We start from the raw sequence: 104401 nt of genomic DNA, 5'->3' as shown, positions 1-104401 counted from the left end.
GGCGTTGATAATGCCAGGTGCCTGATAAAGTTCCATTTAAAAAGGGCTCCATCATGAACATGGAACCCTTTTTACACTAGCCACCGGATCGGTCAATCGATCCTTAACTGATCGGCATTAACCTTATGGTTGCCGTTTCGCTTTTATAATGACTGGTGACGCGTCTCGTGTGTCAGCAACAACGCAATTAGCGTCAGTGCTGCCATCGCTGCCAGATACACACCCACATAGAACAGACCGTAGTTTGCCTGAAGCCAGGTGGCGATATACGGTGCGACGGATGCGCCCAGAATTGAGGACACGTTATAAGAGAAAGATGCCCCGGTGTAGCGCACTTCAGTCGGGAACAACTCCGGCAGCAGTGCGCCCATTGGGCCAAATGTCAGCCCCATCAGGCTCAGACCAATTAACAGGTAGGCCATGACCAGCGCAGGGCTACCTGAACCCAACAGCGGTGGGAAGACGAACAAAGCGAAGAGGATAATCAGGGAGGTGATCACAATCATGCTTGCACGACGACCAAATTTATCTGCCAGCAGACCTGCAATCGGAACCATCACACCAAAACCGACCACCGCCATCATTAACATCCACAGCACTTCGTTACGTGGCAGCCCCAGACCGACGGGCGCAGCCGCAGTGCTGAACGTCATCGAGTACACGGTCATGATATAAAACAGCGTATAGGTTGCCAGCATGATGAATGTGCCCAAAACCGTTACGCGAACGTGTTTGGTCAGCAGTGTGCCCAGCGGCACTTTTACCTGCTTTTTCGCCGCCGCAACTTTGGCGAATACCGGTGTTTCATGCAGGGAAACACGCACGTACAGGCCAATCAGAACCAGCACAGCAGAGAAGATAAACGGTATACGCCAACCCCAGTTCATAAACTGCTCATCAGTCAGCAGCCAGGAGAGCAACAGGAAAGTGCCGTTCGCGAAGAAGAAGCCGATCGGCGCGCCCAGTTGCGGGAATGAGCCATACAGTGCACGCTTGCGCGGCGGCGCATTCTCGGTTGCCAGCAGCGCCGCGCCGCCCCATTCCCCCCCCAAGCCGAGACCCTGACCAAAGCGCGCCAGTGCCAGCAGAACAGGGGCCAAAATACCGATGGTGTCGTAGGTCGGTAACAGGCCGATTGCGACAGTGGAGATCCCCATTGTCAGCAGCGATGCGACCAGAGTGACTTTACGGCCCACGCGATCGCCAAAGTGCCCAAATACGGCAGAGCCGATAGGGCGTGCGATAAACGCGATCGCAAAGGTTGCCAGAGACTGTAGCGTGGCAGCCGTAGGGTCGCCCTGCGGGAAGAAAATGTGCGGAAAGACAATGACCGCGGCAGTGGCGTAAATATAAAAGTCGAAGAACTCAATGGCAGTGCCAATCAGCGATGCGACGACAACTTTGTTGCGTGAATTGACCGGAACGTTTTCTGGTTCGGTATCGAGTGTTGTGGCTGTGGCTTGCATAATATTTTCTTATTTTTTGACGAACGAACGGCCATATTACGCATAGCAAAAGCGACATTTCAATCTGTAACAAAGTTGCGAGCTGGTGATAAAATCAGCAAAAAGCGGATAATATTCAAGCCAGCAAAATACCTTCTATGAAATGCTTCACAGAATTTAAATATTAGATGATAAAACTAGTTTTTGGTTAAATAAAAGTTACGTACTGGATTTATATGCTGAAATGATGAGTCGGACTGAAGTATTACATGCTTATATCAGTCCGATGGGCCTGTTAACTGTGCGTTTTACCCGGCATTCTCGGGTCGTCTTTGTATTGCGCGGTGGCGATCCACGCTGCGCAGAACAATGTCAGCCGCGCAAAGAAGTAGAAAAAGGCCATTAGCCCAAGTACTGAGCCGAAAGCTGCTCCAGACGGAGATTTCACCAGTGTTGGCAGGGTATAGGTCATCACGATTTTGATCACTTCAAAGCCTATGGCTGCGATCAGCGTGCCGCGAATCAGTGCCTTTTTACGTGGTCGGTGGCGTGGCAAACGCCAGAAGATCCAGAAGAACAACAGGTAGTTCGCGAAAATGGATATTGCCAGACCGATAACGCGCCATGCCGGTTTAAGCCACTCAATGCTGTCGAGATAGAGTGCCGAGATGATCAACTGCTGTGCCGAACCGGCCACAGAAGTGATAGAAAGCGTCACAATTAGCGCAATCAGCAGCCCGATCAGCGACACGAAGTCGCGGAAATATTTCACCCATATCTTCTCCTGATCCTGCGGTGTGCGCTCCCAGACATCGCGCGACTGGGCGCGAATGGCTTCACGCAGGTTTCCCATCCAGTTAATCCCGGAATAAAGTGCAATCAGCAATCCGACGATACCCACCGTGGTACGTTGCTGTACGGCGGTGTTAATGGTGCTTTTGAGCGTACTCGCAAGAGTGGGATCGCTGACATTCAACAGGATTTTCTCGAAAATATCCTCCAGCAACGTCGGATGGGAGGCAAGAATAAAACCGGCGGCAGCAAATGACACCATCAGGATGGGGATCATCGATAAAAATGAAAAATAGGTGATGGCTGCACCAAACTGATTCCCCATACGATCATTGAAGCGTTCAGTGGCACGTAACAGGTGCGCAATGACGGGACAACGCTGAATTTTTTGCGCTGTGCCGGTTACTGTTTGTAGCGCCTGCCTGGCTTTTCCGGGGGAGGTTTCCTGGGGTGAAGGTTGCGGGTTGTTTTCCTGCGTCACGCGCGTTTTCCTTATTCGTCTGACGGGATGTCACTGAAATTATAGCCTGTCTCTAATCAACATAACCCTTCATTAACACTGTGAGCCACTCCATGAAGAGATGTACCCGGCGGGAGAGGTTACGCCGGTGGGGATAAATGAGGGATACCGGCATGGGTTCTGCACGGTATTGCGGCAAGATCTCCAGAAGTTTTTTCGCGCGCAGAGACTCACGCACACCGACGCGGGGAACCTGGATGATGCCTAACCCGGCGATACAGGCAGAGTGGTAGGTTTCGGTGCTGTTCACCGTCAAAATACCGCCCGTTTTAATCCATTGAGTGGTACTGCCGTTGTAAAACTCAAAGCCCTGAGGACGCGTTGCCAGATTGGCGGAATAGTGGATAACGGCGTGAGAGCCCAGATCGTCCAGGCTATCCGGGTAGCCAAAACGGTCCAGATAATCAGGGCTTGCACAATTGATCACCGACAGCTTGCCAAGTGGGCGAGCAATCAATCCTGAGTCCTTTAGTGTGCCGACGCGCACCACACAATCAAACCCTTCGCGTATGACATCCACCAGACGGTCGCTGCTGCTCAGCTCCAGTTCAATGCCGGGGTACTGCTGCAAAAAGGCAGGCAGTTTTGGGATGACTAAATTTCGTGCAATGCCAACAGGCATATCGACGCGCAATCGTCCGCTGATGCTGGAAGGGTCATGCTGAAATAATCCATCCAGTTCATCGAGATTCGCCAGGAGATCTTTTGCACGTTCATAGTAAACCATACCGTCCTGCGTCAGGCTGACGCGGCGCGTGGTTCGGTGCAGAAGCTGCGTTCCCAGCAGGTTTTCCAGAGACTGGATCTGACGTGATACGCTGCCTTTTGGCAGGCCTAACGTTTCTGCTGCACGGGAAAAACTCTCCAGTTCCGCGACGCGGATGAAGAGTTGCATTGCGTGAATTTTATCCATAGCAAAGACTCATTGTTGTTTTTATTGGAACAGTGAAGCGTTTATTTCCATATTTATTGATTTTCTATCACCTAATAAGCTCTATCTCAATCTCCATAACAGTAGAAATGAGGTTTCTTATGACTGAACGTATTGCATTAGTGACTGGCGGAAGCCGAGGCTGGGTAAAAATGCGGTATTAAAGCTGGCAGCGGCGGGTACGGGAATCATCCTGACCTATAACAGCAGCGAGCAAGAAGCTCAGGACGTGGTACGTGAAATAGAGGCGAAAGGTGTTAAAGGAGCAGCGTTGCAGTTGAATGTTGGTGACATCACGAGTTTTGACAACTTTACCCGCGATGTGCAAAAAACGCTCAGGACGGTCTGGCAACGCGATGCCTTCGATTATTTATTGAACAATGCCGGTACGGGTTTGTACGCACCTTACGCAGAGACAACGGTAGCCCAGTTTGATGAGGCGATGAACATCCATTTCAAAGGACCATTTTTCCTGACGCAATCTCTGCTACCAGTGATGAACGACGGTGGCCGCATCCTGAACGTCTCCAGTGGTCTGGCGCGTTTCACACAACCTGGCTCCAGTGCCTACGCGGCGATGAAAGGGGCGATGGAAGTACTGACGCGTTATCAGGCGAAAGAACTGGGTGCGCGTGGGATCTCCGTCAATATCATTGCGCCTGGGGCGATCGAAACGGACTTTGGTGGCGGCCGGGTACGTGATAATGCACAGCTCAACCAGCTTCTGGCTTCTCAGACTGCGCTGGGACGGGTGGGATTACCTGACGATATTGGGGACGCGATTGCCGCGCTACTCAGCGATAATCTCGGCTGGATGAATGCACAACGTATTGAAGTATCAGGCGGTATGTTCCTCTGATTTGATGCCGGAGGGGAGGGAACCCCATCACGGCTATATTTTGAGGAATTCCTCAAAATAAATGTGTCAAAAACACGGGAAATTTAACGATGCCAGGCAATATGTAACCTTTACCCTCATTGAGTTTTTTCTCAAAAAACACTTCGCTAGAATCCTCCTCGCTATTTATTACGTTTAACAATCATCCATGACGACAGCCATTTTCGCCAGAGGGAGAAAAAGAATGCGAGTGATCATGTTTGACAGGCAGTCAATATTTATTCATGGAGCAATGAACAGTTTGCAGAAATTAATTCCGGAAATAAGTATGACGGGCACAAGTCAGACGGATGAGTTGTGGGCGCTTCTTTCTGCATCTCCTTCCTGTATTGCCCTGATTGACGGGCATTTCATTCAGGATGATGGTATGGCCTTTCTGGCAGAGGTGGCATTTCGTTTTCCGGCCCTGCGTATTGTCATGGTTCTGGCGAAGAAAGAGGCAAGGTGGGTTGAGCAACTCATGCAGTGCAACGTGGTCGCTATTATTCCTCGTCGCGCCTCGCCTGCAATGTTTTCTGCTGTTCTGGAGTCTGTATCAAAGGGAATGGTTTGCCTTCCGGGCGATTGGCTAAAAGCAGCGTCGCCACCGAAACAGGAGTTGTCATCCCTGAGTGAGCGCCAGCATGAAGTGTTGATGTTGTTGGCCGCCGGCGAATCAAACAAAGAGATTGGCCGTTTGCTCAACATCAGTGTGGGAACGGTAAAAGCGCACCTGGAAACGCTCTTTCGCCGCCTTGATGTCAAAAACAGAACTCAGGCGGCCATGCTCTATACCCGGCAGACCGTCTGAAGAATATTCATTTGCAGGCCTGATGTATCACTTAAGCTAAATATCAACGACACCAGCGCATCATGCTGATCCTGTGTTAAGGGTTGGGTGATATTTTTCCGCAGTAAATCCTCGCATTTCTGGAGATCTTTTTGCAGTAAATATGCGGCTTCAGCAGGGGTGATAAGTTTGTTAAACGAATCACCCTGGCTGATGACGTGGCCATATCCAATGACCCATATCCCGTTTTCATCGCGATATTTCTCCAGAGAAAGCCCCTGTGTTTTTTTAATTAACTCAATTCCGGTAGAAGATATTTTTAGCGAATGGCATGTCATAGGCGTTTCCTCTCTCGGACATGACTGTAGAGGAAACGAAGCGTATGCCATATCAGCCAAATGGCTATTGTTTACGGGTTATCGATAAGATACTCATGTTTCAGCAAACCGAAGATCCAGTCATTTTGCCATTGCCCTGCAAGGAAATAGCTTTCCCGCAGTTCGCCTTCCTGGCGGAACCCTGTTTTTTCCAGCAGGTATCTTGATGCGAGATTACCCGCAGTGACGGTTGCGGTCAGTCGACGAATACCGCCCTGGTTAAACGCGAAATCACACAATGCCTGTAGCGATTCGAAACCATAGCCTTTGCCTTGTGCGTGCGGTGCAAAAAGGAATCCCACCTCGGCGCAATCCTTTTCCCGGTGAATATAGCCGGTGACACCCAGTGGTGTCTGGCTGGCCGTATCACGCACGACGAGACAGAGCCAGTGCGAACTTCCCGGTGTCCAGAGGGGCAGACGAGAATCGAAAGTCTCACGGATATCACTGATGTTGCGGGTATCAGCAACATAACGCATCACTTCAGGATGTTGCTGCAAAGACAAAAAAAAGGGCCAGTCTTCCTCTCGCAACAGTGTGCACGTCAGGCGCGAGGTCGTGAGGGTAGGCATACGGATTCTCCATGACATTTGCAAATGATTGTAGGGCTGTCACTGTATTTGAACAGAAACTCGGTTATGGTTTAACTTCGTATAAATAAAAAGAAAAACGGTCCATATGTGGCCAATACCGATGTCTTCGCTGGCTTTGAAGGAAAACAATGGCTCTCAGCACATCACACCACATCCGCGCTCAGTTTGAACACTGCCTGGCGGTTATTCGTCAGGCGTCTGTGGAGATTTTGCTTCTCCTCAATGTGCATGTTTCTGAAGGAAAAGATCCTCGCTGGTTTCTGGAGCAACTGGATAATGCTCGCTTAGGTTTGGGCGGATGGGCCGCTGTGGCGAAGCAGCTCAACCTGAATGACGCTGAAATGTCCGATTTCACTTTGCAACTGCGTTTGTTGCAGCAGCGTGTACCGCAGTACGAAAGCGGTCAGGATGTGAGTGAAAACCAGCTTATTGCTGCCATGCGTTTCGTGACATCACTCGAACACCTGCGTCTGCGACAGCCGCTTTTAATGTACAGCACCGAAGTTGCACCGGGTAACGATATTCAGCAGCAGCAGGCCCATAAGCAGGTTCGCGCAATTGAACTGATGATTAAAGGACTGGTTTTGCAGGCATGGCCCGACCCGGTACGACTGAATAACCATCTGAAAACGTTGTTCAATGCAGACCGCGTGCGCCGCTGGTTGAAACTGGGTGAAATCAACGACGTGCTCAGCGGAATGTTGTTTAGCGAGCTGGCACTGATGGTGGTGGATAAAAAAGAGTTCAGTCGGTATTACTCGTCATTGTTTAGCGACCCGATGATGCTGACGCTGCTGGTTGAACCGCGAAAAACGTTACAAACCTTCCTGGATGACATCCGGCAAATCCGCAACTGTATTACCGTGCAACAGCCCCTAAGTTCAGCGCAGATACTGCTACTGGATAATTACTATGCGCAAATTACCCAGCCTGTTCAGCGTGCGTTTGAAGAAGGGCGGACGCGTATCAATCCGGCAGGATTAATGGCCGTCGATGCGAGTGAACTGCATGCCTTTTGGGAAAACGCGCAGAAAATGGATCGCATAACCGGTGGCGATCTCTTTGAAGTTCGTGACACGATTGAAAAGCCGACCCAGCGTGCGCCTCGAACGCCTGAACAGCGCGAACAGCTCATCTCAGGTGCGCTCTGGGGCGCGGTTGGCCTGATGGTTATTGCTATTGTGGTCGGAGGATTCTGGCTGGTAACCAGCAGCAAACCTGCGCAAGTGAATGCCACCGTAGAGGTCAGGCCGGAGCCTAAGGAAATGCGAGAAGCACCGTCTTCACGCGAAACTCTCACGCGCATGGGCGTCACCTGGGATGAGAATAATTTTCGCTCGGCTATCAACCGTAACGATACCCGCGTAGCCCTGCTGTTTTTGCAAGGTGGTATGGACTGGAAGATGTCATGGACCGAAGAGGCGATGTCGGCAGGCGATGATGACGTGCTGGAAATTCTGTTGCGTTATCGGCTTCAGATGGTGGAAGAGAAGCCGTGCCGCCGTTTTATCAACACCCTTAGTCACGCGATGTCCAATGGCGAATCATTAACGTCAATGCGTAAGCAGTATTTACAGGCTTTTTGTACTGTACCTGCGGTGGTCAAACGACAGCAGCATGACGCGGACATGGCGAAACGCCGCGCGCAATCGCAGCCAGATGAAAACACGAAAAAGTGGCAGTCTATCCAGACCGCTATTTATGATGTGATTCGCTAAGCGCTCCCTCTCTTCTGATACGGGAGAGGGACGCACTTTAAGGTTCCCCATACAATCCAATCAACCGCCTCACCACGCCGTTCGTCCAGCCGAAACCATCCTGCAGTGGATACTCACCGCCGCCGCCTTCGCGCGGTGTGCTGCTGGCAATATGGTACTTTTCGATTAACTTGTGGTGCTTCTTATAGAAATGGTTGACGGTTTGCAGCCAGCTATGGGCTATTTCGTCACCCAGCGAATCATTGCCATAGCGCTTGAATCCCTGAACCGCCATCCATTGCAATGGGGCCCAGCCGTTAGGTTTATCCCACTGTTCTCCGGTTTCATGTTCGGTTGCTAAGATGCCGCCCGGCGTCAGCAGGCGTGCTTTTACGGTGTCAGCCAGTCTGTCTGCCTGTTCATGGGTTGCCATATCGACGTACAGGGGCACAATGCTGGCCGCTGAGAACAACCCCATCTCTTCGCGTCGCCAGTCGTAATCGCGATAGCAGCCGCTCTCGTCATCCCACAGATATCGGTTCACTGCTGCACGGCGGTCGTGCGCTTTTTGCCGGAAACGGGCTTCTGCCTCTTTATCCCCTTTCAGGCCGGAGAGATTGGCGATGGTGCTTTCGAGCTTATACAGGAACGCATTCAAATCGATCGGGATAAACTGCGTGGTACGAATACTGGCAAGACGTCCGGCATCGCGCAGCCAGCGGGAAGAGTAGTCCCAGCCTGATGCCGCACCGGCGCGGAGATCACGGTATACCTCATTTGCCGGACGCCCGGAGTGTTTAGCGGTTTCAACATCTTCAATCCACGACTCGTCGCGCGGAGTATCGCGGTCGTCCCAGTAGCGGTTAAGGAGTGACCCATCAGGCAGTCGCACGACATGGCGGTAGGCCTGATTTAGCACCAGTGATTCTGCGCCATCCATCCAGAAGGCATATTCCATCAGTAGATGATCAAGATAACGCCGAGCACCGCGCACACCGTCCTCTTCAAACAGTTCAACCATCAGCGCGAAAACGGGCGGCTGGGAGCGGCTCAGATAGTAGGTGCGATTCCCGTTAGGGATGTGCCCATACCGTTCGATCATCCAGGCGAAGTTGTCCGCCATGCATTTCAGCAGGTCGTTACGGCCACTCTCTGCCAGCCCCAGCATAGTGAAGTAAGAATCCCAGTAGTAGGTTTCACTGAAACGCCCGCCGGGCACAATGTAGGCCTGCGGCAGCGCCAGCAGTGACGACCAGGGAATATGATCCTGCGGTTCGCGCGTCAACACGGGCCACAGGCTGTCAATGTGCTCTTTGAGCGACAGACCAGGGTCGGAGACATACTCTGTACTGTAAGTTTCCGGCAACCAGAAATGGTTCTCCACGAATTGTCGCAGGTTAAAATCCGGATGGCGTTTAACTTTACGGTAGCGGATCAGAATATCCAGCGGGTCCATTTTGGGCGCACAGTCGGGGAAGGTTTTGCTATCGGCGAACAATCGAGATGACTGAACATGTTCAAACAGTTCAAGATAGCGATCGGCAGGTGTGAGCGCGTCAGAAGCAGGTAGCCCCTCAATCATTTCGGGCTCCGGCTCCGCCTCGATCATTTCATCCAGTTTCAACTCGCAGGGATCGGTCTCGTAGCGAAGCTCTTCCGCGATCTCGAATTCGACGGTGTCTGCAGCGTGTAGTTTCTGGCTGAACATGGCGATAAAGACCTCCGGTTGTATGTTCACAAAGACAGGTTTTTCCGGGTGTCTGTTAAGCGTAGTCATTCGCTTCGGTGTGTGGGGATGGAAATGTGCGCCTGATCACATTTACGGATGAGGCGTCATCGTCGCTGCTGAATACAGGTTTCTGTTTTTACTGCGATAAATATCATTTTCAGCAGCGATCTGGCGTGGTCAAATTCGGATCATTCGCTTTGCAACAGAGTGTGAATTGGAGTCTGAAAATCAGGCTTCAGCGTCCTCTTCTTCGATATGCCAGTCCAGTGCGCGTCTGAAAATTGCTTCGGATGAGGGCAGCGCGTGAAAACCTTTACCTTCCGGTTGAATGACAAATTGCAACGATTCGTGCAGCGGTACGTTTTCATCATCCGTATTTTGACCAATCACAGCATTCGCGGCGAAAGGCGATATGGCCGATGCAAAGGCGAGCTGCATCTTCTCGCGGTTTTTATAGTGAGCTTTCTTGATATTGAGTGCTTTGTGGATGATTGCACAATCGATCATCGTGCCTGTCAGCCACTCGCATGAGGAGGAATAGCCCGCGCACCAGCACAGATTACTGTCCTGAGTAAATCCCTGCATCAGATGTGTTTTGGTGCCTGCAAAACACGACCCCAGCATCAGACCTTTGATATTGAACTCGCGGGATTTCTGATTAACGGCGAACAGAATATCGATAAGGGAGACATCGCCGATATGTGTTTCGCTGCCATGTGCTGCGACATAAACGATGGTGTTTTCAAATCTCTGGCGGCACAGACACTCAAGGGCAATGTCAAAACTCTTTTTATTGTAGAAATTCAGGAAATAGACTTCGGTATCGCCCTGCATTTTTGCGATCCCCTGAATAAACGGTACAACGGATGAACGGTTGGCATCGTAATCATCCAGTCCCCACGGTGATTCGATAACCAGAACACAGTTTTTACTTTTGCTTTTTGGCATGGAATATCAACCTAAGTAAAATTATTTTATTTTCTATTTAAGTATTTTGTCTCTTTACGCTTTTATTTTGCAGCACAACTCTGCAAATAAATGGACAAAATCTCGGTTGTTTTGGCGTTATGCTTTGAGGCATTAAAGGGGCTCACTCAGGTCATCTGCTCTGATGACAACACAACTCTGGAAACCCTTATGAACCTTAACGCGACGCGTCAGGGCGCTATGCCTTTGTCTTTACACCCTGTGCCTGAACAGAAAAATACTATATCAGACTTCAATGGATTAATAGAATATCGGCAATTAGCCGGACTTACCGTTCAGGATAAAGAGATAAAAGCCATTATTTTTCGCAGTAATATCCGCGAAAGCCTGTTTCGTCATATTCAATTTTCAAACTTCACGCTCAATCGCTGTTACCTTGAGAATATCGTTTTCGAGAATTGTGATATGCGTAATGTGTGTTTCTCACATTCAGTGATTACAAAACCGATTATTTTACGGCGTTGCCAGGTGGCAGGAATGCGTTTGATGAGTATGCACAGGAGGATGTTTGTTTTTGATGAGTGTACTGGCGTCGGGCAAATGCTGATTGCCTGACGCCAGTTCTCATGCGTAATTAACGCATGGTCACAAACTCTTCTGCCGCAGTTGGGTGGATCGCCACGGTATTATCAAAGTCTTTCTTGGTTGCGCCCATCTTCAGTGCCACAGCAAAGCCTTGCAGGATCTCATCCATACCAAAACCAATACCGTGAATACCGACAATCTTCTCATCCGGGCCAACGCAAACCAGCTTCATACGGCACGGCTGACGATGAGAAGTGACCGCGGTGTACATTGCGGTAAAGGCCGATTTGTACACTTTGACCTGGTCGTCGCCATACTGTTCGCGTGCCTGAGGCTCGGTTAAACCCACAGTGCCAATCGGTGGATGGCTGAACACGACGGTCGGGATGTTGCTGTAATCCAGATGCTCATCCGGCTTATTGTTGAACAGACGTTCTGACAGGCGACGGCCCGCAGCAACCGCTACGGGTGTCAGTTCAACGGCTCCGGTGTTATCGCCAACCGCATAAATACCCGGCACGCTGGTGTTCTGGAATTTATCGACAACGATATAGCCTTTGTCATTGGTCTTCACGCCTGTCACGGCCAGGTTGAAGTTATCATTTGCCGGTTCACGACCAATCGCCCAGATCAGGCAATCTACGGTCTGGCTACGGCCATCTTCCAGCTCAAGCGTCAGGCTGTCATCGGCATTTTTCACAATGGCTTTTGGTACGGCGTGGGTATGCAGGGTTGGGCCTTCAGCGTTCATCACCTCAACCAGCGTATCGACAATCAGCGGGTCAAAGCTGCGCAGCGGGGCATGTTTGCGGACAAACAGATGCGCTTCAGCGCCCAGGCCATTAATCACGCCAGCCAGCTCAACGGCGATGTAGCCTGCGCCAACAATCGCAACACGTTTTGGCAACGCGGGCAGTTCGAAGAAACCGTCCGAGTCGATACCGTATTCTGCGCCTGGAATGGCCGGGTGGACTGGACGGCCACCGGTCGCGATCAGGATATGATCGGCGGTGATCGTCTCACCATTAACTTCGATCGTTCTGGCATCGACAAAGCGGGCAAAGCCACGGACCACATCCACATTATTTTTACCCAGCACGTTGTCGTACGAGGTATGAATGCGGTCGATGTAGGCGGTACGGCTGGCGATCAACTTGTCCCAGTCGAAATGATTGATCGTGGTGTCAAAGCCGTAGTCCGGGCCATACAGATGGATAGCCTCACGGATTTGCGCGGCATGCCACATCACTTTTTTCGGCACACAGCCCACGTTCACACATGTGCCACCAAGTTCTTTGGCTTCAATCAGTGCACATTTCTGGCCGTACATGGCTGCACGGTTGATCGAGGCGATACCGCCGCTGCCGCCACCGATAGCGATGTAGTCATAATGCTTAGTCATAGCCTTTATCCTTAATCGTTAATTGCCGCGATTGTATACCTGAAATCAATAGGTTCCACCGATGACTGTGATTACTCTGGCACGATCCAGCTTACTGTCGCATGGCCAATTCCGTTCGGAACCAGCGTTTTGTGCAGCCATGGCAGCACGTTGTTCATTTGCGCTTCGAGCTTCCACGGTGGGTTGATCACAATCATACCGGAGGCGGTCATGCCACGCTGGTCGCTGTCCGGGCGCACGGCCAGTTCAATTTGCAGGATCTTACGAATGCCAGTGGCTTCCAGGTCTTTGATCATGCGTTTGATTTGCGCACGCAGGACCACCGGATACCACAAAGCATATGTCCCCGTAGCAAAGCGTTTGTAGCCTTCATGGATGCCGGTCACTACCGCCTGGTAGTCGGTTTTGATTTCGTATGGCGGGTCGATCAAAACCAAACCACGGCGGGAAACCGGTGGCAGTTTGGATTTCAGCTGCTGATAGCCGTCTGCTTTTTCCACTCGGGCGCGGCTATCTTTCTGGAATTCAGAACGCAGCAGCGGGAAATCGCTCGGGTGCAGCTCGGTGAGCTGAAGGCTGTCCTGCTCGCGCAAAAGCTGGCGCGCAATCAGTGGAGAACCTGGGTAGTAGCGTAGCTGACCGCTGCGGTTGAAGTGATTGACCACATTGATGTATGGCTCCAGCTCGGCAGGTAAGTCATCCTGCTGCCAGATACGTGCGATGCCTTCGAGGTACTCTCCCGTGCGTTCAGCGTGCTCGCCGCTCAGTTGATAACGGCCCGCGCCGGCGTGCGTGTCCAGGTAGAGAAACGGTTTATCTTTCTCTTTGAGCGCTTCAATAATCAGGCTCTGAACGGTGTGTTTGAGGACGTCGGCGTGGTTGCCTGCGTGAAAGCTGTGGCGATAACTGAGCATGGATGCAGAGATTCCGGGAAGTAAACAAGTTAAGCGGTAGTTTACCGTAGATCCGCCCAGATTACCGCTAAAGCGCCGTGCTGTTTCAATTGCCGCAAAAGCGTTGCAAAACATAACCGTGTCATAAAAGTGTCAACCAGCGGGGCTAGCGTCGCAGTCAGGCAAGGTAATTGTTTGAATAAAAGGAAAAATAATGAAGCTGAAAATAACACTCCTGACATCTGCACTGATGCTGGCGTTGCCGGTTCTGGCGAAAGAGGTTCCGGTTAATCAGGCGGCGGCGATCGCTAACAGCGTAACGCCAGCGGCGGAAAGCATGGCGTTTGATACGCTAGAGAGCCAGGCGCTGGCGCAACTTCGTGACGCACTGAAGGGCAACGCGTCAACGCTGACGCGTGAGGCGCTTGAACATGCTAAACAGACCAAAACGCAGGCCGATAAAGCCTGGCTGAAGGCCAGTGGCTATGATTTCCAGACGAAAGAGAACCAGCAGGCTGGCATCGCGCTACTTTCAGCCTTTAGTTCGCTACCCAAAACGGTGATTCAGGACAATCTGGAAACGGTAACGGTGATTAACCGTGACGCTGTTCAGACAAGCCGTCATCAGGCCCTGGCAGATGCGGAAGGGATTAACTATCTCTATTTCCTCAGTGATGCGTTGGGGCCACGTTTGGGTAAAGCCTTCCTGACGGCTTACGATAAAGGTGAACTGGGGAAAGCGGCTGCACTGATTAAAGCCTCGGAAGTGAGTACCAGCGAGGCGAAGAAACATTTCAATAATCCTCGCCCATTCCTGATTCAGGGCAACACGATCCACCTTGTGCCGGATGATGTGGTGGTGAAAGATAATCATCCGTACACCGCTGACGGTGGTTCATTCCCGAGCGGACATACCAATACCGGCTATACCGATGCACTGCTGATGGCCGAGATGATCCCGGAGCGGTTTGATGCGCTGGTGACGCGAGGCGCACGCTATGGTTATTCACGGATTGTGCTCGGCGTGCATTATCCGCTGGATGTCATGGGCTCGCGGATGGTGGCACAACGCAATGTTGCCCACTACCTGAACGACGCGAAATACCGCACGCTGTTTAATGAGGCCCGCGATCAGTTACGTACTGCGCTGGAAAAAGAGTGCGGCATGTCCCTTGCTGATTGCGCGAAGACAAATGGAAAAGACGATCCCTATCGTGACCCGGCCATGCAGGCTTTCTACCGTTTCACGATGACCTACGATTTGCCGCAGCAGAAAGGTGAAAAACAGAATCTTACGGTTCCTGAAGGTGCTGATGTTCTGCTGAAGGCCGCGCTGCCAAACCTGTCTGTTGCCCAGCGTCAGGCGTTGATGGTGAAAACCGCATTGCCTGCCGGTTATCCGTTGTCGGGCGATACGGCTGAACAGCAGTTCTGGCAACGTCTTAACCTGCCTGCAGCCTATGCACTCGGACATCACGCCCGTTAACGCCTTTGCGCCCGGTATGTGCAATGCTGCCGGGCGTAATTCACCGCGCTCACCATTGAAATTATCTACACTTAACCCCATTCTAGAACCAATATGCACAGCGCCGGATGCGCGCTTCATTCACCTTTTTCAACAGGACAGCGCTTATGACCAATCCATTACTGACGCCTTTTTCCTTGCCGCCTTTTTCTAAAATCCTCCCTGAGCATGTTGTCCCCGCTGTAACCCAGGCGCTGGATAACTGCCGTGCGGCGGTAGAAAGTGTGGTGGCCCAGGGGGCGCCGTATACCTGGGAAAACCTGTGTCAGCCGCTTGCTGAAGTGGACGATGTGCTGGGGCGAATTTTCTCTCCAGTCAGCCACCTGAACTCGGTGCAAAACAGCCCGGAACTGCGAGAAGCCTACGAACAAACGCTGCCGCTGCTGTCTGAATACAGCACCTGGGTCGGCCAACATGAAGGGCTGTACCAGGCGTACCGTGATCTGCGCGATGGCGATCACTATGCAGCGATGAATACGGCACAGAAAAAATCGGTTGATAACGCACTGCGTGATTTTGAGCTGTCCGGTATTGGCCTGCCAAAAGAGAAACAGGTCCGCTACGGTGAAATTGCGGCGCGTCTGTCTGAACTGGGCAACCAGTACAGTAATAACGTGCTTGATGCCACCATGGGCTGGTCAAAACTGATTAGTGATGAAGCTGAGCTGGCGGGGATGCCAGAAAGCGCACTGGCGGCGGCAAAAGCGCAGGCTGAAGCGAAAGAGCAGGAAGGTTTCCTGTTAACTCTGGATATCCCAAGCTACCTGCCTGTGATGACCTACTGCGATAATCAGGCTCTGCGTGAAGAGCTCTATCGCGCTTACAGCACTCGTGCCTCGGATCAGGGGCCGAATGCAGGCAAATGGGACAACAGCCCGGTCATGGCCGAAATCCTCGCGCTACGTCATGAACTGGCGCAACTACTGGGCTTTGAAAGTTATGCCTATAAGTCTCTTGCCACCAAAATGGCGGAAAACCCGCAGCAGGTGCTCGATTTCTTAACCGATCTGGCAAAACGTGCGCGTCCTCAGGGCGAAAAAGAGCTGGCACAACTGCGCGCCTTTGCGAAAGCAGAATTCGGTGTTGATGAGCTTCAGCCGTGGGATATCGCGTACTACAGTGAAAAACAGAAACAGCACCTGTACAGCATCAGCGATGAACAACTGCGTCCATATTTCCCGGAAAACAAAGCCGTTAATGGTCTGTTTGAAGTGGTAAAACGTATCTACGGCATTACGGCTAAAGAGCGTAAAGATATCGACGTCTGGCATCCTGACGTGCGTTTCTTCGAGCTGTATGACGACAAGAATGAACTGCGCGGTAGCTTCTATCTCGACCTCTATGCGCGCGAAAATAAACGCGGTGGGGCGTGGATGGACGACTGCGTGGGCCAGATGCGTAAAGCCGATGGTTCACTGCAAAAACCGGTTGCGTACCTGACCTGTAACTTCAACCGTCCGGTAAACGGCAAACCTGCGCTGTTCACTCACGACGAAGTGATCACCCTGTTCCACGAATTTGGTCACGGTCTGCACCACATGCTGACCCGTATTGAAACCGCTGGCGTTGCCGGTATCAGCGGTGTGCCGTGGGATGCGGTCGAACTGCCGAGCCAGTTTATGGAAAACTGGTGCTGGGAGCCGGACGCGCTGGCGTTTATCTCCGGTCATTACGAAACGGGTGAGCCGCTGCCGAAAGAGCTGCTGGATAAAATGCTGGCGGCGAAAAACTACCAGGCGGCGATGTTTATTCTGCGTCAACTGGAGTTCGGACTGTTCGACTTCCGCCTGCATGCGGAATTTAGCCCGGAGCAGGGGGCGAAAATCCTCGAAACGCTGGCCGAGATTAAAAAGCAGGTAGCGCTTATTCCTGGTCCTGCCTGGGGACGTTTCCCGCACGCTTTCAGCCATATCTTTGCGGGGGGCTATGCAGCAGGTTACTACAGCTACCTGTGGGCTGATGTGCTGGCGGCAGATGCCTTCTCGCGCTTCGAAGAAGAAGGGATCTTCAACCGTGAAACCGGTCAGTCGTTCCTGGACAGCATCCTGACGCGCGGAGGGTCTGAAGAGCCAATGGTTCTGTTCAAACGTTTCCGGGGCCGCGAGCCACAGCTGGATGCGATGTTGGAGCATTACGGGATTAAAGGCTGATTGCTACGTGAAGATCTGCTTAGTCGATGAAACAGGCGCCGGAGACGGCGCCTTATCTGTTCTGGCCGCCCGATGGGGGCTGGAACATGACCCAGAGAACCTGATGGCGCTGGTGATGACGCCGGAGCATCTCGAACTGCGTAAGCGTGATGAGCCTAAGCTTGGCGGCATTTTTGTTGATTTTGTTGGCGGGACGATGGCGCACCGACGCAAGTTCGGCGGTGGCCGCGGTGAAGCCGTTGCCAAAGCTGTGGGGATCAAAGGGAGCTATTTACCGGATGTGGTCGACGCCACGGCGGGACTGGGGCGCGATGCGTTCGTGCTGGCGTCCGTGGGTTGCCGCGTGCGGATGCTGGAGCGAAATCCGGTTGTGGCCGCTTTGCTCGATGACGGGCTAGCGCGCGGTTACGCGGACCCGGAAATTGGTCCGTGGTTGCAAGAGCGTTTGCAGCTGATTCATGCCTCCAGTCTGACGGCGCTGACGGACATTACGCCGCGCCCGCAGGTGGTCTATCTTGACCCGATGTTCCCGCATAAGCAGAAAAGTGCGCTGGTCAAAAAAGAGATGCGTGTGTTTCAGTCGCTGGTGGGACCGGATTTAGACGCTGATGGGCTGCTGGAGCCTGCTCGCTTGCTGGCAACAAAGCGTGTTGTGGTGAAGCGCCCGGATTATGCGCCACCGTTGGCGGAAGTCGCGACGACCAACGCAGTGGTCACGAAAGGGCACAGATTTGATATTTATTCGGGCACAGCGGAATAGTGCAGTCTGATGTTTTCACCTCCTCTCCCGGCGGGAGAGGAGGTGGGGAAATACTTACTCGTCTTCTTCGTCACGCAGCGGAACAATCAGCATATCAACGTGTACGGTGTTGATAAGCTGACGCGCTGAGGACATCAGCTTGCTCCAGAAGTCCTGGTGATGGCCGCAAACCACCAGATCCATATCGTATTTCTTAATCGCATCGACCAGTACCTGACCCAGATCGCCACTACCACTCAGAGTCTCAGTGATAGGGTAGCCTGCGTTGGTGGACAGTTCGCTTAGCGCATGGTGGGTTTCTTCGGAAATACGTTTCTGCATATCGCCAAGATTCACATCGATCAGGCCGGTATAGAGATCGGAGTAATTCACGTCAACGTGAATCAGCGAAACTTTCGCATTGTACGGGCGCGCCATGGATACCGCTTTATCAACCAGCACTTTGCTCTCTGGGGAGAGGTCTACCGCGATGAGAATGTGTTTGTAAGCCATAGTGTTACTCCTTCCTTAAGTTATCGATGACCATTCAGTTAAGCCGTCGTCTATCTGCTTTTATTACGGCCCAGTTGAACAAATTTTTCAAGCTTTGGTGTTGATAACGATTAACCTTGTGGCAAAAAAATTAACGGATCTCCTACACTATTTAATGAGTCGCTCGGATATTAAAATGAGATGCCGATCGACTTTTGAGTCATTCTTCACTGAACTGTCTGTCAGGGCATTGGGGTGCGGTAGTCCCGAAGCATTGCTTCGTGGGCGGACGCCGGGGAGGAAGTATGGTTAGCACCGTCGCATTGTTTTGGGCGTTATGTGTGGTTTGCATAGTGAATATGGCGCGCTACTTCTCATCGTTACGTGCGCTGTTAGTAGTACTTCGTGGTTGCGATCCGTTGCTTTATCAGTATGTGGATGGTGGAGGCTTCTTCACCTCGCATGGACAGCCCAGCAAACAGATGCGTCTGGTGTGGTATATCTACGCCCAGCGTTATCGTGATCATCATGATGAAGAGTTTATTCGTCGCTGTGAGCGCCTGCGTCGTCAGTTCATTTTGACCAGTGCCCTGTGTGGCCTGGTTGTGGTGAGTATGGTTGCATTGATGATTTGGCACTGAGCACATAAAAAAAGCGGGTCAGTTTCCTGACCCGCTTTTCACATTTCGCGTGCACTGCCTATCGGATGATATGCAGTGAAATCCAGTAGAGACCACCAGAAAGCAAAATGGATGCCGGGAGCGTAAACACCCAGGCCATCAGGATGTTGGTCACGGTTTTGCGTTGGAGACCACCACCGTCAACAATCATCGTACCGGCGACGGACGAGGAAAGAACGTGAGTGGTGGATACTGGCATACCGGTGTAGCTTGCCAGACCGATAGAAACGGCGGCTGTCATCTGCGCGGACATACCCTGCGCATACGTCATGCCTTTCTTACCAATCTTCTCACCGATGGTGGTGGCGACGCGACGCCAGCCAATCATCGTACCGATACCCAGAGCCAATGCGACAGCCATGATGATCCAGATTGGCGCGTACTCAATGGTATTGAGCATATCGCTTTTCAGTTTCTTCAGCAGACGCTGGTCATCAGCATTCACTTCAGGCTGCTTCGCGACTTTGTCCGTCACGTCAGAGATGCAGAGCATGATACGACGCAACTGACCGCGCTGTTCAACGGTGAGCTTGTCGTAGCTTTCGATGTCGCCCAGCATCCCTTTAGCGCGTTCCAGCGCATTAATGGCATTTGCCGGATGGCAGTGGAACTCGCCTGGCGCAGTTGTCGTGGTGGTGGCCGGGGACGGCAGCAACTGGTCAACGCCCGTCACTTTCTTCAGCAGCTCAGGATGTTGCTGGAAGTAGACCTCGACGTTGTTCACGGCATCACGGGTACGGGTGATTTCGTAACCGGAGGCATTCATGTTAACCACGAAGCCAGCGGGCGCAACACCGATCAACACCAGCATGACCAGACCAATGCCTTTCTGACCGTCGTTTGCACCATGAGAGAATGCCACGCCGATAGCGGAAAGGATCAGTGCGATACGTGTCCAGAATGGCGGTTTTTTCTTACCGTCTTTCTTCTCACGCTCAGCCGGAGTCAGGTGAATACGGGCGCGTTTTTTCGTTCCGCTCCAGTAACGGCGCAGGAGGAAGATTAACCCACCGGCAACGACCAGGCCCACGATAGGGGAGACGATCAGTGAAGCAAAGATCCCCAGCACTTTCGGGATGTTAAGCGCATCAACGACAGATGTACCGGTCATCAGGGCGTTTGTTAACCCAATACCGATAATTGCACCGATGAGCGTGTGAGAACTGGATGCAGGCAGGCCGAAATACCAGGTACCGAGGTTCCAGATAATTGCAGCAAGCAGCATTGAGAACACCATAGCGAGGCCATGGCCAGAACTAACATTAAGCAGCAGATCCGTTGGCAGCATATGCACGATGGCATAAGCAACGCTCAGTCCGCCCAGGAGAACACCAAAAAAGTTAAATACCGCCGCCATAACGACCGCAACCTGCGATCGCATTGCGCGAGTGTAGATAACCGTTGCTACTGCGTTTGCAGTGTCGTGGAAGCCATTGATAGCTTCGTAAAACAGTACAAACACCAGAGCAAGCAATAGTAAAAGCCCGGTATGTAAATCCAGGCCGGCAAACAAATGTAGCATAGGACGTTACGCCATTTTGAGGACATGAACGCGGCGCATTATCCAGGACAAATGCGCAACGGGCAAAGTGAAATATAGACTTTTTTTGATATACCACCTGATTTGGGAATTGTGCCTGAGAGGTTATTCTTTAAATTTCAATGAAATGGCTTTGTAATATTTATTTACGCTGGTGTGACCACAGCGGAAACTTTACAATCCGCGGCAGTTAACGAAGAGGATTTTGACGTGGAAAGGTTTGATGCCGTTGTAATTGGTGCCGGTGCGGCGGGTATGTTCTGTGCGGCAATGGCCGGACAGGCGGGTCGTCGAGTGCTGTTGCTGGATAATGGTAAAAAACCAGGCCGCAAGATCCTGATGTCTGGCGGAGGGCGCTGCAACTTCACAAACCTGTATGTGGAACCCGCCGCCTACCTGAGCCAGAACCGCCATTTCTGCAAATCTGCTCTGGCGCGTTACACCCAATGGGACTTTATTGACCTGGTGGGCAAACACGGTATTGCATGGCATGAAAAAACGCTGGGCCAGCTTTTTTGCGATGACTCGGCACAGCAGATTGTCGATATGCTGGTGGCTGAGTGTGAGAAAGGTGGTGTGGTGATGCGTTTGCGCACGGAAGTGCTCGACGTGACAAAAGACGGTCAAGGCTACACGTTGCAGCTCAACGGTGACACCCTCAGTACGGATAATCTGGTCATTGCCAGCGGTGGCTTGTCGATGCCGGGTCTGGGCGCGTCGCCTTTTGGCTACAAGATTGCTGAACAGTTTGGCCTAAAAGTATTGCCAACGCGTGCGGGTCTTGTCCCCTTTACCCTGCACAAGCCGCTACTTGAACAGTTACAGACCCTGTCTGGCGTCTCTGTTCCTTCCGTTATTACGGCGGAGGATGGAACCGTATTCCGTGAAAATCTTCTTTTTACGCATCGTGGTCTCTCCGGGCCTGCGGTACTGCAAATCTCCAGTTACTGGCAGCCGGGCGAGTTTGTGACGGTGAATTTAGTCCCTGAGTGTGACCTGGAGAGCTTCCTTGACGAACAACGCACCGCGCACCCGAATCAGAGTCTGAAAAACACCCTGGCAATGCAGTTGCCGAAACGACTGGTGGAGTGCTTGCAGCTTCTGGGACAGATCCCTGATGTCTCGCTTAAACAGCTCAATAATCGCGACCAGCATGCGCTGGTTGATACCCTGACCAACTGGCGTGTACAGCCTAATGGGACAGAAGGCTATCGCACGGCGGAAGTCACCCTTGGCGGCGTGGATACGCATGAACTTTCGTCACGTACTATGGAAGCACGTAACGTGCCGGGGCTCTACTTTATTGGTGAGGTGATGGATGTCACCGGCTGGCTGGGGGGATATAACTTCCAGTGGGCATGGGCGAGTGCCTGGGCATGCGCGCAGGCGCTGGCTGAAAAGAATGTTTGATTTTTTTGAGTGGTAAGACGCAAAACGGTCCACTCTTTTCATTACTGGTTTATGCCAGTCAGCATGGTTAGTGTCTTTGTTTTCAAAAAGGGTTGTGTATGTCTGCTGCTCATCTCGGTTTCCCAACGGAAACCGTTGTTGTCTTTGTGGTAATGGCCGTTGGGGCGATGTTTATCGACCTCTTCATGCACCGTCACGATAAGCCCATTTCGCTGAAAAGTGCGGCGATGTGGTCCATTTTCTGGGTCATGATGGCGATGGCTTTCGCCGGATTCCTCTATGTGCACCACGGCGCGGAAATGGCGAGCCTGTTCCTTACGGGTTATGCGCTGGAAGAGGTGCTTTCCGTCGATAACCTGTTTGTGATGATGGCGATCTTCGCCTGGTTCGGCGTGCCGGATAAGTACCGCCACCGCGTGCTGTACTGGGGGGTGCTGGGGGCGATTGTCTTCCGCGGTATCTTTGTTGCCATTGGGACCAGCTTATTGAGTCTGGGGCCGTATGTTGAAGTGATCTTTGCCCTGGTTGTTGGCTGGACGGCGGTGATGATGCTGAAACGCAACGAAGAGAGTGATGAAGTCGAAGATTACTCCGGCCACCTGGCCTATCGGCTGGTGAAACGTTTTTACCCTGTCTGGCCGAAAATTAGCAGCCATGCGTTCATTCTTAGCCAGAAAGAGGTTGATGCCGAACTCGAAAAGCCGGAAAACCAGGATGTGATGGTGGGGCGAGTGAAGAAGGCGAAACGCTACGCGACGCCATTATTACTCTGTGTGGCCGTGGTTGAACTTTCCGATGTGATGTTCGCGTTTGACTCTGTTCCGGCCATTATTGCCGTTAGCCGTGAACCGTTGATTATCTATAGTGCCATGATGTTTGCGATCCTCGGCCTGCGTACGCTCTACTTTGTACTGGAGGCGCTGAAACAGTATCTGGTGCATCTGGAAAAAGCGGTGGTTCTGCTGCTGTTCTTTGTGGCGTTTAAGCTTGGGCTGAATGCGACAGACCACTTCTGGCATCACGGTTACAGCATCTCCGCCACGGCGAGTTTGTTTGTGGTTTTGGGTGTACTGGCTCTTGGGATTATTACGAGCGTGTTCTTCCCTGGGAAACGAGAAGCCTGATGTCATGCTTTCGCCCTCTCCCACAGGGAGAGGGCCATAGATCACACTTCACGCTTAATCGGTGAGTTCCGGCGCTTACGCGGATGATGGAAGTGTCGCCAGTGTGGATCTTGCGCCGCCGCCAGCAGTTCGTGGTCGCCACGGGTATCGCCCCAGGCACGAAGGTGGTAATCGTTCAGATCGCCATACACTTTTTCCAGCCTTGCCACTTTCTGAGCACAACGGCAGTTATGGCCGGTAATATGCCCGGTCAGCTTGCCGTTTTTCACTTCCAGTTGCGTACCAATCAACTTAATCCCGAGCTTATCGGCCCACGGCTGTAACACCAGTGCCGGAGACGCAGAACAAATCGTCACTTCCGCGCCGGAGTTAACCTCTGCCGCCACCGCCAGAACACCTGCCGGGCGCATCAGTTTTGTCCAGTTTTTCTCGCAAAACGCTTCCGCCTGCTGACGCAGCCAATGTTCATCTACGCCAGTGAGGAAGGTTTTGATCAGCACTTCTTTCAGCTCATCACGCGTCAGCTTCCGGCGTACGCAACGGATGGTCGGTAACGCCATACGGACCAGACGACCCGCGAAGTAGCGTTTACCAAAGGCAAAACGCAGGAAAGGGATAAAGCTGTCGTGGTGCGTCAGGGTTCCATCAAAGTCAAAGACAGAGAGCACTCTGGATTTTGCCACTGCCTCATCGGCAATCATATTGGTCATAGATACGTCTTAGCTGAAATACACATTCTGCGCATTAGTTTACCTGCTTTACCTCTACAGTCCTTATATCGCGCGCGTTTTTTTATCGAACTTGTGGGCAAGCCCGGTCAGATGATGTCATCCACGACACCGCCGTCGACACGCAAGGCCGCACCGGAGGTGGCAGAAGCCTGAGTTGAACAGACATACACCACCATATTAGCGACCTCTTCAACCGTGGCGGCGCGCTGGATAACCGAGCCTGGACGGTTCGCCATGACAAACTCCTTCGCCAGTTGCTCAAGTGATTTACCGGTTTTTTCGACCTCGTCCTTCATCATCTGTGCGAATCCATCGGACATTGTCGGGCCGGGTAGCACGCTGTTAACCGTTACGCCGCTTCCGGCCACGAATTTTGCCAGTCCGCGTGCCAGAGAGAGCTGTGCCGTTTTGGTCACACCATAGTGGATCATGTCTGCCGGAATATTGCGGGCTGACTCCGATGAAATAAATACCACGCGGCCCCAGCCTTTTTGCACCATGCCGGGTAGCAGGGCGCGGGAGAGGCGCACACCTGACATGACGTTGGTTTGCCAGTAGCGCTCCCAGGTTTCATCGTCTGTGGCGTAGAAATCCTGCGGTCCGTAGATCCCGGCGTTGTTGACCAGAATGTCGACATTCGCCGCCACCTTCAGGAGGGAATCAACCCCTTCTGGCGAGCTGAGATCGGCCACCGCCGCGCGGACCTGAACGCCAGGCACAGCCTGCTGCAACTGCTGTATCCCCTTGTTCACGGATTCTGTGCTGCGTCCGTTGATAATCACCTCAGCACCACTTTCAGCCAACCCTCTGGCGATAGCAAAGCCAATGCCGCCAGTGGAGGCGGTGACCAGTGCCACTTTTCCCGTAAAATCGATTTTCATGATCGGCTCCTTGTCGTTTTCAAAGTTCAGACCTTAAAGCGTAGCAGTTGACGGATCCTGAGGTTGGCTAAAAAGGCGGAGTAGTGTTTCAACCTGCTCATCCAGTGGGGTGAGCGATCGCTTAACAATCAGGTGCAGCGGAGTAGCTCGTCGGATACCGTGGCTCAAAGGCAATGTTTTAAGAATGCCCTGCTCCAGTTGCGTTTGAATACGTTCTTCGGGTAGCCAGCCATACCCCACCTGGAACATCACCGCTTCGATAGCGGCATCGATCGTCGAAAATGTCCATGATTCACCGGCCTGACGCGCGGCAGGAGCACTACCTGCAATTTGAATCAATGGCCACGGGCGCAGCAGTTCGTCGTTAAGCGGCGTATCAAGGGTGAACAGGGGATGATCGCGATGGGCGACGGCGACAAAGTCGATATTCATAAGCCATTCACCCAAGCCGGTGATGTCCTGACGGCGGGTCAGCACCATTACATCGGCCTCGTTATTAATCGGCTCTGAACTGGCGTTTTCCAGCACTTCAGTCAGCCGCACCTGCGTTTGCGGATACCGTTGCTGAAACTGACGCAAAATAGCGAACAGGCGGCGACGCGGGAAAATGCTGTCGACAACCAGATCCAGTTGCGTGCGCATGCCACTGCGCAGTGTGGCGGCGCGGGTTTCGACATAAGAAAAGGCGTTGAGCAGCGGTTTGACCTGGTTGAGCAGTAATTTCCCGGCAGGGGTCAATACCGCCCGGCGTCCCTCCGGGACCAGCAGCGCCACGCCCAGACGCTCCTGCAACAGCGACAGGTTGTAACTCACGGAAGACTGGCTTCGGTTACTCTCTTCGGCAGCTTTTGCGAAGCTGCCAAGGGTGACGACCTTTTCCAGCAGTGACCATTGTTCCAGCGTTGTCTTATGCATAACACATCTAAAATTTGAATGAATTTGATTCAAACATAGCGTTATTCATTCATTTTTTGAAGGGGTACGATCGTTTCATCAAAACAGAGGAGACCCGTTATGAACACCTTCGACAAACATGATTTAAGCGGCTTTGTGGGCAAACACCTGGTGTATACCTACGATAATGGCTGGAACTATGAGATTTACGTAAAAAATGACACCACGCTGGATTACCGCATCCACAGCGGCATCGTGGCAAACCGTTGGGTGAAGGACCAGCAGGCTTATATTGTGCGGGTTGGGGAGAGTATCTATAAGATTTCCTGGACTGAGCCGACGGGTACTGATGTCAGTCTGATCGTGAACCTGGGTGATAAATTGTTTCATGGGACAATTTTCTTCCCACGCTGGGTCATCAATAATCCTGAAAAAACCGTCTGTTTCCAGAACGAGCATATTCCTCTGATGAATGCTTATCGTGATGCGGGTCCAGCGTATCCGACTGAAGTCATTGATGAATTTGCGACCATTACATTTGTCCGTGATTGCGGGGCTAACAACGATAATGTGATTGCCTGTGCTGCCAGCGAATTGCCCGATGATTTCCCTGCTAATCTTCGCTAAGCGCGACAATTCACATTATTAAAAAGTTCCCAGGGGATTACGGCTTTCAGCTGAAATCCCCTGTATTTTTATATCGGTTGATTATTCATTTACTTTTCTTATTATTTTCACGGTAATAAAATGAAATATATCCTTAATATGCCGTGAGCATAGTCACAAAAAATTCAAAAAAATAGCACCTTCACCTATCTTTATGTTGTTCAACGATTTTTTAGTCTCCTCGGTTTGCCTGTTTCATCGCGCTTTATTTATGTCTTAATTTTTTCCTAAGAAAAGAACGCTACTTTGCTTTAGTTGATGGTTTGTTGACATAAATGAAGCAACGACTAGATTTTATTTGGTCTTTATTTAAAAACCATCTTGCAAGATCCCATTGAGCTGCCCATTACGACAGCGCAGTAAAAAGATGACGCCTTTAATACAGCAAGGAAATTAATAATGAGTGATTTTCTGCCTTTTTCGCGACCGTCGATGGGCGTTGAGGAAATTACGGCGCTTCAGGACGTTCTGATGTCAGGTTGGATCACGACAGGGCCAAAGAATCAGGCGCTTGAAGAAGCATTCTGTGCACTGACGGGGAACCGTCATGCCATTGCCGTCAGTTCTGCTACCGCGGGTATGCATGTCACGCTGATGGCGCTGGGGATTGGTCCTGGCGATGAAGTCATTACGCCCTCTATGACATGGGTATCGACGCTCAACATGATCGTCTTGTTGGGGGCGACGCCCGTGATGATCGATGTCGATCGCGATACGTTGATGGTCACGCCAGAAATGGTAGAAGCGGCTATTACGCCACGCACTAAAGCGATTGTGCCTGTGCATTATGCTGGCGCACCTTGCGATATTGACGCGATCCGCACGATTGGCGAGCGTCACGGCATTCCTGTTGTTGAGGATGCGGCACACGCTGCGGGAACCTACTACAACGCTCATCATGTGGGCTGGCAAGGTACGGCTATTTTTTCTTTCCATGCCATCAAAAACATGACCTGTGCCGAAGGCGGGTTAGTGGTGACGGATGATGAGCAACTGGCACAACGGATACGTAGCCTGAAATTCCACGGACTGGGTGTGGATGCCTACGATCGTCAGACCCATGGACGTGCTCCTCAGGCAGAAGTGATTTCGCCAGGCTTTAAGTACAACCTTGCTGATATCAATGCCGCGCTGGCACTGGTTCAACTGGGCAAACTGAGCGAAGCCAACAAGCGCCGTCGCGAAATTGCCGACCGCTATCTGCTGGAGCTTTCCGATACCCCGTTCCAGCCGTTGCGCATTCCTGCGTGGCCGCATGTGCATGCCTGGCATCTTTTCATTATTCGTGTCGATGAAGCACAGTGTGGACTCACGCGTGATGCGCTGATGGCTGCACTGAAAGAGAAAGGTATTGGTACGGGTCTGCATTTCCGTGCCGCACACACTCAAAAATACTACCGCGAGCGTTTTCCGGATGTATCGCTCCCGAACTCCGAATGGAATAGCGCGCGTATCTGTTCTCTCCCCCTTTTCCCGGACATGACCCATGACGACACAACCCGCGTCATTACCGCGCTCCATCAACTTGCAGGACATTGATATGTTTAGCGCCCCGCCCGTACAAAAAGTCTCCGTGGTTATTCCGGTGTACAACGAGCAAGAGAGCTTGCCCGAACTGATTCGCCGTACGACAGCGGCCTGTGAAACCATGGGTAAAGCCTATGAAATTTTGCTGGTTGATGATGGCAGTAGCGATAACTCAGCCCTGATGCTCACTGAAGCAGCACAGGTCGAAGGTAGCCATATCGTTGCCGTGTTGCTTAACCGTAACTACGGCCAGCATTCCGCCATCATGGCGGGTTTCAGCCACGTTACGGGTGATTTGATCATCACCCTGGACGCCGATCTGCAAAACCCGCCAGAAGAGATCCCGCGTCTGGTGGCTAAAGCCGATGAAGGTTATGACGTCGTCGGTACAGTGCGCCAAAACCGCCAGGACAGTTTGTTCCGCAAGCTGGCGTCGCGCACCATTAACCGTCTCATCCAGCGCACCACGGGTAAAGCGATGGGCGACTATGGCTGCATGCTGCGCGCCTACCGTCGCCATATTGTTGATGCGATGCTGCACTGCCACGAACGCAGCACCTTCATTCCTATTCTGGCGAACACCTTTGCCCGTAAAGCTACGGAGATCCCGGTTCTGCACGCCGAGCGTGAACACGGGGAGTCGAAGTACAGCTTTATGCGTCTGATCAACCTGATGTATGACCTGATCACCTGCCTGACCACCACCCCCCTGCGCTTGCTGAGCGTCTTCGGCAGCATCATTGCGCTGGCCGGATTTACGCTTTCCGTTCTGCTGGTGGTGTTGCGACTGGTCTTCGGTCCACAGTGGGCGGCGGAAGGGGTCTTCATGCTGTTTGCCGTTCTGTTCATGTTCATCGGGGCCCAGTTTGTCGGTATGGGGCTGCTCGGTGAGTACATTGGCCGTATCTATAACGATGTTCGCGCACGTCCGCGCTATTTTATTCAACGTGTTGTCCGTCAGGAACACAAAGCGTCTCAAGAGGAAATTCACCCATGAAAGCTGTTGTATTTGCCTATCACGATATGGGGTGCACGGGCACACTGGCCCTGCTGGACGCGGGCTATGATATTGCTGCGATCTTCACTCATCCGGACACTGCCGGTGAAAACCATTTCTTCAGTTCTGTGGCCCGTATTGCCGCAGAGCGTGGTATCCCGGTTTATGCCCCGGATGATGTAAACCACCCGCTGTGGGTAGAGCGTATTCGGGATCTCGCCCCCGATGTGATTTTCTCCTTCTACTACCGCAATCTGTTGAACGACGAGATCTTAAGCCTGGCCACCAAAGGCGCGTTCAATCTGCACGGCTCTATGCTGCCAGCCTATCGTGGTCGTGCACCGCTGAACTGGGTGCTGGTTAATGGTGAAACGGAAACGGGCGTCACATTGCACCGTATGGTACGCCGCGCTGATGCAGGCGGTATTGTGGCGCAGCAGAGCGTGGCGATTGATGCCGATGAAACCGCATTACAGCTGCATCACAAATTGTGTGGTGCGGCGCAAAACGTGCTGCGCGATGTTCTGCCTGCGATTCGTCAGGGCGCTTTCTCAGAAACGGCTCAGGATGAAAGTAAGGCGAGCTGCTTTGGCCGCCGTGCACCTGAAGACGGTCGTCTGGACTGGAACAAGCCTGCACGTCAGTTGCACAATCTGGTGCGTGCCGTCACCGATCCGTGGCCAGGCGCATACAGCTTTGCTGGTGTGAGCAAATTTATCGTCTGGAAATCCCGCGTGCGTGATGACATTCCGGTGGCAAAACCTGGCACTGTCGTCTCCGTTTCACCGCTGATTGTCAGCTGTGGTGAACAGGCGCTGGAAATCATTACCGGCCAGACAGACAACGGTGTTTACGTTCAGGGTACGCAACTGGCGCAGTCGCTGGGTCTGGTTGCGGGCGCACTGATAACGAGTGCTCCGGTTGTGGCGATCAAACGTCGCACGCGCGTTCTGATTCTGGGCGTTAACGGCTTTATCGGTAACCACCTGACCGAGCGTCTGCTCAAGGACGACAACTACGAAATCTATGGCCTGGATATCGGTTCTGATGCGATCAGCCGTTTCCTGGACAACCCGCGTTTCCATTTCGTTGAAGGAGATATCAGCATCCACTCCGAATGGATCGAATACCACATTAAAAAATGCGACGTGGTTCTGCCGCTGGTGGCGATTGCGACGCCGATCGAGTACACCCGTAACCCGCTGCGCGTGTTTGAGCTGGACTTCGAAGAGAACCTGAAGATCATCCGTGACTGCGTGAAATACGATAAGCGCATTATCTTCCCGTCAACCTCTGAAGTTTACGGTATGTGTACCGATAAGAATTTCGATGAAGATACGTCTAACCTGGTGGTAGGGCCGATCAACAAACAGCGCTGGATCTACTCGGTTTCCAAACAGCTTCTGGACCGCGTGATTTGGGCTTATGGCGAAAAAGAAGGTCTTCGCTTTACGCTGTTCCGTCCGTTTAACTGGATGGGACCGCGTCTGGATAACCTGAACGCTGCGCGTATCGGTAGTTCACGTGCAATCACACAGCTGATCCTGAACCTGGTTGAAGGTTCCCCGATCAAGCTGATTGAAGGCGGGAAGCAAAAACGCTGCTTCACCGACATCAGTGACGGTATTGAAGCGCTGTTCCGCATCATTGAGAACAAAGATGGCCGCTGCAATGGGGAAATCATTAACATTGGTAACCCGGAAAACGAAGCCAGTATCCGTGAGTTGGCAGAAATGCTGCTGGCAAGCTTTGAACGTCATCCTCTGCGCGATCAGTTCCCTCCGTTCGCGGGCTTCCGTGAAGTGGAGAGTAGCAGCTACTACGGCAAAGGTTATCAGGACGTTGAGCACCGTAAGCCAAGCATCCGCAATGCGAAGCGCTGCCTGAACTGGACGCCAGAAGTGAAGATGGAACAGACCATCGACGAAACGCTCGATTTCTTCCTGCGCACTGTGGAGCTGTCGGAACAGGTATCATGAAAAAAGTCGGTTTACGCATTGATGTTGACACCTTTCGGGGCACGCGCGATGGCGTGCCTGGATTACTGGCGTCGCTGAGTCAGCATGACGTGCGGGCCAGTATTTTCTTTAGCGTTGGGCCTGACAACATGGGACGCCATTTATGGCGTCTGGTTAAACCGGCATTTCTGTTCAAAATGCTGCGCTCACGCGCAGCTTCCCTCTATGGCTGGGATATCTTGCTGGCGGGCACAGCCTGGCCTGGCAGGCGCATCGGCGCAGGTAACGAAGAGGTTATCCGCGAAGCGGCGCGCGTCCACGAAGTGGGTCTACACGCCTGGGATCACCATGCCTGGCAAGCCTGGGCGGGTGTCTGGGAGATCCCTCGTTTAACGCGCGAAGTGGAGCGGGGAATGCTGGAGCTGGAAGCGATTATTCGTCAACCGGTGCGGTGTTCGGCTGTGGCTGGCTGGCGTGCGGATCAACGCGTGGTGCGGGCCAAAGAGCCTTTTGCGTTTCACTACAATAGCGACTGCCGCGGTACGGGGCCGTTTTTACCGCAGTTGGGTGAAAACCGGGTTGGTACGGTGCAGATCCCGGTCACGCTTCCCACCTGGGATGAGGTGGTCGGGCGCGAGGTGAGCGCTGAAGGGTTTAACCGTTACATTCTGGACTGTATCCATCGTGACGCCGGTACGCCGGTCTACACCATTCATGCCGAAGTGGAAGGTATCGCCTACCGGAAGGATTTCGACGCACTGCTGACGATGGCCGCTCAGGAAGGTATTCAGTTTTGCCCCTTAAGCGAGCTACTGCCTGACGATCTCAGTACGTTACCCATTGGAAAAATTGTTCGTAATGAAATGGCTGGCCGGGAAGGCTGGCTTGGCTATCAACAAACCATGAGCCCGGTATCATGAAAGCAGCCCGTTATGGCTTTGCGCTTTTCGCACTGTTTGTCATTTATTACCTTTTGGCGGTGGATTTCCGTCTGTTGTGGCAGCCTGATGAGACGCGTTATGCGGAAATCAGCCGTGAAATGCTGGCATCCGGAGACTGGGTCGTCCCGCATTTTCTGGGGTTACGCTATTTTGAAAAACCGATTGCCGGATACTGGATCAACAGCATCGGCCAGTTACTGTTTGGTCACACCAATTTTGCGGTACGCGCTGGAGCGATATTCTCCACGGGGCTGACTGCGCTGATGGTGATGTGGCTGGCCTGGCGGATCTGGCGTGATAAGCGGGTGGCGCTGTTCTCCGGCGTCATCTTTTTAACCCTGTTCCTGGTGTATGGCATCGGTACGTATGCTGTGCTGGACCCGATCATTACTCTCTGGCTGGTGGCCGCCATGTGCAGCTTCTGGTTTGCCGCACAGGCTAAAACCACGGGGGGGAAGGTCGCTGGATATCTGCTGTTAGGGTTAGCTTGCGGTATGGGGGTGATGACCAAAGGCTTCCTCGCGTTAGCCGTTCCGGTCATTGGTGTACTGCCGTGGGTCTTTGTACAGAAACGCTGGAAAGAGGTGCTGCTGTTCGGCTGGCTGGCGATACTCAGCTGTATTCTTATCGTCCTGCCCTGGGCGCTGGCGATTGCTCATCGTGAACCGGATTTCTGGCGCTATTTCTTCTGGGTGGAACATATTCAGCGTTTTGCCCAGAGCGATGCTCAACATAAAGCGCCGTTCTGGTATTACCTGCCATTCCTGATTGCAGGAAGCCTGCCATGGCTGGCGTTATTGCCTGGCGCATTACGTCTGGGGTGGCGAGACCGGCAAGACACGGCAAGCGGGCTGTATTTATTAGGCTGGATTGTCATGCCTCTGCTGTTCTTTAGCATTGCGAAAGGCAAGTTGCCAACCTATATCCTGCCGTGTTTTGCGCCACTGGCGATCCTGATGGCACGTTATGCCTGCACAGTGATGGAGAAAAGTGCCAGGGTTTTGCGCGTCAACGGCTGGATAAACCTGGCCTTTGGCGTAGTGGGTGTGGTTGCTGCGCTGGTTGTCTCCCCGTGGGGACTCACCAAACATCCCGTCTGGACGTCCGTCGAGCTGTATAAGGTTTTCTGTGCCGTCGTTGCCTTCCTCATCTGGGCGGCCGTGGGATGGTTTACGCTCTACAAAAGCCAGCAGCGTTGGTGGCTGGCAGCTCTTTGTCCGCTTGGTCTGGTGCTGTTGATCGGTTTTGCCATACCGAACCTGGTGGTGGATTCTAAGCAGCCGCAGTCGCTGGTGGATACGGTACGTGAGCCGTTGCAGGACAGCCGATATGTACTGGCAAACAATGTTGGTGTTGCGTCGGGTCTGGCGTGGGAGTTGAAACGCAATGACATTACGCTCTTTGGTCAAAGCGGTGAGCTGAGATACGGGCTGGATTACCCGGATGTGACAGGCCGCTTTGTGGGTAAAGAGGATTTCGCGCAATGGCTGGCTGAACATCGTCAGGAGGGGCGTATCTCTCTTGTGATCTTACTGTCGAAGAATAGCGATCTTGAACGCGCTAATCTGCCAAAGCCGGATAACCTGTACATTCAGGGACGTCTGGCCTACCTGCAGTACCTGCCACAATGATGATCTGGTTCTGGCTGGTACTGGCCAGTTTGCTGAGTTGTGCAGGGCAGTTATGCCAGAAGCAAGCGACCCGTCCGGCGAAAGCCGGGCGGTGCGGAACGCATATCGTGTTATGGCTGGGCCTGGCGTTACTGGCTCTGGGCAGCGGTATGCTGGTCTGGCTGGTGGTATTGCAACATCTGCCAGTCGGGATTGCCTACCCGATGCTGAGTCTGAACTTTGTCTGGGTGACGCTGGCGGCTAAGGCGTTCTGGCGCGAGAAGATTGCCCCACATCACTGGCTGGGTGTGGGGTTCATTATGGTCGGGATTATTTTGCTGGGAGGAAGCCTGTGAAAGGCGTGTTCTGGGCATTGTGCAGCGTGGTGCTGGTCAGCGTTGCGCAGCTGTTGCTGCGTTATGCCATGATGACATTGCCGCCGGTGGGGGAGATTACCCGTTTTATCCCGGCACTTTGGCATCTCGCACCGGGTGCAGGTTCACTGATACTGGGGCTGATGGGGTATGTCGCCTCGATGGGCTGCTGGTATCTGGCACTTCACCGCATGGTACTCAGTAAAGCGTATGCCTTACTGAGCCTCAGCTACATCCTGGTGTGGGGCGCGGCTATTTTGCTGCCTGGCTGGGAAGACCGTTTTTCCTGGCACGGACTTGCGGGCGTCGCCTTTATTGTCCTGGGCGTACTGGTGATTTTCAGGCCTGTGATCCCTCGTGGAGAGAAACCGACTCCGCCGTGAGTTGAAAGGGCGTCGGGGTGCAAACGGCAAGGCTCAGAGTACCGAACCGCAATTGACTGACTGAATGTGTCTGCGCTGTACTGTCGATGCTGACAATCTGCCAGGCACTGCCGCCACGCTGTTTCACGATGGCCTCTTTGCGCGTCCAGATACGCCAGAATGCCGAGAGTTTTGCCTCTGGCTCTTCACGTTCCAGTTCATGATGTTCTGCCACGCTGAACACGGCATTGGCCAGCGCTTGCCAGTTTTCTCGCGGGCGAATCACTTCGATATCACAGCCCACTTCGCCTTCATCGCTGAGCAGCAGGGCAATATCATCTCCACTGTGGCTCAGGTTAAACCACAGCGGATGGTCATCTGCAAAAGTGGGTTTCCCCTGATCGCCAAAGACGATTTCCGGTAACGGAGAGGGGGATAACGCATGGGCGAGCAGCGCCCGGCCTGCAAGCCAGGACGCGTTCCGGACGCCCTGAGGGGCCGTATGTTTAAGCGCAGACGCCAGAGGGTCCGCGCTCAGGGTGGAGATTTTTCCCAGTATAAACTGGTACATAGTTACGCCCAGCGTTTGATGATTATGGAGGTATTGATGCCACCGAAGGCGAAGTTATTGCTTTGCAGATACTCGCAATCAATCTGGCGTGCTTCTCCCATAATATAATCTAATGCGCCGCATTGCTCATCAGGTTGTCGTAAATTGAGCGTTGGGGCGAACCATCCTTCCCGCATCATCTGCAAGCTCATCCAGGCTTCCAGTGCGCCACACGCCCCCAGCGTATGCCCAAAATAGCTTTTCAATGAGGAGATAGGCACGCTATCACCATAGATGGCGGCGGTGGCCTGACTCTCGGCGATATCGCCGCGATCGGTGGCTGTACCGTGTGCGGAGATGTAACCCATGTCTCTGGCACTTAAGCTTGCCATTGCCAGAGATTGCTCCATACAAATCTGCATGGTTTCTCGCTGCGGTTGCGTGATATGCGCGGCATCGCAGTTGGTGGCAAAGCCCACAATTTCACCGTAGATCGTTGCGCCGCGGGCTTTCGCATGTTCCAACTCTTCCAGAATCAGCGTACCAGCACCCTCTCCGATAACCAGACCATCACGCTCAGTATCAAACGGTGACGGGGTCGTTTTCGGCGCATCATTGCGCTGGCTGGTGGCGAACAGGGTGTCAAATACGGCGGCTTCTGACGGGCAAAGCTCTTCCGCGCCGCCGGCCACCATCACGGTCTGATAACCGTGACGAATGGCTTCCCACGCATAACCAATGGCCTGGCTACCGGAAGTACAGGCGCTGGAGGTGGGGATCACCCGCCCACGCAGGCCGAAGAACAGACCGGTATTCACCGCGGTGGTGTGTGGCATCATCTGCACGTAGGTTGTGCCTGTGATGTTATTGGTGTGCTTTTCGGTCAACATGGTGGCGAATTCGCTAACCGGGCCGGTACTTCCTGTTGACGAACCGTAAGCAATCCCGGTTTGCCCGTTGGTCAGCACCGGGTCGCCAATCAATCCGGCTTGTTCCAGTGCGCGCTCGGTGGCTCGGGTCGACATCAGTGAGACGCGGCCCATGGCGCGGATGCGTTTGCGGGTGTAGTGCTCCGGCAGGGTAAAATCATCGATCGGCGCGCCGAGCAGCGTATGAAGACCATCGTACACCTGCCATTCCGGCATTTTACGTACGGCGTTTTCGTAGGCGAGCAGCCGCGCGGAAACGGATTGCCAGTCTTCTCCAAAGGCGGTGACGCCGCCCATTCCGGTAATGACCACACGACGCGTCATAACATTCCTCCATTAATGGAAATGACCTGGCGGGTAACATAGCCCGCGATATCAGACATCAGATAGCTGGCAAGACCAGCCACTTCGTCGGCCTGGCCCATACGTTTCATTGGGATGATGGACATCGCCTCTTTCAGTGCGGCTTCTTCCATCTCGATCATGCCGGTATCAATCAGCCCAGGCGCAATGCAGTTGACGGTGATTTTGCGCTTCGCCAGCTCAATCGCCAGCGCCTTTGTCGCACCGATAATCCCTGCTTTTGCTGCGCTATAGTTCACCTGACCACGGTTGCCCATCACGCCAGAAACCGACGATAAGGTAATAATACGTCCCCCCTTGCGCATGCCGATCATGGGCATAATGCAGGGGTGGATGACGTTGTAAAAACTGTCGAGGTTGGTATGGATAACGCTGTCCCAGTCATCTTCACTGAGCGCCGGAAATGCACCGTCGCGGGTGATCCCGGCATTGCTGACGACACCATACCACGCGCCGTGAGTGTCCATATCCTGTTCCAGTATCTCACGGCACTGTTCGCGGTTACCCACGTCAAAGGTGAGCAAACGACCACTGCCTCCCGCCTGCTGTATGGCATCCAGTGTGTTCTGTGCGCCTGTGGCATCGCGGTGATAGTGCACGCCGACAATGAACCCATCAGCCGCAAGCTGTTGGGCGATGGCACGTCCAATGCCTTTACTGGCTCCGGTGACCAGAACGGAACGACTCATGCGATAGATCCCTGATTAAATAACGTAGCGAGTTCTTCCTGGGTGGGCTGGAAAGTATTTACGCGGCCCGTTGCCAGCGTCTCCTCACCCGATGTAATGGCACATTCGAAGCTGCCAAACCGTGCATCCTGCATCAGCAGTTTGACGGTGATCGTCAGCGTCGAATCTGCGGGAAACCGACCTGTAGCACAGATCAGTTCGCGCGCGCCGAGCACCATACCCAGCGCGCTTTGGCTTTGTCCCTGTTGCTGACGATGCCAGCCGGACCATACCCCCACGGTCTGCGCCATAAGCTCAAGCGCATACCAGCCAGGCAGGTCGCCATTGGCCGTGAGGAAGGGCGCGAGGACGCCAGTGTTGTTAACGCTGACGCAGCAGACCGCGCTTTCGTCTGTGACTTTCTCGACGGATCCCAGCAGCAGCATGGGGGCGTCGTGGGGCAGATAGTCGACGGGGGGCAGATAACTCATGACACTCTCCCCAGCAGGATGCTGGCATTATTGCCGCCAAATGCGAACGAATTAGACAAAATCACGGCCTTTTGCAGTGCCGTTGGTTGATGAAGCACGCCGCACGGCGGCAGTGCCGGGTCTGGATCATAGCGGCTGAAATCCTGTGGCGGCAACGGCAGTTCACGCGTCAGGATCAACCAGCTCAGGGCCGCTTCCGTTATGCCTGCTGCACCAAGCGTATGGCCGGTCAGGTGTTTGGTTGAGCTGCACGGCACATCCGCTCCGAAGAGGGTATGCACCACCTGCGACTCAATGTGATCGTTGAGTGGTGTCGCGGTTCCATGCAGGTTGATATAGCCAACGTCATGGGCTTGCAGGCCGGCCTCACGCAGTGCCTGAGTGATGGCGCGAATAGCACCTTCCCCCTGGGGATGTGGCGCTGAAATATGGTAAGCGTCACTCGATTCGCCCGTCCCCAGCAGGGCAACAGGCTGCGGCTCACGGGTCAGAATCATCAGAGCCGCCCCTTCGCCAATGGTAATGCCGCGTCGGTCACGACCGAACGGCTCACACAAGGTAACGGAGAGGGATTCGAGGCTGTTAAACCCATTAACCGGCATTCGGCTCAGAGTATCGGCTCCGCCCACGATAGCGATATCCACAAGCCCTGCTTCAATCAGTCGACGACCGCTGATCATGGCCCGTGCGCTTGATGAACAGGCGGTTGAAAGGGTATAGGCCGGGCCTTCCAGGGTAAGCCAGTTCGCCAGAAAACGTGAAGGATCGCCCAGTTCCTGCTGCGGATAATGCCAGTGAGGGCTCTCCTGCCCGTTCGAGACCAGGCTCACGTGCCGGTCGCCTTCGTCCAGCCCTGAGGTGCTTGTACCCAACACAACCGCGATGCGATCGCGGCCTACGCGGGCAATCGCCTCATCCACGGCGGGCTGGATTTGCGCCAGTGCAGCCAGTAACAGCTGATTGTTGCGGGTGCGATGAGCGGCCATGCTATCCGGAATAGCCGGGAGTTCACCCTCAACGCCACCGAATATGGCATCAGAATGTCCCTGCAACCAGCCTGCTCGGCTGCGCATTCCAGGTGAAACGCCTTGCGTCAGATTCGTGGCAATCTCATCCGCCGAATTCCCCAGCGCGTTGACCATGCCAACAGCAGAAATGTAGATCATCTCAGTCACCCAGATATTGAATGGTGATGTGGTATTTAAAGACGTGCTGCTCGATGCTGATCGGCTCGCGCTTGCCTTTACGTTGCAGGTAGACGATCTCCGTCACCAGTTTGCCGCTGGCATTGCGCAATTCGCGTTTGTCACCGATGTCCCGGAGTGTCCAGCCCTTCGGCAATTGCGGCTGCCAGGCGCTCAGCGGCCAGTGGCTAAGCATTACGTCTGCCAGGACCTGACTGGCTGGCGGCAGTTGCGGCACGATGATGGACTGCTCGGTGTGAATGCCGGTCTCATCATAGGTGGCGAGGAACAGGCGAATACCCACCGAAGAGAGTCCGGCGAGCGTCACTTTGTGTGCATCGGCATTGAGCATCACCAGCAGTGACTGGGTTTGCCCGTTGAAGCTGCCGGTCAGCAACTGCTGTGAACTCACCGCAGGAGTAATGCCCGGTGCGGGCAGCGTCACTTTCGTGCCAGGCTGTAACCAGGCCTGAGGACGATTACCCTCGGTTGTGTTTGTTGAGTGGCTACATCCCGCCAGCAGCAGAGTCGCAACCAGCGCCGCAGCGCGGAAAAAAGGGGTCGTCATCGTTTTCTCTCTCTTTTGGCGGGCATGGCGAGTGGGGACAGCAGGAAAGCGGTAAAGATGCCGCTGACCAACACAATGCCAAAGCTGCCGATCGCCTGCGTCGCGCTAAACACCAGCATCCCGAGGGTCAAAAGCGTGGTCATCATAGCCAACGTGATGGCGAGCATCGATGTTAACGGCGTGCCGCGCGGGTTGCTGAAAAACAGCGTGTAATTGATACCGATACCCAGCACCAGGACCAGTGCCAGCAATGAGAACAGGTTAACCGGATGGCCCGTGGCCGCCAGCGCCGCCAGGCCGCAGCCCAATGACAAGACGGAAGGAACCAGGCTTATCAAGCCTTTACGCCAGCCAAGGCGCAACATCGCACCGCAGGCAATGACCGCCAGGGCAACCAGCAGTAATCCGGTCAGCACCGCACGGTAGAGTGCAAACAGGCTGTCGAAGCTGCTTTTACGATCGACCCATACCACACCGGGATGTGCGGCTGCCAGGGCGTTGAGGGGCGCACTGTGTTTTGCACCATCGACCGGAACCAGCACGCCGCTTTGCCCGTCAGGCAGCGTCAGCCACAGCAGACGCCAGCCTTCGCTTGTCGGGCTGGCAAGCCAGTCATCCACGTTGACGGGCATCGGTCGCAGGTCAGGTGAGACGCTGCTCAATCCGGCGTTTTGCAGGACGTGGGCAACGGCAGGGGCGGCCTGACGCAGTAAACCCAGATCGCTTTCTTGCCGTGTCAGCGAGTTCAGTGGGACCGTGCGGTATGCCGTTAGCTCCCCGGTTTTTTTCGCCTGCTCCAATGCCGGGGTAAACGCTTCAAGCCGCTCGAGCGCCTGCTGAGCGGATGCACCGTAAACCACGAACCATTTCTGATCGACGCTTTGTCCGGTCAGGGCGGTAATGATTTTTTCCTGCGCCAGGATGTCCTGCGGTAGCGCCTGAAGCTGGGCGATATCGTCATCCACGCGCAGAGACGCTATGCCGACGACGGAAACCAACGCCAGTGCGACCGGCAGGCCGACCGACAGTTTCTTATTGCGTCGCCACGCGGCCAGCCAACGAAGCATCAGAACCATAGCCGGAACCGGACGAACCGGCAGGCCACGGCACAGCCACGGATGCCAGAAAATGACCGTCAGGCACGAGGCGCTCAGCCCCACGGCAGCAAAGACTGCCATCTGGCGGATGCCAGGGAAGGGCGCAAGCATCATGATCAGATACGCGGCAACCGTGGTGAGTAGTGCCAGCAGCAGGGCATTGCGAACCTTGGCCAGGCTTTGCCACGGCGAATCATGACTGCCGTGTACCATGCGCTCAGTCAGGTAGTAGAGTGTGTAATCTGCCGAGATGCCGATGATGCTCATACTCATCACCAGGGTCATCAGATGCAGTTCACCAAACAGCAGCAGGGTGACGACTGTACCGGCCAGCGCACCAATGGCGATAGATATCAGGCACAAGGCTAAAGGGCGCAGAGAGCGGAATACCGCCACAATCAGCAGGATCACCCCGATGATGGTCGCGACACCGAGCGTGGAAATATCGCGTTTTGCCTGCTGGCTGGCGTAATCGCTGTAAAAGACCGTTCCGCGTGATAACAGCTGTGCCTGCGGGTAACGGGATTTGAGCGTGCTTTCCAGGTCATGCAGCGTTGTCACCAGCTGGTGCGTTTGCTGCATATCAAACGACGACCCTGCCAGCTCGCCGTGCAGCAGATACCAGTAATTTCCGGCGTCATCTTTAGTGACCAGCCAGCCGTCCATCAGCCTCAGTTTCTGGCTGTTTTGCGCCAGTGAAAGCTGTGAGCCGCGCATCAGCATCAACGGATCGTTTTGCAGCTCTTTGCCGCTCACGCCGGAGAACGCGGAGTAGAGCTGGGACAAAATCCACTGTGCCTGCGCGTCGCCACCATTCTGTAAGCGTGCGCGCGTTGCGCTGTCGATCAGTCCATTGCGGTGTTGCCAGAAAAATTCGCCCCAGGCTTTTTGCCCGGCGGCGTCCATCGGGCCTTTTACCGTACTCAGGGATGGTGTGCCTTGCAGCAACGTCAGCCACTGCTGTGCGACCTGTGGGTTGGGCTCTTTCCCTGGGCTAACCAGCCAGACCAGCTGTTTATCGAGACGCTGCATAAAGCCATCGTTGAGCGCCGGAGGGATCGCCCCCAGCGTCTGTTTCGGCAGCATGGCCAACACGCTACTGTTGAGCCGGGCGCCAGGCAGCAGGGACAGCAGCACGCCCAGCAGAACCAGACATACCGCGGCCCACAGCAGTGCCGGGCGCAGCGTGTTACGGTGCGGCAAAGCGTTGGCGTTCGTCATGGGTCAGGCTGGCGGGCGTCAGTTGGTGGCGTGAAAGGGCAATATCGGTGCGATCGCCCTGTTTATCGTTCAGGCGGATGGATTCCAGGTAGGTTGCCCCCCCCAGCTCCATGTTGGCAAAAATCTTGTCCAGTGGCGTCGTGGTTGGTGTTAATACCAGTGACCAGCGGCCCGCACCGAGATCTTTAAAATCAATGCGGAAATTCTCTTCCAGCACGCGGCGATCCGCCTGGAACAGGGCACGCAGCAGATGGTTGAACTGGAACATCTGCGGGTTGTTGTCGGCGGTGATGGTCTGGGGGGGTTGACCGTTGATCGCTTGCACCATCCGTTTGTCGTCCAGCAACAATGTCATCGGGAAAGGGTCTTTTTGATCCCACAGAAGCCCATTGTCGCGGGCAATCAGCATCTCCCCCTGGGAGCGCAACGGCTGCGGCATGTCTTTGATAGTGCGCACCTGCTCGAAATGCGCCCGCACGACAGGCTGCCCGGTAAAGCGTTGCTGAAGCTCATCAAGCGTGACCGCGCTGACAAACGGGCTGACCAGCAGGGCCAGTAACGGTAGCCACTTCATGGCGTCACTCCCATACGTTCAAAGAGGATCGCCGGGCTGACGAAACACATCTCACGGCTTGTCTCCTCAACAGCAACCTGAATGGTGTAACCCGTGGTGGTGCGTTTTCCGGTTTTTGCATCGAAAATCTGGTACGCGATGCGCAGACGGTTTTCGAACTCTTCAATATGGGCTCGCACACGGATACGTTGCTCGAAGGTGACGGCATCGCGGTATTTCACTCGCGTATCCACCACAGGCCAGACATAGCCAGAGGCTTTCATCTGGCGATAGCCATAATCAAACTGATTAAGCAGTGCCTCGCGGGCAATCTCAAAATAGCGGAAATAGTTACCATGCCAGACCACGCCCATCATATCGACGTCGTGAAACGGTACGGTCAGCTCTACTTCCGTCGTAAAACGGGGATCGGTCAGCACCCTTTACTCCTTGTTTTTGGCATCCGGCAGACGCCAGAAATCGAAAAAATTAAACCAGTCGAGCGGCGACATCAGGGCGTAATGTTCAAGCCGTTGCGCGTAGCGCTCGACGGTGTGCTGTAGTGCTTGCTGACGCTCGCCGCGCGGCAGTATCAGCGGGTCGGCAAAACGTTCGCAGTGAATGTGCAACTTGTCCTGCTGACGCAGGGCGTAAATCAACAGTACCGGGCAGCGCAGAATAGCGGCCAGAATAAACGGCCCCTGCGGGAAAGGGGCGGGCTGGCCCATAAACGTACTCCACACTACGCGCCAGTCGCCACCGCGTTGTGGGTTGACGGCGATACGATCACCGACGATGGCGATCCACTCTCCCCGTTCGAGTTTTTCTTTAATGGCGATGGCCGTTTCTGGCCCGATATCGGTGACAGGCATCAGATGAAGCCCGGCCTGTGGGGCCATCTCTTCCATGATTTGTTTAAAACGCTGGGCGTTTTCGCTGAATACCAAGGCATTAATGGTTTTACTGCCATCAAGCTGCGCCAGCGCCCGGCAGGCCTCGACATCACCGAGATGAGATGCCAGCAGCAGTTTTCCCTGTGGCGCGTCGATGTCGAGCGCCTCCTGTGCGCCGGGGGCGAATACCACATCCCGGTTCATTTTCAGCTCGCCGCGCCAGCTAGCGACTTTATCCAGCATGGCATTGCCGAAACGCATGAAGTGGAAAAAGCTGTTCAGGCGCGGTGGCACAGGCATGTGCTGTTGTGCCAGCCTCTGTTTTACGCGGCGGATCCACTGCTGAGATGCTTGTCGCGCCGGACGAGCGGTGAGCCAGTACACCGCAATCACCGGCCATAACAGCAGGGTAAAGGCGTTACGTCCAAGGTGTTGCCAGACGCGCAGCATCAGGCGCATGCCCCACAAACCGTTCACTTCCTGCTGTTTTGCCCAGTGTTGGCTGCGACGGCGCAAAAGCAGCGACGGAATGCGCGGCAACATGCCGAAGAACAGGCGGGTATGCATCAATGAGATACGCACGTTGTCCTTCAGGGCATCAAAATGCGACAAGCCGTCGAGTGGATAGGTGACGCGGGTTGGCAGAAAATAGCTGGTATTGCCCTGCCAGTAGAGACGCACCATCACTTCGGTATCAAAATCCATCCGCTTGCCGAGCGGCACACGTTGCGCCAGTTGCAGCGTGGGCACGACGGGGTAGACACGAAAACCGCACATGCTGTCCTTCAACTGCAACGACAGCGTTTCTATCCACACCCAGACGTGGGTGATCCAGCGTCCATACAAACGTGAACGGGGGATAGACGCGTCATAAACAGGCTGGCCGGAGATCAGCGCTTCTGGGTGGCGTTCAGCCAGTGCCAGCAACTGCGGAATATCTTCAATGGCGTGCTGGCCGTCGGCATCCACCTGCACCGCATGGGTATAACCTGCGCGAGCACACGCTTCCAGGCCCCGAATCACCGCCACGCCTTTACCGCTATTTTGCGGCAGGCGAATCAGGGTCATTTGCGGCTGTTCTTGTGCCAGACGTTCAAGCTCCAGGCGTGTGCTCTCCTCGCTGCCGTCATCGACCACCAGGCAGTGCAGGTTGAACGGCTGCAGGCGTGCCAGAACGCTCGCCATCATCGCGCCGTGGTTGTAGCAGGGGATCATCACGCAGGGGCGGAAAGTCAACGACATAGGCGAATTTTCCCGCTGCTGGCAGTATGGCGTGCATCGCCGTCGTGGCGCTGATAGCTAAAGGTGAGGATCTGGCGGTCACTGTTCCAGTCGAGCACTAAGGTTACTGTGCTCTCCGGGAGCAAGGGCGCCTGAAATTTCACGTTCTGAATACTGTGAAAACGATGTTCCGGGGCCAGCAGTGTGGTGGCATAGTGCATCACCCAGTCAAGCTGGGCGACGCCTGGCAACAGTGGCTGTACGGCAAAGTGCCCCTGGAACCAAAACAACGCGGGATCGAGATGCAACACAATCTCAAGGTGTTGCGGTTGTGCCTGGTGGCGCTCGATTTCATGAATTTTCATGAAATAACTCCTGTAACTGCGCATAGACACGCTTATTCATACTGTTAACTGGCATCTCATCAATGATGCGCCAGTAGCGCGGAACCGCGACAGGTTCAAGCCATGGCAGTAAGGCCCGACGCCATGCGAACTCTTGTTCTTTGGTTCCGTGGTGTTGCAGACGCTGACGGGCGTCATCATTCAGCACCAGTAAGACGCCAATCCCCTGACGCCCACCGCGTGTTACCGGCAGCGCAGCCGCTTCACAAATGCCGTCCAGCGCCAGCAAACGCTGTTCGATTTCATTGAGTGAAATGCGTTTCTCTTCGATTTTCACCACCCGCCCACGGCGACCCGCCAGCGTGAAACTGCCGTTATCGTCAAAGTGCAGGATATCGTCAAGTAGCAGACCGGCGTCTTCGTGGATCAACGGTGACGTTACGCGGAAGGTTTCACCTTCGGCATGGAATGCGATCTCGGGGAAAGGCTGCCAGGCGATCGCCGCTTCCTGACGATGTCGCCAGGCGAGGATACCGGTTTCGGTGCTGCCGTAAATTTCATCTGGCCAGATATTCAGCCAGCGATGGGTTGCAGAGACCTCATCCCACGGTAACAGACCACCCGCAGAGAGCAGCATGACCACCGGAGGCGGTGTGAGCTGCGTATCGAGCCGCTTCAGAAACGCAGGGCTACTGACAAACATATAGCGATGATCGTGGCTTAGCGCGGCGAGCTGTTCTGCGTAATAGAGCATGGCAGCATGCAGCGGCAAACCTAACGTCATGGGCAAAAAGATGCGGAACGTGAGGCCGTACAGATGCTGGGGAACCACCGATGCAACAACGCGGCAACCCGCCAGACGTTCGCCAAAGCGGGCAGCCAGCATGCTGGCTTCACGATCCAGGCTTGAGACGGGTTTGGTTATTCGTCGTGGTGCGCCAGTGGAGCCAGAGGTAAAGAGTTCCACGCAGCAAGATGCATCCAGCGCCGGAAGTGGCGTAAAGGCGGTGACATTGCAACGCGCGGAATTGACCACAATTCGTGGTCCCTGGAATGCCAGCGCTTGATCGCTCAGCACGCCGCTGAACAACGCTTTTTGCTCTTCCAGCAATGACACGCGGCAGTGCCCTGGAATGACCGGCGTTTTTCCCGCATGCAGCGACGCCAGTAGCGCTACGATAAACAGGTAGCTGTTTTCAAAACACAGTGCCCAGCGTTCGCCTTCCTGCTGGCGCAAGGTCTGCATTAGTGACGTAACGTCGTGGCGCAACTGACCGAGTGTCCAGGTGTGTTCGTCCAGCCAGGCAATCGGCGTGTCGTCAGGGCGTGGCGCATTGAGCCACTGGCTTAGCGGAAGGGGGTTATTCATTGCGCTTCTCTTTATGTATCACCCGTTGGCGCACCAGCCATTCTGTTGCCATCAGCGTCCCCATCAGAACGTAGGCAATCATGCCATTCCACAACGTCCATAGCCGTATATCACCTTTTAGCACCGTAAAAAGGGCAACAGTGCCATTGATGATGAAAAAGCCGCACCAGACCCGAGTGACGTTGCGGGTATAGCGGACGCCTTCCGGGGGCAAATTCGGCTCACGCAGACGCGCCAGCCGTTCAACCAGCGGCATCGCTGTCCACAGCGATCCCCCAAAAACGGCCAGCATGACAACATTGACGACCACCGGATAGAACAGTAGCCACTGATGTGCTTTCAGCAGATAGCTTGCCGCGCAGAGCGCAATACCCGCCAGGGCAACGCTCTGAATGACAAAACGCATCGGTCCGACGCTATGTCTCGCTTGTCTCAACCGGCAGACCAGCAACAACGCCATCAGCGGCAGTAGCCAGTGCAGACTGTTGTGCGTTAAGCCAAAACCAATCAGGAATGGCCACGCCAGCAGCATCAGACCCGTCAGCAGCGGGATCGCCGGAAACGACCGGGAACCACGCACGATCTCTTACTCTTCGTGCAGAAGCTGAGCGACGGCGTCAACAACGTCCTGGACAGTACGCACCGACTTGAAGGTTTCCGGTTTGATTTTTTTGCCCGTTTTCTTTTGAAGATGAACAATCATGTCGACGGCGTCGATGCTATCCAGCTCCAGATCTTCATACAGGCGAGCCTCTGGGGTGATCTCCTCAGGGGTAATCTCGAACAGTTTAATCAGAAGTGCAGAGACTTCCTGATAAATGGTTTCTTGTTCAGTCATGGTGAGTTCTCAGGCGCGTTGGGCATGGATAAATGATGCCAGCGTGGCAACAGAGTAGAAATGCTGACGCATCTCTTCGCTTTCCGCTGATAATACAACGCCGTACTGGTTTTTCACTGCCAGACCCAGTTCGAGGGCATCGATGGAGTCGAGACCCAGGCCATCCCCAAACAGCGCCGCTTCTGTGTCGATATCCGCGTCGGTAAGCTCGTCCAGATTCAGCGTAGAGATAATAAGATTCTTAATTTCAAGATAGAGCGCTTGCATCATTAATTCCTGACAAAGATTGAAGACCTGATGTTAATCGATGCTGCAGATGCCGGTTTAACTGCCTTGCCGCCAGCGCCGGTTCTTGTTGCGTCGCATCGTAAAAATCATGAATATTCACCCGCTCACGAACATCCACGGTGAAATAGGGCTTGTTTGGCGGTATGTCATACCACCGGCTTTTTTTATCGAGCAGATGCTCGCTGCAGTGGATCAGTACCACGCGCAGATCGCTGCCACAACGAACGGCGATATTCGCCGCGCCGCGTTGCAACGTGATGGCTTCTCCGGCGCGCGTGCGCGTGCCTTCCGGAAAAATCAAAATCGTATCGCCCTGTGCCAGCCGACGCTGGCTTGAGGATAACAGCGTTTCCGCTTCGCTATTGATCAGGTAATCCGCTGCGCGAATGACGCCGCTGACAAAGGGGTTGCGTAGCAGCGCACTTTTCACGAGGCAGTCTGTTTCTGGCATCACCGATGCGAGGATCACGTAGTCGATTAGCGTCGGGTGGTTAGCCACGACCAGACAACCGCGTTCTTCGCTCAATGCACTGAGGTTATCAATACGGTAATCCAGCACACCTGTCAGGCGGGCAACGGTTAAGAAAAAGCGGAAGCTGGCGGAGATGCTACGTCGTGCCAGTCGACGACGTTTCGCACGATCGCGCTGCATAACCAGCAGCAGGTTGAACCATACCAGCGAGAGCAGCAGGCCGCCTGTGCCAAAGAGCACGAAGCAGAATCCGGTCATTGCCAGACGCCATACCCTGTTGATGCGGCTCATCAGGGTGCTCATGCGCGCGCCCATTGCCACAGCAAACGTTCGCCGGAGATGTGAAAATGCTTTTCATCCCGGAGGTAGCGCTGCAAAAACAGCAGACTTTGTGGCAGCGAAGGCTCTTCTGTCGGGCTTGCGCGTTGGGTTTCGCAGCTCAGTGTATTACCTGCTTCAATCACCAGTGCCATGGCGTAGGGCCATGTTGGCAGGGGGGCAGGCAGTGTAGAGTGGTAAAACTCAGGCAGTGCGCCATCGAAATCGACCATCAATACACGGGTGTAACCGGCGTACAGCAGGCTCAGGACTTCGCACAAACCTTGCTGGAAAGTATCCCGACCGGCTGAAAGCGAGGAGGAGACAATTGGCTGGCGCGCGGCAATGGTCAGATTACCCACGGCGGAATTGTGCACTGACATGGCAAAATCAGTCGGTGAAACGGCCTGTTCTGTCGCCAGTGCGTGCAGGATACGGTAATTGCGTTCCAGCTCGCCGTGGCGGCTGGTGTAGACGACAGCATCAATGGCGTGTTTGCGTAGCATGGCAAGACCGCAATCAACCGCCAGCTTACTGCCGGAGTTGAGGCGGCGTGCGGTCATCATCGGCAAGTCGGTCAATTTTGCCTGCGCAGCGGTTGGATCGATGATTAGCGAATGGCGTGACCATACCTGCCACTCTGTGGCATCGCTGAGACCCGGCGCTCTGGCCTGCCAGTCGATTATGTTCAGTGAAAATTTCATCTACGCGCGTCCGCGAAAAACCGTAATCAATAATAATAAAAGGGTGGAGCAAGGCAGCTACACTGCTCTATTGTTCATTTTTCTGACAAACCAGTAAGGTATGACCCACTCCAAGATTGTCATGCCGCTGTGTTACGCGGAATCCTGCCATTTCCAGGTAGTGATAAAATTTTTCTGCACTGTAAAAACGGCTGTTGCCATTCGCCATACAGGTGAAATAAAGCGAAGTGGCGTTAAGGCTAAACGATGCCGCTTCAAATTTCTGTGCGTCCCAGAACAGCTCCATAATGCACAGTTGCGCACCGGGCTTCATAACCTGTGCAATTTTACCGAGCATGGTGACAATCTGATCGGGTGAGAAACAGTCCAGGAATTGACTCATCCACCAGATATCCGCCTCACCAGGGAGCGCCGCATGACTAAGCATATCGACAGGATGGAACCCAATGCGATGAGATAAACCTGCATTTGCGATATTCTGCTGCGCCAGCGCGATTTGTTGCGGCAAATCCAGGATGGTGACTGCGACATTCTCATCATACCGACAGCAACGCAGCGCCCATTTCCCCGTATTACCGCCTACATCGTACAATTTTGTTGGCGAGCTTGCGAATATATATGGCAATGCGGCATCGAAAGCGGCATCAGAATAGTAATGATCAAACGCAAACCAGCTCTCTTTCGCCTGCGCGGGTAATTGTGACAATGCAGGATAAATGGTTGGCCAGTCGCCAAATACGCTGAGTCCTGAGGGTTTTTCTTGCTTGAGGGAGTCGGCGAGATGAAATAACCCCTGATAGCAAACATCCTGGGTGAAATCCATATTTACGCGGGTCATGGTATCGTGGAGTAAAAAATGCCCCACCTTGGCCAGGTAATAACGTCCCTCGGTATAAGTCACGATCCGGCCGCTTAATCCCATGTCCAGCAACACGCTGACGCCATATTCATTCAGGGTGCTGTTTTCCGTTATATCCGCAAGGTTAGAGCCTTGTTTTCCCTGCTTATCCAGCCAGGCCAGAACACCAGAGTTACGCAGACAGAGCGCAGTTTGAAAAAGCATCGGTGCAAAGGCGATGCGTTGCGCTTCAGTGATGGCATCCAGCGCGCTGAGAGAGTCCTTTTCGTACATTGTTGCGTAACCTTTACGGAACTAATGGAGGGATTATCGGGCCATTAGCGGCCCGACTTTAGCGAAACTTACTTCGCAGCAGGAGCAGAGAGATTCAACTGAATGTCATTATCGAGGTTCTGAACCCAGCGGTTGTAGCTTTTGTGGATTTTGCCATCGCCAGCTTTCAGGTTCAGGCTATTTGCATAGTTAATGGAGTAACCTGTTGCGGAATAAGGAATGCGCACTTCGGCAAAGTGGTCACGGGTCTGAAGGCGGCCTTTAATAACACCAGGGCCTGCTTCCGTCATGATCCATTTACGCTGATGGCCGGCGTTAAGAATTGCGTTTTTGACCTGTTCAGACGTGTGACCCGCGCTCACAATTGTATGAACTTGATCGATTGGAGCAGTACGCGCACAACCTGCAAGAGCACCCACGATGGCAAAGGCTGCACACCATTTAACAAGCTTTTTCATCAACATCTCCGTATCAATAATAACGATTTATTCGAGTAATATTTACAGCTTCTGGTTTTAAATCAGACAAATGTTATTCTGACGACATCGCTTTGATGCCATTATTTTACAAATAAGATATGAAGGGAAGCATATTGTTATTGAAAGTACAAATGCTTAACCAGATGTGATTTAATTTGATTTAAATAACCATTGCCATGAGGTTTATCTGTTTTTTTTCGGGTTATTCTTGGCGTTGATTTATGCAGATAAATAAAGGCTACTGCAATTATAAAATTGGCAAATATTCTACAGAGTGCCAACTGGTAATAAACCTACCCGGGTTGGTAGGTTTACGCATGACATTATTAACCGGGAAGCCGGCTTTTGGGTCGGCCCGGGCCGAGCAAAATAGCCAGTTTGCTGCCACCCTTCGTTGTCTCCATCCAGATTTTACAGACACTGGTCAGCGGGACTGACAACAACATACCGACCGGTCCCAGTAGCCATCCCCAGACCAATAATGACAGAAACACTACCAGCGTCGACATCCCCAGCCGATGACCCATCATGCGGGGCTCAAGAATATTTCCCAGCACCATGTGCACGATCAGGAACAGTGCACCGACCAACATGCATTCATAGATACCATTGAACAGAAACGCCTGAACCATTGGGGGGACGGCGGAGAGCACCGCGCCGATATTCGGAACATAATTCAGCAGGAAAGCCAGCACGCCCCACATCAGTGCAAACTGTACACCCATGAATGTCAGACCCAGCCAGATAATGACGCCAGTCCACAAGCTGAGTAACGTTTTAAGGGCCAGGTATTTAGACACGCCTTTCAGCGCACGGTGCAGGCCAGCGATATGGATCTGCGGATTATTCAGTGCAAAACGCAGTTTATAGGGCACGTGACGCACTTCGAACAACATAAAGACGACGGTCATCACCAGTAGCAGAACGCTGGCCATCGCCCCGGACAGGCCAGTCATAAGCGTCGTGGCGAAGGTCATGATTTTCTCGGAGTCCATGCGTTGCAGCATGAGTTCGGGCGACATATGCATATGCAGGAAGGGCAGTGAGTCCTGCAAAATCAGCGCCTTGCGGGTTAGTTCTTTGTTGTACGCCGGCAGCATGGTTGAGAATTCGCTGAGCGAGGCGGCGAGGACGCCAACCAACACGGTGAGGACGACCAGCATCACCAGCACCACAAGGGTAATTGCAACGGTTCGCTTCATGCCGTGACGGATAAACCAGGTCACTAAGGGGTTGAGGACGATAGCAAAAAATAGTGCCAGCAAGAGCTGAACAATAATATCCGCTGCGGCGTGAATACCGGCGAGGATCACGACCAGACTGGCGAGTTTAAGCAGTATATGTAAACCCGCTTTGTCGGGCTGAATGGATGTCATGTGAATTCCTTTTATTGTGTGCTCTTAAGTGTAGTGCGCCCTCCATGCGCCGTATGGGTTGATAATCTGAAAGTCGCTGCTGATTTTCATGGCTCGTCGTGGTAATAGTGAAACACTGTTGTAAAAATCCAGGTAGAGCTCCATGCCCGAACCCGTCGCCGAGCCGGCATTAAGCGGATTACGCCTTAATCTGCGCATTGTTTCTGTTGTTATTTTCAACTTCGCCAGTTATCTGACCATTGGCCTGCCTTTGGCTGTACTGCCCGGTTATGTTCATGATGTGATGGGATTTAGTGCTTTCTGGGCAGGGCTGGTGATCAGCCTGCAGTATTTCGCCACACTGATAAGCCGCCCCCATGCCGGGCGATACGCTGATTTATTTGGCCCGAAAAGCATCGTCGTATTAGGACTTTGTGGCTGCTTCCTGAGTGGTCTGAGCTATTTAATGGCCGGGTTGACCAGCGGCTGGCCAATGGTGAGCCTGGCGTTGCTCTGTCTGGGACGCGTGATCCTCGGTGTTGGACAAAGTCTGGCCGGAACCGGTTCAACGCTGTGGGGCGTGGGTGTCGTTGGTGCGCCGCACATTGGCCGGGTGATTTCATGGAACGGGATTGTCACCTATGGGGCAATGGCCCTGGGCGCGCCACTGGGCGTTGTCTGCTTCTCCTTTGCGGGGCTGAACGGTCTGGCATTGACCATTATGGCCGTGGCGCTGATGGCGATCCTGTTTGCATTACCGCGTCCAAAAGTAAAAGCCAGCAAAGGCAAACCCATGCCGTTTCGGGCGGTACTGGGGCGCGTCTGGCCTTACGGAATGGCGCTTGCGTTGGCGTCGGCAGGTTTCGGGGTGATTGCCACCTTTATCACCCTGTTCTACGACGCAAAAGGATGGGATGGCGCAGCGTTTGCCTTAACCCTGTTTAGCTGTGCGTTTGTGGGGACGCGTTTGCTGTTCCCGAACAGCATCAACCGTCTGGGCGGCCTGAACGTGGCGATGATCTGTTTCGCCGTAGAGATTGTTGGGCTGTTGCTGACCGGTGTGGCGGGCGAACCGTGGATGGCAAAAACAGGGGTCTTCCTGGCTGGGGCTGGTTTCTCGCTGGTCTTCCCGGCGCTGGGGGTGGTGGCGGTAAAAGCGGTTCCCCAGCAAAACCAGGGGGCAGCACTGGCGACTTATACGGTGTTTATGGACATGTCTTTAGGCGTGACCGGGCCGCTGGCGGGGCTGATGATGTCGTGGGCGGGTGTGCCGGTTATCTATCTGGCGGCGGCTGGGCTGGTGGCGGTGGCGCTGTTGCTGACATGGCGGCTAAAAAAATGGCCTCTGGAGCAAGCTCCAGAGGCCACGTCATCATCGTGAAGACTTACTGAATCACGATGGTGTTAATGATATTTTCCGCTGCGGTTTGTGCTTTCTGCTGGTCTTCGGCAGGCAGTGTGATTTGCAGGGTCAGCAGCTTGTTGTCCACTTTGCCGAGAACCACGGAAGAGTAAGCCGTCTGGCCTTTTGCAGAAATAATGCTGTCCAGTTGTTGCATCGTGTGGCCTTTCAGTTCGATGGACTTATTGGTCACGACCTGCAACTGTGGATCGCGGCTGCGCTGTTGATCTTCCAGACGTTTTGACAGTACGCCCAGCGCTTCGCTGGTGTCGTCACCCACAATCACAATCACCGCTTTTTGTCCGGTGGCGTCGGAATAGACGTGCATATTGTTCGCCTGCGTGCCCAGCTTACCGCTCTGGTCGGTCATATCCGCCGGGAGAGAGAAACTGAGTTTGCCATCCAGCAGATTAACCGACTGCCCGGTGGCATTACTTTCAGCTGACGCGCCTTGTGCAGGTGCTTTTGTGTCGCTGTTATCACAGGCTGCAAGGCCCACAACCAGCAGGCCAATCCCGACATATTTAACCAGATTGCGCATTGACTTCTTCCTTTCGATAAACGGCCATAACGGCTCATTCGTCCATCTTATCACAACTGATAAATCGAACCCTTAACCTGCCTGCAATGCGGTGATTTCAGATTTATCTGCCAGCCTTTTCAGCAGCATATTCAGCAGTACGCCATACATCGGCAGGAAGAAAACAATGCTGATAAGTACCTTGAAGCAGTAGTCAACCAGCGCGATCTCCATCCAGTGTGCTGCCATAAAAGCATCCGGGCTACGCCAGAAGGCGATAAAGAAGAATGCCAGCGTATCGCTCACATTGCCAAACAGCGTTGATGCTGTTGGCGCCATCCACCAGCGGTGATTCTGGCGAAGACGGTTAAAGACATGAACATCGAGGATTTGCCCCAGGGCATAGGCCATGAAGCTGGCCGCCGCGATACGGGCGACAAACAGGTTAAAGTGCGTCAGCGCTTCGAAGCCCTGCCAGCTTCCCATGTAAAACAGGGACGAAATCACGTACGAAACGAATAACGCAGGCAGCATCACCGCAAAAATAATGCGACGAGCCAGCGGTGCGCCAAAAATACGCACGGTCAGGTCAGTGGCAAGGAAAATAAACGGAAAACTGAACGCACCCCAGGTGGTATGGAAACCCAAAATGGAGATAGGCAGCTGTACCAGATAGTTGCTGGAGGTGATCACCAGCAAATGAAAAAGCGAAAGCCAGAACAACGCTTTTACGCGCTGGGTTTGTGTAAAGGAGTTCATATTGTACCTTTTTGATTAATCTTTGGGGTGAGGGAACCCAATAAAGCCGCCGCATGATACTGCTTTAAATGTAGTTTGCAATGGCTAATTTTCACGCAATCGTTAACCTGGTTTGCATTGACGGGAACGCGGCGTAAACTACAGCCGTTTTTATGTGAACGAGACGAAAATGACCGACCTGTTTTCCAGCCCAGACCATACGCTCGATGCTCAGGGCCTCCGCTGCCCTGAGCCTGTGATGATGGTGCGTAAAACTGTACGCACCATGCAGACGGGCGAAACCTTGCTCATCATTGCTGATGATCCTGCCACCACCCGCGATATTCCCGGTTTTTGTACCTTTATGGAACATGCGCTGGTGGCGCAAGAGACCGATACGCTGCCGTACCGGTACTTAATTCGCAAAGGATAGTCGGCAGGCCTACTTCCTGCGAAGCAGCCTCAGGGCATTTGCCGTAACCAGCACTGTCGCGCCGGTATCGGCCAGCACCGCCAGCCACAGCCCGGTGATCCCAAGCAGTGTGGTCACCAGGAAAATCCCTTTCAGCCCCAGCGCAATCGTGATGTTCTGGCGAATGTTGGTGCGTGTGGCGCGAGCCAGACTGATCATTTGCGCCAGCCCGGTCAGGCGGTTATGTGTCAGCGCGGCATCGGCAGTTTCCAGCGCGACGTCTGTACCGCTGCCCATTGCAATCCCAATGGTTGATGCTTTCATCGCGGGCGCATCGTTAATTCCGTCGCCTACCATAGCCAGCGGAGCGCGGGCATTCATCTGCGTGACAGCATTCACTTTATCGGCGGGCAGCAGTCCGGCCTTAAATTCCATCCCCAGTTCTGCGGCAATACTGGCGGCGGCACGTGGGTTATCACCTGTCAGGATAATCCCTTGTACGCCGAGTTGATGCAGGTCGGCGATCGCGGCTTTTGCATCATCGCGCAGGGTATCGCGCAGGGCCAGCATGCCTTGCGCCACGCCGTCCTGCACCACGATAACCACGGTCTGTCCGGCTTGCTCCAGCGTCTGGATTTGCTGGCTCAGCCCGATAGCCTTGAATTTATCTGCGGTGATGATCAGCGTTTTTTTACCCTCGATGTCCGCTTCAATGCCGGATCCCATCAGCGCCCGTTGAGCCGTGGCGGCTGGAATTGCCAGCCCACGTGACTGGGCTTCACGGACAATCGCCTGCGCCAGCGGGTGGGTTGAGCCTTGCTCAACAGCAGCTGCCAGCGCAAGCAGGTTATCCTCGGTGGTGTCCTGCGGATAAACTCCTGTGACCTGAGGTTTACCGATAGTTAGCGTGCCCGTTTTATCGAAGGCAATCTGGTGAATCTGGCTCAGTTGCTCCAGTGCTGCGCCACCTTTAATCAGGGCGCCATATCGCGCAGCAGCAGCCAGACCAGAGGTAATCGCGGCGGGGGTTGAGATAACTAATGCACACGGGCAACCAATCAGCAGCAGCGTCAGCCCTTTGTAGATCCAGCCCTCCCACGGCGCGCTAAAAAACAGTGGGGGCAAGACGGCAACCAGCAGAGCAATCAGCATAATGACCGGGGTGTAAATACGGCTGAAGCGATCGATAAAGCGCTCAACGGGAGCGCGACGCTCTTCCGCTTCTTCAATGAGCTTCAGAATGCGATCGATGGCACTGTCGCCTGGCTCGGACAAGACGCGAAGCTGCACCAGGCGGTCAACGCTGGTCGCACCCGCAGGGATTTTTTCACCTGCGGTGCGTTCCACAGGGATGGATTCTCCGGTCAGGGCGCTTTCATCAAAGCTGGCGGTGGCCGTGAGGAGAGCACCGTCAGCTGGCAGACGACCGCCCGCAGCCACTTCAATCACATCTCCCGGGCGTAGCGCGCCGATCGCCACAATCTGACGTTCTCCGTTGATAACCTGGGTAGCGGTTTCCGGTTTTAGTGCCATCAACGCGCTCACGCCTTTACGTGCCCGGCTCGCGGCCCAGCCTTCAAGACGCTCACCAATTAAAAACAACAGCAGAACCATCGCTGCTTCAGCGGTTGCACCAATAAAAAGCGCGCCAATGGCGGCAACGCTCATCAGTGTTTCGATGGCAAACCAGCTCCCGGTTTTTATCAGGCGCAGTGCCTGACGGGCGACGGGGTACAGGCCAACCAGCGTGGTGGCGATAAACGCCAGGTTACCGAATGGATGGTTGAATTGTTCCAGTACCCAGCTCAACGCCATCATGATGATCAGCGTGATCAGGGGAAGGTTTTCGCGCAGTGGCGTGGTTTTTTCTGCCGGAGTGTTTTCATTACGCAGAGTGTAACCGGCGCGGATAACCGCCGCTTCCACCTGGGCACTGATGTCTGATGTGGCGTTGACCAGCAGTTTTTCGGTCGCAAACAGCACCTGGACATGCTCGACGCCGCTGACCTGCCGGACCGCATTCTCAACTTTGCGGGCGCAGGCAGCGCAGTCCATGCCATTCACGACCCAACTGAAGCGGTTACCGCTTTCGGGCAGTGCTTGCGCCTTTTCACTTTCGCAAGACGTCCCCTCACAGCAGCAATCGTCTTTAGCCGGGAGGGGATTAAGTTTAAGTGCCGAGAATTGCGGCACTTTTTTGTTTGTGTCTGGAGTCGACATGGCAGTCTCCGGTAATGATAATTTTCTCATTAGCCGCAGCATACACTCTGGAGTCGACTCCAGAGTCAAGGCTTATTTAAATATAAAGTGAACGCACAATCAGGAAGTGACCGGCGAAGTAGCAGGCTGCGGCAATGGCATTATCCGCGCGGAAACGGCGGCGATAATGGCTGCCCAGCCAGACAATATTGCCGATCAGCAGCAGCGCCGCGCCGAAGAAAGCAGACATGGCAGGCGATGTCGGACGGAAGAACCAAAGTTCTCCGGCCAGCCAGACCATCACCAGTGTCATGGCGATAAAGGTACAGACTGGCACACGCATCTCTTCCAGACGTGTCCAGATAACCGCCAGCAATAGCGCGCCAATGACCAGCAGCACCAGGGGTAATGGCCAGAAGATGGAGAGCGTCATCTGGCTGGCAAAGTAGATGGTGTAAAGCAGATGCGACAGGAAAAACGCCCCTATGGCATAGAGCAGGCGCTGACGTGGTAACAGCGTTAACGCATCGCCAATTAATGACGCGCACAAACCGGCGAGGACCAGATAGCTAACGGCATTGAACATTGGCGCTTGCCAGGCAAGCAGGAGCAAAAGCAGCAGGGTGACGGGTTTAAATAACCAACGCTGCCACGCAGGGCCGCGATAAGACGCATCGACATAAAGCCATGCGGAAAAACAGACAGCGATAAATGACCAAAGCATATTAACTCCCTGTATCTGTTATGACTGAATCATCAGTTTCAGATCAGTGTAGTGATGCGGGCGGGCGTTTGGCAATGACGGATAAGGCAAGGTATCCTGATTTCCGCCTAATCTGATAGGATTTAACAATGAGCAAGATGCCGCTTTTTTTTATTATTGTGGTGGCTATCATCGTGATTGCTGCCTCGTTCCGTTTCGTGCAGCAACGCCGTGAGAAGGCCAGTAATGACGCTGCCCCGTTGGTGCAAAAACGTGTCGTAGTGAGTAATAAGCGCGAGAAAACCCTTAACGATCGACGTTCACGTCAGCAGCAGGTGACGCCTGCGGGAGCGACGATACGTTATGAGGCGAGCTTTAAGCCGGAAACCGGTGGGTTGGAGATGACTTTCCGCCTTGAGGCGCAGCAATATCATCACCTGACGGTGGGGGATAAAGGGACGCTAAGCTATAAAGGATCGCGGTTTGAGGGGTTCGCGCCGGAATAATGCCCGGAAAGTCCCCTCTCCCTGTGGGAGAGGGTGAAAACATCAGGCCGCTTACTTCTTCGCCTGCGCTTTAAATTTCTTCATCCATACCAGCAATTCAAATACGCCAAAAATAAAGACGCGCAGTTGTTGCCAGCCAGTCATCTGTGGGCCATCTTTCGGCAGACCGTTTTTTAGCATCACCATCTGCAGAGCATGCATAAATGAGGTGAAAATCAGCGCAACGTTGACGAAAATATTCATCGGACGTGGGAAAGGATGCACCAGGTTCAGGATCAGAAACGCCCAGACACTCAGCATCAGTAAACGTCCCAGATTAATCAGTACCGGCATTGGATTCTCCTTGTGCTTCACGGTGATACAAACGATACGCAACCTGTCCGGCCACTTTTTCCCGGTGCAGGCTCCAGTGAGCAGGCACTGGCGGCAGGCCATTTTCTACTTCGCTCTCGACGTAAATCAGCGCGTCATCGGCCAGCCAGCCATTTTTCTCCAGCAGTGTGAGCGTTTCGTCCAGCAGGCCTTTACGGAACGGCGGATCGACAAACACCACATCATGCGGCGTACCTGACTGCGCAAGGAAACTGAGCGTATTGGTGTTCACCACTTTTGCATTTGCTGCTTTCAGGGTTGCCAGGTTTTGCTGCAACTGCTGTGCGACGTTACGCTCCATCTCCAGCAGGGTGGCGCTGGCGGCGTAACGAGACAAGGCTTCGAGACCTAATGCGCCGCTCCCGGCAAAACAGTCCAGACAACGGGAATCGACCATCGATGGTGACAGCCAGTTAAACAGCGTCTCTCGGACGCGATCGGTGGTGGGGCGCAAACCGGGGCTGTCCGGAACCGGTAATTTCCGGCCTCGCCACTGGCCGCCGATAATACGAATTTGTCCGGCTGAGGCGCGGGTGGGTTTCTTCATTTCAGGAAAGCTCTGCTAACAATTGGCCTGCGATTCCAGGCGGTGATGTCAATTAAGTAAAGTGTTAGACTATTTCATCATTTTTTTAGCTTCCCTGTATATAGCGCCGCGAGGAGTGTAGTCGCTGATGGCAAAACAAAAAAAACGTGGCTTCTTTTCCTGGCTTGGCTTCGGTGAAAAAGAGCAAGAAACAGAACAGAAAATCGAAGAACAACAAGCCGTTGAAGAGCAATCTCTGCCTGAAACGCCTGTTGAAACCGCAGCCGTTGTAGAAGCAGAAGAACACGCCCACAGCAAGGAAGAGACTGAAGCCTTTGCTGAAGAGGTGGTTGAGGTCACTGAACAGGTACAGGAAAGTGAGCAACCACAGGTGGTTGAGCCTGAGCCAGTTGTTGTTGAAGAACCCGTTGAAGAGGTTGTCGAAACCCCTTCTCAGGCGGTGGTTGAACACGAAGAACTGCCTTTGCCGGAAGAGGTGAAAGCTGAGACAGTCTCTCCGGAAGAGTGGCAAGCGGAGGCTGAAACCGTTGAAATTATTGACGCGGTCCAGGAAGAAAATGTCGCTGATATTACTGACGAAGAGCTGGAAACTCAGGCGTTAGTTGCTGAGTCTGCTGAAGACGCTGAGATTGCTGAACCGGAGGAAGAGGCCGTTCAGGAGCAGGAAAAACCAACCAAAGAGGGTTTCTTCGCACGCCTGAAGCGCAGCCTGCTAAAAACCAAAGAAAACTTAGGTTCCGGATTTATCAGTCTGTTCCGGGGCAAAAAGATCGACGATGATCTCTTTGAAGAGCTGGAAGAGCAGTTACTGATCGCCGATGTCGGTGTGGAAACGACCCGTAAGATTATCGCCAGCCTGACCGAAAGTGCCAGCCGCAAACAGCTGCGTGACGCCGAGGCGTTATACGGTCTGTTAAAAGATGAGATGGGCGAAATTCTCGCAAAAGTTGACGAACCGCTTAATATTGAAGGCAAAACGCCCTTTGTTATTCTGATGGTTGGTGTGAACGGTGTGGGTAAAACGACCACCATCGGTAAGCTGGCGCGCCAGTTCGAGCAGCAGGGTAAATCGGTGATGCTGGCGGCAGGTGATACCTTCCGCGCGGCGGCGGTGGAACAACTGCAGGTGTGGGGCCAGCGTAACAACATTCCGGTGATTGCCCAGCACACCGGCGCGGATTCCGCGTCAGTTATCTTCGATGCCATCCAGGCCGCAAAAGCGCGTAACGTGGATGTGTTAATTGCAGATACCGCAGGGCGCTTGCAGAACAAAGCGCACCTGATGGAAGAGTTGAAGAAAATCGTCCGTGTGATGAAAAAACTGGATGAAGATGCACCGCATGAAGTGATGCTGACCATTGATGCCAGCACAGGACAGAACGCCGTGAGTCAGGCGAAGCTGTTTGATGAAGCGGTAGGACTGACAGGGATTACGCTGACCAAACTGGACGGTACAGCCAAAGGTGGGGTGATCTTCTCCGTGGCGGATCAGTTCGGCATTCCTATCCGTTACATTGGTGTGGGCGAGCGTATTGAGGATTTACGTCCGTTTAAAGCGGACGACTTTATTGAGGCATTATTTGCCCGAGAGGATTAACAATGATTCGCTTTGAACACGTCAGCAAGGCCTATCTCGGTGGGAGACAAGCGCTGCAGGGAGTGACCTTTCACCTGCAGCCGGGCGAGATGGCATTTCTGACCGGCCATTCTGGCGCGGGGAAAAGTACCCTGCTCAAGCTTATCTGTGGGATCGAACGGCCAAGTGCCGGGAAAATCTATTTTGGCGGCCATGATATTAGCCGCCTGAAAAACCGTGAAGTGCCGTTTTTACGTCGCCAGATCGGTATGATTTTCCAGGATCACCATCTGTTGATGGATCGTACGGTATTCGACAACGTCGCGATCCCGCTGATCATTGCGGGCGCGAGCGGGGATGATATTCGCCGTCGCGTTTCGGCGGCACTGGACAAGGTTGGATTGCTGGACAAAGCGAAGAACTTCCCGATCCAGCTTTCTGGCGGTGAACAGCAGCGCGTGGGCATTGCCCGTGCAGTGGTGAATAAACCTGCCGTTCTGTTGGCGGATGAACCGACCGGTAACCTGGACGACGCTTTGTCTGAAGGGATCTTGCGTCTGTTTGAGGAGTTTAACCGCGTAGGGGTCACAGTATTGATGGCAACGCACGACATCGGACTGATTTCCCGTCGTTCGTACCGCATGCTGTCGCTGAGCGACGGTCATTTGCACGGAGGCCACGGTGAACAAGCGTGAAGCAATGAACCAGATTCGGCAGTTTGGGAACCGGTTTGACCGGTTCCGCAAATCGCAGGGCGGCGGCGATAACAACCGCAATGCGCCAAAGCGTGCGAAGGCTGCACCAAAACCGAACTCTCGCAAAACGAACGTCTTTAACGAGCAGGTGCGTTATGCTTTCCACGGCGCATTGCAGGATCTGAAAAGCAAGCCGCTGGCGACGTTCCTGACGGTGATGGTTATCGCCATCTCCCTGACGTTACCGAGCGTCTGCTACATGGTTTACAAAAACGTGAACCAGGCGGCTTCACAGTACTATCCGTCGCCGCAGATCACGGTATATCTGGATAAGGCTCTGGACGATAACGCTGCGGCACAGGTGGTGGGGCAACTTCAGTCCGAGCAGGGTGTGGAGAAGGTGAACTACCTGTCGCGCGAAGAGGCGCTGGGCGAGTTTCGTAACTGGTCCGGGTTTGGCGGTGCGCTGGATATGCTGGAAGAGAACCCGTTACCTGCGGTGGCCGTGGTGATCCCGAAGCTTGATTTCCAGGGCACGGAGTCACTCAACACGCTTCGCGAGCGCATCACCCATATCAACGGTATCGATGAAGTGCGGATGGACGACAGTTGGTTTGCCCGTCTTGCTTCTCTGACCGGGTTAGTGGGGCGCGTGTCGGCGATGATTGGCGTGCTGATGGTGGCTGCAGTATTCCTTGTCATCGGTAACAGCGTGCGTCTGAGCATCTTCGCGCGTCGCGATACGATCAACGTGCAAAAACTGATTGGTGCAACGGATGGATTCATCCTCCGTCCGTTCCTGTATGGTGGTGCATTGCTCGGTTTTTCCGGGGCATTTCTTTCACTGATATTGTCAGAAATTTTGGTGATGCGGCTCTCTTCCGCCGTCACTGAAGTGGCGCAGGTTTTTGGAACTAAGTTTGATATCAGTGGGTTAGGATTTGATGAGTGCCTGTTGTTATTGCTGGTCTGCTCAATGATTGGCTGGGTTGCGGCATGGCTGGCGACTGTTCAACATTTACGTCACTTTACTCCCGACTAATAAAAGCGTGATATAATCTTTCCCTGCACCGAGTTGTTCGCTCTGCAGGGAAAGAGCTCCCTGTTGTCTCTTCCCCGCAGTATCATCGTCATGTCACATTTTGTGCGTAATTTATTCACTGTTGCACCTGGAACTTGTGGATAAAATCACTGTCTGATAAAAATGTGAATGCTATTCTCGTTGCTCAAATGCTTTGGCATGGTTGTTGCCTGATGGGGATAACCTGGACCAGAAGATATCGAATTGAGAGGAATGAATGACCAAAGAAATGCAAACTTTAGCTTTAGCCCCTGTTGGTAACCTGGAATCTTATATCCGGGCCGCTAACACCTGGCCGATGTTGACGGCTGAGGAAGAAAAGGAGCTTGCTGAAAAGCTGCATTACCAGGGCGATCTGGAAGCAGCTAAGACGCTGATCCTGTCTCACCTGCGCTTTGTTGTTCACGTTGCTCGTAATTACTCGGGCTATGGCCTGCCGCAGGCGGACTTGATTCAGGAAGGTAATATCGGTCTGATGAAGGCTGTACGTCGCTTTAACCCGGAAGTGGGTGTGCGACTGGTCTCCTTTGCCGTGCACTGGATCAAAGCAGAGATTCACGAATACGTCCTGCGTAACTGGCGTATCGTGAAAGTCGCCACGACAAAAGCGCAACGCAAACTGTTCTTCAACCTGCGTAAAACCAAGCAGCGTCTGGGCTGGTTCAATCAGGATGAGGTCGAAATGGTGGCGCGCGAGCTGGGCGTATCCAGCAAAGATGTGCGTGAGATGGAATCCCGTATGGCCGCGCAGGACATGACTTTTGACATGTCTTCTGACGACGATGCGTCTGATAGCCAGCCAATGGCGCCGGTTCTGTATCTCCAGGATAAATCGTCCAACTTTGCTGACGGCATTGAAGAAGACAACTGGGAAGATCAGGCCGCTAACAAGTTGACCTTCGCGATGGAAGGCCTTGACGAGCGTAGCCAGGATATCATCCGTGCCCGCTGGCTGGACGAAGATAACAAGTCCACGCTGCAGGAACTGGCCGATCGTTATGGTGTTTCCGCAGAACGTGTTCGTCAGCTTGAAAAGAACGCCATGAAAAAACTTCGCGCGGCTATCGAAGCATAATTTTCGCGAAGTACCTGATAACCCTCGAATGCAAATTCGGGGGTTTTGTTTTTTTAGCGCCTGCTCTGGCGAATTCTCTCCCTCTGGCAAACACTTACAGGTGCGCTATTCGCATTTTGGGTGCTGGAATCTCAGGGGGACAGGGTGAAAAACAACGAGTTGAATGAACGGCGTCTACAGGCGACGCCGCGCGGTATCGGCGTGATGTGTAATTTCTATGCTGATAAAGCAGAGAATGCCACGGTGTGGGATGTGGAAGGCAACGAAGTGATCGACTTTGCTGCCGGGATCGCAGTGCTGAACACCGGACACCGCCACCCGAAGGTTATCGCCGCTATTGAAAAACAGCTGCATGCCTTTACGCATACGGCCTATCAGATTGTGCCATATGAAGGCTATGTGGCGCTGGCGGAACGTATCAACGCTCGCGTACCGATTGAAGGCCCGGCCAAAACCGCCTTCTTCTCCACTGGCGCAGAAGCGGTCGAGAACGCGGTGAAGATTGCGCGCGCATACACTAAACGTCCTGGATTAATTACCTTCGGTGGTGCTTTTCACGGTCGTACCTTCATGACCATGGCACTTACCGGTAAAGTTGCGCCGTACAAAATTGGCTTCGGCCCTTTCCCAGGCTCGGTGTATCACGCGCAATATCCTAATGACCTGCACGGCATCAGTACCCGCGAGGCGCTCAAAAGCCTGGATCGCATTTTTAAGGCCGACATCGCCCCGGATCAGGTTGCCGCCATCATTCTTGAGCCAGTACAAGGTGAAGGCGGATTCAACATCGCGCCTGCCGATTTCATGCAGGGTCTGCGCACCGTGTGCGACACCTACGGAATATTACTGATCGCCGATGAAGTTCAAACCGGCTTTGCGCGTACCGGTAAGTTATTCTCGATGGAGCACCAGAGTGTGAAACCGGACCTGATCACCATGGCCAAAAGTCTGGCAGGAGGCATGCCGCTTTCTGCCGTTTCCGGGCGTGCTGATGTTATGGATGCCCCAGCCCCGGGTGGACTGGGCGGGACCTACGCAGGTAACCCGCTGGCGATTGCCGCCGCACTTGCCGTGCTGGAGGTGATCGACGAAGAAGATCTGTGTCACCGCGCAGCCCATCTCGGCCACGACCTGGTCGAAGTGCTCAGTAAAGCGAAAGCGGGCTGCCCTTATATCGCGGATATTCGCGCGCAAGGCTCAATGGTGGCGGTGGAGTTTAACGATCCGCAAACCGGACTACCTTCGCCGGAGTTTACCCGTCAGGTGCAGGAGCGTGCGCTCCAGGAAGGGTTACTACTGCTGAGTTGTGGCGTGTATGGCAACGTCATTCGCTTCCTTTATCCGCTCACTATCCCCGAAGTTCAGTTCCGTAAAGCGCTGGATATTATCTCGTCAGTGCTGACACGTTAAAGCCATTGCCCGGTATCGAATGCATGCCGGGCTTACCATAGATACATTTCAAATTAGCTATTCCAAATTCATAAAAATGGGGTATGTTTTAGCAGAGTATGCTGCTTTTGTCCGGGTGGCACGCCAAAACATAACTATCATATGCTTTTCTTATACCTATAAGAAAAATAATGTACTGAACAACAACATCACAACAATTGCAAAAACCATCACAATGGGGATTCTCAGGATGAATATGAAGGGTAAAGCGTTACTGGCAGGATGTATCGCGTTGGCATTCAGCACCATGGCTCAGGCCGATATCAAAGTGGCTGTTGTTGGGGCAATGTCTGGTCCGGTAGCACAGTATGGCGATCAGGAGTTTACTGGCGCAGAACAAGCGGTTGCAGATATTAATGCCAAGGGCGGGATCAAGGGCGAAAAACTGCAGATCGTAAAATATGATGATGCCTGTGACCCTAAACAAGCGGTCGCCGTGGCGAACAAAGTGGTCAATGACGGGATCAAATACGTTATCGGTCACCTGTGTTCCTCGTCCACTCAGCCAGCGTCTGACATCTACGAAGACGAAGGCATTCTGATGATCACCCCGGCAGCAACTGCACCAGAGCTGACGGCGCGCGGCTATAAATTGATCCTGCGTACGACAGGCCTGGACTCTGACCAGGGCCCAACGGCAGCCAAATACATCGTCGAAAAAGTGAAACCGAAACGCATCGCCATCATTCACGATAAACAGCAGTATGGTGAAGGTCTGGCACGTTCCGTACAGGACAACCTCAAAAAAGCCAATGCTGACGTGGTGTTCTTTGACGGTATCACTGCTGGTGAGAAAGACTTCTCCACGCTGGTTGCTCGTCTGAAGAAAGAGAATATCGATTTCGTTTACTACGGTGGCTACCACCCTGAAATGGGTCAGATCCTGCGCCAGGCGCGTGCAGCTGGTCTGAAAACCCAGTTCATGGGGCCAGAAGGTGTTGCGAACGTCTCCTTGTCTAATATTGCCGGTGAATCTGCTGAAGGCCTGCTGGTCACCAAGCCTAAGAACTACGACCAGGTTCCTGCGAACAAACCTATCGTAGATGCCATCAAGGCGAAGAAACAGGATCCAAGCGGTGCATTCGTGTGGACCACTTATGCTGCGCTGCAGTCTCTGCAAGCAGGTCTGAATCAGTCAGCCGATCCGGCTGAAATCGCTAAATACCTGAAGGCGAACTCTGTTGAAACCGTTATGGGGCCGTTGTCCTGGGATGAGAAGGGCGATCTGAAAGGCTTCGAGTTCGGTGTGTTTGACTGGCACGCTAACGGTACGGCGACCGACGCCAAATAAACACAAATGGCAACCGTAAGGTTGCCATTTTAGTGTTTGCACCCTCTCCCCGTGGGAGAGGGTCGGGGTGAGGGCATCAGGCCGCACAAATCAACCCTAATGCTTTTCCCAGCCATTCTCCAGCGCCGTAAATCCTAACGCCTGCATAAACGCCGCCATCACATCACAATCTTCCACGCCTACGTCGGCCATCCACCAGGCACTTACGCTCGGATTTTCGCGGATCACCTCTTCAATCAAATATTGCCCCACACCGCGACGGCGGGTCACGTCACGCACACGCAGTGAGTCAAGCGCCCCTTGCGTACCGCTCAGCGTCACGCGAACGGCAGCGAGCAGACGCTCGTTAAAGCGTGCGGCATAAATTCGGTGCGTGTCGTCGACGATCAGCGACGAAGGGGAGTATTCCGGCCAGATTTTGCCCAGGTCGATATGATCCTGGTCGCTAAAGGTCACCAGACGGATGATGGTCAGTTTCATTAGCTGCTTGTCCAAATCAAAAAGAGTATGGGCAGTGTACTCAATTTATTCTGCCAGAGGCTTTCTCTTTTTATACCCATTTACCAGGTGATTAGTTTTTTGACGACTCAATGCGCAGTTCGAAAACATATGGATCGAAAAATAAGCAGGATTTTAACCTAAATGGTAGTGATTTATTCGGCGCTTTGTACCGTTATTTTATGCTGTAAAACCTACTTTTATTTGTTTATCTCTGTAAGATTTCAGAATATTATCTTTGCTTAATAGCCTGAAAAATAGAGATTTTAGTCTGGTTTTTGACAAAAAACTGCGCTAAACCATTAAAGGCACTGGTAAAAATAGCGTTGTTCATTAAAAGTACAGAATGCTTTTTAACCATAATAAAACAAAATATATACATCACATCACGAGTGGGGATTCAGAGATGAAAAGGAACGCGAAGACGTTAATCGCGGGGATGGTTGCACTGTCGATTTCGCATGCGGCCATGGCGGAAGATATTAAAGTTGCTGTAGTCGGCGCGATGTCCGGTCCGGTTGCCCAGTGGGGTGATATGGAGTTCAACGGTGCGCGTCAGGCGATCAAAGACATCAACGCCAAAGGCGGTATCAAAGGTGACAAGCTGATTGGCGTGGAATATGACGACGCCTGCGATCCAAAACAAGCTGTCGCGGTTGCCAACAAAATCGTTAACGATGGCATCCAGTACGTCATCGGCCACCTTTGCTCTTCATCCACACAGCCCGCGTCGGATATCTATGAAGACGAAGGCATTCTGATGATCACTCCAGGTGCAACGAACCCGGAACTGACCCAGCGCGGCTATCAGCACATCATGCGCACCGCCGGGCTGGACTCCTCTCAGGGACCCACCGCTGCCAAATACATTCTCGAAAACGTGAAGCCGCAGCGTATTGCCATCATTCATGACAAACAGCAGTACGGGGAAGGGCTGGCGCGCTCCGTCCAGGAGAGCCTGAAAAAGGGCGGAGCGAACATTGTCTTCTTTGACGGTATTACCGCAGGTGAGAAAGATTTCTCCGCGCTGATTGCCCGTCTGCAAAAAGAAAATATCGACTTCGTGTACTACGGTGGTTACTACCCGGAAATGGGCCAGATGCTGCGCCAGGCGCGCGCTACTGGTCTGAAAACCCAGTTCATGGGGCCTGAAGGGGTTGGTAATGCCTCCTTGTCAAACATCGCGGGCGATGCAGCAGAAGGCATGCTGGTCACGATGCCAAAACGCTATGACCAGGATCCCGCGAATAAGACTATCGTAGAGGCGCTCAAGGCGCAGAAGAAAGATCCGAGTGGTCCATATGTGTGGATCACCTATGCCGCAGTGCAGTCTCTGGCAACCGCTATGGATCGCACCGGCAGCAAAGCGCCGCTGGATTTAGTCAAAGATTTAAAAGCACACGGGGCGAACACCGTGATTGGGCCGCTGAACTGGGATGAGAAAGGCGATCTGAAGGGATTTGAGTTTGGTGTCTTTAAGTGGCACGCCGATGGTTCGTCCTCGGTCGCCAAATAATTATCCCACCGCCCGGTGATACCGGGCGGGTATAAAAAGGTTTCCTTATGTCCGAGCAGTTTCTCTATTTCTTGCAGCAGATGTTTAACGGCGTAACGCTGGGAAGCACCTATGCGCTGATCGCCATCGGCTATACGATGGTTTACGGCATTATCGGCATGATCAACTTCGCCCACGGCGAGGTGTATATGATCGGCAGCTATGTCTCCTTTATGATCATCGCCGCACTGATGATGATGGGCATCGACAGTAGCTGGCTACTGGTGGCCGCCGGTTTTGTAGGGGCAATTGTGATTGCCAGTGCCTACGGCTGGAGCATCGAGCGTGTCGCATATCGCCCGGTGCGTAGCTCAAAACGTCTGATTGCCTTGATCTCCGCGATCGGGATGTCCATTTTCCTGCAAAACTACGTCAGCCTTACGGAAGGCTCGCGTGACGTCGCCCTGCCAAGCCTGTTTAACGGCCAGTGGATTGTGGGGGCGAGCGAAAACTTCTCTGCCTCTATCACCACCATGCAGTTGGTGATCTGGATTGTGACCTTCCTGGCGATGCTGGCGTTGACCATTTTCATCCGCTACTCCCGTATGGGGCGCGCTTGCCGCGCCTGTGCAGAAGACCTCAAAATGGCAAGCCTGCTGGGGATTAATACCGACCGCGTCATTGCGCTGACCTTTGTCATCGGTGCTGCCATGGCGGCAGTTGCTGGCGTTCTGCTCGGTCAGTTCTATGGCGTAATCAACCCGTACATCGGCTTTATGGCCGGGATGAAAGCCTTCACCGCAGCGGTTCTGGGTGGCATCGGCAGCATTCCAGGGGCAATGATTGGCGGCCTGATTCTGGGCGTGGCGGAAGCGCTCTCCTCGGCATATCTGAGTACCGAATATAAAGATGTGGTGTCGTTCGCCCTGCTGATTCTGGTTCTGCTGGTAATGCCTACCGGTATTCTGGGTCGTCCGGAGGTAGAGAAAGTATGAAACCGATGCATTTTGCAATGGCGCTGCTTTCTGCTGCCATGTTCTTCGTGCTGGCGGGCGTCTTTATGGGCGTTCAGTTAGAGCTTGATGGGACAAAGCTGGTGGTGGATACCGCCGCTGATATCCGCTGGCAGTGGGTCTTTATTGGTACTGCCGTCGTCTTCCTGTTCCAGCTTTTGCGTCCGGTATTCCAGAAGACGCTGAAAAACGTTTCAGGGCCGAAGTTTGTTCTGCCCGCGATTGATGGCTCCACCGTTAAGCAGAAGCTGTTCCTCGTTGCTCTGTTGGTGGCGGCGGTTGCCTGGCCATTTGTGGTGTCGCGCGGGACGGTAGACATCGCCACCCTGACCATGATCTACGTGATTCTTGGTCTGGGTCTGAACGTGGTGGTAGGCCTGTCCGGTCTGCTGGTGCTCGGCTACGGCGGCTTTTACGCCATCGGAGCCTACACTTTCGCGTTGCTGAACCACTATTACGGTCTTGGTTTCTGGACGTGCCTGCCGCTGGCGGGGCTGGTTTCTGCTGCGGCAGGCTTCCTGCTCGGCTTCCCGGTATTGCGTCTGCGCGGTGACTATCTGGCGATTGTGACCTTAGGCTTCGGTGAAATCGTCCGTATTTTGCTGCTCAACAACACCGAAGTGACCGGTGGCCCGAATGGTATCAGCCAGATCCCGAAACCGACCTTCTTTGGTCTGGAGTTCAGCCGTTCTGCGCGTGAAGGTGGCTGGGATACCTTTAGCAACTTCTTTGGCGTGAAGTACGATCCGTCTGACCGTGTGATATGGCTCTATCTGGTGGCGCTGCTGCTGGTGGTGATTACGCTGTTTGTGATTAACCGTCTGCTGCGCATGCCGCTGGGCCGCGCGTGGGAAGCACTGCGTGAAGATGAGATCGCCTGTCGTTCTCTGGGTCTGAACCCGACCCGCATCAAGCTGACTGCGTTCACCATCAGCGCCGCGTTTGCCGGTTTTGCCGGGACGCTGTTTGCCGCGCGTCAGGGCTTTGTCAGCCCGGAATCCTTCACCTTTGCCGAATCGGCCTTTGTACTGGCGATTGTGGTGCTCGGCGGAATGGGCTCGCAGTTTGCCGTTATCCTCGCTGCCATCTTGCTGGTGGTGTCGCGTGAACTGATGCGTGACTTTAACGAATACAGCATGTTGATGCTGGGTGGTTTGATGGTGCTGATGATGATCTGGCGTCCGCAGGGCTTGCTGCCGATGACCCGTCCACAGCTGAAGCTGAAAAACGGGCAAGCGAAAGGAGAGCAGGCATGAGTCAGCCATTATTATCCGTTAACGGCCTGATGATGCGTTTTGGCGGCCTGCTGGCGGTCAACAACGTCTCTCTTGATCTGCATAAAAAAGAGATTGTCTCCCTGATCGGCCCGAACGGCGCGGGGAAAACCACGGTCTTTAACTGCCTGACCGGTTTCTATAAGCCGACGGGCGGAACGATTATGCTACGTGACCAGCACCTGGAAGGGTTGCCGGGTCAACAGATTGCGCGGATGGGTGTGGTACGTACTTTCCAGCATGTGCGTCTGTTCCGTGAGATGACGGTGATTGAAAACCTGCTGGTGGCGCAACACCAGCAGCTCAAAACCGGCGTGTTCTCCGGTCTGTTAAAAACCCCGTCATTCCGTCGCGCGCAGAGCGAAGCGTTGGATCGTGCTGCCACCTGGCTTGATCGTATCGGCCTGTTGCCGCATGCCAACCGCCAGGCAAGTAACCTGGCGTATGGTGACCAGCGTCGTCTGGAGATTATCCGTTGCATGGTGACGCAGCCAGAAATTCTGATGCTGGATGAACCTGCGGCGGGGCTTAACCCGAAAGAGACAAAAGAGCTGGACGAGCTGATTGCTGAACTGCGTAGTCATCACGACACCACTATTCTGCTCATTGAGCACGACATGAAGCTGGTGATGGGCATTTCGGACCGTATCTATGTGGTGAACCAGGGGACGCCGTTGGCGAGCGGAACGCCGGAAGAGATCCGCAACAACCCGGATGTGATCCGTGCTTACCTTGGTGAGGCATAAGATGGAAAAAGCGATGTTAACGTTTGATAAGGTAAGTGCCCACTACGGCAAGATCCAGGCACTGCATGACGTGAGTCTGCATATCAATCAGGGCGAAATCGTTACTCTGATTGGTGCTAACGGTGCGGGCAAAACCACGCTGCTGGGCACATTATGCGGCGACCCGCGTGCAACCAGCGGCCGGATAGTATTCGATGGTAAAGACATTACCGACTGGCAGACGGCCAAAATCATGCGTGAAGCGGTGGCGATTGTCCCGGAAGGACGTCGCGTGTTTTCCCGCATGACGGTAGAAGAGAACCTGGCGATGGGCGGCTTCTTTGCCGACCGCGACCAGTATCAGGACCGTATTAAACGCGTGTATGAGCTTTTCCCGCGTCTGTTTGAACGTCGTATTCAGCGTGCGGGTACGATGTCGGGTGGTGAGCAGCAGATGCTGGCGATTGGGCGTGCGCTGATGAGCCAGCCGCGTCTGCTGTTACTTGATGAACCGTCACTGGGCCTTGCGCCGATCATCATCCAGCAGATCTTCGACACCATTGAACAACTGCGTAAAGAGGGGATGACCATCTTCCTGGTTGAGCAAAACGCCAACCAGGCGCTGAAACTGGCTGACCGCGGCTACGTGCTGGAAAACGGTCACGTGGTGCTATCCGATACCGGTGATGCACTGCTGGCGAACGAAGCGGTGCGTAGCGCGTACCTCGGGGGCTAAACAGGGCAGGCTGGCGGAGCCAGCCTATGCTGTTCTGTCGGCAATCACTGCGGTGGCTCATATTATTTGTTGTAACCAGGGGGCAGGGATGACTCGTTTGGGCGCTATTTGTTTTGTGGGTATGAGCTTGCTGGTGGCCGTGTGCTTTCAGGCCGCGTCATCGGAAAAAAGAGATCCCCGTGACCCAACCATCTGGCAGGAAAAGTTGCAGACGGGGCAACCTCTGCGTACTGTCCCTTGCGAGGTGGAAAGTGGCCCAGATTGTCCGGTATTAGATTCCGGGAAATCACTCATTCAGGCTGAGCGCGAGCGGCGAGAGAAGCGCGCGATATATGCCTGGGGTAAGGACAAGCACTAAATATATATTTCCTGGCGGTGACGTTGATGTTGCCGCCACATTTCCTTCACCATTCCACCATCCCTCTGACGCCTTCCTGTCATCATTCTGTAAATAAACAGTTATTTTTCTGTCATTCGAGCATGTCATGTTACCTCGCGAGCATAAAACGCGTGATATCGCGCATCCGGCACAATAAGAGAGATGACAATGACATCGTTACGACACACAGCTTTGGGTCTGGCACTGAGTCTGGCTTTTGCGACGAACGCAATGGCTGTCACTACCATTCCATTCTGGCATTCCATGGAAGGGGAGTTGGGTAAGGAAGTTGACTCCCTGGCGCAGCGTTTCAACGACACCCACCCGGATTACAAAATTGTGCCGGTGTATAAAGGCAATTATGAGCAGAGCCTGAGTGCGGGCATCGCGGCATTCCGTACCGGTAACGCGCCGGCACTGTTACAGGTTTATGAAGTGGGTACGGCGACCATGATGGCGTCGAAAGCGATCAAGCCCGTCTATGAAGTGTTCAAAGATGCGGGCATTAACTTCGATGAATCCCAGTTTGTACCGACCGTTTCCGGTTACTACACCGATTCCAAAACGGGCCACTTGCTGTCTCAGCCGTTTAACAGCTCAACGCCTGTGCTTTATTACAACAAAGATGCTTTCAAAAAAGCCGGTTTAGATCCTGAGCAGCCACCGAAAACCTGGCAGGATCTGGCGGCGTACACCGCGAAGCTGAAAGCGGCAGGTATGAAGTGCGGTTATGCGAGCGGCTGGCAGGGCTGGATCCAGATTGAAAACTTCAGTGCCTGGCATGGGCTGCCAGTGGCAACGAAAAATAACGGCTTCGACGGCACAGACGCGGTTCTGGAGTTCAATAAGCCAGAGCAGGTGAAACATATCGCGTTGCTGGAAGAGCTGAACAAGAAAGGCGATTTCAGCTACTTCGGCCGTAAAGATGAATCGACCGAGAAGTTCTACAACGGTGACTGTGCCATCACTACGGCGTCCTCCGGTTCACTGGCTGACATCCGTCATTACGCTAAATTCAACTACGGTGTCGGCATGATGCCATACGATGCGGATGTGAAGGGTGCGCCGCAAAACGCCATCATTGGTGGGGCGAGTCTGTGGGTTATGCAGGGCAAAGATCAGGGGACGTATAAAGGTGTTGCCGAGTTTCTGGACTTCCTGGCAAAACCTGAAAATGCGGCCGAGTGGCATCAGAAAACCGGCTACCTGCCGATCACCAAAGCCGCTTACGACCTGACTCGTCAGCAGGGATTCTATGACAAGAACCCAGGTGCAGATATTGCGACGCGTCAGATGCTGAACAAGCCACCATTGCCGTTCACCAAAGGCCTGCGTCTGGGCAACATGCCACAGATCCGTACCATCGTTGATGAGGAGCTGGAAAGCGTGTGGACCGGTAAGAAAACGCCACAACAAGCACTGGATTCAGCTGTTGAACGCGGTAATCAACTGCTGCGCCGTTTTGAGCAGTCAACGAAGTCTTAATTAAAACTAATCCCCCCCTCACTCCGGCCCTCTCCCTTAAGGGGGAGGGTGTAATCGTTCCTTCGCCCTTTGGGGGGAGGGTTAGGGTGAGGGGAAATCAATATGAGCTAATCTATGTCCTCATCCCGTCCGGTGTTCCGTTCGCGCTGGCTGCCGTATCTGCTGGTCGCGCCGCAACTGGTCATCACCGTAATCTTCTTTATCTGGCCTGCGGGCGAAGCGCTGTGGTACTCAGTCCAGAGCGTTGATCCGTTTGGGCTTTCCAGCCAGTTTGTCGGTCTGGATAACTTTGCCGCCCTGTGGCATGACAGTTACTACATCGACGCCTTCTGGACGACAATCAAATTCAGCACTCTGGTGACGGTAAGCGGCCTTGTCGCTTCGCTCTTCTTCGCGGCGCTGGTGGATTACGTGGTGCGCGGCAGCCGTCTCTACCAGACCCTGATGCTGCTGCCTTACGCCGTTGCACCTGCGGTCGCTGCCGTGCTGTGGATCTTCCTGTTTAACCCAGGACGCGGGCTAATTACCCATTTTCTTGGGGAGTTTGGCTATGACTGGAACCACGCGCAGAACAGTGGCCAGGCGATGTTCCTGGTGGTGTTTGCCTCGGTGTGGAAGCAGATCAGCTACAACTTCCTGTTCTTCTTTGCGGCGCTGCAATCCATCCCACGATCGCTGGTTGAAGCGGCGGCGATTGATGGTGCAGGCCCGGTTCGTCGTTTCTTTAAGCTGGCGCTGCCGCTGATTGCCCCGGTAAGTTTCTTCTTGCTGGTGGTCAACCTGGTGTATGCCTTCTTCGACACCTTCCCGGTGATCGATGCTGCCACGGCGGGCGGCCCGGTTCAGGCTACGACGACTCTGATTTATAAGATCTACCGTGAAGGCTTTGCGGGTCTTGATCTCTCGGCCTCTGCTGCCCAGTCCGTCGTGCTGATGTTCCTCGTCATCATCCTCACGGTGGTTCAGTTCCGCTATGTTGAAAGTAAGGTGCGCTACCAATGATTGAGAACCGTCCGGGGCTGACGATTTTCAGCCATACCATGCTGATTCTGGGCATTATCGTCATCCTCTTCCCGCTGTATGTCGCCTTTGTGGCGGCGACTTTGGATACCAAAGCGGTGTTTGACACGCCGATGACCTTAATCCCTGGTGGACATCTTTTCGAGAACATGAAAACCATCTGGACGCAGGGCGTCGGGGTGAACAGCGCGCCGTTCTGGCTGATGATGCTTAACAGTTTCATTATGGCTTTTGGCATCACGGTGGGCAAAATCGTGGTATCGATGCTCTCCGCGTTTGCCATTGTCTGGTTCCGTTTTCCGCTGCGTAACCTGTTCTTCTGGATGATCTTTATTACCCTGATGTTGCCCGTTGAAGTGCGCATCTTCCCGACGGTCGAGGTGATCGCTAACCTCGGGATGCTCGACAGTTACGCAGGGTTAACCCTGCCGTTGATGGCCTCTGCGACTGCGACTTTTCTGTTTCGTCAGTTCTTCATGACCCTGCCGGATGAGTTGATTGAAGCGGCACGTATTGACGGTGCATCACCGATGCGTTTTTTCCGTGACATCGTGCTGCCGCTGTCGAAAACCAACCTCGCTGCGCTGTTTGTGATTACGTTTATCTACGGCTGGAACCAGTATCTGTGGCCGCTGTTGATTATTCAGGATGTCAATCTGGGGACTGCGGTGGCCGGAATCAAAGGCATGATTGCCACCGGCGAAGGCACGACCCTCTGGAACCAGGTGATGGCGGCGATGCTGCTCACGCTCATCCCCCCGGTCATTATCGTTTTAGCCATGCAGCGTGCGTTTGTGCGTGGTTTAGTGGACAGTGAGAAGTAGGTTGTATCCCTTGATTACTCGTGACGTCGGTGCTGAGCCGAAATCGTGTAATCAAGGCGGAGGATGATGGACATAGTGGGCCTATGTCCAAATCCAACAACGCAGAGTACGCGATTTCGGCACGCGCCCCAAAGGGCTGGGGCTATTTTTGCCCAGTGCCGCGTTACTTGCGTTTTATTTGGGCCCACCAAACGTTGTCGCTCGCGCCTTGCCCTGGGCAAGGCGCGAGCGACGTTCACGAATAATCAAGGGATACAACCTCTATGGCAGGACTGAAACTTCAGGCAGTAACCAAAAGCTGGGATGGCAAAACCCAGGTCATTCAGCCGCTCACGCTCGACGTGGCGGACGGAGAATTTATCGTGATGGTTGGCCCGTCCGGCTGCGGAAAATCGACGCTATTGCGTATGGTGGCGGGGCTTGAGCGTGTGACCTCCGGCGATATCTGGATTGATCGCCAGCGCGTCACCGAAATGGAACCCAAAGATCGCGGCATTGCGATGGTGTTCCAGAACTACGCCCTCTATCCGCACATGAGTGTGGAAGAGAACATGGCCTGGGGGCTGAAAATTCACGGTATGGGCAAAGGTCATATCGACGAGCGTGTGAAAGAAGCCGCGCGCATTCTGGAGCTGGATGGCCTGCTGAAGCGCCGCCCGCGTGAACTCTCTGGTGGTCAGCGTCAGCGCGTGGCAATGGGGCGCGCCATTGTGCGTGATCCGGCCGTGTTCCTGTTTGATGAACCGCTTTCAAACCTCGATGCCAAACTGCGCGTACAGATGCGCCTTGAACTGCAACAGTTGCATCGTCGTCTGAATACCACTTCACTTTACGTCACGCACGATCAGGTGGAAGCCATGACTCTGGCGCAGCGTGTGATGGTCATGAACAAAGGTATCGCAGAGCAGATTGGGACGCCGGTTGAGGTGTATGAAAAACCGGCCAGCCGTTTTGTGGCGAGCTTTATTGGCAGCCCGGCGATGAACCTGCTGGAAGGCCGAATCAGCAGCTCAGGAACCCATTTTGAGCTGGACAGTGGGATGGCATTGCCGATCAACTGGTACTATCGTGGCTATGCCGGGCGTAAGATGACGCTTGGTATCCGCCCGGAACACATTGCGCTAAGCTCGCAGGCAGAAGGCGGTGTACCGCTGGTGATGGACACGCTGGAGATGCTGGGGGCGGATAACCTGGCCCATGGACGCTGGGGCGAACAAAAGATCGTTGTGCGTCTGGCGCATCAGGAGCGCCCGAAAGCAGGCAGTACGCTCTGGCTGCATCTGCCAGAAAATCATCTGCACTTATTTGATGGTGAAACAGGACAACGACTATGAGTAACTGGCCTTACCCCCACATCGTCGCCCACCGTGGTGGCGGTAAACTGGCGCCGGAAAACACGCTGGCGGCGATTGACGTGGGTGCGCGTTACGGTCATACCATGATTGAATGTGATGCCAAGCTGTCGAAAGATGGCGAAATTTTTCTGCTGCATGACGATAACCTCGAACGGACCAGCAACGGTTGGGGCGTGGCAGGGGAATTACCGTGGCGCGATCTCCTGAAAGTCGATGCCGGGAGTTGGTACAGCGGCGAATTTAAAGGCGAACCGCTTCCGCTTCTGGCGGAAGTAGCCGATCGCTGTCGTCAACACGGGATGATGGCCAATATCGAAATTAAACCCACCACGGGAACAGGGCCGTTAACCGGCAAGGTTATCGCCCTCGCCGCGCGTGAGTTGTGGGAAGGGATGGCTCCGCCGCTGCTCTCTTCATTTGAAATTGATGCGCTGGAAGCGGCTCAGGCCGCCGTACCGGAACTGCCGCGCGGGTTATTGCTGGACGAGTGGCGTGAGGACTGGCGCGAGCTGACCACTCGCCTGGGCTGTGTGTCGATTCACCTGAATCACAAACTGCTGGACGAAGCTCGGGTTAAGATGTTGAAGGATGCCGGGCTGCATATTCTGGTGTATACCGTCAACAAACCCCAGCGCGCGGCAGAACTGCTGCGCTGGGGTGTCGATAGTATCTGTACCGATGTGGTTGACGTGATAGGTCCGAATTTTAATTCTGCGGATTATTAAGCATATCCCCATTCGAACGCGGCGGCAGCATATGCTGCTGACCGCTACTCTGCGTTGCCCCGCCACTTAACATCCCGCCATTGCTGTTCGGTAATACCTGCTCACGCGGCTGGTTTTGTTGAACACGCTGGGTGTTGTTATTGATCTGCGTTTGCAGTTTTTGCTGCTGAAGCTGAGTCTGCGTTTTAAGCTGCTGATTAAGCATTCCTTTTTGCTGCTGTTGTTGGCTCATCATCTCCGTTTGCATACGTTGCTGGCTCGGAATGACATAGCCTGGCTGGTTAGGGTTGTTCATGGTGTTGAGTGGCTGCGCTAGCGCGGCAAAGGGTAGCAGCGCGGTAAGAATCAAAAAGTGTTTCATTGTCATCTCCTCCTTTTGAGGCTTCTCTTAAGTTTACCCTGATTCCGCCATAACGATGATTTTTTAGGAGTTGTGAACCAGGATTAAGCGGGGAATATGGATCCCATCACCTGGAGAACAATAATGATGAAACCAACGTTTTTTCGCTGGGTAGCGATCGCCGCACTGATGGCAGGCGGCACATTTAGCGTGGCGGCGAACCCGCCAGCCGCTCCGCCAGTGTCCTACGGCGTGGAAGAAGATGTGTTTCATCCCGTGCGGGCGACGCATGGCATGGTGGCATCGGTTGATGCGATGGCCACACGAGTCGGCGTGGATATTCTCAGGCAGGGTGGGAACGCGGTAGATGCCGCGGTGGCGGTGGGTTACGCGCTGGCAGTAACACACCCGCAGGCCGGTAACCTGGGCGGCGGCGGCTTTATGATGCTGCGCACCAAAGACGGTAAAACCACGGCCATCGACTTCCGCGAAATGGCGCCGAATCAGGCATCCCGCGATATGTTTCTTGATGATCAGGGCAACCCGGACAGCAAAAAATCCCTGACCTCTCATCTGGCTTCCGGAACACCAGGCACAGTGGCGGGTTTCTCGCTGGCGCTGGAAAAATATGGCACGTTACCGCTGAACAAAGTGGTACAACCCGCGATTAAACTTGCGCGTGATGGCTTCGTGGTGAACGACGCGTTGGCGGACGATCTCAAAACCTATGGCAGCGAAGTGATCCCTAATCATGAAAACAGTAAAGCGATCTTCTGGAAAGACGGCGAGCCGCTGAAAAAGGGCGACAAGCTGGTGCAGAAAAACCTGGCGAAAAGCCTGGAGCTGATTGCGGAGCACGGGCCGGACGCCTTCTACAAAGGCGCGATTGCCGATCAGATTGCCGAAGAGATGCAAAAGAACGGCGGGCTCATCACCAAAGCCGATCTGGCTGAGTACAAAGCGGTTGAGCGCGAGCCGATTAGCGGAAGCTATCGTGGTTATCAGGTGTTCTCTATGCCGCCGCCGTCTTCCGGCGGGATCCACATCGTGCAGATCCTCAACATTCTTGAAAACTTCGATATGCACAAGTTTGGTTTTGGCAGTGCCGATGCGATGCAGGTAATGACGGAGGCAGAGAAACGGGCCTATGCCGACCGCTCGGAATACCTTGGCGACCCGGATTTCGTCAATGTGCCGTGGCAAGCGCTGACCAATAAAGCCTATGCCAAATCCATCGCCGATCAGATCGATATCAACAGGGCTAAGCCATCGAGTGAGATCCGCCCAGGCAAATTAGCGCCGTATGAAAGTAACCAGACCACGCATTTCTCGGTGGTGGATAAAGACGGTAACGCCGTGGCGGTGACCTATACGCTGAATACTACCTTCGGAACCGGGATTGTGGCGGGTAATAGCGGTATTCTGCTGAACAACGAAATGGATGATTTCTCTGCCAAGCCTGGTGTGCCCAACGTCTACGGGTTAGTGGGGGGCGATGCCAATGCTGTTGGGCCGAAGAAGCGTCCGCTGTCGTCCATGTCGCCAACCATCGTGGTGAAAGATGGCAAAACCTGGCTGGTAACTGGCAGCCCTGGCGGGAGCCGTATTATTACCACCGTGCTTCAGATGGTGGTCAACAGCATCGATTTTGGGATGAATGTGGCTGAAGCGACCAACGCCCCGCGATTCCACCATCAGTGGCTGCCGGATGAGTTGCGCGTCGAGAAGGGTTTTAGCCCGGACACGATAAAACTGCTGGAGCAACGCGGACAGAAAGTGGTGGTCAAAGAGGCGATGGGGAGCACTCAGAGCATTATGGTTGGGCCGGAAGGTGTGCTGTTTGGCGCGTCAGATCCGCGTTCTGTGGATGATTTGACGGCGGGGTACTAATGATTTCTCCCTCTCTCCCCGAAGGGGAGAGAGGGAGAACAATCAGGTCACTGTTTCATGCGCGCCATATAGTACGCATCCACATACTCGCCGTTACGCAGGGCGAATTTCTTTCCCGTACCTTCAATTTCAAAGCCAAACTTTCGGTACAGTGCCAGTGCTGGCGGATTATCGGCAAACACTGTTAATTCAATGCGTTCGATACGCATCCAGTTATCACACAGGTTGACCATTTCACGCATTAACGCGCTGCCCACACCGCGCCCCTGTGCGTGCACTGCGACGCTAATACCAAATGTGGCCACATGGCTACGCCGTGGGCTGGCTTCGACCTGGAGCGCTAAATCCCCTACTACGGTATCGTCTATGCAGGCGACCAGGCGTTTTTGGCCTGGCTTAACGATGAGACGCTCCTGCCACATTTCGAGAGAAGGATGAGGTAGTTGTAGCGTGTCGTGATACACCCCGTAATGCATGTAGTTCTGGCGTAAGGCTTCTGCATCTTTCGGTTCAGCGTGGCGTATCACTATCTCACTCATTCCTTAATCCTCAGTCAGTTAAACATCCCTTCCAACATCATTGACTTTAAAATTTGAGTCAACTGCTATTTTTTGCAAAAAGTATTGGACAAGTGCGAATGAGAATGATTATTATTGTCATGCATTCAGGAAGACCACTACGGGAACCTGAAAGCACGACATTGCTCACATTGCTTCCAGTATTACTTTAGCCAGCTTCTAGCTGGCTTTTTTTTTGGGGTTTTTGTTTCAGCCTGGCTTACTTGCCATTTTGCCTCCGGGAAGTGCTCGCAATCCTCACGCACTCTATGTACGCTCCGGTTGCTGCGCGCTTGCCGTGAGCAGACTGCCTGCGACGTCGACGGCCGATGCGCGAGCAGAGGTATTGCGCTATGGTAAGACGCAGTAACCTTTCAAAAGGACTGAGTCATGACATTACATTGCGCATTTATTGGATTTGGTAAAAGCACCACCCGCTACCACCTGCCGTATGTTCTCAACCGCAAAGACAGCTGGCACGTCGCGCATATCTACCGCCGCAGTGCGAAGCCTGAAGAGCAATCCCCGCAATACTCTCACATTCATTTCACCAGCGATCTCGACGAGGTACTCAACGATCCCCAGGTCAAGCTGGTGGTGGTTTGTACCCACGCGGACAGCCATTTTGACTACGCAAAACGCGCGCTGGAGGCCGGTAAAAACGTGTTGGTGGAAAAGCCGTTCACGCCAACCCTGGCTGAGGCAAAAACGTTGTTTGCGTTGGCAAAAAGCAAAGGGTTGACCGTAACGCCATATCAAAACCGTCGCTTTGACAGCTGCTTCCTGACGGCGAAAAAGGCCATTGAGAGCGGCAAACTTGGCGAGATTGTCGAAATCGAAAGCCACTTCGATTACTACCGCCCGGTGGCGGAAACGAAACCTGGCCTGCCGCAGGATGGCGCGTTTTATGGCCTGGGTGTCCACACCATGGACCAGATCATCTCCCTGTTTGGTCGCCCGGATCATGTTGCCTATGACATCCGCAGCTTGCGCAACAAAGCCAACCCGGATGATACCTTCGAGGCGCAGCTGTTTTATGGCGACCTGAAAGCCATCGTCAAAACCAGCCATCTGGTGAAAATGGATTACCCAAAATTTATCGTCCACGGAACGAAAGGCTCGTTTATCAAATACGGTATCGACCAGCAGGAAACCAGCCTGAAGGCTAATATTATGCCGGGCGAGCCTGGTTTTGCGGCGGATGATTCCGTTGGCGTGCTGGAGTATGTGAATGCCGAAGGCATCACAGTCAAAGAGGCGCTAAAGCCTGAAACCGGTGACTATGGCTTCATTTACGATGCGCTGTTTGAAACGATAAGCCAGGGTACGGCAAATTACGTCAAGGAAACTGAAGTTCTGACCAATCTTGAAATCCTTGAACGTGCCTTTGAACAGGCTTCTCCTGCCACGGTAACCCTCGCCAGATAGGTAAAAAAGACTCCTGCTGGCTTGTTCATAATTTTTGAACAGAGGAGTCAATTTTCACCCTCTATCATCCCTGGCGGTTTGCGTCCACACTGAGTCCATCAAAACGAACTGGGGATGAAAACAATGATCTACTTACGCAAAGCAAACGAACGTGGTCACGCGAATCATGGCTGGCTGGACTCATGGCATTCATTCTCGTTTGCCGATTACTACGACCCGAATTTCATGGGCTTCTCTGCACTGCGGGTTATTAACGACGACGTGATTGATGCAGGCCAGGGCTTCGGGACTCACCCGCACAAAGATATGGAAATCCTGACCTATGTTCTGGAAGGGGCGGTTGAGCACCAGGACAGCATGGGCAATAAAGAGCAGGTTCCGGCGGGTGAATTCCAGATCATGAGTGCAGGTACAGGGATTCGTCACTCCGAATACAACCCAAGCAAAACGGAAAAACTGCATCTGTACCAAATCTGGATCATTCCAGAAGAAATCGGCATCACGCCACGTTATGAGCAACGCCGCTTCGACGCCCTGCAAGGTAAACAGCTGGTGTTGTCTCCGGACGCGCGTGATGGCTCGCTGAAAGTGTATCAGGATATGGAGCTTTTCCGCTGGGCGCTGGCGAAAAACGAACAGTCAGTACATCAGATCGCCGCAAACCGCCGTGTGTGGATCCAGGTGGTGAAAGGCGACGTGACCATCAACGGTACGAAAGCGAGCACCAGTGATGGTCTGGCGATTTGGGATGAACAGGCACTGTCCGTTCATGCTGACAGCGAAAGTGAAATCCTGCTGTTCGACCTGCCGCCGGTGTAATTAATCATAAATAAATGCCCATCCTTCCTTTTGACAGGGGAAGGATGGGCTTTGTCCGTGATAAACTGAGAAAATCGCAAACTCAAGATTTCTCAGGACGATGAAAAAGAAACGCCCCGTACTTCAGGATGTAGCCGATCGCGTCGGCGTGACCAAAATGACGGTCAGCCGTTTTCTACGTAACCCGGAACAGGTTTCCGTGGCATTGCGTGGCAAGATTGCTGCTGCTCTCGATGAACTGGGTTATATCCCCAACCGCGCCCCCGATATTCTCTCGAATGCAACCAGCCGCGCGGTAGGTGTCCTGCTCCCTTCCTTAACCAACCAGGTTTTTGCCGAAGTGTTGCGCGGTATCGAAAGCGTGACGGATGCGTTCGGTTACCAGACAATGCTTGCGCACTATGGGTACAAACCGGATCTGGAAGAAGAACGTCTGGAATCCATGCTTTCCTGGAACATCGACGGGCTGATTTTAACCGAACGTACTCACACTCCCCGAACCCTGAAGATGATTGAAGTCGCCGGTATTCCGGTGGTTGAGCTGATGGACAGCCAGTCTCCTTGCCTCGATATTGCCGTCGGGTTTGATAACTTTGACGCGGCACGTCAGATGACGGCGGCGATCATCGCGCGCGGACATCGGCATATCGCATATCTGGGCGCACGTCTTGATGAACGTACTATCATCAAACAGAAGGGCTACGAGCAGGCGATGCTCGACGCAAACCTCATTCCATACAGCGTGATGGTCGAGCAATCGTCTTCTTACACGTCCGGGATTGAGCTGATGCGCCAGGCGCGCCGCGAGTATCCGCAGCTTGATGGCATCTTCTGTACCAACGATGACCTTGCGGTGGGTGCGGCGTTCGAATGTCAGCGTCTGGGGCTGAAAATCCCGGACGATATGGCGATTGCCGGTTTCCACGGCCATGACATCGGCCAGGTGATGGAGCCCCGTTTGGCGAGCGTCCTGACGCCGCGTGAACGCATGGGGCGTATTGGTGCGGAACGCCTGCTGGCACGCATTCGTGGTGAAGTGGTTACGCCGAAAATGTTAGATTTAGGTTTCACCTTGTCACCGGGTGGATCAATTTAAGCTGACAAATTTGAAGTAGCTCACACTTATTCATTTCTCGCACGTTTGGATATTGCTTCTCTTTTGCCCCGGCAGGACAATGTTACCGATAACTGTTACCCGTAACAATTGACTGAGGGCCACCCTTTGAGCACGACTAATCATGATCACCACGTTTACGTCCTGATGGGCGTTTCCGGTAGCGGTAAATCTGCCGTGGCTAGCGAAGTGGCGCATCAACTTCAGGCTGCATTCCTTGATGGTGACTTCCTCCATCCGCGCAGCAATATCGTTAAAATGTCTTCCGGCGAGCCGCTGAACGATGACGATCGCAAACCGTGGTTGCAGGCGCTGAATGACGCCGCATTTGCTATGCAGCGCACGAACAAAGTGTCGCTGATTGTCTGCTCTGCACTGAAAAAGAGCTACCGCGACCTGCTGCGCGAAGGCAATCCAAATCTCTCCTTTATCTACATGAAAGGCGATTTCGAGGTTATTGAAAGCCGCCTGAAAGCGCGTAAAGGCCACTTCTTCAAAACCCAGATGCTGGTAACGCAGTTCGAAACGCTGGAAGAGCCGGGCGCAGATGAACGCGATGTACTGATTGTGAATATCGATCAGCCGCTGGACGGTGTTGTGGCAAGCACCATCGAGCTTATTAACAAAAGGCAGTAAGTTTTGACTACATTAACGTTAGTTTTAACGGCAGTCGGCTCTGTTTTGCTGCTGCTGTTTTTAGTCATGAAAGCGCGTATGCACGCTTTCGTTGCTTTGATGGTGGTTTCTATTGGTGCAGGTCTCTTTTCCGGTATGCCGCTCGATAAGATCGCCGCGACCATGGAAAAGGGGATGGGCGGCACGCTGGGTTTCCTGGCGATTGTCGTTGCGCTGGGTGCGATGTTTGGCAAGATTTTGCATGAGACGGGGGCCGTCGACCAGATTGCCGTCAAGATGCTCAAATCGTTCGGGCACAGCCGTGCGCATTATGCTATTGGTCTGGCCGGCCTGATTTGTGCGCTGCCGCTGTTCTTCGAAGTGGCGGTTGTGCTGCTGATTAGCGTAGCCTTCTCAATGGCGCGTCACACCGGTACAAACCTTGTGAAGCTGGTGATTCCGCTGTTCGCGGGTGTTGCGGCGGCGGCGGCGTTTCTGTTGCCGGGGCCTGCGCCGATGCTGCTGGCGTCTCAGATGCACGCTGATTTTGGCTGGATGATCCTGATTGGTCTGTGCGCAGCCATTCCAGGGATGATCATTGCGGGTCCGCTGTGGGGCAACTTCATCAGCCGTTACGTTGAGCTGCATATTCCGGATGACATCACCGAGCCGCACCTTGGCGAAGGCAAAATGCCGTCCTTCGGCTTCAGCCTGTCGCTGATCCTGCTGCCGCTGGTGCTGGTCGGGTTGAAAACCATCGCTGCACGCTTTGTTCCTGTAGGGTCTACGGCTTACGAATGGTTCGAATTTATCGGCCATCCATTCACTGCGATCCTGGTCGCTTGTCTGGTGGCGATTTATGGTCTGGCGATGCGCCAGGGCATGCCGAAAGACCGTGTTATGGAGATCTGTGGTGCTGCACTGCAACCGGCAGGTATTATTCTGCTGGTAATCGGCGCAGGCGGCGTGTTCAAGCAGGTGCTGGTGGATTCCGGCGTCGGCCCGGCACTGGGTGAAGCACTGACCGGGATGGGTCTTCCCATTGCCGTGACCTGCTTCGTGCTGGCGGCGGCGGTGCGTATCATTCAGGGCTCCGCGACCGTGGCGTGTTTAACTGCCGTGGGTCTGGTGATGCCGGTGATTGAACAACTGAACTACTCCGGCGCACAGATGGCGGCACTGTCTATCTGTATCGCGGGCGGCTCGATTGTGGTGTCACACGTAAACGACGCAGGCTTCTGGCTGTTCGGTAAATTTACCGGTGCAACCGAAGCGCAAACCCTGAAAACCTGGACGCTGATGGAAACTATCCTTGGCACGACAGGGGCAATTGTCGGGATGATTGCGTTTACGCTGCTGAGTTAACCTCGTTTTTCACCCTCTCCCGCCGGGAGAGGGTGAGAGCGTTAGCGCCGTCCTGGCTTTTTTACAGCAGCACAATACCCTCATCAGTTCGCAACCCACGCGGCGCTTTCAGCGTATCACTATAAAACCCCACTAAATCCTGCAACACATCTCCTGCGACTCTTTTTTCACTTCCTGACAACGCACGACTCAACAGCAGTTGTGTTAACCGCTGGCAATACCGTCCCGGTTGATCACTTTTCGGCGCAAAACAGGCACATCCAGCGGCAGATCATCCACTGTCAGGCTTGCTTTCAAATGCTCAGGAATGGGGTCCAGAAGCGTTGGCTGGAGCAGGGCGAGGCACATGGATGCGCCTGGAGGGCGGGGATGTTACCTCCGCCCGTCCCCGATAAGCCGGAAGGATTAGCCGAAGACATCGCGAAGCGGTGATTTACCGCCGGGAGCCCGGGTTGCCAGGGGGGTGGCGATTGAGCCACCCTCGCACGTTCACGGGTTATGGTGGTGAAAGAGAAGCATGAAACGTAAGGTGAACAGAATAACCACTGAAGCTGCATGAGCCCTCACCCTAACCCACTCTTCATGGGGGCGAGAGGGCTGATGCACTCACTCCAGCTCTCTCACGGGGGAGAGGGAGAAGGTTAACTCTTCATCCACGCCCGGATCCCATCCAGGAACATTTGCGTCGCCATCATCACCAGAATCAACCCCATCAGGCGTTCCAGCGCATTCACCCCTTTCTCACCCAGCAGGCGCAGGAACAGCGACGACTGCAGCAGGATGATAAAGGTCCCGCCCCAGGCGATCAGCAGTGCAATGACCAGATGGCTCATCTGGTTCGGGTATTGATGCGAAAGCAGCATCAGCGTCGCCAGAATCGTCGGCCCGGCGACCAGAGGAATAGCCAGCGGCACAATGAACGGCTCTTCACCCGCAGGCAGGCCACTGCTGCTCCCTTCAGCGCCTGGAAAAATCATCTTGATGGCAATCAGGAACAGAATAATCCCGCCGGAAATTGAGACCGTTTCGGCGCGCAAATTCAGGAACGCGAGAATCTTTTCGCCGGCGAACAGAAAGATAAACATCACCAACAGGGCGATGAGCAGTTCACGGATCATGATCGCCCGGCGGCGCTTGGGTTCGGTGTGCTTCAGCACCGACATAAAGATAGGCAGGTTTCCGAGTGGATCCATAATCAGGATCAATAAAACCGCGGCGGAAATGATTTCACTCATCTTAAATTATCCCTGATACTTAGTAGTGTTATTCCGATGATTAGCTCTTTTTCTGATTGACGGGCAATCATCGATTAATTTCGCTTGCGACTTTGGCAGCATTTTGTAATGTGAAGCATATCCCAGTTCAATACTGGCTTGCACAAACAGCACACACCTCTGCAGGAAAAAAATGCTATGAAAAACGTTGGTTTTATCGGCTGGCGCGGTATGGTCGGCTCTGTACTCATGCAACGCATGGTTGAAGAGCGCGATTTCGACGCCATCCGCCCGGTCTTCTTCTCCACTTCTCAGCTTGGCCAGGCTGCGCCATCTTTTGGTGGTAGCACAGGCACGTTGCAGGATGCTTACGATCTGGAAGCGCTGAAGGCACTCGACATTATTGTCACGTGCCAGGGCGGCGATTATACCAACGAAATCTATCCAAAGCTGCGTGAAAGCGGCTGGCAGGGCTACTGGATTGACGCGGCCTCTTCGCTGCGCATGAAAGACGATGCCATCATTATTCTCGACCCGGTTAACCAGGGTGTGATCACCGATGGTCTGAACAACGGCGTAAAAACCTTTGTCGGCGGTAACTGTACCGTCAGCCTGATGCTGATGTCCCTCGGCGGTCTGTTCGCCCAGGATCTGGTTGAATGGGTGTCTGTTGCAACATACCAGGCGGCTTCCGGCGGCGGCGCACGCCACATGCGCGAACTGCTGACTCAGATGGGCCAGTTGCACCACAGCGTTGCAAACGAACTGGCAAACCCGGCGTCCGCAATTCTTGATATCGAACGTAAAGTCACCCAGTTGACCCGCAGCGGCGACCTGCCAGTGGATAACTTTGGCGTACCGCTGGCCGGTGGCCTGATCCCGTGGATCGACAAACAGCTGGATAACGGCCAGACCCGTGAAGAGTGGAAGGGCCAGGCCGAGACCAACAAAATTCTCAATACGGCTTCGGCGATCCCGGTTGATGGTCTGTGCGTGCGTATCGGCGCACTGCGCTGCCACAGTCAGGCATTCACCATTAAACTGAAAAAAGATGTGTCTATTCCGACCGTGGAAGAACTGCTGGCCGCGCACAACCCGTGGGCGAAAGTGATTCCGAACGATCGTGATATCACTATGCGCGAACTGACCCCGGCTGCCGTTACTGGCACATTGACTACCCCAGTGGGACGTCTGCGCAAACTGAACATGGGGCCAGAATTCCTGTCCGCGTTCACCGTCGGCGACCAGCTTTTGTGGGGCGCTGCTGAGCCGCTGCGCCGCATGCTGCGCCAGCTGGCGTAATAATTTGTTATAGAGTGGGGGGGGATTGTCGCCCCCTTTTTTTGCGTAATACATGGAGTAAAACGCGTATGTCTTATTTTTTATCAGGAGCCATTTAGAGCGTTGGCTATGCTTTAAGCAGGATGTTTTACATTTTGCCTGGAGGTAGGACGGAGCAGAAAGGATGCACAAATTAGTGCTGCCCCGTTCAGGTCATCATAAAAGAGACGTTTCCGCGCGCTTAAAAGGGAGCGATCTCAAAAAAACAGGAAGAACACCATGTCCGATCGTATGGATAGAGACGTGATTAATGCGCTTATTGCGGGTCATTTTGCCGACCCTTTTTCTGTTCTGGGGATGCACCAGACAGAGGCTGGACTGGAGGTCCGGGCTTTGTTACCGGACGCCACAGAAGTCTGGGTCATTGAACCTAAAACCGGGCGTAAAGTCGGCCAACTGGAATGCCTCGACTCGCGCGGCTTCTTTTCGGGCATCATGCCCCGTCGTAAAAACCCTTTCCGTTATCAGCTTGCCGTTGTCTGGCATGGCCAGCAAAATCTGATTGATGATCCCTACAGCTTTGGCCCTCTGTTACAAGAGATGGATGCCTGGCTGTTGTCTGAAGGTACACATTTACGTCCCTATGAAACGTTGGGTGCGCATGCCGATACAATGGATGGCGTCACCGGGACACGGTTTGCTGTGTGGGCGCCTAATGCACAACGCGTTTCTGTTGTCGGACAATTCAACTACTGGGATGGCCGCCGTCACCCTATGCGCCTGCGTCGCGAAACCGGTATCTGGGAGCTGTTTATCCCTGGCGCACACAATGGTCAGCTCTATAAATTTGAGATGATCGATGCACACGGTAAGCTGCGAATTAAGGCTGACCCGTATGCTTTCGAAGCACAGATGCGGCCGGATACCGCCTCGTTGATTTGTGGTCTGCCGGAAAAAATTACCCAGAGTGAGGAACGTAAACAGGCAAACCGCTTTGACGCGCCCATCTCTGTCTATGAAGTCCATCTCGGTTCCTGGCGACGCCACACGGATAACAACTTCTGGCTCAGCTATCGCGAGTTAGCCGATCAGCTTGTGCCGTATGCCAAATGGATGGGGTTTACCCACCTGGAGCTGCTGCCGGTTAATGAACATCCGTTCGACGGTAGCTGGGGTTATCAGCCTACCGGGCTGTATGCGCCAACACGCCGCTTCGGGACGCGTGATGACTTCCGCTATTTTATCAGTGCCGCACACGCTGCCGGGCTGAACGTGATCCTCGACTGGGTTCCGGGTCATTTCCCGTCGGATGCATTTGGTTTGGCCGAGTTTGACGGTACGCATTTATACGAGCACAGCGACCCGCGTGAAGGTTACCACCAGGACTGGAATACCCTGATTTACAACTATGGTCGTCGTGAAGTGACGAACTATCTCGTCGGGAATGCGCTGTACTGGATCGAACGCTTCGGCATTGATGCCCTGCGTGTCGATGCCGTGGCGTCGATGATCTATCGCGATTACAGCCGTAAAGAGGGCGAGTGGATCCCGAATGAATATGGTGGTCGTGAAAATCTGGAAGCTATCGAATTCCTGCGTAATACCAACCGTATTCTCGGTGAACAGGTTGAGGGCGCGGTGACGATGGCAGAGGAGTCGACCGATTTTCCTGGTGTCTCTCGTCCACCGTCAATGGGAGGGCTGGGGTTCTGGTACAAATGGAACCTGGGCTGGATGCATGACACGCTCGACTACATGAAACTCGACCCGGTTCATCGTCAGTATCATCACGATAAGCTCACCTTCGGGATGCTCTACAACAACACCGAAAACTTTATGTTGCCGCTGTCTCACGACGAAGTGGTTCATGGCAAAAAATCCATTCTCGACCGCATGCCGGGTGACGCGTGGCAGAAGTTCGCCAACCTGCGCGCTTACTATGGCTGGATGTTCGCCTTCCCTGGTAAAAAACTGCTGTTCATGGGCAATGAGTTTGCTCAGGGGCGCGAGTGGAACCACGACTCAAGCCTTGACTGGCATCTGCTGGAAGGGGGTGACAACTGGCATCACGGTGTACAGCGTCTGGTGCGCGACCTGAACCACACTTATCGTCACCATAAAGCGCTGCACGAGCTCGACTTTGATTCGTATGGTTTTGAGTGGCTGGTGGTGGATGACCACGAGCGCTCGGTGTTTGTTTTTGTTCGCCGGGATAAAGCGGGCAACGAAATTATCGTCGCCAGCAACTTTACGCCTGTACCACGCCATCACTACCGCTTCGGCATTAACCAGCCGGGCAAATGGCGCGAAGTGCTGAATACCGATTCTATGCACTATCACGGCAGTAATGCCGGTAACGGTGGCCTGGTACAAAGCGATGCGATTGAAAGCCACGGACGTCCGAACTCGCTAAGCCTGACGCTGCCACCTTTGAGCACTATCTGGCTGGTTCGGGAGGGGGAATGACGCAACTCACGACAGGTAGACCCGAGCCGCTCGGGGCACGTTTTGATGGAAAGGGGGTGAACTTTACCCTCTTTTCTGCCCATGCGGAGCGAGTTGAACTCTGTGTGTTTGACGGCGAAGGTAACGAACATCGTTATGACTTGCCAGCTCGCACAGGGGATACCTGGCACGGGTATCTGGCCGGGGGAAGGCCGGGGATGCATTACGGCTTTCGCGTTCACGGCCCGTGGGAACCGTCGCAGGGGCACTGGTTTAATTCGGCGAAACTGCTGATTGACCCTTGCGCGCATCGCGTCGATGGCGATCTAAAAGACGACCCGGTGCTGCACGTGGGGTACGGTGAACCCGATCACCGGGACAGTGCATCAATCGTGCCGAAAAGTGTTGTCGTGAGCGATCTCTATGACTGGGAAGATGACGCTTCGCCTGATACGCCGTGGGGCAATACGGTGATCTACGAAGCGCACGTCAAAGGGCTGACGTACCTGCATCCGTCAATTCCCAAAGAGATGCGCGGAACGTATAAAGCGCTCGCCCATCCGGTGATGATTGCGTATCTAAAACACCTCGGGATCACCGCACTGGAACTGCTGCCCGTGGCGCATTTCAGCAGTGAACCGCGGCTGCAGCGGCTGGGGCTGAGTAACTACTGGGGCTACAACCCGTTGGCTATGTTTGCGCTTGAACCGCGCTATGCCACCCAGCCTGAAAAAGCCAGAGATGAGTTCCGCGATGCGGTGAAGGCGCTGCACCAGGCGGGTATTGAGGTCATTCTGGATGTGGTGCTGAACCACAGCGCGGAAAGCGATCTCGATGGGCCAACGCTCTCCCTGCGCGGAATTGATAACCGTAGCTATTATTGGATCAGGGAGGATGGCGATTACTACAACTGGACCGGTTGCGGTAACACGCTCAACCTGAGCCATCCTGCGGTGACGCATTATGCGTATGAATGCCTGAAATATTGGGTCGAAACGTATCACATCGATGGTTTCCGTTTCGATTTGGCGTCTGTCATGGGGCGTACGCCAGCGTTTACCCAGCAAGCACCGCTGTTTGAGGCCATTAAACATTGTCCTGTGCTGTCGCGGGTCAAGCTGATAGCCGAGCCGTGGGACATTGGTGAGGGGGGTTATCAGGTGGGGAATTTCCCGCCGCTGTTTGCCGAGTGGAACGATCATTATCGCGATGCCACACGTCGTTTCTGGCTGGAGAGAAATCTGTCGTTGGGTGAGTTTGCCGGGCGCTTTGCGGCCTCCAGCGACCTGTTCAAACGTGATGGAAAGTTACCCTCTGCCACCATCAATCTGGTGACAGCGCACGACGGTTTTACCCTACGCGACTGTGTTTGTTTCAATCAGAAACATAATGAGGCAAATGGCGAAGAAAATCGCGATGGCACTAACAATAACCATAGCTCCAACCATGGTATAGAAGGATTAGGCGGGAGTCAGGATGTTATTGAGCGGCGACGCGCCAGCATCCATGCGTTGCTTACGACGCTGCTGCTTTCGCAAGGGACGCCTATGCTGCTGGCGGGCGATGAGCATGGTCACAGTCAGCATGGCAACAACAACGCGTATTGCCAGGATAACACCTTAACCTGGCTGGCGTGGGAACAGGCGAACAGCGGCCTGGTGCATTTCACTGCTGCACTGATTCGCCTGCGACAGACCATACCTGCGCTCACCGCCAACCAGTGGTGGGAAGAGGGCGATGGCAACGTTGTCTGGCTAAACAAAGAGGCGCAGCCACTGAGTGCAGAAGAGTGGCAAAGCGGAATGCCATGCCTGCAAATCCTGCTTTCGGAACGCTGGCTTATCACGTTAAACGCCACGCAGGACGTGGTTAATTTTGTATTACCTGATGGGGCGTGGCACGCCATTCCCCCTTTTGCCGGAGAGGATAACCCGGTCGTAATGGCAGTCTGGCATGGGCCTGCGCACGGAGTGTGCGTGTTCCAGAGATGATAAAAAAGGAGTTAGTCATGGTTAGATTAGATAAGAACGATCCGTTAATGTTGGCGCGCCAGCTCCCATTAAAATCTGTTGCCCTGATACTTGCTGGTGGTCGCGGTACTCGTCTGAAAGATTTGACGATCAAACGCGCCAAACCTGCCGTCCATTTTGGCGGTAAATTTCGTATTATCGATTTTGCACTGTCCAACTGTCTGAACTCAGGTATTCGCCGCATTGGCGTAATCACCCAATACCAGTCCCACACGCTGGTACAACACATCCAGCGTGGCTGGTCTTTCTTTAGCGAACAGATGAATGAGTTTGTCGATCTGCTTCCTGCCCAACAGCGTGTACACGGTGAAAACTGGTATCGCGGGACGGCAGATGCGGTAACGCAAAACCTCGACATTATTCGCCGCTATAACGCCGAATACATCGTGATCCTCGCGGGTGACCATATCTACAAGCAAGATTACTCGCGCATGTTGATCGACCATGTCGAAAAAGGGGCACGTTGCACCGTGGCTTGTATGCCTGTGCCTATTGAAGAGGCAAAGGCATTTGGTGTGATGGCTGTTGATGAAAACGACAAGATCATCGAATTCGTTGAAAAACCCGCTAATCCGCCTGCAATGCCGGGGGATGCAACCAAATCGCTGGCCAGCATGGGGATCTATATCTTTGATGCAGATTACCTTTATGAGTTGCTGGAAGCCGATGACGGGGATGAACAGTCCAGCCATGATTTCGGTAAGGATATCATTCCGAAAATCACCAAAGCTGGCATGGCTTATGCACATCCTTTCCCATTGTCCTGCGTACAGTCAGATCCGAACTCTGAACCTTACTGGCGCGATGTGGGAACACTGGAAGCATACTGGAAAGCAAACCTCGATCTGGCATCCGTCACACCTGAACTGGATATGTACGATCAGAACTGGCCGATTCGCACCCACATGGAATCACTCCCGCCAGCCAAATTCGTGCAGGACCGTTCGGGTAGCCACGGCATGACGCTGAACTCGCTGGTCTCTGGCGGGTGCATTATCTCTGGATCTGTGGTGGTGCAGTCCGTGCTGTTCCCACGCGTGCGTGTGAACTCATTCTGTAATATCGATTCGGCAGTATTGTTGCCGGATGTCTGGGTAGGGCGTTCGTGCCGCTTACGCCGTTGCGTGATTGACCGTGCCTGCGTCATTCCTGAAGGGATGGTGATTGGGGAGAATGCGGAAGAGGATGCGCGCCGTTTCTACCGCTCCGAGGAAGGTATCGTACTGGTTACACGTGAAATGCTGCGGAAACTGCAGGTCAAACAGGAGCGATAATGCAGGTTTTACACGTATGTTCAGAGATGTTCCCGTTATTGAAAACGGGCGGTCTGGCAGATGTCATTGGCGCACTGCCGGCAGCACAAATTGCCGGTGGTGTGGATGCACGAGTCCTGCTTCCCGCTTTTCCGGATATCCGACGCGGTATTCCTGATGCTCAGGTTGTGACCCGTCGCGATACCTTTGCCGGGCGTATTACATTGCTGTTTGGACATTACAATGGCGTAGGTATTTACCTGATTGACGCGCCGCATTTATACAACAGACCGGGCAGTCCGTACCACGATACCAACCTGTTCGCCTACCCGGATAACGTGCTGCGGTTTGCGTTACTGGGCTGGGTGGGGGCGGAAATGGCCGTCGGACTGGACCCGTTCTGGCGTCCTGATGTGGTACATGCGCATGACTGGCATGCGGGGCTTGCCCCTGCTTATCTGGCGGCGCGTGGTCATCCCGCCAAATCGGTCTTTACGGTGCACAATCTGGCGTATCAGGGCATGTATTACGCCCATCATATGAATGACATCGATCTGCCATGGTCGTTCTATAACATGCACGGCCTGGAATTTAAGGGACAGATTTCCTTCCTGAAAGCCGGGCTGTACTACGCCGACCACATTACGGCGGTTAGCCCGACGTATGCCCGTGAAATTACCGAAGCACAGTTTGGCTATGGTCTGGAAGGGTTGCTCAGTCAGCGTCATCGTGAAGGACGACTCTCGGGAATTCTGAACGGCGTTGATGAAAAAATCTGGAGCCCGGAAACCGACCTTCTGTTGGCTTCACGCTATGGCCGGGATTCGGTCGAAGATAAGGCCGAAAACAAGCGTCAGTTGCAAATTGCGATGGGGCTGAAGGTGAATGACAAAGCGCCGCTGTTTGCCGTGGTGAGCCGCCTGACCAGTCAAAAAGGGCTGGATCTGGTGCTGGAAGCCCTGCCGGGGTTACTGGAGCAGGGAGGCCAGTTGGCGCTGCTGGGTGCAGGCGATCCGGTGTTGCAGGAAGGTTTCCTCGCTGCCGCAGCGGAACATCCGGGTCAGGTTGGGGTGCAGATCGGTTATCACGAAGCCTTTTCACACCGCATTATGGGCGGTGCTGATGTGATCCTCGTACCGAGCCGCTTTGAGCCTTGTGGTCTGACGCAGTTGTACGGGCTGAAATACGGCACGTTGCCGCTGGTGCGACGGACCGGCGGGCTGGCGGATACCGTGTCTGACAGTTCACTGGAAAATCTGGCGGACGGAATCGCCAGCGGGTTTGTTTTTGAAGACAGTAATGCCTGGTCGCTACTTCGGGCGATTCGGCGTGCTTTCGTATTGTGGTCCCGTCCTTCTTTGTGGCGTTACGTTCAACGCCAGGCGATGGCCATGGATTTTAGTTGGCACGTTGCGGCGCAGTCATACCGCGATCTCTATCAACGCTTGATGTAACGAGGCGGAGTCACAGATATGAATGCACCTTTTAGCTACTCTTCACCCACACTCAGTATTGAGGCGTTGAAGCACTCCATCGCCTATAAGCTGATGTTCACCATCGGGAAAGATCCGGTTATCGCCAATAAACACGAGTGGCTGAACGCCACACTGTTTGCGGTGCGTGACCGTTTAGTTGAACGCTGGCTGCGCTCCAACCGCGCGCAGTTATCACAGGAAACACGCCAGGTTTACTACCTGTCGATGGAGTTTTTGATTGGCCGTACGCTCTCCAACGCACTGTTGTCGCTGGGTATCTATGACGATGTGAAAAATGCGCTGGAAGAGATGGGGCTGGATTTAGAAGAGCTGATAGACGAAGAGAACGACCCCGGTCTTGGCAACGGTGGCTTGGGCCGTCTCGCAGCCTGTTTCCTCGATTCGTTGGCGACGCTTGCGCTGCCGGGCCGTGGGTATGGCATCCGTTATGATTACGGCATGTTCAAACAAAATATCGTCGACGGACGCCAGAAAGAGTCTCCGGACTACTGGCTGGAGTATGGCAACCCGTGGGAGTTCAAACGCCACAACACCCGTTATAAAGTGCGCTTTGGTGGCCGAATTCAGCAGGAAGGGAAAAAATCACGCTGGGTTGAAACCGAAGAGATCCTGGCTGTTGCCTACGATCAGATCATTCCGGGCTACGATACCGATGCCACCAACACGCTACGCCTGTGGAGTGCCCAGGCCAGTAGCGAGATCAACCTGGGTAAATTTAACCAGGGCGACTACTTCGCCGCAGTGGAAGATAAAAACCACTCCGAAAACGTATCTCGTGTGCTCTACCCGGATGACTCCACCAACTCCGGGCGTGAACTGCGTCTGCGGCAGGAGTATTTCCTGGTCTCCTCGACGATTCAGGACATCCTGAGCCGTCACTACCAGTTGCACAAAACCTACAACAACCTCGCGGAAAAAACCGCTATCCACCTGAATGACACCCACCCGGTGCTGTCGATTCCTGAGTTGATGCGCCTGCTGATTGACGAGCACAAGTTCAGCTGGGATGACGCGTTTGAAGTGACCTGCCAGGTCTTCTCCTACACCAACCACACGCTGATGAGTGAAGCGCTGGAAACCTGGCCTGTCGATATGCTGGGCAAAATTCTGCCGCGTCACCTGCAAATCATCTTTGAAATTAACGACTACTTCCTGAAAACGCTTCAGGAACAGTATCCGAACGACACCGGCCTGCTGAGCCGTGCGTCGATCATTGATGAGTCCAATGGCCGCCGTGTACGCATGGCCTGGCTGGCGGTGGTGATCAGCCACAAGGTGAATGGGGTATCTGAATTGCACTCCAACCTGATGGTGCAGTCGTTATTTGCCGATTTCGCCAAAATTTTCCCGACGCGTTTCTGCAACGTGACCAACGGCGTCACCCCACGTCGCTGGCTGGCGCTGGCTAATAAACCGTTATCGGAAGTTCTGGATGAAAACATCGGTCGAACATGGCGTACGGATTTAGGTCAGTTGAGCGAGCTTGAGCAGCACATTGATTTCCCGACGGTGAATAAAGCTGTGCGTGAAGCCAAACTGCTGAACAAAAAGCGCCTGTCAGTATACCTGGCGATGCATCTCAACGTAGTGGCGAACCCGAAAGCGTTGTTTGATGTACAGATCAAACGTATTCATGAATACAAACGTCAACTGATGAATGTGTTGCATGTGATCACCCGCTATAACCGGATCAAGGCCGATCCTGATGCCGAGTGGGTTCCACGCGTGAACATCTTTGCCGGTAAGGCCGCCTCGGCGTACTACATGGCGAAGCACATTATTCATCTCATCAATGATGTGGCCAAAGTGGTGAATAACGATCCGCAGATTGGCGATAAGCTGAAGATTGTGTTTATCCCGAACTACAGCGTGAGCCTGGCGCAGTTGATCATTCCGGCGGCAGATCTCTCAGAGCAGATTTCACTCGCCGGGACGGAAGCTTCCGGGACCAGCAACATGAAATTTGCCCTGAACGGTGCGCTGACTATCGGTACGCTGGATGGTGCAAACGTTGAGATGCTGGAGCATGTTGGGGCAGACAACATCTTTATCTTTGGTAATACGGCGGAAGAAGTGGAGGCATTGCGTAAGAAGGGCTACAAACCGCGCGATTTTTACGAGCAGGATGAAGAGCTCCGTGAAGTGTTGACGCAAATCGCTACCGGGTTGTTTAACCCAGAAGAACCTGGCCGCTACCGTGATCTCGTGGATTCACTGATTAACTTTGGCGATCACTACCAGGTACTGGCGGATTACCGCAGCTACGTGGACTGTCAGGACAAGGTGGATGAGCTTTACCGCCAGCAGGAGAAGTGGACCAGTGCCGCGATGTATAACATCGCCAATATGGGGTATTTCTCGTCTGACAGGACCATTAAAGAGTACGCCGAGACAATTTGGCATATCGATCCTGTGCGGTTGTAAAAGCAAAGCGGCAACCCTGGTTGCCGCTTTTAATGTTTGCGCCCTCTCCCAACGGGAGAGGGCATAAGGCCGAACGTATTACGACGCTAACGACAGCTCACGCTTTCCCGCATGTTGCAGCAACCACTGGGCCACGCGAGACTGCTGTTCAGCATTCAGCCACATCCCTTCTTTGGTACGACGCCAGATAGCATCATCCAGTCGGCGCACCCATTCGTGTTCAACCAGATAGCGCAGCTCTGCTTCGTACAGCTCGTGTCCGAAATGCTCGCCCAGGTCGGAGATCTCTTTTGCCTCGCCCAAAATCCACTCGGTGTTGCTGCCATAGGTGCGGGCATAATGGCGAGCCATGGATTCGGTAATGAACGGGTAACGACGGCGCAGCTTCGCCGCAAAGTCATCCCGGTTGCCGCCGATTTCACCACCAGGCAGTACCGCGCCTTTGGTCCACGCCGGGCCGATGCCTTTATAGTACGGAACCAGTTTTTCCAGCGCATGCTCGGCCAGCTTGCGATAGGTTGTGAGCTTCCCGCCAAATACAGAAAGCAGGGGAGCCTGACCATCGACATCATGAATATCGAGCGTGTAGTCGCGCGTGATTGCCTGTGGAGAGTCGGATTCGTCATCGCACAACGGACGCACGCCTGAATAGGTCCAGACGATATCATTGCGGGCCAGCTGTTTCTTAAAGTGGGCGTTGTACACTTTCAGCAGGTAGTTAATCTCGCTCTCATCGATCTCGACATTTTTCGGGTCGCCTTTGTACTCCACATCGGTTGTGCCGATGATCGAGAACTCGTCCATCCACGGAATGACAAACACAATGCGCTTATCTTCGTTTTGCAGGATGTAGGCCTGTTTTTGGGTGTGTACGCGCGGCACGACAATATGGCTGCCTTTAATCAGGCGGATCCCGTATGGGGAAGGCAGGTGCATGCCATCGTCAAAGAACTGTTTCACCCACGGGCCGGTAGCATTCACCAGACCGCGTGCTTTCCAGCTGAATTTCTCGCCGGTATCGACATCTTCCGCTTCAACAATCCACAGGCCGTTTTCACGGCGGGCTGCCGTTGCACGAGTGCGGGTTTTCACTTCACCGCCTTTCTTCTGCACCATCTGCGCATTGGCAAGAACCAGACGGGCATCATCCACCCAACAGTCGGAATATTCGAATCCGCGCACGATTTCAGGTTTAAGCACTGATTCTGAGCCAAAACGCAAACCACCTGAGCCCGGCAGGCTGGTGCGTTTACCCAGGTGATCGTACATAAACAGCCCAATGCGGATCATCCATGCCGGACGGAGGTGTGGACGGTGGGGAAGACGAAAGCGCATCGGGATGGCCAGATGGGGAGCCATTTTCAACAGAACTTCACGTTCTGCCAGCGCCTCACTGACGAGGCGAAACTCGTAGTGTTCCAGGTAGCGCAGGCCTCCGTGGATCAGTTTTGAGCTGGCGGACGATGTCGCACAGGCGAGATCGTTGGCTTCCAGCATCAGTACCGATAACCCGCGTCCTGCGGCATCGACTGCAATACCTGCACCGTTGATGCCACCGCCTATTACAATCAGATCTTTGGTTTCCATGTCACCCTCATGCACTTTCGTTAAAGCTCAAAAATGTTCGATATCGCTCATAATAGCAAAGGCTCGCGCTTTTGGTAACATCAAAAAAACAATTTAGAGTGATATGGATAACATAATGGCGTTTACCCGCCGCCAGGACGTACACTAGAGGGTAAAATAATGCCTCCTCTCCCCAGACGGACGAGGGAATGATTTGCTCCTTCTTCCTTGAAGGGAGAGGGCCGGGGTGAGAGCATCAGACCGCACCCAACCTGAATAATGTAAAGAGAACAGCATGGATCATTTTGAATGTATTAACGTAGAAGAAGCCCATCAGAAAATGCACCAGGGAACGGCGGTGCTGGTGGATATTCGTGATCCGCAAAGTTTCGCTATGGGCCATACGCCGGGCGCATTTCATCTGACTAACGACTCTCTGGGCGCGTTTATGCGCGATAACGACTTCGAAACGCCGGTGATGGTGATGTGCTACCACGGCAACAGCAGCAAGGGGGCGGCGCAGTATCTGCTCCAGCAAGGTTATGATGCGGTTTATAGTGTCGACGGCGGCTTTGACGCCTGGCATCGCCATTTCCCGGCAGAAGTTGAGTACGCGTTTGGCGGCTAAAACCATTCGCTCTATACTGTCCCCTTTTGTGTGGAAATAAGCGACTGCTGCGATGCTGATGATTACCTCTTTTACCAACCCGCGCGTCGCCCAGGCGTTTGTCGATTATATGGCGACGCAGGGCGTTATTCTGACCGTCCAGCAACATACACAGACTGATGTCTGGCTGGCTGACGAAAGCCAGGCTGAGCGTGTAAACGCTGAGCTGGCGCGTTTCCTTGAGAACCCCGCAGACCCTCGCTATCTGGCGGCAAGCTGGCAATCTGGCCATACGGGCAGCGGATTGCACTATCGCCGTTTTCCTTTTATTGCCACGGTACGTGAACGCGCAGGCCCCTTTACGCTGCTGCTGATGGCCGCTTGTATCCTGGTGTTCATTATTATGAACGTGGTGGGCGATCAGCCGGTAATGTTGCTGCTGGCCTGGCCTTACGATCCCTCTGTGCAGTTTGATGTCTGGCGCTATTTTACCCACGCGCTGATGCACTTTTCTGTTATGCATATTCTTTTCAACCTGCTGTGGTGGTGGTATCTCGGCGGCGCGGTTGAAAAGCGTCTGGGCAGCGGTAAGTTGATTGTCATTACGGTAATCAGCGCCTTGTTAAGCGGTTATGTGCAGCATAAATTCAGTGGCCCATGGTTTGGCGGGCTTTCTGGCGTGGTGTATGCCTTAATGGGGTATGTCTGGCTCAGAGGTGAGCGCGATCCGCAAAGCGGCATCTATCTGCAACGCGGTTTAATCACCTTTGCATTAGTATGGTTAGTCGCCGGATGGTTTGATCTGTTTGGTATGTCTATCGCCAACGGTGCGCACGTAACCGGACTGGCTGTCGGGCTGGCAATGGCATTTGCTGATACGCTGCATGCGCGGAAACGAACATAATTCCAGGGATTTTTCATGAAACAAACACAACGTCATGACGCCATTATCGATCTGGTAAAAAAACAGGGATACGTCAGTACCGAAGAGCTCGTCGAGCAATTTGCGGTGAGCCCACAAACGATTCGTCGTGACCTGAACGATCTGGCCGATCAAAACCGCATTCTGCGTCACCACGGTGGGGCTGCTCTGCCATCCAGTTCTGTAAATACCCCATGGCATGACCGTAAATCGACACAGACAGCAGAAAAAGAACGGATTGCCCGCAAAGTCGCCAGCCAGATCCCGAATGGCGCAACGCTGTTTATCGACATCGGGACGACGCCAGAAGCGGTTGCCCATGCGTTGCTGGAGCATGAGAACCTGCGTGTGGTGACAAACAACCTGAACGTTGCCAATACGCTGATGAAGAAAGATGATTTCCGCATCATTCTGGCGGGGGGAGAACTGCGTAGCCGTGACGGGGGGATTATTGGGGAGGCAACGCTCGATTTCATCTCCCAGTTCCGTCTTGATTTCGGCATTCTGGGGATCAGTGGCATCGATAGTGATGGTTCCCTGCTGGAGTTTGATTACCACGAAGTTCGTACGAAGCGCGCGATTATTGAGAATTCGCGTCACGTTATGCTGGTGGTGGACCACTCTAAATTTGGCCGTAACGCGATGGTAAACATGGGCAGCATCAGTATGGTGGATGCCGTCTACACCGACGTGATGCCGCCAGCGGGAGTGTTGCAGGTGATTAAAGATAATAATTTGCAGCTAGAACTGTGCTGATAAGCCTGCCGCCTCTCTCCCTGTGGAAGAGAGGCGGTGAGGGCAACAGGCCGCAAAGAACCTACACGCCATACCCCATCATCTTCAACAGCTGCTGCGCATGTTGCACTGCATCCTGACGATGCGCGACACCGAGTTTCTGATACAGATTACGAATGTGCGTTTTGATGGTGGTCGCTGCAACCGCCAGTTCACCGGCAATCTGTTCGTTGCTGTAACCAGAGTAAATCAGCCCCAGAACCTGCCATTCACGCTGAGTGAGCGGACTGGTGCGGATAAGTTCCGGGACTTCCGGGTGGTTCAGCAGACGTTCAACAAAGTTCTCATCAAAGTGCGCAAACTTGTGACGGTGATGCTGGTTAATCTCACGCAAAATTCGCTGGGCACGATGCTGGTCCAGCTCCGGCAGCGTATTGAGCTGAATAAGCTGGCGTAACTGCTGTGCCATAACCTCACCTTCAATCACAAAGTGGCTGATGAATCCGGTCCGGTTCGCGAGCTGTAGCGCTTCGAGCAATACGCGCTGTGCATCATTTTTGCGGTCTGCCTGCCAGTAAAGCTGGTTGAGCAGTAGCAGGTTGCGATTCAGATCGCTCATCAGGCGCAGGCTGCGTGCGTTTTCGTTCAACTCCTCCAGCACCATCTCTGCAGGCTCAAATTCACCCAGCAGGATCTGGACGCGCGCGATATTGCGCCACTGGCTTTGCAGGAAATGGTTATTCGCAAACTCGGGCTTTGGCGTCTGACGCAGCCAGTTGGCGGCGGCTTTTTTGTCACCGGTCATTTGCCAGTAAATCACCCGGACTTTATCGGCATTTGAGACCCAGTCACTGTGATACTGACCGTTACCCAGCAGGTTTTCCAGACGGTTAAGGTGGTTACGGGCATTGTCCAGATCGCCGCGTGCCAGAGAACATTGCACCAGCAACGCCAGGCATTGCAACTGCTGCTGGGGCTGGAAGCTTGAGAGCACGTCAACACCCTGGCGGGCGCAGCTTTCAGCTTCATCCAGGCGAGACCAGGCCCACAACAGTTGAGCGCGAATGCGCAGCAGGAACTCATGCATCGGCAACTGCTCCAGATGCTGATCGCGGATCAACTGGAACGCTTTCTCCTGGTTTTCCCAGGCCGCCTGCAGGAAGCCCTGAGCGAACAGGATTTCGCTTTGCTGTATCAGGCTCCATAACGCGTAGTGCCAGACATCATGACGGCGGGCCATCTGCTCTGTTTGCTGCATCAGGGAAAGTGAACGCGTGAGGTCGCCTTTGCAGTGCAATACTTCGCCGTGAACCGAGGTGGCGACGATACGGCTGTAGAAGTTAGCTAACGGCAGTTCGTCGAGGGCGACCATCGCCAGGCGTTCAGCCTCTTCCTGATCGCCGTCGTTGATCGCTACCTGCGCACGCAAGGCATTAAACTCGCCGTGCAGCGTGGCATCCATCTCACTTTCCATTTCCTGTTCAGCACGGGCGAGCAGGGTATTCACTTCACTGTAGCGATGCTGGCTCTGCATCAGCCAGGCCTGCAACAGGACCAGACGCGGATTTTCCAGCAGACTTTCCCACGGCAGGGCTTTTAACGACTCTTCGAGCAACGTCAGCTCGCTGTGGTTGAATAATCCCCAGGCGTGATTGAGCAGGATATCGCGCAACATACTGGCATCACCGGCGGCGAGCGCATGGTGAATCGCTTCACTTGGGAATCCTTGCGCCATCCAGCTTTCGGCGGCAGCGCGGTGAATTTCAGGTAGCTCAACGGCAAGTTCCCACTGGCAACGCTGGCGTAAGAAGTTGCCAAACAACGGGTGGTAGCAGAACCATTCGCCAGGATCGTCCATACGTTGCAGGAATAACCCCTGACGCTCGATCTCTTCGAGCTGTAGCTGGCCGTTTTCGATACCCGTGACGCGCACAATCAGCGCATCATTCATGGAACGAAGAAGGGAACTTTTCAGCAGAAACTGGCGTGTTGAGGCGTCAACGCTGTCCAGAACTTCATCCACCAGATAGTCAGACAGATGAGAGGCATTAATCCCGGCCAGACGCCGCGCCGACTGGTGCGTTGGGCTATTGTTCTGGCGGGCGGAGAGGGCGATAAGCTGCAGTGCGGTGGCCCAACCCGCGACATCATCGCAAAGACGACTGCTTTCGGCTGCTTCAATAGGCGACGTCAGACGACAATCAAAGAACTGTTTAGCTTCCTGATGGGTAAAGGCAAGCTGCTGGCTTCCGACTTCCAGCAATTGATCGCGAACACGCAGGTTAGCAATACCCAGTTGCGGCAGATTGCGTGACAGTACGACCAGGGTCAGGTTCTCTGGCTGATGGCGCAGGAAGAAGCGCATGGACTCATGGATGACCGGATTGGTGATCAGATGATAATCATCAATGACCACATAAAGTGGGCGATGCCACTCTGCAAGTTCGATAAAGAGTTGAGAGAACAGCGAAGACAGGCTCGCATATTGGCGTTTTTGCACCATGACTTCGCTGGTGACACAGTGCCCGTTGGTTGCCTGCTGAATAGCCGCAATGAGGTAACTGGCAAAACGCTCTTGCTGGTTATCGCCCTCATCAAGGGAGTACCAGCCAAGATCGCTTTTCCCTGCTGCCCATTGCGAAATGAGCGTTGTTTTTCCATAACCTGCAGGACTCGTAACCAGCGCCAGTCGGAAATTATGCGCGCCGGAAAGTTTAGCCAACAGACGCTCGCGAACCACCGTGTGGTCAAGACGAACCGGGCGACTTAATTTGGACGGAATCAACATATTTTTCACTTCACTGTGGGGAACGAGGAATTTGATTTTTTTTGCGCTTCGTAATTAATAGATATAAGGTCGGCCAGAAAGGGAACTATTGCAAGTTATGTCCGGGTTTTGTGCCTCTGAATTTGCACTCTGTCACAAAATTATTTGTGCACAGAAAACCCCCAGCTAGGCTGGGGGTTCCGGAAAGCTTTCAGCTTTAAGCCAGTTATTAAAACCCCTTT

The 104401-nt window shown here is 53.8% G+C and carries 98 protein-coding genes and 2 pseudogenes; 53 read left to right on the top strand and 47 right to left on the bottom strand.

Going from position 1 to position 104401, the window contains the following annotated elements:
* Positions 1 to 143: 143 nt before the first annotated feature.
* The 3 genes from GF617_RS11760 to GF617_RS11750 all read right to left on the bottom strand — a co-directional run bounded on the left by GF617_RS11760 (position 144) and on the right by GF617_RS11750 (position 3670).
* Positions 144 to 1466: an MFS transporter gene (locus tag GF617_RS11760; protein ID WP_181621299.1), complete on the bottom strand. Its 1323-nt coding sequence runs from the start codon at positions 1464 to 1466 to the stop codon at positions 144 to 146.
* 274 nt (positions 1467 to 1740) lie between these two features.
* The gene (yhjD, locus tag GF617_RS11755; RefSeq protein ID WP_181621298.1) at positions 1741 to 2718 is read right to left on the bottom strand and encodes an inner membrane protein YhjD; all 978 of its coding nucleotides are present in this window, start codon (positions 2716 to 2718) and stop codon (positions 1741 to 1743) included.
* A gap of 52 nt (positions 2719 to 2770) precedes the next feature.
* Positions 2771 to 3670: a LysR family transcriptional regulator gene (locus tag GF617_RS11750; protein WP_203451722.1), complete on the bottom strand. Its 900-nt coding sequence runs from the start codon at positions 3668 to 3670 to the stop codon at positions 2771 to 2773.
* A gap of 119 nt (positions 3671 to 3789) precedes the next feature.
* On the opposite strand from GF617_RS11750, the pseudogene GF617_RS11745 reads away from it, so the two are divergent.
* A pseudogene (locus GF617_RS11745) lies at positions 3790 to 4547 on the top strand (SDR family NAD(P)-dependent oxidoreductase).
* Positions 4548 to 4770: 223 nt separating this feature from the next.
* Positions 4771 to 5376 carry a response regulator transcription factor gene (locus tag GF617_RS11740; RefSeq protein WP_181621292.1) on the top strand — a complete coding sequence of 202 codons (606 nt, stop codon included), beginning with the start codon at positions 4771 to 4773 and terminating at the stop codon, positions 5374 to 5376.
* Here GF617_RS11740 and GF617_RS11735 read toward each other — a convergent pair.
* Both GF617_RS11735 and GF617_RS11730 read right to left on the bottom strand, forming a co-directional pair.
* On the bottom strand, positions 5355 to 5693 hold the full coding sequence (locus tag GF617_RS11735; RefSeq protein WP_181621291.1) for a lysozyme: 339 nt from the start codon (positions 5691 to 5693) through the stop codon (positions 5355 to 5357). The two genes, GF617_RS11740 and GF617_RS11735, sit on opposite strands and share 22 nt — an antisense overlap.
* Positions 5694 to 5764: 71 nt before the next feature.
* On the bottom strand, positions 5765 to 6304 hold the full coding sequence (locus GF617_RS11730; protein WP_181621290.1) for a GNAT family N-acetyltransferase: 540 nt from the start codon (positions 6302 to 6304) through the stop codon (positions 5765 to 5767).
* Positions 6305 to 6453: 149 nt separating this feature from the next.
* Between GF617_RS11730 and GF617_RS11725 the strand changes: the two genes are divergently transcribed.
* Positions 6454 to 8043 carry an STY4199 family HEPN domain-containing protein gene (locus tag GF617_RS11725; protein WP_181621289.1) on the top strand — a complete coding sequence of 530 codons (1590 nt, stop codon included), beginning with the start codon at positions 6454 to 6456 and terminating at the stop codon, positions 8041 to 8043.
* 37 nt (positions 8044 to 8080) lie between these two features.
* Here GF617_RS11725 and GF617_RS11720 read toward each other — a convergent pair whose 3' ends face one another.
* Positions 8081 to 9730: an alpha,alpha-trehalase gene (locus tag GF617_RS11720; RefSeq protein ID WP_203451724.1), complete on the bottom strand. Its 1650-nt coding sequence runs from the start codon at positions 9728 to 9730 to the stop codon at positions 8081 to 8083.
* Positions 9731 to 9979: 249 nt separating this feature from the next.
* The gene (locus GF617_RS11715) at positions 9980 to 10699 is read right to left on the bottom strand and encodes a hypothetical protein (RefSeq protein ID WP_181621288.1); all 720 of its coding nucleotides are present in this window, start codon (positions 10697 to 10699) and stop codon (positions 9980 to 9982) included.
* Between the two features lie 90 nt (positions 10700 to 10789).
* Here GF617_RS11715 and GF617_RS11710 point away from each other — a divergent pair, with 90 nt between their 5' ends.
* The gene (locus tag GF617_RS11710; RefSeq protein ID WP_239006436.1) at positions 10790 to 11293 is read left to right on the top strand and encodes a pentapeptide repeat-containing protein; all 504 of its coding nucleotides are present in this window, start codon (positions 10790 to 10792) and stop codon (positions 11291 to 11293) included.
* A gap of 19 nt (positions 11294 to 11312) precedes the next feature.
* On the opposite strand, the gene gorA is transcribed toward GF617_RS11710, so the two are convergent.
* A complete protein-coding gene (gene gorA / locus GF617_RS11705) occupies positions 11313 to 12665 on the bottom strand; it encodes a glutathione-disulfide reductase (RefSeq protein ID WP_203451721.1) in 1353 nt (450 codons plus the stop codon).
* Positions 12666 to 12736: 71 nt separating this feature from the next.
* Positions 12737 to 13579 (bottom strand): 23S rRNA (adenine(2030)-N(6))-methyltransferase RlmJ, encoded by an 843-nt coding sequence (locus GF617_RS11700; protein WP_181621286.1) that lies wholly within the window; start codon positions 13577 to 13579, stop codon positions 12737 to 12739.
* A gap of 193 nt (positions 13580 to 13772) precedes the next feature.
* On the opposite strand from GF617_RS11700, the gene GF617_RS11695 reads away from it, so the two are divergent.
* From GF617_RS11695 to rsmJ, 3 genes are all read left to right on the top strand, one after another.
* Positions 13773 to 15044, top strand: coding sequence for a phosphatase PAP2 family protein (locus GF617_RS11695; RefSeq protein ID WP_181621285.1), 1272 nt, complete (start codon positions 13773 to 13775; stop codon positions 15042 to 15044).
* A 146-nt stretch (positions 15045 to 15190) separates the two neighbouring features.
* Positions 15191 to 17233, top strand: coding sequence for an oligopeptidase A (gene prlC, locus GF617_RS11690; RefSeq protein WP_181621284.1), 2043 nt, complete (start codon positions 15191 to 15193; stop codon positions 17231 to 17233).
* A gap of 7 nt (positions 17234 to 17240) precedes the next feature.
* Positions 17241 to 17993 carry a 16S rRNA (guanine(1516)-N(2))-methyltransferase RsmJ gene (gene rsmJ / locus GF617_RS11685; protein ID WP_181621282.1) on the top strand — a complete coding sequence of 251 codons (753 nt, stop codon included), beginning with the start codon at positions 17241 to 17243 and terminating at the stop codon, positions 17991 to 17993.
* Between the two features lie 54 nt (positions 17994 to 18047).
* Here the strand turns inward: rsmJ and uspA are convergent, their stop codons facing one another.
* Entirely contained in the window at positions 18048 to 18485 is a 438-nt protein-coding gene (uspA, locus tag GF617_RS11680) for a universal stress protein UspA (RefSeq protein WP_003861223.1), read from the bottom strand.
* 284 nt (positions 18486 to 18769) lie between these two features.
* On the opposite strand from uspA, the gene uspB reads away from it, so the two are divergent.
* Positions 18770 to 19105, top strand: coding sequence for a universal stress protein UspB (gene uspB / locus GF617_RS11675; RefSeq protein WP_181621280.1), 336 nt, complete (start codon positions 18770 to 18772; stop codon positions 19103 to 19105).
* Positions 19106 to 19163: 58 nt separating this feature from the next.
* On the opposite strand, the gene pitA is transcribed toward uspB, so the two are convergent.
* Positions 19164 to 20666: an inorganic phosphate transporter PitA gene (gene pitA / locus GF617_RS11670; protein WP_181621279.1), complete on the bottom strand. Its 1503-nt coding sequence runs from the start codon at positions 20664 to 20666 to the stop codon at positions 19164 to 19166.
* Between the two features lie 228 nt (positions 20667 to 20894).
* Between pitA and GF617_RS11665 the strand changes: the two genes are divergently transcribed.
* Together GF617_RS11665 and GF617_RS11660 are read left to right on the top strand one after the other, a co-directional pair.
* A complete protein-coding gene (locus GF617_RS11665; RefSeq protein ID WP_203451720.1) occupies positions 20895 to 22094 on the top strand; it encodes an NAD(P)/FAD-dependent oxidoreductase in 1200 nt (399 codons plus the stop codon).
* Positions 22095 to 22192: 98 nt separating this feature from the next.
* Entirely contained in the window at positions 22193 to 23218 is a 1026-nt protein-coding gene (locus tag GF617_RS11660) for a TerC/Alx family metal homeostasis membrane protein (protein WP_203451719.1), read from the top strand.
* 41 nt (positions 23219 to 23259) lie between these two features.
* Here the strand turns inward: GF617_RS11660 and GF617_RS11655 are convergent, their stop codons facing one another.
* From GF617_RS11655 to GF617_RS11645, 3 genes are all read right to left on the bottom strand, one after another.
* Positions 23260 to 23928 carry an HAD family hydrolase gene (locus tag GF617_RS11655; RefSeq protein WP_181621268.1) on the bottom strand — a complete coding sequence of 223 codons (669 nt, stop codon included), beginning with the start codon at positions 23926 to 23928 and terminating at the stop codon, positions 23260 to 23262.
* A gap of 107 nt (positions 23929 to 24035) precedes the next feature.
* Positions 24036 to 24830: an SDR family NAD(P)-dependent oxidoreductase gene (locus tag GF617_RS11650; protein WP_203451718.1), complete on the bottom strand. Its 795-nt coding sequence runs from the start codon at positions 24828 to 24830 to the stop codon at positions 24036 to 24038.
* A 33-nt stretch (positions 24831 to 24863) separates the two neighbouring features.
* The gene (locus GF617_RS11645) at positions 24864 to 25745 is read right to left on the bottom strand and encodes a LysR family transcriptional regulator (RefSeq protein ID WP_203451717.1); all 882 of its coding nucleotides are present in this window, start codon (positions 25743 to 25745) and stop codon (positions 24864 to 24866) included.
* Between the two features lie 99 nt (positions 25746 to 25844).
* Here GF617_RS11645 and GF617_RS11640 point away from each other — a divergent pair, with 99 nt between their 5' ends.
* From GF617_RS11640 to arnF, 8 genes are all read left to right on the top strand, one after another.
* Positions 25845 to 26351, top strand: a complete 507-nt coding sequence (locus GF617_RS11640; RefSeq protein WP_181621264.1) for a phenolic acid decarboxylase — start codon at positions 25845 to 25847, stop codon at positions 26349 to 26351.
* Between the two features lie 438 nt (positions 26352 to 26789).
* Positions 26790 to 27929, top strand: coding sequence for a UDP-4-amino-4-deoxy-L-arabinose aminotransferase (arnB, locus tag GF617_RS11635; RefSeq protein ID WP_203451716.1), 1140 nt, complete (start codon positions 26790 to 26792; stop codon positions 27927 to 27929).
* Position 27930: 1 nt separating this feature from the next.
* Positions 27931 to 28914, top strand: coding sequence for an undecaprenyl-phosphate 4-deoxy-4-formamido-L-arabinose transferase (gene arnC, locus GF617_RS11630; protein ID WP_181623852.1), 984 nt, complete (start codon positions 27931 to 27933; stop codon positions 28912 to 28914).
* A complete protein-coding gene (gene arnA, locus GF617_RS11625; protein WP_181621255.1) occupies positions 28911 to 30893 on the top strand; it encodes a bifunctional UDP-4-amino-4-deoxy-L-arabinose formyltransferase/UDP-glucuronic acid oxidase ArnA in 1983 nt (660 codons plus the stop codon). The genes arnC and arnA overlap by 4 nt, the downstream gene beginning before the upstream one ends.
* Entirely contained in the window at positions 30890 to 31792 is a 903-nt protein-coding gene (gene arnD / locus GF617_RS11620; protein ID WP_181621254.1) for a 4-deoxy-4-formamido-L-arabinose-phosphoundecaprenol deformylase, read from the top strand. Before arnA ends, arnD begins: the two co-directional genes overlap by 4 nt.
* A complete protein-coding gene (gene arnT / locus GF617_RS11615) occupies positions 31789 to 33444 on the top strand; it encodes a lipid IV(A) 4-amino-4-deoxy-L-arabinosyltransferase (RefSeq protein ID WP_181621252.1) in 1656 nt (551 codons plus the stop codon). The genes arnD and arnT overlap by 4 nt, the downstream gene beginning before the upstream one ends.
* Complete coding sequence (gene arnE, locus GF617_RS11610; RefSeq protein WP_203451715.1) at positions 33441 to 33779, top strand: 4-amino-4-deoxy-L-arabinose-phosphoundecaprenol flippase subunit ArnE; 339 nt, start codon at positions 33441 to 33443, stop codon at positions 33777 to 33779. Before arnT ends, arnE begins: the two co-directional genes overlap by 4 nt.
* A complete protein-coding gene (arnF, locus tag GF617_RS11605) occupies positions 33776 to 34180 on the top strand; it encodes a 4-amino-4-deoxy-L-arabinose-phosphoundecaprenol flippase subunit ArnF (protein ID WP_203451714.1) in 405 nt (134 codons plus the stop codon). Before arnE ends, arnF begins: the two co-directional genes overlap by 4 nt.
* Here the strand turns inward: arnF and acpT are convergent.
* From acpT to GF617_RS11505, 20 genes are all read right to left on the bottom strand, one after another.
* On the bottom strand, positions 34137 to 34730 hold the full coding sequence (gene acpT / locus GF617_RS11600) for a 4'-phosphopantetheinyl transferase AcpT (RefSeq protein ID WP_181621247.1): 594 nt from the start codon (positions 34728 to 34730) through the stop codon (positions 34137 to 34139). The genes arnF and acpT overlap by 44 nt on opposite strands.
* 2 nt (positions 34731 to 34732) lie before the next feature.
* Entirely contained in the window at positions 34733 to 35962 is a 1230-nt protein-coding gene (locus GF617_RS11595; RefSeq protein WP_181621246.1) for a beta-ketoacyl-ACP synthase, read from the bottom strand.
* On the bottom strand, positions 35959 to 36690 hold the full coding sequence (locus GF617_RS11590; protein WP_181621245.1) for a 3-ketoacyl-ACP reductase FabG2: 732 nt from the start codon (positions 36688 to 36690) through the stop codon (positions 35959 to 35961). The genes GF617_RS11595 and GF617_RS11590 overlap by 4 nt, the downstream gene beginning before the upstream one ends.
* On the bottom strand, positions 36687 to 37160 hold the full coding sequence (locus tag GF617_RS11585) for a 3-hydroxy-fatty acyl-ACP dehydratase (protein ID WP_181621244.1): 474 nt from the start codon (positions 37158 to 37160) through the stop codon (positions 36687 to 36689). The genes GF617_RS11590 and GF617_RS11585 overlap by 4 nt, the downstream gene beginning before the upstream one ends.
* A complete protein-coding gene (locus tag GF617_RS11580; RefSeq protein ID WP_181621243.1) occupies positions 37157 to 38326 on the bottom strand; it encodes a beta-ketoacyl-[acyl-carrier-protein] synthase family protein in 1170 nt (389 codons plus the stop codon). Before GF617_RS11580 ends, GF617_RS11585 begins: the two co-directional genes overlap by 4 nt.
* Before the next feature lies 1 nt (position 38327).
* Positions 38328 to 38912 carry a DUF3261 domain-containing protein gene (locus GF617_RS11575; RefSeq protein ID WP_181621242.1) on the bottom strand — a complete coding sequence of 195 codons (585 nt, stop codon included), beginning with the start codon at positions 38910 to 38912 and terminating at the stop codon, positions 38328 to 38330.
* On the bottom strand, positions 38909 to 41230 hold the full coding sequence (locus GF617_RS11570) for an MMPL family transporter (RefSeq protein ID WP_203451713.1): 2322 nt from the start codon (positions 41228 to 41230) through the stop codon (positions 38909 to 38911). The genes GF617_RS11575 and GF617_RS11570 overlap by 4 nt, the downstream gene beginning before the upstream one ends.
* Positions 41199 to 41804, bottom strand: coding sequence for an outer membrane lipoprotein carrier protein LolA (locus GF617_RS11565; RefSeq protein ID WP_203451712.1), 606 nt, complete (start codon positions 41802 to 41804; stop codon positions 41199 to 41201). The genes GF617_RS11570 and GF617_RS11565 overlap by 32 nt, the downstream gene beginning before the upstream one ends.
* Positions 41801 to 42223, bottom strand: a complete 423-nt coding sequence (locus GF617_RS11560; RefSeq protein ID WP_181621238.1) for a thioesterase family protein — start codon at positions 42221 to 42223, stop codon at positions 41801 to 41803. Before GF617_RS11560 ends, GF617_RS11565 begins: the two co-directional genes overlap by 4 nt.
* A 3-nt stretch (positions 42224 to 42226) precedes the next feature.
* On the bottom strand, positions 42227 to 43918 hold the full coding sequence (locus tag GF617_RS11555) for a glycosyltransferase (protein WP_203451711.1): 1692 nt from the start codon (positions 43916 to 43918) through the stop codon (positions 42227 to 42229).
* Complete coding sequence (locus GF617_RS11550) at positions 43909 to 44262, bottom strand: hydroxymyristoyl-ACP dehydratase (RefSeq protein WP_181621236.1); 354 nt, start codon at positions 44260 to 44262, stop codon at positions 43909 to 43911. Before GF617_RS11550 ends, GF617_RS11555 begins: the two co-directional genes overlap by 10 nt.
* A complete protein-coding gene (locus tag GF617_RS11545; protein WP_181621235.1) occupies positions 44249 to 45610 on the bottom strand; it encodes an acyl-CoA synthetase in 1362 nt (453 codons plus the stop codon). Before GF617_RS11545 ends, GF617_RS11550 begins: the two co-directional genes overlap by 14 nt.
* Positions 45603 to 46190 (bottom strand): hypothetical protein, encoded by a 588-nt coding sequence (locus GF617_RS11540; protein ID WP_181621234.1) that lies wholly within the window; start codon positions 46188 to 46190, stop codon positions 45603 to 45605. Before GF617_RS11540 ends, GF617_RS11545 begins: the two co-directional genes overlap by 8 nt.
* Before the next feature lie 6 nt (positions 46191 to 46196).
* Complete coding sequence (locus GF617_RS11535) at positions 46197 to 46448, bottom strand: acyl carrier protein (RefSeq protein ID WP_181621233.1); 252 nt, start codon at positions 46446 to 46448, stop codon at positions 46197 to 46199.
* A 9-nt stretch (positions 46449 to 46457) separates the two neighbouring features.
* Positions 46458 to 46715: a phosphopantetheine-binding protein gene (locus GF617_RS11530; protein ID WP_181623851.1), complete on the bottom strand. Its 258-nt coding sequence runs from the start codon at positions 46713 to 46715 to the stop codon at positions 46458 to 46460.
* Complete coding sequence (locus tag GF617_RS11525; protein WP_181621231.1) at positions 46696 to 47511, bottom strand: 1-acyl-sn-glycerol-3-phosphate acyltransferase; 816 nt, start codon at positions 47509 to 47511, stop codon at positions 46696 to 46698. Before GF617_RS11525 ends, GF617_RS11530 begins: the two co-directional genes overlap by 20 nt.
* Positions 47508 to 48230 (bottom strand): beta-ketoacyl synthase chain length factor, encoded by a 723-nt coding sequence (locus GF617_RS11520; RefSeq protein WP_181621229.1) that lies wholly within the window; start codon positions 48228 to 48230, stop codon positions 47508 to 47510. Before GF617_RS11520 ends, GF617_RS11525 begins: the two co-directional genes overlap by 4 nt.
* A gap of 67 nt (positions 48231 to 48297) precedes the next feature.
* Positions 48298 to 49362, bottom strand: a complete 1065-nt coding sequence (locus tag GF617_RS11515; RefSeq protein ID WP_203451710.1) for a class I SAM-dependent methyltransferase — start codon at positions 49360 to 49362, stop codon at positions 48298 to 48300.
* Between the two features lie 68 nt (positions 49363 to 49430).
* Positions 49431 to 49820 (bottom strand): hypothetical protein, encoded by a 390-nt coding sequence (locus tag GF617_RS11510; RefSeq protein ID WP_181621226.1) that lies wholly within the window; start codon positions 49818 to 49820, stop codon positions 49431 to 49433.
* Positions 49821 to 50167: 347 nt separating this feature from the next.
* The gene (locus GF617_RS11505; protein ID WP_203451709.1) at positions 50168 to 51217 is read right to left on the bottom strand and encodes an AI-2E family transporter; all 1050 of its coding nucleotides are present in this window, start codon (positions 51215 to 51217) and stop codon (positions 50168 to 50170) included.
* A 142-nt stretch (positions 51218 to 51359) separates the two neighbouring features.
* On the opposite strand from GF617_RS11505, the gene GF617_RS11500 reads away from it, so the two are divergent.
* Positions 51360 to 52577 carry an MFS transporter gene (locus tag GF617_RS11500; RefSeq protein WP_181621224.1) on the top strand — a complete coding sequence of 406 codons (1218 nt, stop codon included), beginning with the start codon at positions 51360 to 51362 and terminating at the stop codon, positions 52575 to 52577.
* Between the two features lie 4 nt (positions 52578 to 52581).
* On the opposite strand, the gene GF617_RS11495 is transcribed toward GF617_RS11500, so the two are convergent.
* On the bottom strand, positions 52582 to 53139 hold the full coding sequence (locus GF617_RS11495) for a DcrB family lipoprotein (RefSeq protein WP_203451708.1): 558 nt from the start codon (positions 53137 to 53139) through the stop codon (positions 52582 to 52584).
* Between the two features lie 72 nt (positions 53140 to 53211).
* Positions 53212 to 53877 (bottom strand): 7-cyano-7-deazaguanine/7-aminomethyl-7-deazaguanine transporter, encoded by a 666-nt coding sequence (locus GF617_RS11490; RefSeq protein WP_181621222.1) that lies wholly within the window; start codon positions 53875 to 53877, stop codon positions 53212 to 53214.
* Positions 53878 to 54046: 169 nt separating this feature from the next.
* Between GF617_RS11490 and tusA the strand changes: the two genes are divergently transcribed.
* Positions 54047 to 54289 (top strand): sulfurtransferase TusA, encoded by a 243-nt coding sequence (gene tusA, locus GF617_RS11485; protein WP_181621221.1) that lies wholly within the window; start codon positions 54047 to 54049, stop codon positions 54287 to 54289.
* Positions 54290 to 54298: 9 nt separating this feature from the next.
* Here the strand turns inward: tusA and zntA are convergent, their stop codons facing one another.
* Both zntA and GF617_RS11475 read right to left on the bottom strand, forming a co-directional pair.
* Positions 54299 to 56488 carry a Zn(II)/Cd(II)/Pb(II) translocating P-type ATPase ZntA gene (gene zntA / locus GF617_RS11480; RefSeq protein ID WP_203451707.1) on the bottom strand — a complete coding sequence of 730 codons (2190 nt, stop codon included), beginning with the start codon at positions 56486 to 56488 and terminating at the stop codon, positions 54299 to 54301.
* Positions 56489 to 56564: 76 nt separating this feature from the next.
* Positions 56565 to 57191 carry a lysoplasmalogenase gene (locus GF617_RS11475; protein ID WP_203451706.1) on the bottom strand — a complete coding sequence of 209 codons (627 nt, stop codon included), beginning with the start codon at positions 57189 to 57191 and terminating at the stop codon, positions 56565 to 56567.
* A gap of 128 nt (positions 57192 to 57319) precedes the next feature.
* Here GF617_RS11475 and GF617_RS11470 point away from each other — a divergent pair, with 128 nt between their 5' ends.
* Positions 57320 to 57676, top strand: a complete 357-nt coding sequence (locus tag GF617_RS11470; protein WP_203451705.1) for a DUF2500 domain-containing protein — start codon at positions 57320 to 57322, stop codon at positions 57674 to 57676.
* A 51-nt stretch (positions 57677 to 57727) separates the two neighbouring features.
* On the opposite strand, the gene GF617_RS11465 is transcribed toward GF617_RS11470, so the two are convergent.
* Together GF617_RS11465 and rsmD are read right to left on the bottom strand one after the other, a co-directional pair.
* The gene (locus GF617_RS11465) at positions 57728 to 58009 is read right to left on the bottom strand and encodes a DUF1145 family protein (RefSeq protein ID WP_203451704.1); all 282 of its coding nucleotides are present in this window, start codon (positions 58007 to 58009) and stop codon (positions 57728 to 57730) included.
* Positions 57993 to 58595, bottom strand: coding sequence for a 16S rRNA (guanine(966)-N(2))-methyltransferase (gene rsmD, locus GF617_RS11460; RefSeq protein WP_181621215.1), 603 nt, complete (start codon positions 58593 to 58595; stop codon positions 57993 to 57995). Before rsmD ends, GF617_RS11465 begins: the two co-directional genes overlap by 17 nt.
* A gap of 127 nt (positions 58596 to 58722) precedes the next feature.
* Here rsmD and ftsY point away from each other — a divergent pair, with 127 nt between their 5' ends.
* The 6 genes from ftsY to livJ all read left to right on the top strand — a co-directional run bounded on the left by ftsY (position 58723) and on the right by livJ (position 65762).
* A complete protein-coding gene (gene ftsY / locus GF617_RS11455) occupies positions 58723 to 60192 on the top strand; it encodes a signal recognition particle-docking protein FtsY (RefSeq protein ID WP_203451703.1) in 1470 nt (489 codons plus the stop codon).
* A 2-nt stretch (positions 60193 to 60194) separates the two neighbouring features.
* Positions 60195 to 60866, top strand: a complete 672-nt coding sequence (gene ftsE / locus GF617_RS11450; RefSeq protein ID WP_181621212.1) for a cell division ATP-binding protein FtsE — start codon at positions 60195 to 60197, stop codon at positions 60864 to 60866.
* Positions 60853 to 61908: a permease-like cell division protein FtsX gene (gene ftsX / locus GF617_RS11445; RefSeq protein WP_181621210.1), complete on the top strand. Its 1056-nt coding sequence runs from the start codon at positions 60853 to 60855 to the stop codon at positions 61906 to 61908. The genes ftsE and ftsX overlap by 14 nt, the downstream gene beginning before the upstream one ends.
* A 256-nt stretch (positions 61909 to 62164) precedes the next feature.
* Positions 62165 to 63022: an RNA polymerase sigma factor RpoH gene (gene rpoH, locus GF617_RS11440; RefSeq protein WP_181621209.1), complete on the top strand. Its 858-nt coding sequence runs from the start codon at positions 62165 to 62167 to the stop codon at positions 63020 to 63022.
* A 144-nt stretch (positions 63023 to 63166) separates the two neighbouring features.
* Entirely contained in the window at positions 63167 to 64432 is a 1266-nt protein-coding gene (locus GF617_RS11435; RefSeq protein WP_181621208.1) for a 4-aminobutyrate--2-oxoglutarate transaminase, read from the top strand.
* A 229-nt stretch (positions 64433 to 64661) separates the two neighbouring features.
* A complete protein-coding gene (livJ, locus tag GF617_RS11430; RefSeq protein ID WP_181621207.1) occupies positions 64662 to 65762 on the top strand; it encodes a branched chain amino acid ABC transporter substrate-binding protein LivJ in 1101 nt (366 codons plus the stop codon).
* Positions 65763 to 65858: 96 nt separating this feature from the next.
* Here the strand turns inward: livJ and panM are convergent, their stop codons facing one another.
* Positions 65859 to 66242 (bottom strand): aspartate 1-decarboxylase autocleavage activator PanM, encoded by a 384-nt coding sequence (gene panM / locus GF617_RS11425; protein ID WP_181621206.1) that lies wholly within the window; start codon positions 66240 to 66242, stop codon positions 65859 to 65861.
* Between the two features lie 424 nt (positions 66243 to 66666).
* On the opposite strand from panM, the gene livK reads away from it, so the two are divergent.
* The 11 genes from livK to ugpQ all read left to right on the top strand — a co-directional run bounded on the left by livK (position 66667) and on the right by ugpQ (position 77291).
* A complete protein-coding gene (livK, locus tag GF617_RS11420; protein WP_181621205.1) occupies positions 66667 to 67776 on the top strand; it encodes a high-affinity branched-chain amino acid ABC transporter substrate-binding protein LivK in 1110 nt (369 codons plus the stop codon).
* A gap of 47 nt (positions 67777 to 67823) precedes the next feature.
* A complete protein-coding gene (gene livH, locus GF617_RS11415) occupies positions 67824 to 68750 on the top strand; it encodes a high-affinity branched-chain amino acid ABC transporter permease LivH (RefSeq protein ID WP_040078237.1) in 927 nt (308 codons plus the stop codon).
* Positions 68747 to 70024: a branched chain amino acid ABC transporter permease LivM gene (gene livM / locus GF617_RS11410; RefSeq protein WP_014072159.1), complete on the top strand. Its 1278-nt coding sequence runs from the start codon at positions 68747 to 68749 to the stop codon at positions 70022 to 70024. Before livH ends, livM begins: the two co-directional genes overlap by 4 nt.
* Positions 70021 to 70788 carry a high-affinity branched-chain amino acid ABC transporter ATP-binding protein LivG gene (gene livG / locus GF617_RS11405; protein ID WP_181621204.1) on the top strand — a complete coding sequence of 256 codons (768 nt, stop codon included), beginning with the start codon at positions 70021 to 70023 and terminating at the stop codon, positions 70786 to 70788. The genes livM and livG overlap by 4 nt, the downstream gene beginning before the upstream one ends.
* A 1-nt stretch (position 70789) precedes the next feature.
* On the top strand, positions 70790 to 71503 hold the full coding sequence (gene livF / locus GF617_RS11400; protein ID WP_181621203.1) for a high-affinity branched-chain amino acid ABC transporter ATP-binding protein LivF: 714 nt from the start codon (positions 70790 to 70792) through the stop codon (positions 71501 to 71503).
* An 88-nt stretch (positions 71504 to 71591) separates the two neighbouring features.
* Positions 71592 to 71861, top strand: a complete 270-nt coding sequence (locus tag GF617_RS11395; protein ID WP_181621201.1) for a hypothetical protein — start codon at positions 71592 to 71594, stop codon at positions 71859 to 71861.
* A 189-nt stretch (positions 71862 to 72050) separates the two neighbouring features.
* Positions 72051 to 73367 carry a sn-glycerol-3-phosphate ABC transporter substrate-binding protein UgpB gene (ugpB, locus tag GF617_RS11390; protein ID WP_181621200.1) on the top strand — a complete coding sequence of 439 codons (1317 nt, stop codon included), beginning with the start codon at positions 72051 to 72053 and terminating at the stop codon, positions 73365 to 73367.
* Positions 73368 to 73481: 114 nt separating this feature from the next.
* On the top strand, positions 73482 to 74369 hold the full coding sequence (ugpA, locus tag GF617_RS11385; RefSeq protein ID WP_181621199.1) for a sn-glycerol-3-phosphate ABC transporter permease UgpA: 888 nt from the start codon (positions 73482 to 73484) through the stop codon (positions 74367 to 74369).
* Positions 74366 to 75211, top strand: a complete 846-nt coding sequence (gene ugpE, locus GF617_RS11380; protein WP_181621197.1) for a sn-glycerol-3-phosphate ABC transporter permease UgpE — start codon at positions 74366 to 74368, stop codon at positions 75209 to 75211. Before ugpA ends, ugpE begins: the two co-directional genes overlap by 4 nt.
* Before the next feature lie 263 nt (positions 75212 to 75474).
* A complete protein-coding gene (locus tag GF617_RS11375) occupies positions 75475 to 76545 on the top strand; it encodes a sn-glycerol-3-phosphate import ATP-binding protein UgpC (protein ID WP_203451702.1) in 1071 nt (356 codons plus the stop codon).
* Positions 76542 to 77291, top strand: a complete 750-nt coding sequence (gene ugpQ / locus GF617_RS11370; RefSeq protein ID WP_203451701.1) for a glycerophosphodiester phosphodiesterase — start codon at positions 76542 to 76544, stop codon at positions 77289 to 77291. Before GF617_RS11375 ends, ugpQ begins: the two co-directional genes overlap by 4 nt.
* Here ugpQ and GF617_RS11365 read toward each other — a convergent pair.
* A complete protein-coding gene (locus tag GF617_RS11365; protein ID WP_181621194.1) occupies positions 77272 to 77652 on the bottom strand; it encodes a DUF2756 family protein in 381 nt (126 codons plus the stop codon). The genes ugpQ and GF617_RS11365 overlap by 20 nt on opposite strands.
* Positions 77653 to 77775: 123 nt before the next feature.
* Between GF617_RS11365 and ggt the strand changes: the two genes are divergently transcribed.
* Positions 77776 to 79521: a gamma-glutamyltransferase gene (ggt, locus tag GF617_RS11360; protein ID WP_203451700.1), complete on the top strand. Its 1746-nt coding sequence runs from the start codon at positions 77776 to 77778 to the stop codon at positions 79519 to 79521.
* 47 nt (positions 79522 to 79568) lie between these two features.
* Here ggt and yhhY read toward each other — a convergent pair whose 3' ends face one another.
* A complete protein-coding gene (gene yhhY / locus GF617_RS11355) occupies positions 79569 to 80060 on the bottom strand; it encodes an N-acetyltransferase (protein WP_181621192.1) in 492 nt (163 codons plus the stop codon).
* Between the two features lie 408 nt (positions 80061 to 80468).
* Between yhhY and GF617_RS11350 the strand changes: the two genes are divergently transcribed.
* The 5 genes from GF617_RS11350 (at position 80469) to gntU (ending at position 85419) form a co-directional block, all read left to right on the top strand.
* Positions 80469 to 81506, top strand: coding sequence for an oxidoreductase (locus tag GF617_RS11350; RefSeq protein WP_203451699.1), 1038 nt, complete (start codon positions 80469 to 80471; stop codon positions 81504 to 81506).
* Between the two features lie 123 nt (positions 81507 to 81629).
* Positions 81630 to 82325 (top strand): pirin family protein, encoded by a 696-nt coding sequence (locus GF617_RS11345; RefSeq protein ID WP_203451698.1) that lies wholly within the window; start codon positions 81630 to 81632, stop codon positions 82323 to 82325.
* Between the two features lie 100 nt (positions 82326 to 82425).
* The gene (gene gntR / locus GF617_RS11340) at positions 82426 to 83421 is read left to right on the top strand and encodes a gluconate operon transcriptional repressor GntR (RefSeq protein WP_181621188.1); all 996 of its coding nucleotides are present in this window, start codon (positions 82426 to 82428) and stop codon (positions 83419 to 83421) included.
* 126 nt (positions 83422 to 83547) lie between these two features.
* A complete protein-coding gene (gene gntK / locus GF617_RS11335; protein ID WP_181621187.1) occupies positions 83548 to 84075 on the top strand; it encodes a gluconokinase in 528 nt (175 codons plus the stop codon).
* A 3-nt stretch (positions 84076 to 84078) separates the two neighbouring features.
* A complete protein-coding gene (gene gntU, locus GF617_RS11330; protein WP_181621186.1) occupies positions 84079 to 85419 on the top strand; it encodes a gluconate transporter in 1341 nt (446 codons plus the stop codon).
* Between the two features lie 61 nt (positions 85420 to 85480).
* On the opposite strand, the pseudogene GF617_RS11325 reads toward gntU, so the two are convergent.
* Both GF617_RS11325 and GF617_RS11320 read right to left on the bottom strand, forming a co-directional pair.
* Positions 85481 to 85770, bottom strand: a pseudogene (locus tag GF617_RS11325) (hypothetical protein); the annotation flags it as partial.
* A 290-nt stretch (positions 85771 to 86060) separates the two neighbouring features.
* Entirely contained in the window at positions 86061 to 86654 is a 594-nt protein-coding gene (locus GF617_RS11320) for a YhgN family NAAT transporter (protein ID WP_181621184.1), read from the bottom strand.
* A gap of 177 nt (positions 86655 to 86831) precedes the next feature.
* Here GF617_RS11320 and asd point away from each other — a divergent pair, with 177 nt between their 5' ends.
* The 6 genes from asd (at position 86832) to glgP (ending at position 97562) form a co-directional block, all read left to right on the top strand.
* Positions 86832 to 87935, top strand: coding sequence for an aspartate-semialdehyde dehydrogenase (gene asd, locus GF617_RS11315; protein WP_203451697.1), 1104 nt, complete (start codon positions 86832 to 86834; stop codon positions 87933 to 87935).
* 258 nt (positions 87936 to 88193) lie between these two features.
* Positions 88194 to 90380, top strand: coding sequence for a 1,4-alpha-glucan branching enzyme (glgB, locus tag GF617_RS11310; protein WP_181621181.1), 2187 nt, complete (start codon positions 88194 to 88196; stop codon positions 90378 to 90380).
* Entirely contained in the window at positions 90377 to 92350 is a 1974-nt protein-coding gene (gene glgX / locus GF617_RS11305) for a glycogen debranching protein GlgX (RefSeq protein ID WP_203451696.1), read from the top strand. Before glgB ends, glgX begins: the two co-directional genes overlap by 4 nt.
* Positions 92351 to 92367: 17 nt before the next feature.
* Complete coding sequence (gene glgC, locus GF617_RS11300) at positions 92368 to 93663, top strand: glucose-1-phosphate adenylyltransferase (RefSeq protein WP_181621178.1); 1296 nt, start codon at positions 92368 to 92370, stop codon at positions 93661 to 93663.
* On the top strand, positions 93663 to 95096 hold the full coding sequence (glgA, locus tag GF617_RS11295; protein WP_181621177.1) for a glycogen synthase GlgA: 1434 nt from the start codon (positions 93663 to 93665) through the stop codon (positions 95094 to 95096). Before glgC ends, glgA begins: the two co-directional genes overlap by 1 nt.
* Before the next feature lie 18 nt (positions 95097 to 95114).
* Complete coding sequence (gene glgP / locus GF617_RS11290) at positions 95115 to 97562, top strand: glycogen phosphorylase (protein WP_181621176.1); 2448 nt, start codon at positions 95115 to 95117, stop codon at positions 97560 to 97562.
* 78 nt (positions 97563 to 97640) lie between these two features.
* Here glgP and glpD read toward each other — a convergent pair whose 3' ends face one another.
* Positions 97641 to 99149: a glycerol-3-phosphate dehydrogenase gene (glpD, locus tag GF617_RS11285; protein ID WP_181621175.1), complete on the bottom strand. Its 1509-nt coding sequence runs from the start codon at positions 99147 to 99149 to the stop codon at positions 97641 to 97643.
* Between the two features lie 274 nt (positions 99150 to 99423).
* Between glpD and glpE the strand changes: the two genes are divergently transcribed.
* From glpE to GF617_RS11270, 3 genes are read left to right on the top strand one after another with little or no spacing between them, the layout of a single operon-like run.
* Positions 99424 to 99756 carry a thiosulfate sulfurtransferase GlpE gene (gene glpE / locus GF617_RS11280; RefSeq protein ID WP_203451695.1) on the top strand — a complete coding sequence of 111 codons (333 nt, stop codon included), beginning with the start codon at positions 99424 to 99426 and terminating at the stop codon, positions 99754 to 99756.
* Between the two features lie 52 nt (positions 99757 to 99808).
* Positions 99809 to 100639, top strand: a complete 831-nt coding sequence (glpG, locus tag GF617_RS11275) for a rhomboid family intramembrane serine protease GlpG (RefSeq protein ID WP_181621173.1) — start codon at positions 99809 to 99811, stop codon at positions 100637 to 100639.
* A 15-nt stretch (positions 100640 to 100654) separates the two neighbouring features.
* A complete protein-coding gene (locus GF617_RS11270; protein ID WP_181621171.1) occupies positions 100655 to 101413 on the top strand; it encodes a DeoR/GlpR family transcriptional regulator in 759 nt (252 codons plus the stop codon).
* A 61-nt stretch (positions 101414 to 101474) separates the two neighbouring features.
* Here the strand turns inward: GF617_RS11270 and malT are convergent, their stop codons facing one another.
* Positions 101475 to 104180: an HTH-type transcriptional regulator MalT gene (malT, locus tag GF617_RS11265; RefSeq protein ID WP_181621170.1), complete on the bottom strand. Its 2706-nt coding sequence runs from the start codon at positions 104178 to 104180 to the stop codon at positions 101475 to 101477.
* Positions 104181 to 104401 lie beyond the last annotated feature (221 nt).

It is taken from the genome of Lelliottia sp. RWM.1, assembly GCF_016859735.1.
Lineage (GTDB): Bacteria > Pseudomonadota > Gammaproteobacteria > Enterobacterales > Enterobacteriaceae > Enterobacter.
Note: the sequence above shows the minus strand (reverse complement) of the source record. Positions and strands in the feature narration are given on the sequence as shown.

What these genes read in the sequence shown, in the direction of transcription:
- GF617_RS11535 (WP_181621233.1), bottom strand. Translation starts at nt 46,448, where the DNA reads ATGACTGAACAAGAAACCATTTATCAGGAAGTCTCTGCACTTCTGATT.
- zntA (WP_203451707.1), bottom strand. Translation starts at nt 56,488, where the DNA reads ATGTCGACTCCAGACACAAACAAAAAAGTGCCGCAATTCTCGGCACTT.
- GF617_RS11545 (WP_181621235.1), bottom strand. Translation starts at nt 45,610, where the DNA reads ATGAATAACCCCCTTCCGCTAAGCCAGTGGCTCAATGCGCCACGCCCT.
- GF617_RS11725 (WP_181621289.1), top strand. Translation starts at nt 6,454, where the DNA reads ATGGCTCTCAGCACATCACACCACATCCGCGCTCAGTTTGAACACTGC.
- livG (WP_181621204.1), top strand. Translation starts at nt 70,021, where the DNA reads ATGAGTCAGCCATTATTATCCGTTAACGGCCTGATGATGCGTTTTGGC.
- GF617_RS11550 (WP_181621236.1), bottom strand. Translation starts at nt 44,262, where the DNA reads ATGAAAATTCATGAAATCGAGCGCCACCAGGCACAACCGCAACACCTT.
- GF617_RS11740 (WP_181621292.1), top strand. Translation starts at nt 4,771, where the DNA reads ATGCGAGTGATCATGTTTGACAGGCAGTCAATATTTATTCATGGAGCA.
- GF617_RS11700 (WP_181621286.1), bottom strand. Translation starts at nt 13,579, where the DNA reads ATGCTCAGTTATCGCCACAGCTTTCACGCAGGCAACCACGCCGACGTC.
- arnB (WP_203451716.1), top strand. Translation starts at nt 26,790, where the DNA reads ATGAGTGATTTTCTGCCTTTTTCGCGACCGTCGATGGGCGTTGAGGAA.
- glgC (WP_181621178.1), top strand. Translation starts at nt 92,368, where the DNA reads ATGGTTAGATTAGATAAGAACGATCCGTTAATGTTGGCGCGCCAGCTC.
- GF617_RS11720 (WP_203451724.1), bottom strand. Translation starts at nt 9,730, where the DNA reads ATGTTCAGCCAGAAACTACACGCTGCAGACACCGTCGAATTCGAGATC.
- gorA (WP_203451721.1), bottom strand. Translation starts at nt 12,665, where the DNA reads ATGACTAAGCATTATGACTACATCGCTATCGGTGGCGGCAGCGGCGGT.
- GF617_RS11640 (WP_181621264.1), top strand. Translation starts at nt 25,845, where the DNA reads ATGAACACCTTCGACAAACATGATTTAAGCGGCTTTGTGGGCAAACAC.
- GF617_RS11585 (WP_181621244.1), bottom strand. Translation starts at nt 37,160, where the DNA reads ATGAGTTATCTGCCCCCCGTCGACTATCTGCCCCACGACGCCCCCATG.
- GF617_RS11395 (WP_181621201.1), top strand. Translation starts at nt 71,592, where the DNA reads ATGACTCGTTTGGGCGCTATTTGTTTTGTGGGTATGAGCTTGCTGGTG.
- GF617_RS11475 (WP_203451706.1), bottom strand. Translation starts at nt 57,191, where the DNA reads ATGCTTTGGTCATTTATCGCTGTCTGTTTTTCCGCATGGCTTTATGTC.
- livF (WP_181621203.1), top strand. Translation starts at nt 70,790, where the DNA reads ATGGAAAAAGCGATGTTAACGTTTGATAAGGTAAGTGCCCACTACGGC.
- arnT (WP_181621252.1), top strand. Translation starts at nt 31,789, where the DNA reads ATGAAAGCAGCCCGTTATGGCTTTGCGCTTTTCGCACTGTTTGTCATT.
- GF617_RS11320 (WP_181621184.1), bottom strand. Translation starts at nt 86,654, where the DNA reads ATGAGTGAAATCATTTCCGCCGCGGTTTTATTGATCCTGATTATGGAT.
- acpT (WP_181621247.1), bottom strand. Translation starts at nt 34,730, where the DNA reads ATGTACCAGTTTATACTGGGAAAAATCTCCACCCTGAGCGCGGACCCT.
- GF617_RS11715 (WP_181621288.1), bottom strand. Translation starts at nt 10,699, where the DNA reads ATGCCAAAAAGCAAAAGTAAAAACTGTGTTCTGGTTATCGAATCACCG.
- GF617_RS11590 (WP_181621245.1), bottom strand. Translation starts at nt 36,690, where the DNA reads ATGAGTCGTTCCGTTCTGGTCACCGGAGCCAGTAAAGGCATTGGACGT.
- GF617_RS11565 (WP_203451712.1), bottom strand. Translation starts at nt 41,804, where the DNA reads ATGAAGTGGCTACCGTTACTGGCCCTGCTGGTCAGCCCGTTTGTCAGC.
- GF617_RS11350 (WP_203451699.1), top strand. Translation starts at nt 80,469, where the DNA reads ATGACATTACATTGCGCATTTATTGGATTTGGTAAAAGCACCACCCGC.
- GF617_RS11495 (WP_203451708.1), bottom strand. Translation starts at nt 53,139, where the DNA reads ATGCGCAATCTGGTTAAATATGTCGGGATTGGCCTGCTGGTTGTGGGC.
- glpG (WP_181621173.1), top strand. Translation starts at nt 99,809, where the DNA reads ATGCTGATGATTACCTCTTTTACCAACCCGCGCGTCGCCCAGGCGTTT.
- GF617_RS11645 (WP_203451717.1), bottom strand. Translation starts at nt 25,745, where the DNA reads ATGCATAAGACAACGCTGGAACAATGGTCACTGCTGGAAAAGGTCGTC.
- arnE (WP_203451715.1), top strand. Translation starts at nt 33,441, where the DNA reads ATGATGATCTGGTTCTGGCTGGTACTGGCCAGTTTGCTGAGTTGTGCA.
- glgA (WP_181621177.1), top strand. Translation starts at nt 93,663, where the DNA reads ATGCAGGTTTTACACGTATGTTCAGAGATGTTCCCGTTATTGAAAACG.
- GF617_RS11570 (WP_203451713.1), bottom strand. Translation starts at nt 41,230, where the DNA reads ATGACGAACGCCAACGCTTTGCCGCACCGTAACACGCTGCGCCCGGCA.
- livJ (WP_181621207.1), top strand. Translation starts at nt 64,662, where the DNA reads ATGAATATGAAGGGTAAAGCGTTACTGGCAGGATGTATCGCGTTGGCA.
- rsmD (WP_181621215.1), bottom strand. Translation starts at nt 58,595, where the DNA reads ATGAAGAAACCCACCCGCGCCTCAGCCGGACAAATTCGTATTATCGGC.
- GF617_RS11345 (WP_203451698.1), top strand. Translation starts at nt 81,630, where the DNA reads ATGATCTACTTACGCAAAGCAAACGAACGTGGTCACGCGAATCATGGC.
- GF617_RS11520 (WP_181621229.1), bottom strand. Translation starts at nt 48,230, where the DNA reads ATGAAATTTTCACTGAACATAATCGACTGGCAGGCCAGAGCGCCGGGT.
- GF617_RS11750 (WP_203451722.1), bottom strand. Translation starts at nt 3,670, where the DNA reads ATGGATAAAATTCACGCAATGCAACTCTTCATCCGCGTCGCGGAACTG.
- ugpE (WP_181621197.1), top strand. Translation starts at nt 74,366, where the DNA reads ATGATTGAGAACCGTCCGGGGCTGACGATTTTCAGCCATACCATGCTG.
- arnA (WP_181621255.1), top strand. Translation starts at nt 28,911, where the DNA reads ATGAAAGCTGTTGTATTTGCCTATCACGATATGGGGTGCACGGGCACA.
- livK (WP_181621205.1), top strand. Translation starts at nt 66,667, where the DNA reads ATGAAAAGGAACGCGAAGACGTTAATCGCGGGGATGGTTGCACTGTCG.
- ugpQ (WP_203451701.1), top strand. Translation starts at nt 76,542, where the DNA reads ATGAGTAACTGGCCTTACCCCCACATCGTCGCCCACCGTGGTGGCGGT.
- GF617_RS11375 (WP_203451702.1), top strand. Translation starts at nt 75,475, where the DNA reads ATGGCAGGACTGAAACTTCAGGCAGTAACCAAAAGCTGGGATGGCAAA.
- GF617_RS11595 (WP_181621246.1), bottom strand. Translation starts at nt 35,962, where the DNA reads ATGACGCGTCGTGTGGTCATTACCGGAATGGGCGGCGTCACCGCCTTT.
- GF617_RS11500 (WP_181621224.1), top strand. Translation starts at nt 51,360, where the DNA reads ATGCCCGAACCCGTCGCCGAGCCGGCATTAAGCGGATTACGCCTTAAT.
- arnD (WP_181621254.1), top strand. Translation starts at nt 30,890, where the DNA reads ATGAAAAAAGTCGGTTTACGCATTGATGTTGACACCTTTCGGGGCACG.
- prlC (WP_181621284.1), top strand. Translation starts at nt 15,191, where the DNA reads ATGACCAATCCATTACTGACGCCTTTTTCCTTGCCGCCTTTTTCTAAA.
- glpD (WP_181621175.1), bottom strand. Translation starts at nt 99,149, where the DNA reads ATGGAAACCAAAGATCTGATTGTAATAGGCGGTGGCATCAACGGTGCA.
- GF617_RS11575 (WP_181621242.1), bottom strand. Translation starts at nt 38,912, where the DNA reads ATGACGACCCCTTTTTTCCGCGCTGCGGCGCTGGTTGCGACTCTGCTG.
- uspB (WP_181621280.1), top strand. Translation starts at nt 18,770, where the DNA reads ATGGTTAGCACCGTCGCATTGTTTTGGGCGTTATGTGTGGTTTGCATA.
- GF617_RS11655 (WP_181621268.1), bottom strand. Translation starts at nt 23,928, where the DNA reads ATGACCAATATGATTGCCGATGAGGCAGTGGCAAAATCCAGAGTGCTC.
- GF617_RS11525 (WP_181621231.1), bottom strand. Translation starts at nt 47,511, where the DNA reads ATGAGCACCCTGATGAGCCGCATCAACAGGGTATGGCGTCTGGCAATG.
- GF617_RS11510 (WP_181621226.1), bottom strand. Translation starts at nt 49,820, where the DNA reads ATGAAAAAGCTTGTTAAATGGTGTGCAGCCTTTGCCATCGTGGGTGCT.
- tusA (WP_181621221.1), top strand. Translation starts at nt 54,047, where the DNA reads ATGACCGACCTGTTTTCCAGCCCAGACCATACGCTCGATGCTCAGGGC.
- GF617_RS11465 (WP_203451704.1), bottom strand. Translation starts at nt 58,009, where the DNA reads ATGCCGGTACTGATTAATCTGGGACGTTTACTGATGCTGAGTGTCTGG.
- GF617_RS11505 (WP_203451709.1), bottom strand. Translation starts at nt 51,217, where the DNA reads ATGACATCCATTCAGCCCGACAAAGCGGGTTTACATATACTGCTTAAA.
- GF617_RS11710 (WP_239006436.1), top strand. Translation starts at nt 10,790, where the DNA reads ATGGACAAAATCTCGGTTGTTTTGGCGTTATGCTTTGAGGCATTAAAG.
- uspA (WP_003861223.1), bottom strand. Translation starts at nt 18,485, where the DNA reads ATGGCTTACAAACACATTCTCATCGCGGTAGACCTCTCCCCAGAGAGC.
- GF617_RS11365 (WP_181621194.1), bottom strand. Translation starts at nt 77,652, where the DNA reads ATGAAACACTTTTTGATTCTTACCGCGCTGCTACCCTTTGCCGCGCTA.
- GF617_RS11760 (WP_181621299.1), bottom strand. Translation starts at nt 1,466, where the DNA reads ATGCAAGCCACAGCCACAACACTCGATACCGAACCAGAAAACGTTCCG.
- ftsE (WP_181621212.1), top strand. Translation starts at nt 60,195, where the DNA reads ATGATTCGCTTTGAACACGTCAGCAAGGCCTATCTCGGTGGGAGACAA.
- yhhY (WP_181621192.1), bottom strand. Translation starts at nt 80,060, where the DNA reads ATGAGTGAGATAGTGATACGCCACGCTGAACCGAAAGATGCAGAAGCC.
- glgB (WP_181621181.1), top strand. Translation starts at nt 88,194, where the DNA reads ATGTCCGATCGTATGGATAGAGACGTGATTAATGCGCTTATTGCGGGT.
- GF617_RS11490 (WP_181621222.1), bottom strand. Translation starts at nt 53,877, where the DNA reads ATGAACTCCTTTACACAAACCCAGCGCGTAAAAGCGTTGTTCTGGCTT.
- glpE (WP_203451695.1), top strand. Translation starts at nt 99,424, where the DNA reads ATGGATCATTTTGAATGTATTAACGTAGAAGAAGCCCATCAGAAAATG.
- GF617_RS11515 (WP_203451710.1), bottom strand. Translation starts at nt 49,362, where the DNA reads ATGTACGAAAAGGACTCTCTCAGCGCGCTGGATGCCATCACTGAAGCG.
- rpoH (WP_181621209.1), top strand. Translation starts at nt 62,165, where the DNA reads ATGACCAAAGAAATGCAAACTTTAGCTTTAGCCCCTGTTGGTAACCTG.
- GF617_RS11650 (WP_203451718.1), bottom strand. Translation starts at nt 24,830, where the DNA reads ATGAAAATCGATTTTACGGGAAAAGTGGCACTGGTCACCGCCTCCACT.
- pitA (WP_181621279.1), bottom strand. Translation starts at nt 20,666, where the DNA reads ATGCTACATTTGTTTGCCGGCCTGGATTTACATACCGGGCTTTTACTA.
- arnC (WP_181623852.1), top strand. Translation starts at nt 27,931, where the DNA reads ATGTTTAGCGCCCCGCCCGTACAAAAAGTCTCCGTGGTTATTCCGGTG.
- GF617_RS11530 (WP_181623851.1), bottom strand. Translation starts at nt 46,715, where the DNA reads ATGCAAGCGCTCTATCTTGAAATTAAGAATCTTATTATCTCTACGCTG.
- ggt (WP_203451700.1), top strand. Translation starts at nt 77,776, where the DNA reads ATGATGAAACCAACGTTTTTTCGCTGGGTAGCGATCGCCGCACTGATG.
- glgP (WP_181621176.1), top strand. Translation starts at nt 95,115, where the DNA reads ATGAATGCACCTTTTAGCTACTCTTCACCCACACTCAGTATTGAGGCG.
- malT (WP_181621170.1), bottom strand. Translation starts at nt 104,180, where the DNA reads ATGTTGATTCCGTCCAAATTAAGTCGCCCGGTTCGTCTTGACCACACG.
- GF617_RS11555 (WP_203451711.1), bottom strand. Translation starts at nt 43,918, where the DNA reads ATGTCGTTGACTTTCCGCCCCTGCGTGATGATCCCCTGCTACAACCAC.
- GF617_RS11735 (WP_181621291.1), bottom strand. Translation starts at nt 5,693, where the DNA reads ATGACATGCCATTCGCTAAAAATATCTTCTACCGGAATTGAGTTAATT.
- ugpA (WP_181621199.1), top strand. Translation starts at nt 73,482, where the DNA reads ATGTCCTCATCCCGTCCGGTGTTCCGTTCGCGCTGGCTGCCGTATCTG.
- ftsY (WP_203451703.1), top strand. Translation starts at nt 58,723, where the DNA reads ATGGCAAAACAAAAAAAACGTGGCTTCTTTTCCTGGCTTGGCTTCGGT.
- livH (WP_040078237.1), top strand. Translation starts at nt 67,824, where the DNA reads ATGTCCGAGCAGTTTCTCTATTTCTTGCAGCAGATGTTTAACGGCGTA.
- GF617_RS11695 (WP_181621285.1), top strand. Translation starts at nt 13,773, where the DNA reads ATGAAGCTGAAAATAACACTCCTGACATCTGCACTGATGCTGGCGTTG.
- ugpB (WP_181621200.1), top strand. Translation starts at nt 72,051, where the DNA reads ATGACATCGTTACGACACACAGCTTTGGGTCTGGCACTGAGTCTGGCT.
- gntR (WP_181621188.1), top strand. Translation starts at nt 82,426, where the DNA reads ATGAAAAAGAAACGCCCCGTACTTCAGGATGTAGCCGATCGCGTCGGC.
- asd (WP_203451697.1), top strand. Translation starts at nt 86,832, where the DNA reads ATGAAAAACGTTGGTTTTATCGGCTGGCGCGGTATGGTCGGCTCTGTA.
- panM (WP_181621206.1), bottom strand. Translation starts at nt 66,242, where the DNA reads ATGAAACTGACCATCATCCGTCTGGTGACCTTTAGCGACCAGGATCAT.
- GF617_RS11660 (WP_203451719.1), top strand. Translation starts at nt 22,193, where the DNA reads ATGTCTGCTGCTCATCTCGGTTTCCCAACGGAAACCGTTGTTGTCTTT.
- livM (WP_014072159.1), top strand. Translation starts at nt 68,747, where the DNA reads ATGAAACCGATGCATTTTGCAATGGCGCTGCTTTCTGCTGCCATGTTC.
- GF617_RS11580 (WP_181621243.1), bottom strand. Translation starts at nt 38,326, where the DNA reads ATGATCTACATTTCTGCTGTTGGCATGGTCAACGCGCTGGGGAATTCG.
- GF617_RS11730 (WP_181621290.1), bottom strand. Translation starts at nt 6,304, where the DNA reads ATGCCTACCCTCACGACCTCGCGCCTGACGTGCACACTGTTGCGAGAG.
- GF617_RS11470 (WP_203451705.1), top strand. Translation starts at nt 57,320, where the DNA reads ATGAGCAAGATGCCGCTTTTTTTTATTATTGTGGTGGCTATCATCGTG.
- GF617_RS11270 (WP_181621171.1), top strand. Translation starts at nt 100,655, where the DNA reads ATGAAACAAACACAACGTCATGACGCCATTATCGATCTGGTAAAAAAA.
- glgX (WP_203451696.1), top strand. Translation starts at nt 90,377, where the DNA reads ATGACGCAACTCACGACAGGTAGACCCGAGCCGCTCGGGGCACGTTTT.